The sequence below is a fragment of the Mesorhizobium sp. C432A genome, assembly GCF_030323145.1.
GTDB lineage: Bacteria > Pseudomonadota > Alphaproteobacteria > Rhizobiales > Rhizobiaceae > Mesorhizobium.
Map to the genome: position 1 here is coordinate 5,388,901 of NZ_CP100470.1, position 113,151 is coordinate 5,502,051.

102 protein-coding genes, 2 tRNA genes and 4 pseudogenes (2 of these 108 cut by a window edge) are annotated in these 113,151 nt (G+C 63.2%); 59 read left to right on the top strand and 49 right to left on the bottom strand.

The window, feature by feature from the left end:
- Window positions 1-98: the start of a porin gene (locus NLY33_RS26560; protein WP_023708431.1), read on the bottom strand. It extends 1,081 nt beyond the left edge of the window; the window shows 98 of its 1,179 coding nt (coding positions 1-98); its start codon is at window positions 96-98; its stop codon lies off the left edge, out of view.
- Window positions 99-561: 463 nt separating this feature from the next.
- Between NLY33_RS26560 and NLY33_RS26565 the strand changes: the two genes are divergently transcribed.
- The 3 genes and pseudogenes from NLY33_RS26565 to NLY33_RS26575 all read left to right on the top strand — a co-directional run.
- Window positions 562-652 (top strand) — tRNA-Ser (locus NLY33_RS26565).
- A 261-nt stretch (window positions 653-913) separates the two neighbouring features.
- Window positions 914-1,156, top strand: a complete 243-nt coding sequence (locus NLY33_RS26570) for a GIY-YIG nuclease family protein (protein WP_023670218.1) — start codon at window positions 914-916, stop codon at window positions 1,154-1,156.
- Window positions 1,157-1,279: 123 nt separating this feature from the next.
- Window positions 1,280-2,448, top strand: a pseudogene (locus NLY33_RS26575) (porin); the annotation flags it as partial.
- 168 nt (window positions 2,449-2,616) lie between these two features.
- On the opposite strand, the gene NLY33_RS26580 reads toward NLY33_RS26575, so the two are convergent.
- Entirely contained in the window at window positions 2,617-4,296 is a 1,680-nt protein-coding gene (locus NLY33_RS26580) for a tetratricopeptide repeat-containing sulfotransferase family protein (protein WP_023705408.1), read from the bottom strand.
- Between the two features lie 109 nt (window positions 4,297-4,405).
- Here NLY33_RS26580 and NLY33_RS26585 point away from each other — a divergent pair, with 109 nt between their 5' ends.
- From NLY33_RS26585 to NLY33_RS26625, 9 genes and pseudogenes are all read left to right on the top strand, one after another.
- Complete coding sequence (locus tag NLY33_RS26585) at window positions 4,406-5,518, top strand: pyridoxal phosphate-dependent aminotransferase (RefSeq protein WP_023705409.1); 1,113 nt, start codon at window positions 4,406-4,408, stop codon at window positions 5,516-5,518.
- A gap of 146 nt (window positions 5,519-5,664) precedes the next feature.
- The gene (locus NLY33_RS26590; protein ID WP_023705410.1) at window positions 5,665-5,955 is read left to right on the top strand and encodes an acylphosphatase; all 291 of its coding nucleotides are present in this window, start codon (window positions 5,665-5,667) and stop codon (window positions 5,953-5,955) included.
- A 69-nt stretch (window positions 5,956-6,024) separates the two neighbouring features.
- Window positions 6,025-6,681 carry a TetR/AcrR family transcriptional regulator gene (locus tag NLY33_RS26595; RefSeq protein WP_023705411.1) on the top strand — a complete coding sequence of 219 codons (657 nt, stop codon included), beginning with the start codon at window positions 6,025-6,027 and terminating at the stop codon, window positions 6,679-6,681.
- 65 nt (window positions 6,682-6,746) lie between these two features.
- Entirely contained in the window at window positions 6,747-7,910 is a 1,164-nt protein-coding gene (locus tag NLY33_RS26600; RefSeq protein WP_023692831.1) for an isovaleryl-CoA dehydrogenase, read from the top strand.
- Between the two features lies 1 nt (window position 7,911).
- A complete protein-coding gene (locus NLY33_RS26605) occupies window positions 7,912-9,519 on the top strand; it encodes a carboxyl transferase domain-containing protein (protein WP_023705412.1) in 1,608 nt (535 codons plus the stop codon).
- A pseudogene (locus NLY33_RS26610) lies at window positions 9,520-10,049 on the top strand (O-acetyl-ADP-ribose deacetylase). It abuts the gene before it with no gap.
- Between the two features lie 120 nt (window positions 10,050-10,169).
- A complete protein-coding gene (locus NLY33_RS26615) occupies window positions 10,170-10,544 on the top strand; it encodes a hypothetical protein (protein ID WP_023670207.1) in 375 nt (124 codons plus the stop codon).
- Window positions 10,545-10,589: 45 nt separating this feature from the next.
- Window positions 10,590-10,967: a hypothetical protein gene (locus NLY33_RS26620; protein ID WP_023684512.1), complete on the top strand. Its 378-nt coding sequence runs from the start codon at window positions 10,590-10,592 to the stop codon at window positions 10,965-10,967.
- A 49-nt stretch (window positions 10,968-11,016) separates the two neighbouring features.
- The gene (locus tag NLY33_RS26625; RefSeq protein ID WP_023705413.1) at window positions 11,017-12,978 is read left to right on the top strand and encodes an acetyl/propionyl/methylcrotonyl-CoA carboxylase subunit alpha; all 1,962 of its coding nucleotides are present in this window, start codon (window positions 11,017-11,019) and stop codon (window positions 12,976-12,978) included.
- A gap of 66 nt (window positions 12,979-13,044) precedes the next feature.
- Here NLY33_RS26625 and NLY33_RS26630 read toward each other — a convergent pair whose 3' ends face one another.
- Window positions 13,045-14,166, bottom strand: a complete 1,122-nt coding sequence (locus tag NLY33_RS26630) for an ABC transporter substrate-binding protein (RefSeq protein ID WP_023670204.1) — start codon at window positions 14,164-14,166, stop codon at window positions 13,045-13,047.
- A 386-nt stretch (window positions 14,167-14,552) separates the two neighbouring features.
- Window positions 14,553-14,819, bottom strand: coding sequence for an SEL1-like repeat protein (locus tag NLY33_RS26635; RefSeq protein WP_006199745.1), 267 nt, complete (start codon window positions 14,817-14,819; stop codon window positions 14,553-14,555).
- A 440-nt stretch (window positions 14,820-15,259) separates the two neighbouring features.
- Here NLY33_RS26635 and NLY33_RS26640 point away from each other — a divergent pair, with 440 nt between their 5' ends.
- From NLY33_RS26640 to NLY33_RS26660, 5 genes are all read left to right on the top strand, one after another.
- Window positions 15,260-15,601 (top strand): DUF2147 domain-containing protein, encoded by a 342-nt coding sequence (locus NLY33_RS26640; protein ID WP_023705415.1) that lies wholly within the window; start codon window positions 15,260-15,262, stop codon window positions 15,599-15,601.
- A 226-nt stretch (window positions 15,602-15,827) separates the two neighbouring features.
- Window positions 15,828-15,980, top strand: coding sequence for a hypothetical protein (locus tag NLY33_RS26645; RefSeq protein WP_023670201.1), 153 nt, complete (start codon window positions 15,828-15,830; stop codon window positions 15,978-15,980).
- A gap of 39 nt (window positions 15,981-16,019) precedes the next feature.
- On the top strand, window positions 16,020-16,214 hold the full coding sequence (locus tag NLY33_RS26650) for a hypothetical protein (RefSeq protein WP_023670200.1): 195 nt from the start codon (window positions 16,020-16,022) through the stop codon (window positions 16,212-16,214).
- A 276-nt stretch (window positions 16,215-16,490) separates the two neighbouring features.
- On the top strand, window positions 16,491-17,951 hold the full coding sequence (locus NLY33_RS26655; RefSeq protein WP_023731828.1) for an AMP nucleosidase: 1,461 nt from the start codon (window positions 16,491-16,493) through the stop codon (window positions 17,949-17,951).
- A 139-nt stretch (window positions 17,952-18,090) separates the two neighbouring features.
- Window positions 18,091-19,104, top strand: a complete 1,014-nt coding sequence (locus NLY33_RS26660; protein WP_156932609.1) for an endonuclease/exonuclease/phosphatase family protein — start codon at window positions 18,091-18,093, stop codon at window positions 19,102-19,104.
- A gap of 25 nt (window positions 19,105-19,129) precedes the next feature.
- Here the strand turns inward: NLY33_RS26660 and NLY33_RS26665 are convergent, their stop codons facing one another.
- Window positions 19,130-19,876: a DUF922 domain-containing protein gene (locus NLY33_RS26665; protein WP_348528043.1), complete on the bottom strand. Its 747-nt coding sequence runs from the start codon at window positions 19,874-19,876 to the stop codon at window positions 19,130-19,132.
- A complete protein-coding gene (locus NLY33_RS26670) occupies window positions 19,873-21,552 on the bottom strand; it encodes an electron transfer flavoprotein-ubiquinone oxidoreductase (RefSeq protein ID WP_023705418.1) in 1,680 nt (559 codons plus the stop codon). The genes NLY33_RS26665 and NLY33_RS26670 overlap by 4 nt, the downstream gene beginning before the upstream one ends.
- A 302-nt stretch (window positions 21,553-21,854) precedes the next feature.
- On the opposite strand from NLY33_RS26670, the gene NLY33_RS26675 reads away from it, so the two are divergent.
- The 3 genes from NLY33_RS26675 to NLY33_RS26685 all read left to right on the top strand — a co-directional run bounded on the left by NLY33_RS26675 (window position 21,855) and on the right by NLY33_RS26685 (window position 24,593).
- Window positions 21,855-22,409 carry a hypothetical protein gene (locus NLY33_RS26675; RefSeq protein ID WP_032890987.1) on the top strand — a complete coding sequence of 185 codons (555 nt, stop codon included), beginning with the start codon at window positions 21,855-21,857 and terminating at the stop codon, window positions 22,407-22,409.
- Between the two features lie 266 nt (window positions 22,410-22,675).
- Complete coding sequence (locus tag NLY33_RS26680) at window positions 22,676-23,554, top strand: uracil-DNA glycosylase (protein ID WP_023705420.1); 879 nt, start codon at window positions 22,676-22,678, stop codon at window positions 23,552-23,554.
- A 226-nt stretch (window positions 23,555-23,780) separates the two neighbouring features.
- Window positions 23,781-24,593, top strand: coding sequence for a helix-turn-helix domain-containing protein (locus tag NLY33_RS26685; RefSeq protein WP_023705421.1), 813 nt, complete (start codon window positions 23,781-23,783; stop codon window positions 24,591-24,593).
- A 19-nt stretch (window positions 24,594-24,612) separates the two neighbouring features.
- Here NLY33_RS26685 and NLY33_RS26690 read toward each other — a convergent pair whose 3' ends face one another.
- Window positions 24,613-25,515 carry a DMT family transporter gene (locus NLY33_RS26690; protein ID WP_023705422.1) on the bottom strand — a complete coding sequence of 301 codons (903 nt, stop codon included), beginning with the start codon at window positions 25,513-25,515 and terminating at the stop codon, window positions 24,613-24,615.
- 170 nt (window positions 25,516-25,685) lie between these two features.
- Window positions 25,686-25,898 (bottom strand): hypothetical protein, encoded by a 213-nt coding sequence (locus tag NLY33_RS26695; RefSeq protein ID WP_155922471.1) that lies wholly within the window; start codon window positions 25,896-25,898, stop codon window positions 25,686-25,688.
- 37 nt (window positions 25,899-25,935) lie between these two features.
- Between NLY33_RS26695 and pepN the strand changes: the two genes are divergently transcribed.
- Both pepN and NLY33_RS26705 read left to right on the top strand, forming a co-directional pair.
- Window positions 25,936-28,575 carry an aminopeptidase N gene (gene pepN, locus NLY33_RS26700; protein WP_023705423.1) on the top strand — a complete coding sequence of 880 codons (2,640 nt, stop codon included), beginning with the start codon at window positions 25,936-25,938 and terminating at the stop codon, window positions 28,573-28,575.
- Between the two features lie 308 nt (window positions 28,576-28,883).
- Window positions 28,884-31,205, top strand: coding sequence for a PAS domain-containing sensor histidine kinase (locus NLY33_RS26705; RefSeq protein ID WP_023705424.1), 2,322 nt, complete (start codon window positions 28,884-28,886; stop codon window positions 31,203-31,205).
- 103 nt (window positions 31,206-31,308) lie between these two features.
- Here the strand turns inward: NLY33_RS26705 and NLY33_RS26710 are convergent, their stop codons facing one another.
- From NLY33_RS26710 to NLY33_RS26730, 5 genes are all read right to left on the bottom strand, one after another.
- The gene (locus NLY33_RS26710; protein ID WP_023705425.1) at window positions 31,309-31,782 is read right to left on the bottom strand and encodes an EF-hand domain-containing protein; all 474 of its coding nucleotides are present in this window, start codon (window positions 31,780-31,782) and stop codon (window positions 31,309-31,311) included.
- 64 nt (window positions 31,783-31,846) lie between these two features.
- Window positions 31,847-34,813, bottom strand: a complete 2,967-nt coding sequence (locus tag NLY33_RS26715; RefSeq protein WP_031196474.1) for a bifunctional [glutamine synthetase] adenylyltransferase/[glutamine synthetase]-adenylyl-L-tyrosine phosphorylase — start codon at window positions 34,811-34,813, stop codon at window positions 31,847-31,849.
- A complete protein-coding gene (locus tag NLY33_RS26720) occupies window positions 34,813-36,288 on the bottom strand; it encodes a sensor histidine kinase (RefSeq protein ID WP_023705427.1) in 1,476 nt (491 codons plus the stop codon). Before NLY33_RS26720 ends, NLY33_RS26715 begins: the two co-directional genes overlap by 1 nt.
- A gap of 107 nt (window positions 36,289-36,395) precedes the next feature.
- On the bottom strand, window positions 36,396-37,070 hold the full coding sequence (locus tag NLY33_RS26725) for a response regulator transcription factor (protein ID WP_023670185.1): 675 nt from the start codon (window positions 37,068-37,070) through the stop codon (window positions 36,396-36,398).
- Window positions 37,071-37,323: 253 nt separating this feature from the next.
- Entirely contained in the window at window positions 37,324-38,877 is a 1,554-nt protein-coding gene (locus tag NLY33_RS26730; RefSeq protein ID WP_023702184.1) for a Do family serine endopeptidase, read from the bottom strand.
- 191 nt (window positions 38,878-39,068) lie between these two features.
- Between NLY33_RS26730 and NLY33_RS26735 the strand changes: the two genes are divergently transcribed.
- Both NLY33_RS26735 and NLY33_RS26740 read left to right on the top strand, forming a co-directional pair.
- Window positions 39,069-39,338, top strand: coding sequence for a CopG family ribbon-helix-helix protein (locus NLY33_RS26735; RefSeq protein ID WP_023705429.1), 270 nt, complete (start codon window positions 39,069-39,071; stop codon window positions 39,336-39,338).
- Window positions 39,335-39,643 carry a type II toxin-antitoxin system RelE/ParE family toxin gene (locus tag NLY33_RS26740; RefSeq protein ID WP_023670182.1) on the top strand — a complete coding sequence of 103 codons (309 nt, stop codon included), beginning with the start codon at window positions 39,335-39,337 and terminating at the stop codon, window positions 39,641-39,643. Before NLY33_RS26735 ends, NLY33_RS26740 begins: the two co-directional genes overlap by 4 nt.
- On the opposite strand, the gene NLY33_RS26745 is transcribed toward NLY33_RS26740, so the two are convergent.
- The 8 genes from NLY33_RS26745 to NLY33_RS26780 all read right to left on the bottom strand — a co-directional run bounded on the left by NLY33_RS26745 (window position 39,640) and on the right by NLY33_RS26780 (window position 46,807).
- Window positions 39,640-40,104, bottom strand: a complete 465-nt coding sequence (locus NLY33_RS26745; RefSeq protein WP_023670181.1) for a cytochrome c-type biogenesis protein — start codon at window positions 40,102-40,104, stop codon at window positions 39,640-39,642. The two genes, NLY33_RS26740 and NLY33_RS26745, sit on opposite strands and share 4 nt — an antisense overlap.
- Window positions 40,101-42,092, bottom strand: coding sequence for a heme lyase CcmF/NrfE family subunit (locus tag NLY33_RS26750; RefSeq protein ID WP_023705430.1), 1,992 nt, complete (start codon window positions 42,090-42,092; stop codon window positions 40,101-40,103). Before NLY33_RS26750 ends, NLY33_RS26745 begins: the two co-directional genes overlap by 4 nt.
- Window positions 42,092-42,535, bottom strand: a complete 444-nt coding sequence (ccmE, locus tag NLY33_RS26755; RefSeq protein WP_023705431.1) for a cytochrome c maturation protein CcmE — start codon at window positions 42,533-42,535, stop codon at window positions 42,092-42,094. Before ccmE ends, NLY33_RS26750 begins: the two co-directional genes overlap by 1 nt.
- Before the next feature lie 3 nt (window positions 42,536-42,538).
- Window positions 42,539-43,693 (bottom strand): c-type cytochrome biogenesis protein CcmI, encoded by a 1,155-nt coding sequence (ccmI, locus tag NLY33_RS26760; protein ID WP_023705432.1) that lies wholly within the window; start codon window positions 43,691-43,693, stop codon window positions 42,539-42,541.
- Between the two features lie 85 nt (window positions 43,694-43,778).
- On the bottom strand, window positions 43,779-44,222 hold the full coding sequence (locus NLY33_RS26765; RefSeq protein WP_023687241.1) for an RT0821/Lpp0805 family surface protein: 444 nt from the start codon (window positions 44,220-44,222) through the stop codon (window positions 43,779-43,781).
- Window positions 44,223-44,396: 174 nt separating this feature from the next.
- Complete coding sequence (locus NLY33_RS26770) at window positions 44,397-45,815, bottom strand: ATP-binding protein (protein WP_023705433.1); 1,419 nt, start codon at window positions 45,813-45,815, stop codon at window positions 44,397-44,399.
- Window positions 45,799-46,464: a response regulator transcription factor gene (locus NLY33_RS26775; RefSeq protein ID WP_023670175.1), complete on the bottom strand. Its 666-nt coding sequence runs from the start codon at window positions 46,462-46,464 to the stop codon at window positions 45,799-45,801. Before NLY33_RS26775 ends, NLY33_RS26770 begins: the two co-directional genes overlap by 17 nt.
- A gap of 82 nt (window positions 46,465-46,546) precedes the next feature.
- Window positions 46,547-46,807 (bottom strand): hypothetical protein, encoded by a 261-nt coding sequence (locus NLY33_RS26780; RefSeq protein WP_023670174.1) that lies wholly within the window; start codon window positions 46,805-46,807, stop codon window positions 46,547-46,549.
- A 279-nt stretch (window positions 46,808-47,086) separates the two neighbouring features.
- Between NLY33_RS26780 and NLY33_RS26785 the strand changes: the two genes are divergently transcribed.
- Window positions 47,087-47,473: an ester cyclase gene (locus tag NLY33_RS26785; protein ID WP_023708429.1), complete on the top strand. Its 387-nt coding sequence runs from the start codon at window positions 47,087-47,089 to the stop codon at window positions 47,471-47,473.
- Between the two features lie 6 nt (window positions 47,474-47,479).
- Here NLY33_RS26785 and NLY33_RS26790 read toward each other — a convergent pair whose 3' ends face one another.
- Window positions 47,480-47,887 carry a DUF3168 domain-containing protein gene (locus NLY33_RS26790; protein ID WP_023670173.1) on the bottom strand — a complete coding sequence of 136 codons (408 nt, stop codon included), beginning with the start codon at window positions 47,885-47,887 and terminating at the stop codon, window positions 47,480-47,482.
- A gap of 217 nt (window positions 47,888-48,104) precedes the next feature.
- Here NLY33_RS26790 and NLY33_RS26795 point away from each other — a divergent pair, with 217 nt between their 5' ends.
- Together NLY33_RS26795 and NLY33_RS26800 are read left to right on the top strand one after the other, a co-directional pair.
- Complete coding sequence (locus tag NLY33_RS26795; protein ID WP_023705435.1) at window positions 48,105-48,314, top strand: hypothetical protein; 210 nt, start codon at window positions 48,105-48,107, stop codon at window positions 48,312-48,314.
- Window positions 48,315-48,321: 7 nt separating this feature from the next.
- Window positions 48,322-48,513 (top strand): hypothetical protein, encoded by a 192-nt coding sequence (locus NLY33_RS26800; protein WP_023705436.1) that lies wholly within the window; start codon window positions 48,322-48,324, stop codon window positions 48,511-48,513.
- Window positions 48,514-48,556: 43 nt separating this feature from the next.
- On the opposite strand, the gene NLY33_RS26805 is transcribed toward NLY33_RS26800, so the two are convergent.
- Together NLY33_RS26805 and NLY33_RS26810 are read right to left on the bottom strand one after the other, a co-directional pair.
- A complete protein-coding gene (locus NLY33_RS26805) occupies window positions 48,557-48,823 on the bottom strand; it encodes a DUF1488 family protein (RefSeq protein WP_023705437.1) in 267 nt (88 codons plus the stop codon).
- Complete coding sequence (locus NLY33_RS26810) at window positions 48,820-49,083, bottom strand: hypothetical protein (protein WP_023705438.1); 264 nt, start codon at window positions 49,081-49,083, stop codon at window positions 48,820-48,822. Before NLY33_RS26810 ends, NLY33_RS26805 begins: the two co-directional genes overlap by 4 nt.
- Window positions 49,084-49,329: 246 nt before the next feature.
- Here NLY33_RS26810 and NLY33_RS26815 point away from each other — a divergent pair, with 246 nt between their 5' ends.
- The 3 genes from NLY33_RS26815 (at window position 49,330) to NLY33_RS26825 (ending at window position 51,686) form a co-directional block, all read left to right on the top strand.
- Window positions 49,330-49,692, top strand: coding sequence for a co-chaperone GroES (locus tag NLY33_RS26815; RefSeq protein ID WP_023705439.1), 363 nt, complete (start codon window positions 49,330-49,332; stop codon window positions 49,690-49,692).
- Between the two features lie 64 nt (window positions 49,693-49,756).
- Complete coding sequence (gene groL, locus NLY33_RS26820) at window positions 49,757-51,385, top strand: chaperonin GroEL (protein WP_023705440.1); 1,629 nt, start codon at window positions 49,757-49,759, stop codon at window positions 51,383-51,385.
- A gap of 136 nt (window positions 51,386-51,521) precedes the next feature.
- Window positions 51,522-51,686: a hypothetical protein gene (locus NLY33_RS26825; protein ID WP_023705441.1), complete on the top strand. Its 165-nt coding sequence runs from the start codon at window positions 51,522-51,524 to the stop codon at window positions 51,684-51,686.
- A gap of 12 nt (window positions 51,687-51,698) precedes the next feature.
- Here NLY33_RS26825 and NLY33_RS26830 read toward each other — a convergent pair whose 3' ends face one another.
- Window positions 51,699-53,237, bottom strand: coding sequence for a trimethylamine methyltransferase family protein (locus NLY33_RS26830; RefSeq protein ID WP_031196476.1), 1,539 nt, complete (start codon window positions 53,235-53,237; stop codon window positions 51,699-51,701).
- A 24-nt stretch (window positions 53,238-53,261) separates the two neighbouring features.
- Window positions 53,262-53,522 carry a glycine cleavage T C-terminal barrel domain-containing protein gene (locus NLY33_RS26835; protein ID WP_023709286.1) on the bottom strand — a complete coding sequence of 87 codons (261 nt, stop codon included), beginning with the start codon at window positions 53,520-53,522 and terminating at the stop codon, window positions 53,262-53,264.
- A gap of 170 nt (window positions 53,523-53,692) precedes the next feature.
- On the opposite strand from NLY33_RS26835, the gene NLY33_RS26840 reads away from it, so the two are divergent.
- The 4 genes and pseudogenes from NLY33_RS26840 to NLY33_RS26855 all read left to right on the top strand — a co-directional run bounded on the left by NLY33_RS26840 (window position 53,693) and on the right by NLY33_RS26855 (window position 58,457).
- Window positions 53,693-55,852 carry a transglycosylase domain-containing protein gene (locus NLY33_RS26840; protein WP_023684539.1) on the top strand — a complete coding sequence of 720 codons (2,160 nt, stop codon included), beginning with the start codon at window positions 53,693-53,695 and terminating at the stop codon, window positions 55,850-55,852.
- 73 nt (window positions 55,853-55,925) lie between these two features.
- Window positions 55,926-56,509: pseudogene (locus NLY33_RS26845) on the top strand (DUF1214 domain-containing protein).
- Window positions 56,502-57,050 carry a DUF1254 domain-containing protein gene (locus NLY33_RS26850; RefSeq protein ID WP_023705443.1) on the top strand — a complete coding sequence of 183 codons (549 nt, stop codon included), beginning with the start codon at window positions 56,502-56,504 and terminating at the stop codon, window positions 57,048-57,050. The pseudogene NLY33_RS26845 and the gene NLY33_RS26850 overlap by 8 nt, the downstream one beginning before the upstream one ends.
- A gap of 396 nt (window positions 57,051-57,446) precedes the next feature.
- Entirely contained in the window at window positions 57,447-58,457 is a 1,011-nt protein-coding gene (locus NLY33_RS26855; RefSeq protein ID WP_023708427.1) for a DUF2336 domain-containing protein, read from the top strand.
- Here the strand turns inward: NLY33_RS26855 and NLY33_RS26860 are convergent.
- The 3 genes from NLY33_RS26860 to NLY33_RS26870 all read right to left on the bottom strand — a co-directional run bounded on the left by NLY33_RS26860 (window position 58,444) and on the right by NLY33_RS26870 (window position 61,373).
- Entirely contained in the window at window positions 58,444-58,791 is a 348-nt protein-coding gene (locus tag NLY33_RS26860; RefSeq protein ID WP_023670160.1) for a DUF1491 family protein, read from the bottom strand. The genes NLY33_RS26855 and NLY33_RS26860 overlap by 14 nt on opposite strands.
- 73 nt (window positions 58,792-58,864) lie before the next feature.
- On the bottom strand, window positions 58,865-59,653 hold the full coding sequence (locus tag NLY33_RS26865) for a peptidoglycan-binding domain-containing protein (protein WP_023705444.1): 789 nt from the start codon (window positions 59,651-59,653) through the stop codon (window positions 58,865-58,867).
- Window positions 59,628-61,373 carry a sensor histidine kinase gene (locus NLY33_RS26870; protein ID WP_023705445.1) on the bottom strand — a complete coding sequence of 582 codons (1,746 nt, stop codon included), beginning with the start codon at window positions 61,371-61,373 and terminating at the stop codon, window positions 59,628-59,630. Before NLY33_RS26870 ends, NLY33_RS26865 begins: the two co-directional genes overlap by 26 nt.
- Before the next feature lie 532 nt (window positions 61,374-61,905).
- On the opposite strand from NLY33_RS26870, the gene NLY33_RS26875 reads away from it, so the two are divergent.
- Window positions 61,906-62,274: a DUF5330 domain-containing protein gene (locus NLY33_RS26875; RefSeq protein WP_023684546.1), complete on the top strand. Its 369-nt coding sequence runs from the start codon at window positions 61,906-61,908 to the stop codon at window positions 62,272-62,274.
- Between the two features lie 116 nt (window positions 62,275-62,390).
- The gene (locus NLY33_RS26880; RefSeq protein ID WP_023684547.1) at window positions 62,391-62,819 is read left to right on the top strand and encodes a SufE family protein; all 429 of its coding nucleotides are present in this window, start codon (window positions 62,391-62,393) and stop codon (window positions 62,817-62,819) included.
- 68 nt (window positions 62,820-62,887) lie between these two features.
- Here the strand turns inward: NLY33_RS26880 and NLY33_RS26885 are convergent, their stop codons facing one another.
- Window positions 62,888-63,370 (bottom strand): Ros/MucR family transcriptional regulator, encoded by a 483-nt coding sequence (locus NLY33_RS26885; RefSeq protein WP_286439373.1) that lies wholly within the window; start codon window positions 63,368-63,370, stop codon window positions 62,888-62,890.
- Between the two features lie 412 nt (window positions 63,371-63,782).
- Window positions 63,783-64,157: an SH3 domain-containing protein gene (locus tag NLY33_RS26890; protein WP_023705446.1), complete on the bottom strand. Its 375-nt coding sequence runs from the start codon at window positions 64,155-64,157 to the stop codon at window positions 63,783-63,785.
- Between the two features lie 114 nt (window positions 64,158-64,271).
- On the opposite strand from NLY33_RS26890, the gene NLY33_RS26895 reads away from it, so the two are divergent.
- The 3 genes from NLY33_RS26895 to NLY33_RS26905 all read left to right on the top strand — a co-directional run bounded on the left by NLY33_RS26895 (window position 64,272) and on the right by NLY33_RS26905 (window position 67,578).
- Window positions 64,272-66,419 (top strand): S9 family peptidase, encoded by a 2,148-nt coding sequence (locus NLY33_RS26895; RefSeq protein WP_023708426.1) that lies wholly within the window; start codon window positions 64,272-64,274, stop codon window positions 66,417-66,419.
- Complete coding sequence (locus NLY33_RS26900) at window positions 66,416-67,042, top strand: LysE family translocator (protein WP_023692796.1); 627 nt, start codon at window positions 66,416-66,418, stop codon at window positions 67,040-67,042. Before NLY33_RS26895 ends, NLY33_RS26900 begins: the two co-directional genes overlap by 4 nt.
- Before the next feature lie 146 nt (window positions 67,043-67,188).
- On the top strand, window positions 67,189-67,578 hold the full coding sequence (locus NLY33_RS26905; RefSeq protein ID WP_023673684.1) for an SET domain-containing protein: 390 nt from the start codon (window positions 67,189-67,191) through the stop codon (window positions 67,576-67,578).
- 20 nt (window positions 67,579-67,598) lie between these two features.
- Here the strand turns inward: NLY33_RS26905 and NLY33_RS26910 are convergent, their stop codons facing one another.
- The 4 genes from NLY33_RS26910 to NLY33_RS26925 all read right to left on the bottom strand — a co-directional run bounded on the left by NLY33_RS26910 (window position 67,599) and on the right by NLY33_RS26925 (window position 70,742).
- Window positions 67,599-68,549, bottom strand: coding sequence for a cytochrome c (locus NLY33_RS26910; protein WP_023705447.1), 951 nt, complete (start codon window positions 68,547-68,549; stop codon window positions 67,599-67,601).
- Between the two features lie 9 nt (window positions 68,550-68,558).
- Window positions 68,559-68,996, bottom strand: a complete 438-nt coding sequence (locus NLY33_RS26915; RefSeq protein ID WP_023684552.1) for a c-type cytochrome — start codon at window positions 68,994-68,996, stop codon at window positions 68,559-68,561.
- 159 nt (window positions 68,997-69,155) lie between these two features.
- Complete coding sequence (locus NLY33_RS26920) at window positions 69,156-69,758, bottom strand: superoxide dismutase (RefSeq protein ID WP_023692794.1); 603 nt, start codon at window positions 69,756-69,758, stop codon at window positions 69,156-69,158.
- Between the two features lie 105 nt (window positions 69,759-69,863).
- Window positions 69,864-70,742 carry a branched-chain amino acid aminotransferase gene (locus NLY33_RS26925; RefSeq protein ID WP_023673688.1) on the bottom strand — a complete coding sequence of 293 codons (879 nt, stop codon included), beginning with the start codon at window positions 70,740-70,742 and terminating at the stop codon, window positions 69,864-69,866.
- A 168-nt stretch (window positions 70,743-70,910) separates the two neighbouring features.
- Here NLY33_RS26925 and NLY33_RS26930 point away from each other — a divergent pair, with 168 nt between their 5' ends.
- The 9 genes from NLY33_RS26930 to NLY33_RS26970 all read left to right on the top strand — a co-directional run bounded on the left by NLY33_RS26930 (window position 70,911) and on the right by NLY33_RS26970 (window position 81,781).
- A complete protein-coding gene (locus NLY33_RS26930) occupies window positions 70,911-71,573 on the top strand; it encodes a haloacid dehalogenase type II (protein ID WP_023705448.1) in 663 nt (220 codons plus the stop codon).
- A 175-nt stretch (window positions 71,574-71,748) separates the two neighbouring features.
- Window positions 71,749-72,558 carry a L,D-transpeptidase gene (locus tag NLY33_RS26935; protein WP_023692792.1) on the top strand — a complete coding sequence of 270 codons (810 nt, stop codon included), beginning with the start codon at window positions 71,749-71,751 and terminating at the stop codon, window positions 72,556-72,558.
- Window positions 72,559-72,847: 289 nt separating this feature from the next.
- Window positions 72,848-73,048, top strand: coding sequence for a hypothetical protein (locus tag NLY33_RS26940; RefSeq protein ID WP_023705449.1), 201 nt, complete (start codon window positions 72,848-72,850; stop codon window positions 73,046-73,048).
- A gap of 807 nt (window positions 73,049-73,855) precedes the next feature.
- On the top strand, window positions 73,856-74,791 hold the full coding sequence (locus NLY33_RS26945; protein WP_348528042.1) for a helix-turn-helix domain-containing protein: 936 nt from the start codon (window positions 73,856-73,858) through the stop codon (window positions 74,789-74,791).
- Window positions 74,792-75,024: 233 nt separating this feature from the next.
- Complete coding sequence (locus NLY33_RS26950; RefSeq protein WP_023684558.1) at window positions 75,025-75,444, top strand: hypothetical protein; 420 nt, start codon at window positions 75,025-75,027, stop codon at window positions 75,442-75,444.
- Window position 75,445: 1 nt separating this feature from the next.
- Window positions 75,446-80,014 (top strand): YadA-like family protein, encoded by a 4,569-nt coding sequence (locus tag NLY33_RS26955; RefSeq protein WP_023705452.1) that lies wholly within the window; start codon window positions 75,446-75,448, stop codon window positions 80,012-80,014.
- Window positions 80,015-80,023: 9 nt separating this feature from the next.
- Window positions 80,024-80,599, top strand: a complete 576-nt coding sequence (locus NLY33_RS26960; protein WP_023670757.1) for an invasion associated locus B family protein — start codon at window positions 80,024-80,026, stop codon at window positions 80,597-80,599.
- Window positions 80,600-80,612: 13 nt separating this feature from the next.
- Window positions 80,613-81,308 (top strand): hypothetical protein, encoded by a 696-nt coding sequence (locus NLY33_RS26965; protein ID WP_023705453.1) that lies wholly within the window; start codon window positions 80,613-80,615, stop codon window positions 81,306-81,308.
- Entirely contained in the window at window positions 81,305-81,781 is a 477-nt protein-coding gene (locus NLY33_RS26970; protein WP_023687219.1) for a DUF4189 domain-containing protein, read from the top strand. The genes NLY33_RS26965 and NLY33_RS26970 overlap by 4 nt, the downstream gene beginning before the upstream one ends.
- A 4-nt stretch (window positions 81,782-81,785) precedes the next feature.
- Here NLY33_RS26970 and NLY33_RS26975 read toward each other — a convergent pair whose 3' ends face one another.
- Together NLY33_RS26975 and NLY33_RS26980 are read right to left on the bottom strand one after the other, a co-directional pair.
- Entirely contained in the window at window positions 81,786-82,655 is an 870-nt protein-coding gene (locus NLY33_RS26975; protein WP_023705454.1) for an aldose 1-epimerase, read from the bottom strand.
- A gap of 70 nt (window positions 82,656-82,725) precedes the next feature.
- The gene (locus NLY33_RS26980) at window positions 82,726-84,270 is read right to left on the bottom strand and encodes a helicase HerA-like C-terminal domain-containing protein (protein WP_023705455.1); all 1,545 of its coding nucleotides are present in this window, start codon (window positions 84,268-84,270) and stop codon (window positions 82,726-82,728) included.
- Window positions 84,271-84,619: 349 nt separating this feature from the next.
- Between NLY33_RS26980 and NLY33_RS26985 the strand changes: the two genes are divergently transcribed.
- From NLY33_RS26985 to NLY33_RS26995, 3 genes are all read left to right on the top strand, one after another.
- Window positions 84,620-86,062, top strand: a complete 1,443-nt coding sequence (locus NLY33_RS26985) for a methylmalonyl-CoA mutase subunit beta (RefSeq protein WP_023684564.1) — start codon at window positions 84,620-84,622, stop codon at window positions 86,060-86,062.
- Window positions 86,059-88,179: a methylmalonyl-CoA mutase gene (scpA, locus tag NLY33_RS26990; protein ID WP_023705456.1), complete on the top strand. Its 2,121-nt coding sequence runs from the start codon at window positions 86,059-86,061 to the stop codon at window positions 88,177-88,179. The genes NLY33_RS26985 and scpA overlap by 4 nt, the downstream gene beginning before the upstream one ends.
- A 64-nt stretch (window positions 88,180-88,243) precedes the next feature.
- A complete protein-coding gene (locus NLY33_RS26995; protein WP_023705457.1) occupies window positions 88,244-88,480 on the top strand; it encodes an AbrB/MazE/SpoVT family DNA-binding domain-containing protein in 237 nt (78 codons plus the stop codon).
- Window positions 88,481-88,487: 7 nt separating this feature from the next.
- On the opposite strand, the gene greA is transcribed toward NLY33_RS26995, so the two are convergent.
- Complete coding sequence (gene greA, locus NLY33_RS27000) at window positions 88,488-88,961, bottom strand: transcription elongation factor GreA (RefSeq protein WP_023670749.1); 474 nt, start codon at window positions 88,959-88,961, stop codon at window positions 88,488-88,490.
- 139 nt (window positions 88,962-89,100) lie between these two features.
- On the opposite strand from greA, the gene NLY33_RS27005 reads away from it, so the two are divergent.
- Window positions 89,101-90,456: a TIGR03808 family TAT-translocated repetitive protein gene (locus NLY33_RS27005; protein ID WP_023698160.1), complete on the top strand. Its 1,356-nt coding sequence runs from the start codon at window positions 89,101-89,103 to the stop codon at window positions 90,454-90,456.
- Here the strand turns inward: NLY33_RS27005 and NLY33_RS27010 are convergent.
- Window positions 90,449-91,453, bottom strand: a complete 1,005-nt coding sequence (locus NLY33_RS27010; RefSeq protein WP_023705458.1) for an asparaginase — start codon at window positions 91,451-91,453, stop codon at window positions 90,449-90,451. The two genes, NLY33_RS27005 and NLY33_RS27010, sit on opposite strands and share 8 nt — an antisense overlap.
- Before the next feature lie 28 nt (window positions 91,454-91,481).
- A complete protein-coding gene (locus NLY33_RS27015; protein ID WP_023684567.1) occupies window positions 91,482-92,648 on the bottom strand; it encodes an acetyl-CoA acetyltransferase in 1,167 nt (388 codons plus the stop codon).
- 189 nt (window positions 92,649-92,837) lie between these two features.
- On the opposite strand from NLY33_RS27015, the gene betI reads away from it, so the two are divergent.
- The 5 genes from betI to betB are packed head-to-tail and all read left to right on the top strand — an operon-like array spanning window position 92,838 to window position 99,121.
- Complete coding sequence (betI, locus tag NLY33_RS27020; RefSeq protein WP_023670745.1) at window positions 92,838-93,428, top strand: choline-binding transcriptional repressor BetI; 591 nt, start codon at window positions 92,838-92,840, stop codon at window positions 93,426-93,428.
- Between the two features lie 8 nt (window positions 93,429-93,436).
- Window positions 93,437-94,966: a choline-sulfatase gene (gene betC / locus NLY33_RS27025; RefSeq protein ID WP_023705459.1), complete on the top strand. Its 1,530-nt coding sequence runs from the start codon at window positions 93,437-93,439 to the stop codon at window positions 94,964-94,966.
- A complete protein-coding gene (locus NLY33_RS27030; RefSeq protein ID WP_023705460.1) occupies window positions 94,963-95,967 on the top strand; it encodes a threonine/serine dehydratase family protein in 1,005 nt (334 codons plus the stop codon). Before betC ends, NLY33_RS27030 begins: the two co-directional genes overlap by 4 nt.
- A gap of 3 nt (window positions 95,968-95,970) precedes the next feature.
- A complete protein-coding gene (gene betA, locus NLY33_RS27035) occupies window positions 95,971-97,623 on the top strand; it encodes a choline dehydrogenase (RefSeq protein WP_023684570.1) in 1,653 nt (550 codons plus the stop codon).
- 34 nt (window positions 97,624-97,657) lie between these two features.
- Entirely contained in the window at window positions 97,658-99,121 is a 1,464-nt protein-coding gene (gene betB, locus NLY33_RS27040) for a betaine-aldehyde dehydrogenase (protein WP_023670741.1), read from the top strand.
- Window positions 99,122-99,309: 188 nt separating this feature from the next.
- Here the strand turns inward: betB and NLY33_RS27045 are convergent, their stop codons facing one another.
- Window positions 99,310-101,547: a mannose-1-phosphate guanylyltransferase/mannose-6-phosphate isomerase gene (locus tag NLY33_RS27045; protein WP_023705461.1), complete on the bottom strand. Its 2,238-nt coding sequence runs from the start codon at window positions 101,545-101,547 to the stop codon at window positions 99,310-99,312.
- 11 nt (window positions 101,548-101,558) lie between these two features.
- The gene (locus NLY33_RS27050; RefSeq protein WP_023705462.1) at window positions 101,559-103,079 is read right to left on the bottom strand and encodes a phosphomannomutase/phosphoglucomutase; all 1,521 of its coding nucleotides are present in this window, start codon (window positions 103,077-103,079) and stop codon (window positions 101,559-101,561) included.
- Window positions 103,080-103,279: 200 nt separating this feature from the next.
- Here NLY33_RS27050 and NLY33_RS27055 point away from each other — a divergent pair.
- Window positions 103,280-103,356, top strand: a tRNA-Pro gene (locus tag NLY33_RS27055).
- A 14-nt stretch (window positions 103,357-103,370) separates the two neighbouring features.
- On the opposite strand, the gene NLY33_RS27060 is transcribed toward NLY33_RS27055, so the two are convergent.
- Entirely contained in the window at window positions 103,371-103,631 is a 261-nt protein-coding gene (locus tag NLY33_RS27060) for a hypothetical protein (protein WP_198020349.1), read from the bottom strand.
- Here NLY33_RS27060 and NLY33_RS27065 point away from each other — a divergent pair.
- Window positions 103,630-103,863 carry a hypothetical protein gene (locus tag NLY33_RS27065; protein ID WP_348528041.1) on the top strand — a complete coding sequence of 78 codons (234 nt, stop codon included), beginning with the start codon at window positions 103,630-103,632 and terminating at the stop codon, window positions 103,861-103,863. The two genes, NLY33_RS27060 and NLY33_RS27065, sit on opposite strands and share 2 nt — an antisense overlap.
- 42 nt (window positions 103,864-103,905) lie before the next feature.
- Here NLY33_RS27065 and NLY33_RS27070 read toward each other — a convergent pair whose 3' ends face one another.
- From NLY33_RS27070 to glgX, 6 genes and pseudogenes are all read right to left on the bottom strand, one after another.
- Window positions 103,906-105,525 carry an ABC transporter ATP-binding protein gene (locus NLY33_RS27070; RefSeq protein ID WP_023705464.1) on the bottom strand — a complete coding sequence of 540 codons (1,620 nt, stop codon included), beginning with the start codon at window positions 105,523-105,525 and terminating at the stop codon, window positions 103,906-103,908.
- A 47-nt stretch (window positions 105,526-105,572) separates the two neighbouring features.
- Window positions 105,573-106,700 carry an ABC transporter permease gene (locus tag NLY33_RS27075; RefSeq protein WP_023705465.1) on the bottom strand — a complete coding sequence of 376 codons (1,128 nt, stop codon included), beginning with the start codon at window positions 106,698-106,700 and terminating at the stop codon, window positions 105,573-105,575.
- A gap of 9 nt (window positions 106,701-106,709) precedes the next feature.
- Window positions 106,710-107,633 (bottom strand): ABC transporter permease subunit, encoded by a 924-nt coding sequence (locus NLY33_RS27080; protein ID WP_023684574.1) that lies wholly within the window; start codon window positions 107,631-107,633, stop codon window positions 106,710-106,712.
- A 426-nt stretch (window positions 107,634-108,059) separates the two neighbouring features.
- Window positions 108,060-109,427, bottom strand: a pseudogene (locus NLY33_RS27085) (peptide ABC transporter substrate-binding protein); the annotation flags it as partial.
- A gap of 422 nt (window positions 109,428-109,849) precedes the next feature.
- Window positions 109,850-111,499 (bottom strand): beta-galactosidase BglA, encoded by a 1,650-nt coding sequence (bglA, locus tag NLY33_RS27090; RefSeq protein WP_023705466.1) that lies wholly within the window; start codon window positions 111,497-111,499, stop codon window positions 109,850-109,852.
- Window positions 111,499-113,151, bottom strand: partial view of a glycogen debranching protein GlgX gene (gene glgX, locus NLY33_RS27095; RefSeq protein WP_023705467.1) — the 3' portion only. 348 nt of this gene lie beyond the right edge of the window; only the last 1,653 of its 2,001 coding nucleotides appear in the window; its start codon lies beyond the right edge, outside the window; the stop codon is at window positions 111,499-111,501. Before glgX ends, bglA begins: the two co-directional genes overlap by 1 nt.

Consider the following 113,151-nt stretch of genomic DNA (forward strand, 5'->3'; position numbering starts at 1 on the left):
GGTTCCGGCTCGGCGACGACGACGGCGTCGGCGGCGCGCGCACCGGAAACTGCGATCAAGGCCGCAGCGGAGCCGAGGAGAAGGCTCTTAATGTTCATTTTCTGACCTCCAGTCAAAAGTTAAAAAACGGGTCTGGGTATTCTTTGCTGAAGGACAGCGTTCCCTGCCCCATCCCCACTACCGAAAAAGATGCGCACCGCGCCGCTCCTTCGAAATCGACATTACCCATGAGGCGGCGGCGTTCAACCACGATCGTACCGGCGAAAGGGCTATGCGGGCGCTATCCCCATGCGTTGTTGCACAAATGACACGATTTGGCCTCAGTCAGAAAGCTCTCATTAACTATCGAAGGGCCCGGAAGCCTTTGCCGCAGCGCCCGAATGCGGCCGAATCCGGCGAGGAACGGCCGAGATTGCGGCCATGTCGCCGACTCGCCAGCCAGGGAACCGCCGCAGATTCGCCGCATGAAAAGGCGGCGCTGCGGCCGAATCCGGAATTTTCAGAGATAATGACGTCGGCTTGTTGATTGTGCCGGCGCTTTTCTTTATCCAGCGGCGCAACGGAGAGGTGGCCGAGTGGTCGAAGGCGCTCCCCTGCTAAGGGAGTAGAGGTCAAAAGCTTCTCGTGGGTTCGAATCCCATCCTCTCCGCCATCCTGCTTCGCTCTTCGAGCTTCGCAGGACAAGCCCAACCCTCAGCGCGAAGCAGGATGGCGGAGAGGATGCCCTCCGAAGCCTTGGCGTAGGAGGGGCGTGTGGTGTGCTACGTGCCGCACAGCGTAAGCCCAGAGAATCCCCTGCAAAATTCGATTGGTCCTGCTTCGCTCTTCGAGCTTCGCAGGACAAGCCCACCTCAGCGCGAAGCAGGATGGCGGAGAGGATGCCCTCCGAAGCCCCGGCAAAGGAGAGCAGCTCATGTGGTATGTGTATCTTCTGGAGAGTACGGCTGCGGAAGGCGAACGCTATATCGGCATAACGACGGACCTGAAACGACGGCTCGTCGAGCACAATGCGGGGAAATCCAGCCATACATCCAAGTTTCTGCCGTGGCGGATCGTCACCTATATGGCCTTTTCGAACCAGGCCAAGGCAGCTTCATTCGAGCGCTATCTCAAATCCGGTTCAGGGCATGCTTTCGCCAACAAGCGCCTGTGGTGATGGCCGCATCACCTGCCGCAAAGGTCCATTATTTCAATAAACTTCAACAATAACAATTGGTTACAGAGAAAACGCCTGTCGCCGGCTTCACTGTCTTGTTCGATTCTGGCTGGAGGTCAGAAAATGAACATTAAGAGCCTTCTCCTCGGCTCCGCTGCGGCCTTGATCGCAGTTTCCGGTGCGCGCGCCGCCGACGCCGTCGTCGTCGCCGAGCCGGAACCGGCTGAATACGTCAAGATTTGCGAACGTTTACGGCGCCGGCTACTTCTACATTCCCGGCACCGAAACCTGCCTGCGCATCGGCGGCTATGTCCGTTACGACATCGGCGTGGGTGATGTCGGCCGTTCGACGGTGCGAGGTCGTTCGACCATAAGGATGGCGACGAGCAGGATACCTTCTACAAGAATGCCCGTTTCACGCTGAAGACCTGGACCGGCCAGGAAACCGAGCTCGGCACCTTGAAGACCTACACCGAGACCCGCTTCAACTTCGGCAACCGCAACGGCTACCCCTCGGCAGACGATCCGACTACCGAAGCAGACGAGTTCAACTCCAACCCTGCCGGCAACAAGAACGTTTCGCTGAACTTCCCCTGGATCCAGCTCGGTGGCCTGCGCGTCGGTAAAGACGAATCGGCCTTCGACACGTTCATCGGCTACGCCGGCAACGTCCTCCAGGATACGCTCGTTCCCTACGGCGACTTCGACACCAACGTCGTCCAGTACTACTTCGATGCGGGCAACGGCTTCTCGGCCGTGGTCTCTCTCGAAGAAGGCTCGGGCTTCGACACCATCGACAGCTACGTTCCGCATGTCGTCGGCGGCTTGAAGTACACGCAGGGCTGGGGCGCCATCACCGGCGTCGTCGCGTACGACAGCAACTAGGAAGAAGTCGCCGGCAAGGTGCGTTTGGACATCACCCCGATGCAGAACCTGTCGCTGTTCATCATGGGCGGCTACGGCACCGACGACAATTTGACGGACTCGAGCTATGCGATCGACGCCGGCGGCCGCGGCTTCTACAAGCAGTGGGGCGGCAACTGGGCTTTCTGGGTGGTGGCACCTACACCATCAACGAGAAGACCTCGTTCAATGCCCAGGTCTCGTATGACGAATGGAAGAATCTCGGTGTTGCCGCCAACATCGCCTACGACGTTGTTCCCGGCTTCACGGTCACGGCCGAAGTCGACTACCTCAATGCAGGCAAGTTCGACGACGCCAATTTCTCCAACTTCACCAACGCCGACAAGAAGAGCAGCATCGGCGGTCTCCTCCGCTTCCAGCGCTCGTTCTACCAGGCAGAGCCTGGCTCAAAATCGAACCCGGCGGGCAACCGCCGGGTTTTTTGGTCCGTCGCACCTTTTTCAGACCTTGCAGGTGTCGACCACCTTCTCAACGGCTGCCCAGATTGCCGGAAAGGCGACGCGGTGTGCTCATGATGCCTGGATTCCAGATTCAGATCAGATATCGGCCAAATCGCCGAGGGCCTCAATCAGCGGCTGGATCTCGCTTTCGTAGTTCTTCCACCGCTTGACGGACGACGTATAGATAGGCTGGCGGACCTGCCAATCGCTGTAGGTGTTTACAGAGCCCCCCCTGTCAAAAAAGCGCAAGCAGGCATCGTGCCAAGGCAGTCCGAGATAATCTATGAGCCGGCGCGACTGCTTCTCTTGATTTTCAATCAACGTCTCGTACCGGTTTTCAAAGATACGGCCCGGGAAAATCTTGTCCCAATGCCGCATCAGGCGATCGTACTCCCTGTAGTAAAGTCCCAGCGTCTCGAGATCGGCGCTATAGCTATGCGCCGTACTGAACTGCAGGACAAAGCAAGAGATGCAGTTGTCGATGGCGTCGCGGCGACAATGAATGACACGCGCATTGGGAAAAAGAATGCCAATCAGGCCGACCAACTCGAAATTATGCGGCATCTTGTCGACAATTCGAAGCGCATCGGGCGCTCGCTCGCGCAGGTAGGCAACGTGCTCCGCAGCCAGCATCGTCGACAACTCAGGCGTCATCAATGCGAGCGCTTCCCTGGGGTTTACGTCGGAACCATACCCAAGATCGATTCCATTCGATATGCGTCTAAGCTTGGTTAACTCTCCAGCGCCATGAACAGCGGGGTGGCTGGCGCAGATCTGCTCAGTCAGTGTTGTGCCCGAGCGGGGCATCCCGACAACGAACACAGGGACCTCCGAGGTATTACCGCGAGCAGACCTTGAAGCCACCAGTTCCGGTGTAAAGGTTTCGATCAGGGCGTCGACCCAGCGACGGTAGGATTGCAGATCGAATCTCTGGCCGCCGGCCTGATTTCCTTTTTTGAAGTGATCCATCGCCTCCTTGTAGCGGCGGAGGTCATTGAGCAGTTTTCCGGCGGCGTGATGAAGCGCCGGCGCCCCTTCCGATCCGTGGTTGGGGTCTTGAAGTTCCGTCAGGATCGCCTCAAGTTCTGGCGGCTCTTCGGCGAATTTGCGCGTGCGTACAAGCGCGTTGTAGGCAGCAGGTATCGCAATGCGTCGTTCTATTGCCTCTTTCAGATGAGTCGCGGCTTCGTCCATACGGCCGAGACTTGCCAGCGCGCGAGGCAACCCTAACCGGGCCGCGGGATGATCTCGATCGACCCTGAGCGCCTTCTCGTAGAGAGGCAGCGCCATTTCCCCCTTGTCAAACGAATTGTATGCATCACCCAAGGCGCAAAGCGCTTCCACAAGATCCGGCTTCAAAGCCAGTGCGTGCTGAATGTGTTTGATCGCCGGCGTAAACTCGCTGAGCCTCAAATAGGCTTGACCGAGGCTAAGGTGGTAGTAGGGATTTAGAGGCTCCTGCGCGATCGCCCGACCAAAATACCGCAGGACCTTCTCGTCGTCGTACCCGATGCCCAGCGTCCCTAGTACGTAGAGGGCCAGTGGATGTTCCGGCGTTCTCGCCAGAACGCGATGACAGAGTTCTTCCGCCTCAGGCAATCGATTCTGTTGCTGGAACTCGAGCGCCTGCCTCAACATCATATCGTTAGCCTGAGCGCGAGACGGAGCCGCCATTGCGGGCTGAAGTTTCGGTTGCCCGACCTTCGGCGGTGCGCCCTTCGGTGCTGGTTGGGTTTTAAGGTGCTTGGCCCAAGCGGGCGGCAATCGGTTGCTCATTCTATCTCGCTAGCAAAACGGATCGGCGAAATCCAGTGCGGCATTGTCATCTTGCGCCCAACATGCCTCCACGCTAGCAAGAAGGCTCATCTTCTCGTGAGCCTTTGCCATGCGCCAGCGCCCTGCCCTCACGCCGCTTGTCGGCGCGCTTTCCTCCACGGTGCCGTTTGTCGGACCGGAAGCGCAGGAGCGCGAGCGCGGACGTGCGTTTCGCGCCCGCATCGGCGCCAATGAGAGCAGTTTCGGGCCTTCGCCGCGCGTTATCGAGCGCATGGAGAGCGTCGCGCGTGACCAGTGGATGTATTGCGATCCCGACAATTACGAGTTGAAGCAGGCTGCGGCCGCCCATCTCGGCATCGGCGCCGAAAACGTCGTGGTCGGCGAAGGCATAGACGGGCTGCTCAGCCTGGTGGCGCGCATGTATGTCGCGCCTGGCGACGCGGTGGTCACCTCGCTCGGCGCCTATCCGACGTTCAATTTCCACATTGCCGGCGTCGGCGGCCGGCTGGTCACGGTGCCTTACGAAAACGACAAGGAAAGTCTTGACGGCCTGTTGGCGGCGGTCACCCGAGAAAAGGCGCCGCTGGTCTATCTCTCCAACCCGGACAATCCGATGGGCAGCTGGTGGGAAGCGAGCGAGATCATCGGCTTTATCGAAGCCTTGCCGGAAACCACCATGCTGGTGCTCGACGAGGCCTATGGCGAATTGGGGCCGACCTCGGCGCTGCCGCCGATCGATGTCGCGCGGCCCAACGTCATCCGCATGCGCACCTTCTCCAAGGCATACGGGCTGGCCGGCATTCGCTGCGGCTATGCGGTGGCCGAGGCTGAGGTGATCCGCGACTTCGAGAAGATCCGCAACCATTACGGCGTCAGCCGCATGGCGCAGATCGCCGGCGTCGAGGCGCTGGCCGACCAGGACTGGCTGCACAGCGTGGTGGCGCGAGTCGCTGCCGGACGCACACGTATAGCCGGGATTGCCGAGACGAACGGGCTGAAGCCGCTGCCATCGGCGACCAATTTCGTCACCATCGATTGCGGCAAGGACGGCGCCTTCGCGCTGAAAGTGCTGCAAAATCTTTTGTCGCGCGACGTGTTCATTCGCAAACCGATGGCGCCAGGGCTCGACCGTTGCATAAGGGTCAGCGTCGGCCTCGATCATGAGCTCGACATCTTTGCCGAGGAACTGCCCGGCGCGCTCGCCGCGGCACGGGGAAACTAGCCCGGCCGATTGCCGTCGCGACACGGCCTGCCAATGCCGCCAAAGGCCAAGACAGAACCAGCCGGGCCCCCGGCTTCCGTCGATCCAACAACAATCCAACCGTTCAAGGCTGTTGCTTTCGTCCGATCCCGCGCCAGTTCTTGAGCATGGGAGATAACGACCGGCAAAAGGCGGTGCAGGCGCGCGTGCATGGTAAGGTGCAAGGCGTCGGCTATCGGATGTGGGCGCGACGCGAAGCGATAGGGCTTGGCCTCGTAGGTTGGGTACGCAATGAACGAGACGGCACGGTGACGGCCTCGATTGCCGGTGCCGATGCTGCGGTTTCCACAATGATCGAACGGCTCCGGCAAGGGCCACGGGGTGCTTCGGTTTCGAAGGTCGAGATCCAAGAATTCGAACTCCTCGACGCGCCCATCGACTTTCGGATCATTGTCTAGACGGAACCACTTTATTGCCGCTTGAATTAATCGAACGTTCGTTTTATTACTAAATACCGGGAGGCGATCATGGCACGCACAACGGGATCCGATGGCGAAAAAACTGAAGCGGCCGTCCGCGAGGCGGCGGTCAGCCTGATCGCCCGCTTCGGCTATGAGGCGACGTCGATGCGACAGCTTGCCGCCGAGGTCGGCGTCCAGGCGGCCGCGCTCTACCGCTATTTTCCGACGAAGGAAGACCTGCTGTTCACGCTGATGCGCGAACATATGGAAGGGCTGATCGAAGCGTGGGACGCCGCACGCCCCGACGCAGCCGATCCGGCAATGCGGCTTGCCGCCTATGTCGAAAACCACATCGCTTTCCACATCGAGCGCCGCCACTCCACCCATGTCTCGAACATGGAATTGCGCAGCCTGTCGCATGACCGGCTGACGCAGATCCTTCGCATGCGCACCGCCTATGAGAAGGAGTTGCGCGCCATCCTGCGCGACGGCGCGGAGGCCGGCGCCTTCAGTGTCGATGACACCGGGCTCACTGCCATGGCCCTGATCCAGATGATGACCGGCGTCATCGTCTGGTTCCGGCCGGGCGAGCGGCTGTCGATGGCTGAAGTCACGGCGACATATCTTTCAATGACAATGCGCCTGGTTGGCGCGAACATAGACGGCAAGACTTACAGCGCCGCGCGTCCCTTCGGACGCGCAAAGGACGCTGTAGCATTTTGATTTCGCGCATGATCCTTTCCGAAAATCAAAGTTGATTTCGGGGTCATGCGGCAGGAGGGAACGGCATGTACACGAACACACTCAGCTTCGGGCATGACGAGGACATCGAGGCGCTGCGCGATCTGGTGCGCCGCTTTGCCCAGGAGAAAATAGCGCCGATTGCTGCCGAGATCGACCGCAGCAATCAATTCCCCACGCATCTGTGGAAAGAGCTCGGCGCGCTCGGCCTTCTCGGCATCACCGCCGATCCCGATTTCGGCGGCAGCGGCATGGGCTATCTCGCCCATGTCATTGCGGTGGAAGAGATTTCGCGCGCCTCGGGCTCGGTCGGCCTTTCCTACGGCGCCCATTCGAACCTCTGCGTCAACCAGATCAACCGCTGGGCGACGCCGGCGCAGAAGGAGAAATTCCTGCCGGCATTGTGCTCGGGCGAAAGGGCAGGTGCGCTGGCCATGTCGGAATCGGGCGCCGGCTCCGACGTCGTCTCGCTCAAGCTGCGCGCCGAAAAGCGCAATGACCGCTATGTGCTCAACGGCTCGAAAATGTGGATCACCAACGGCCCCGATGCTGAAACGCTGGTGGTCTACGCCAAGACCGATCCCGAGCGGAAATCGCGCGGCATCACCGCCTTCATCGTCGAAAAGACGATGGCCGGCTTCTCGGCATCGCCAAAGCTCGACAAGCTCGGCATGCGCGGCTCCAACACCGGCGAACTGGTGTTCGACAATGTCGAGGTGCCCTATGACAATGTGCTGCATGAGGAGGGCCGCGGCGTCGAGGTCCTGATGTCGGGCCTCGACTACGAGCGCACCGTGCTCGCCGGCGGACCGCTCGGGCTGATGGCGGCCTGTCTCGACGTGGCGATCCCCTATGTGCATGAGCGCAAGCAGTTCGGCCAGCCGATCGGCGAGTTCCAGCTCGTGCAGGGCAAACTTGCAGACATGTATTCGACGATGAACGCCGCGCGCGCTTACGTTTATGCTGTCGCGGCTGCCTGCGATCGCGGCCAGACGACACGCAAGGATGCTGCCGGCTGCGTGCTGTTTGCCGCCGAAAAGGCGACGCTGATGGCGCTCGACGCCATCCAGCTGCTTGGCGGCAACGGCTATACCAACGAGTATCCGACCGGCCGGCTGTTGCGCGACGCCAAGCTCTACGAGATCGGCGCCGGCACCAGCGAGATCCGCCGCTGGCTGATCGGGCGCGAGATCATGGCGGAAGGGGTTTAGCATGGCCGTACTCCAAACCCAGATCTCGCCCTCCTCCGAAACCTACCTCGCCAATGCCGAGCGCATGCGGGCGCTGGTTGCCGACATTGCGGACAAGGCGGCAACCGTCGAGCGCGGTGGCTCGGAGGAGGCGCGCGAGCGTCATGTTTCGCGCGGCAAGCTGTTGCCGCGCGAGCGGCTGGCGCAATTGCTCGACACCGGCTCGCCTTTCCTCGAGATCGGCCAGTTCGCGGCATGGTCCATGTATGGCGAGGAGATTTCCTCGGCCGGCATCATCGCCGGCGTCGGCCGTGTCGAAGGGACCGAGGTGATGGTCGTGGTCAACGACGCCACGGTGAAGGGCGGCACCTATTATCCGCTCACGGTGAAGAAGCATTTGCGCGCGCAGGAGATCGCGCTGCAAAACAATCTGCCTTGCGTCTATCTGGTCGACAGCGGCGGCGCCAACCTGCCCAACCAGGACGAGGTGTTTCCCGACCGCGAGCATTTCGGCCGCATCTTCTACAACCAGGCCAACATGTCGGCGGCCGGCATTCCGCAGATCGCCTGCGTCATGGGCTCATGTACTGCGGGCGGCGCCTATGTGCCGGCAATGTCGGACGAGACGATCATGGTGCGCAACCAGGCGACCATTTTTCTCGGCGGCCCGCCTCTGGTGAAGGCGGCTACGGGCGAAGATGTCAGCGCCGAGGAGCTTGGCGGCGCCGACGTGCACACCAGGCTGTCCGGTGTCGCCGACCACTATGCGCTGGACGACGAACATGCGCTCGCGATTTGCCGGCGCATCGTCAAAAACCTCAACCGGCGCAAGACTGTAAGCTTGACCTTACAGAAACCCATGCCGCCGCTTCATGACGCGCAGGAACTCTACGGCATCGTGCCGACGGATCTGCGCCAGCCCTATGATGTGCGCGAGGTGATCGCGCGCGTCGTCGACGGCTCCGATTTCGACGAGTTCAAGCAGAATTACGGCACCACGCTGGTCACCGGCTTTGCCCATCTTCAGGGCATGCCGGTCGGCATCATCGCCAACAATGGCGTGCTGTTTTCCGAAAGTGCTGTGAAGGGCGCGCATTTCATCGAACTGTGCTGCCAGCGCAAGATCCCGCTGATCTTCCTGCAGAACATCACCGGCTTCATGGTCGGGCGAAAGTACGAGGCCGGCGGCATCGCCAAGGACGGCGCCAAGCTGGTGATGGCGGTTGCCACCGCCAAGGTGCCGAAGGTGACGATGATCATCGGCGGGTCGTTCGGCGCCGGCAATTACGGCATGTGCGGCCGCGCCTACTCGCCGCGCTTCCTGTGGATGTGGCCGAACGCGCGCATTTCGGTGATGGGCGGCGAACAGGCGGCGACCGTGCTGGCGGTGGTCAAGCGCGAGGGCATCGAGCGCAAGGGCGGTGAGTGGAGCGCGGACGAGGAAGCGAAATTCAAGAAGCCGATCCTGATGAAATACGAGCATGAGGGCCACCCGCTCTACTCCTCGGCGCGGCTGTGGGACGACGGCATCATCGATCCGGGGAAAACGCGCGAAGTGCTCGCGCTCAGCCTTTCGGCCGCGCTCAACGCCGACATCGAAGAAACGAAGTTCGGCGTGTTCAGGATGTAGATGAGCAAGTTCGGCGAACGGATACATGTCCACACCGGCGACATCACCAGGCTTGCGGTCGATGCCATCGTCAACGCCGCCAATTCCTCGCTGCTGGGCGGCGGCGGCGTCGACGGCGCCATTCACCGCGCCGCAGGCCCGGAGCTCGAATTCGAATGCCGGATGCTGAACGGCTGCAAGGTCGGCGAAGCAAAGCTTACCAAGGGCTATCACCTGCCGGCACGTTACATCATCCACACGGTCGGACCTGTCTGGCAAGGCGGCGGAAAAGGCGAAGCCGGGCTGCTCGCCTCCTGCTATATCAGGTCGCTCGAAATCGCCGCCGCCAGGGATTGCCGGACCGTGGCATTTCCGGCGATCTCCCCGGCATCTACCGTTATCCGAAAAATGAGGCGACGCAGATTGCCGTTGGCATCGCAGGTACCTTCGTCGGACAGAACTCAACGCCCGAAACAGTTATTTTCTGCTGCTTCGACGAGCCAACAGCTCAACTATACCGACAAGCCGTTGCTGCCATTGAAGGATGCTAGTCTGCATGGATAAGATGGTTCATCCACCTACGCAAAAGAAATTTTCGGTGAGCAGGCTGGCGGCACTGGAGAATAGACGCTATTGTTCATCCCGCATTGGGCAACGGGGATGGGGTAAAGATGAGGCCGAAATATTCGGGAAAAACGACTGCGTCGGTACTTGCAGTCTTGCTTATATTTGCGGTACCCGGCGTTGGCGCCGCGGCATCGCTGGCGGGAAGCAAAGGCGACATCCATTTCTATCCGTATTTGCCGAAAAGCCCGAAAGACCAGTGCACCATGGCTTACAACGCCTATGTGGCCGCCGGCGGCCATTCGGCCTATGCGACCACGCCCTATGCCCGGATCCGTTCGTTGTACATCATCTGCGGCTCGGGCTTGAATGCACCGTCACAGAAGGCTGCCGAAGAACGGGCGATGAAATCCTGCGAGTCCGCCCGCAGCCATTACAAGGTCATTACAGGGGCGGGCTGCGAAGTTGCGGCATCGAAGTAGGCCGACAAGCATCGGCTTGGGCATTTTTCAAATGGGCGGCGCAAGATGAAATCGACACGCATCAAACGAATTACTGTATCGATGCTTGCCGGCCTGCTCGTATTTACGGCACCCGGTATCGGAGCGGCTGGATCGCTGGCGGGCAGCAAGGGAGACACCCGATTCTGGCCTCCGTTGTCACTGAATCCAAAGGAGCCCTGCACGAAGTCGTACAACGCCTATGTCGCGGCGAGTGGCCACTCGGCCTACGCGACCACATTCTACTCGCGCGTCGACGATCTTTACATCATCTGCGGTGCGCGGCTGAACGCGCCATCTCAGAAGGCCGCGGAAGAGTTGGCGTTGCGAAGCTGTCAGGTTGGCCTGAAAAAGTGGAAGGTTCAGACCGCGAGCGGCGGCTGCAAAATCGCGGCTTCGAAATAGGCTCATTCCTGCCAGACCGGCGCCGCCCGAGACAAACCCGGGAGGCTCCATGTTCGCCAAGATCCTGATCGCCAATCGCGGCGAGATCGCCTGCCGGGTGATCCGCACCGCACGTAGGCTCGGTGTGCGCACGGTTGCCGTCTATTCCGACGCGGATTCCGAGGCTCTGCATGTCGAGATGGCCGACGAGGCGGTGCATATCGGTCCCTCGCCCGTCGGCGAAAGCTATCTGCGCGGCGACAGGATTGTTGCGGCGGCGCTGGCGACCGGCGCCGAGGCCATCCATCCCGGCTACGGCTTTCTCTCGGAAAACCCTGATTTCGTCGACCAGGTGGTGGCGGCGGGATTGATTTTCATCGGCCCGTCGGCTGCCTCGGTCCGCGCCATGGGTCTGAAGGACGCGGCCAAGCGGCTGATGGAAAAGGCCGGCGTGCCGGTGGTGCCGGGCTATCATGGCGAGGCGCAGGAGATCGTGCTGCTGGCGTCCAAGGCGCGTGAGATCGGCTATCCCGTGCTGATCAAGGCGCGCGCCGGCGGAGGCGGCAAGGGCATGCGCCGCGTCGAACATCCCGAACATTTTTCGGAAGCGCTGTCAGGCGCACGGCGCGAGGCCAAGGCCGCGTTCGGCGACGATCGCGTGCTGGTCGAAAAATATGTCGACAAGCCGCGCCACATCGAGGTCCAGGTGTTCGGCGACAATTTTGGCAATGCCGTGCATCTCTATGAGCGCGACTGCTCGGCGCAGCGCCGCCACCAGAAGGTGATCGAGGAAGCGCCGGCGCCCGGCATGACGCCGGCGCTGCGCAAGGCGATGACGGAAGCGGCGGTCAAGGCCGCCAAGGCGATCAGCTATTCGGGCGCCGGCACCATCGAATTCATCGTCGACGCCTCGCAGGGGCTGAAGGCCGACCGTTTCTGGTTCATGGAAATGAACACCCGCCTGCAGGTCGAGCATCCCGTCACCGAAATGGTCACCGGCACCGACCTGGTCGAGTGGCAGTTGCGGGTAGCCGCCGGCGAAAAGCTGCCGAAGACGCAGAGCGAAATCACGCTTTCCGGCCACGCCTTCGAGGCGCGCATCTATGCCGAGGAAGCGGCGAAAGGGTTTCTGCCGGCGACCGGCACGCTGCATCACCTGGCGTTTCCCGACAACGCGCCCGAAGGCGCCAGCATGCGCATCGAGACCGGCGTGCGGGCCGGCGATGCGATCTCGCCCTTCTACGATCCGATGATCGCCAAGCTGGTCGTCCACGCCAAGGACAGGCAGGCGGCACTCGATGCGCTCGGGACTGCGTTGTCGCAGACCGAGATTGCCGGCTCGACCGTCAACACCGCCTTTCTCGCGGCACTTGCCGCGAACACCGATTTTTCGGCCGGCGACGTCGATACCGGCCTGATCGGCAGGCATCAGGAAGCGCTGACCGCGGTCGCCCCGCCGCGCAGCGAGATCGTTGCCGCGGCGGCCCTTGCCGCGGCGGGCGCCGGTGCCTTGCCGCCGTCGAACGATCCGTGGTCGTCGCTTGCCGGCTATGCGCATTTCCACAGCATTGCGCGCCGCACGCGCCTGCGCCATGGCGAGGACGATATACTGGCGCGTGTTTCAGTGCGGCCGGACGGGCGCTTCGAGGTGGCGCTGGACGCGCCCTATGACAGCGTCAATTCGCATGATCTTCGCGCCGCCCCTCGCCTTGCCCGCTGGCCAGGCCACGTCACCGTCTTCGAAGGCGCGGTCGGCTACAGTTTCTTCGTCCCGGATCCGCTGGCGCGCACCGACGAGGCGGCCGCCGCTTCCGGCAGCCTGCGCGCGCCGATGCCAGGCGTGGTCAAGCTGGTGCGCGCGGCAAAGGGCGAAAGGGTGATCAAGGGCCAGCCGCTACTGATCCTGGAAGCGATGAAGATGGAGCACACGATCGCGGCCAGCCATGACGGCGTGATCGCGGAAATCGCCACCGAGGGCGCGCAGGTCACCGACGGAACGGTGCTGGTGCGCTTCGTCGAAGAGGCTGCATAGCCGGCTGGAGGCTTGAACGAAAAATGGCCAGGACAAGCCCGGCCATTTCCTTGAGTACGCGGACGATTACTGCGCGATTGGCGCGTATTTGCCGTCATGCCACTGGTTGATGTCGTAGCTGGCGTTCTTCAGATCGCCCTTCTCATCAAAGGTCACGTCGCCGACCACGGTGCTGAAAGGCGTGCCGTTCTTCAGCGCTTCGGCTACCTTGACCGGATCGTCCGTTCCGGCGCGCTTGACGCCCTCTGCAAACGCCTGAACGACGGCGTAGGAGAACAGCGTAAAGCCTTCCGGCACGAAGCCGCCCGCCTTGATCTTGGCGATGGCCTCCTTGGCTTCCGGCTTGGCCTGCGGGTCCGACGGGAAGACGAACAGGGTGCCTTCACCGGCGGGGCCGGCGACCTGCCAGAATTCCGGCGAGGCGATCGAGTCCGGCATGATCAGCTGGAACTTGACGCTCTGCTCGGCCGACTGACGCAGGATAAGCCCGGCTTCCGGGTGATAGCCGCCGAAATAGACAACGTCGGCCTTGAGGTCCTTCAGCTTGGTGACGAGAGCCGAATAATCCTTCTCGCCGGCATTGATGCCTTCATAGTCGATCTCCTTGAGGCCACCGGCATTCATCGTCGCCTTCACGGCATCGGCAACGCCCTGACCGTAGGCGCTCTTGTCATGCAGGATAACGACATTCTTGCCGGCATATTTCTTGGCGATCCACGGGCCAATGAAGGCGCCCTGCGCGTCGTCACGCGTATAGAGACGCATGATCGTCGGCCAGCCGGCCTTGGCGGCGGCATCGGTCAGCTCGGGATTGGAAGAGGCCGGGCTCATCATCAGCGCGCCGGCCTCGGCGTAGACGGCGGAAGCCGGGATGCTCGAACCTGAACAGGCATGGCCGTCGATAAACTTGACGCTGTTGGCAACGATCCGGTTGGCCACCGAAACCGCCTGCTTGGGATCGCACTGGTCGTCCTCGATGTCGAGCTTGATCATCGAGCCGTTGACACCGCCGGCGGCGTTGATCGCGTCGGCGGCTGCCGTTGCGCCCTGCTTGAACTGGTCGCCGATCGTGGCGAGCTGTCCGGTCATCGGGCCGACCACCGAAATGGTGATGTCATCGGCAAAGGCAACCGGCGCGCTCATCATCAGGCCAAATACGGCCGCGCTCAAAATACCCATTTTTTTCATGGTGATAGAACTCCTCCCACACTCGCGCAGCCGCTCTGGCCGCGCTTCTTTCCGAAGGCGGGACAATTTCATCCTTCATTGGGCCTGTCTAGGCGCATCGGCGCCGCTCGATTGGGCCTCATCAACGCAAAAAGCCACGCCAGCCTGTTCCGGCCGGTCGTGGCTTTTTGCTCGTAGCAGTCCCCATGCGCCCCCGCGCCACCAAAACCTGCCCGCCGTCCCCATTGTGCACGACTGGACCGTGCCCGCCTGCCGCGTTCTTGTTCTTTCATGGTCGGCCGTCTTGTCGCGGCCTTGTCGTTTCACCGGTTCCGACCGTCTTTGCGGTCTTGATCCCGGGGCTTCCCTGTTTTCGATAATCTGCCTGCGATAATCTGCTCGCGATCTCAGTGCATCGTCATCCATTCGCGGGCTTCGCGCAGCGCCTTGGCGATCTCGACCTTGGACATTGCGGCCGACAGTTCCGAGCGCAGTTCCGCGGCGCGGACCGAGCCCTTGATGGCGGCGATGTTGAACCATTTGTGGGCGGCAACGACATCGGTCTCGCAATCGCGGCCGGTCGCGTACATCATGCCCAGTTCGAAAAGAATGTCGGCCTGGGCAGTTGCCCCCATGGCGCCGAAGCCGGCTTCAAGCATTTCAAAACGTGCCATTTTAGTCCCCTGTCTGGCTCCCGAGAGCGGGCCTCTTCTGTCCCCCGGTGTTCCCCGGGGAGCCGCTCTTTCGATGCTTCCGAGAATGAGGCCGAGCCTTGAATCCGTCGTTAAATGGCGTGCTTAATTTGGAGAAAACAAAGCTAAAACAAGAGGTAAACGCGGAAATTCGTTAAGGATACAAAGTCAGCAATCCCGCCGTTTTTCGATCGATTTGACGAAAATTTGCAAGACGCCGATCAACACTCTGCTAACCACGCAAACCAAAGCCAACGCCTCGATCGTTTCATTTTCACGGGCTGCGCTCTCCCGACCCCGCATGAAAATTGCGAAACCTTCCGTCGCGGCACCCGCTTTTGTTTTGCCGGGAGCTGGATTAGCTTACGTTTGCGTAAGGGGCAGAGAGGCGGCTGCCCCACCTAACACCAGGGAGGACAGATATGTTTCGCAAAGTGAGCTTGGCCCTGGCGGCCACCGTGATGATGGCTGGTGCGGCCTGGGCCGATCCGATCGAAGGCAATTGGAAGACACAAGCCGGCGACACAGCAGTTATCGGCGGCAGCGGTTCATTCTCCATCACCCTGAAGACCGGCAAATATGCCGGGAAGACCATCGGTTCGCTCAAGGCGGCCGGGGCCAACAAATATGCCGGCAACATCACCGATCCGGCAAACGACAAGACCTATTCGGGCAAGGCAACACTGTCGGGCACCTCGCTCAAGATGAGCGGCTGCGTGCTCGGCGGGCTGATCTGCAAGAGCCAGACCTGGCACAAGCTCTGATCTTGCTGCTTTGAGTTGACCAACGGGGCCTTCACAGGCCCCGTTTTCTTTTGCAGGACGGTCCGCGCCATAGCGACGACCGTGCCGTTTGCGGCGGCGCAAACCCGAACCGACGCTCTCTCTAAGACCTCGTCAATCACTTTGAACCGCAGATGAACGCCGGCATCAGCGCCGGTTCAGTCGCATCAGGGCATTTTGATGGCGTGTTCAAGGAGACACTCCGCAAATGCTCGCTCGCCGCTTCACCATCGTCTGCCTGTTGATGAGCCTGTTCGGGATGCTCTTCGCCATCCTCGTGGCCGAATCCGGCCGTCCGGCGCGTTCCTGGGATGCAGCCAGTTCCTGCCAATTCGATTGCATGAACCATTTTCGCCCCTGAGACGACAAAGACATAGATCCAAACAGAAAAGCAAAAGCCATGAACCGCATCGCCATCAACGCCCTCCAGACCCTTCGGCTCCTGCCGCGGGCGGCGCTCGTCCTGGTCGTGCTGTCGGCGCCGGTCCTGGCCATGCCAATGATGCGGGCCAATGCCGACACGACGATCGACGCGCCGGCGACGAAGAAGCATGGCGTCGGCTTTGTCTTGCTGGTCAGTCTGCAGCGCGGGTAAGGTGTGCCGGTATTAAGGTGATGCCGGCCTGCAAGTGGCGGCCTTGGTGCTCACATGCTTCGAGTACGCTCCGCTCCGGTTCTCGAAGCCAACCAGTTTGGTCGCTTCGCGCCCGGCTCGACTCCGGCTCAGCGTTACCTGAATCTCAGCACACCTTGGGCGTGGACGAATAAATCGACCACTTGGCGGCCATCCTCCCCTCCCAAGTGCGGCCTCAAGTCTCTATATTGAGCCATGGAAAAGCGAATCTACCCACAAGCTATCGAATCGGTCGTCATGCCGGAGCCTTTCGGCAAGCAGAGCTTCGACGACGCCAAAAAGGCCGTGGCCGCCTTGCAGGTGCTCTACGACCGCAACACCAAGTTTCTGCGCGACTCCTTTGCCACGCTTGCCGCCGGCGGCGACGAAAGCAAGCGCTACCGCGCCTTCTACCCAGAGATCGGCGTCACCACCAATTCGTTCACCCAGATCGACTCGCGCCAGGCTTACGGCCACATGCCGACCCCCGGGCATTTCTCGACCACCATCACCCAGCCGGTGCTGTTCGAACGCTATCTCGTAGAGCAGCTTCGCCTGATCATGCGCAATCACGGCGTGCCGGTAACGGTTTCGGAATCGACCACGCCGATCCCGCTGCATTTCGCGTTCCTTGAAGGAACCCATGTCGATGGCGCCGCCGCCGACCGCATCAAACGGCCGATCCGCGACCTGTTCGACGTGCCGGATCTTGACGGCACCGACGACCAGATCGCCAACGGCACCTTCGAGGTCGCGTTCGGCGAACCAAGGCCGCTGGCGCCGTTCACGGCGCAGCGCATCGACTATTCGCTGCACCGCATGACGCACTACACGGCGACGAGCCCGCAGCATTTCCAGAACTTCGTGCTGTTCACCAACTACCAGTTCTACATCGACGAGTTCGTCGCCCGCGCGCGGGCCCAGATGGCTGAAGGCGGCCACGGCTATACCGAATTCGTCGAACCGGGCAATGTCATCACCAAGGCAGGGCAAAACGCACCCAGCGAAGGCGTGGCGGCGCCGCGCCTGCCTCAGATGCCAGCCTATCATCTGAAGAAGCCGAACCATGGCGGCATCACCATGGTCAACATCGGCGTCGGCCCGTCCAACGCCAAGACGATCACCGACCATGTCGCGGTGCTGCGGCCACATGCATGGCTGATGCTCGGCCATTGCGCCGGCCTGCGCAACACTCAGGCGCTGGGCGACTATGTGCTGGCGCATGCCTATGTCCGGGAAGACCATGTGCTGGACGATGACCTGCCGGTGTGGGTGCCGATACCGCCGCTGGCCGAGATCCAGGTGGCGCTGCAGGAGGCGGTCGCCGAAGTCACCGGACTTTCCGGCTACGATCTCAAGCGCATCATGCGCACCGGCACCGTCGCCACCATCGACAACCGCAACTGGGAACTGCGCGACCAGCGCGGACCGGTGCAGCGGCTGTCGCAGTCGCGCGCCATCGCGCTCGATATGGAATCGGCCACGATCGCCGCCAATGGCTTCCGCTTCCGCGTGCCCTACGGCACGCTGCTTTGCGTCTCCGACAAGCCGCTGCATGGCGAGTTGAAGCTGCCCGGCATGGCGACCGAATTCTACAAGCGGCAAGTGGCGCAGCATCTGACCATCGGCATCAAGGCGATGGAGAAGCTGGCGGAAATGCCGATGGAACGGTTGCATTCGCGCAAGCTGAGAAGCTTTTCGGAGACGGCCTTTCAGTAGACCGGCTGCCGTAAATGTTTGCCGCGAGGCGTTTCGTCATCTTGATTGGGCCGCATTTCAGCCGATAAAGGCCTGATACCTCGGCAATGTATTACCCGGTCTATGGGCAAAACCCGGTCTGATGGCACGCGTGCGAAAGATGATGGCTTCAATGGCGTTCCTGGCAATGCTCGGCCTCTCGGCCGCGCTTGTAGCCGGGTTCTTTGGCGCACTGCATCCGGCCTTCGATTCCTTCGCCCATTTCCGCATCCATTTTGCCGTGCTGATGGGGCTGATTGCGCTGCCGCTGCTCGCCACCTCGTTTCGCCTGCAGGCGGGCGTGGGCCTGCTGCTGGCCGTGGCCGCCTTCGCCAGCACGTTGAGCGCCTTGCCGCGCCTGTGGCCGGTGCAGGCCGCCAATGACGCCGCGCCCGGCAACGAACCGGTCTACCGGCTGCTGCAGATGAACCTGCGTTTCAACAATCCGACACCCAAGAAGGTTCTTTCGCTGATCGCCAGGACCAACCCAGACGTGATCACGCTCGACGAAGTATCGGCCATGTGGGCGACCGAACTCGGCTATATCCAGAACGCCTATCCCTATCGCATCCTGTGCGCCCATCCCGACGGCGTGTGGGGCGTGGCGCTTTTGTCCCGGCGACCTTTTGCGGCCGGCACCGAGCCGCATTGCGAACCGCGCGGCGCGATGGCGGCCGCCACCATCGATTTCGGCGGCACTCCGGTCGATGTCGCGGCGATCCATTTGAGCTGGCCGTGGCCGAAGGAACAATACTGGCAGATCGGCGAGTTGACCGAGACGCTCACCTCGCTCGGCGAGACGGCGATCATGGCCGGCGACTGCAACGCCGTGCCGTGGAGCGCCGCGGTACGGCGCGTTGCCTCGCTCGGCGGACTGACCGTGATGCCGTCGGCCGGACCGACCTGGATCCACCGGACCCTGCCCGATTTCCTGCGGCGCTATGCGGGCCTGCCGATCGACCAGGTGTTTTCGAAGGGCGGGGTGACCATCCTGTCGTCGACGCAGATGGAAGAGACCGGCTCCGATCATCTGCCGGTGATGGTGGAATTTTCATTGATGCGCGACGAGACCAAGCCGGTCGACGAGGATTCTACCGCGACTGTGTCGCTGATCCAGCCCAGCATGGGCGGCTAGATCGTACGCCACGGGGCTTACGGTTTCACAAGCCTACCAAGGCCTCGATGATGCGCTCGACATGGCCGCCTTCACTGTGCTCGCGCGCGTCGAACGCGATCTGTTTTGCCTCATAGAGCTTGGAAGTGGCTTGCAAGCGCCGCGTGGCTTCGACGCGCGTTTTGTTGCATTGCGGATCGTTGGCAAATTTCAGGCCGCGAACCGACCGCTCGGCAGCCTGCATCATCTGCCCGGCGATACGGCCATGGGTTCCTTCATGAGCGAGAACGCCTGTGAAAAACCGGTTCCAGCGTTTGCGCAGCGCCGGCGTGATGGCCGAGGCGACGCGCGGGTAGGTGTAGGCGATGTTGAGCGTTCCATTGGCCTGGCGCAGGCGGCAGACGCCGTTGACCTGACCCACGTCCAGGCTCCAGTCGGCGGTGTAGCTTGTCTGCGCGATGGCGTGGGTCATGAAACCGTGCTTGGGGCCCCTGCGGTTCATGGCGATAACCAGACCGGCACCTGTCGTGCCGGTGATGTCATAGGTTCGCGTCTTGACGACGGTTTTCACCCCCGCCGACGCCGTCCCGACGACGCCGCAGGCCGCGCTTACGACGGCGACGCAAAACAAGACCAACACGCGCATGCCATTTTCCCCATGGACGCGGCAATGAGACCACAAGCAGACGACGGTTTCAACAATCTTTGGCGCCGAGCGCCTTACATGCCTTGGTAAACCCGGCCATCGCCGCCATTTTTGCTGGTTGAGACGGCCCCGGTCGGTGAGGCTCACATGCCCTGATAGACCGGGCCTTCGCCGCCTTGTGGCGGCACCCAGTTGATGTTCTGGTTGGGATCCTTGATGTCGCAGGTCTTGCAGTGCACGCAGTTCTGCGCGTTGATGACGAAGCGCACATCTTTGGCAGACGGATCGGCGGCGGCGTTGCCGTCCTTGTCGACCCATTCGTAAACACCGGCCGGGCAATAGCGGGTCGAAGGCCCGGCAAAGACATCATGCTCGGAACGCTTCTGCAACCCCATGTCGCCGACGATGAGATGCACCGGCTCGTTTTCCTCGTGATTGGTGTTGGACAGGAACACCGAGGACAGGCGGTCGAAGGTCAGCACGCCGTCCGCTTTGGGATAGGCGATCTTCTTGTGCTTGGCCGCGGGCTCAAGCGTGGCATAATCGGCCTTGCCATGTTTCAGCGTGCCGAAGGGCGAGAAGCCGAACAGCGTGTTCAGCCACATGTCGAGACCACCGAGGCCGACGCCGATAATGGTGCCGAAGCGCGACCAGAGCGGCTTGACGTTGCGGACCTTCTTCAAATCCTTGCCGATATCGGTCGCGCGCCAGGCGTCCTCATAAGACGACAGCTCGTCATTGGCGCGGCCGGAGCCGATCGCTTGCGCGACATGCTCGGCCGCCAGCATGCCGGACAGCACCGCATTGTGCGAACCCTTGATGCGCGGCACGTTGACGAAGCCCGCCGCACACCCCATCAGCGCGCCGCCGGGGAAGGAGAGTTTCGGCACCGACTGCCAGCCGCCTTCGGTAATGGCGCGCGCGCCATAGCCGATGCGCTTGGCGCCCTCGAAGGTGCGCGATATCGCCGGATGCGTCTTGAACCGTTGGAATTCCTCGAAGGGCGACAGCCAGGGGTTCTTGTAGTTGAGATGCAGGACGAAGCCGACCGCGACCTGGTTATCCTCGAGGTGGTAGAGGAAGGAGCCGCCGCCTGTCTTCAGGTCGAGCGGCCAGCCGAAGGAGTGCTGCACCAGGCCCGGCCGGTGGTTCTCGGGCTTGACCTGCCACAGCTCCTTGAGGCCGATGCCGTACTTGCCGGGCTCACGGCCGTCGGACAGTTTGTATTTTGCGATCAGCTGCTTGGACAGCGAACCGCGCGCGCCCTCGCCGATCAGCACGTATTTACCCATCAGCGCCATGCCCGGCGCAAAGCCCGGGCCATGTGTGCCGTCTTTTTCGACGCCCATGTCGCCGGTGATGACGCCCGTGACCGCGCCGGCATCGTTGTAGACGAGGCTGGCGGCAGCAAAGCCCGGATAGATCTCCACGCCTAGCGCTTCAGCCTTGGTTGCCAGCCAGCGGCAGACATTGCCGAGCGAGACGATGTAGTTGCCGTGATTGTTCATCAGCGGCGGCATCAGGATATTGGGCAGACGGAACGAGCCGGCGGGGCCGAGCACCAGGAAATCGTCGGCCGTAACCGGCGTCTTGAAGGGATGGCCATCTTCCTCGCGCCAGCCCGGCAACAGGCGGTCGATGCCTATGGGATCGACGACGGCGCCTGACAGAATGTGTGCACCAACCTCGCCGCCCTTTTCCAACACCACGACGGAAAGCTCGGGATTGACCTGCTTGAGACGGATCGCTGCGGCAAGGCCCGCCGGGCCGGCCCCGACGATGACCACGTCGAATTCCATGCTCTCGCGTTCGATCTCGCTCATCAACCCCTCCGCACTGGCCAACCGTTTCCGGCATTTTGCTGGCTCCTGCGCTGCATAGCGCATCAATCCGCGACAGGAAACCGGCGCTGACGTGACAATGCCGATTTCGACAAAAAGTCGCGGATAACAACTCTGCCGCAAGCGTTTTGCGCGCGGCCGCGCTCAGCGTCCCATATTTTAATTGTTCGACGGCTCTCTTATCGGCCATACTTATTTCCATGCGCACGCCGTCCGGCTATTCATTGACGCGCTTCCCCCTTCCGCCCGGCCGGACGTGCCGAGCGATCCTTCTCGCCCTTTCAATGCTTACGCCGGTTCGCGCTCAGGCCGAGCCGGTGAAGGTATGGGCGACCGGCGCCTATTCCTTTTCCGACGAGCTTGGCGGTTTCCACATCACCGGCGCCTCGGGCACCGGCACCAAGGAAGATCCGTTGGTCATCTCCGAGGAGCTGAATTCGTCGACGCCGGTGACGCTCACCATCCGCACCACCAAACCGATCCAGCCGTTCAGCACCAACGGCGAATTCGCCAACGGCATCCTGTACATGCGTATCGAGGTGCTCAACAACAGCGGCCAGGCCTGGGTCGAATTCCAGTTCGAGCTGCAGGAGATACTCAACCAGCCGAGCGTGTTCGGCGACGGCCTGTCCTTCGACCAGCGCAACAAGACGCCCGACAACATCCTGTCGAACGCGTACGCCGATTTCGACCGCGATTTCGAACCCTATGACCGGCTCTTGTTCAAGAGTGGACAGATCGACCCGCTGAAGAGGGGACGCTTCGAGTTTCTGATCACCGACTACACGCCGCGCTGGACGTTTTATCTGGTTCAGGATCCGCGGATTCCTACGGGGTAAGCGGCAGACGCCGTGAAAATCGCCACGAAATGCCCTTCGTGATTGGCGAAAGCCGACGAGCGCGTAATCTCCCTCCGTGAGGGGGAGATGGCCGGCAGGCCAGAGGGGGTCGCTGCGCGTCGAGCGCCAACCTCCTCTGTCGCCGACAGGCCGCGTCCGGTCGTGCCGACCCCCTCTGTCGCCTTCGGGGACATCTCCCCTCGAGGGGGGAGATTACTAACCGCCCAACCTTGCAAATCGTCTCTCGGCGGACGAATGTGCCCGGCATGACTGCCGCCTCCCCCAACAACCGATCCGACCTGGCCGAGTTGCTCGCCTTCTACGCCTCTGCCGGCGTCGACGAAGCGTTGGAGGACGCGCCGGTGAACCGGTTTGCCGGGGCAGCACCGAAGCGCCCCGAGCGCACAACGGCGCCTGCCGCGCCGTCTCGCGAAAACAAGGCACCGGAACAAGCCACGGCAAGCCCTGGTCTGGATGCGAGCCGGGTGCCGGACGCGCCGGCGCGCTCCGTGCCGGCCACCGCGACGGTGCCCGACGAGGCGCAGGCGGCTCTTGCCCGGCAAATGGCGGCAAGCGCCTCGACGCTCGACGCGCTGCGCCAGCACATGGCGTCCTTCGACGGCTGCAACCTCAAATTCACCGCCAAGAACCTGGTCTTTGCCGACGGCAATCCGGAAGCGTCGGTGATGCTGGTTGGCGAGGCGCCCGGCCGCGACGAGGACATTGAGGGCCTTCCCTTCGTCGGCCGCTCCGGCAGACTGCTCGACCGCATGCTGGCGGCGATCGGGCTTGATCGCACCTCGGTCTATATCGCCAACGTCATTCCCTGGCGGCCGCCCGGCAACCGAACGCCGACGCCGCACGAGACCGAGATCTGCCGTCCGTTCATCGAGCGGCAGATCGAGCTGGTCAATCCGAGGGTGCTGGTCAATCTCGGCGGCCCATCAGCCAAAACCTTGCTCAACACGACCGAGGGCATCCTGCGCCTGCGCGGCAATTGGCGCGTCCACACCACGGCTTCCGGTGTCGCCATTCCGGCGATGCCGACCCTGCATCCGGCCTATCTCTTGCGGACCCCTGCGCACAAGAAGCTGGCCTGGCGGGACTTTCTCGAGGTGAAGGCGAAGTTGCGGGAGGTGGGGTGAGGCGCGCCTCTTCCTTCCACCCTTGCGGGGGGAGGTGGATCGGCGCGCAGCGCCGAGACGGATGAGGGGTGTTCCAGCGGAGTGAGACGTTGGCGTTCCCTGGAACACCCCTCATCCGACCGAGCTTCGCTCGGCCACCTTCTCCCACAGGGGGAGAAGGGAGAACCGCGCCAATGACCTCCGAGGTAATTGAAATACCGCCCACCCCGGCCTAATCCTTTCACCCATGACAACACCCCAGACCTCTGCCGGCGGCCTGATCCGCGAATGGCGCACGCGCCGGCGCATGAGCCAGCTTGATCTCGCAATGGAGGCTGAGATTTCCCAGCGTCATCTCTCCTTCGTCGAAAGCGGCCGCGCCGCGCCCTCGCGCGAGATGGTGCTGCATCTGGCCGAGCAGCTTGAGATTCCGCTGCGGCAGCGTAATCAGCTGTTGCTGGCTGCCGGCTTTGCCCCGAGCTTCAGCGAGCGGCCACTCACAGATACGACGCTGGCGCCGGCGCTTGCCGCGGTCGAGAGCGTGCTCAAAGGGCATGAGCCGTTCCCCGCCCTCGCCGTCGACCGGCACTGGAACCTGATTTCCGCCAATGCCGCCATCGGCCCGTTTCTGGCCGATGTTGCCGAGCCGTCGCTGCTCCAGCCGCCGGTCAATGTGCTGCGCCTCAGCCTGCACCCGAACGGCATCGCACCGCGCATCGTCAATCTCGCGGAATGGCGGGCGCATCTGCTGGAGCGGCTGAAACACCAGAACGATGCCGCCGGCGATCCCGTCCTGGTCGAGCTGGAGCGCGAATTGCGAACCTATCCGTCCGGGCTCAAGGGTGCGCGGCCGGTGCGGGTCGAGCCCAACGGCATCGTCCATCCGCTGCGGCTGGCGCATGGCGACCAGGTGCTGTCCTTCATCAGCACCATCACCGTCTTCGGCACGCCGCTTGACGTGACGCTGTCGGAACTGGCGATCGAGTCTTTCTTCCCGGCCGACGAGCAGACGCGAGCGGTGCTGGTGCGGCTGGCGAAGGAACGTGCGGAAGCTAACTGAGCCAACCCCGCGGACCTCCTCACCCCTGTGGTGGCGCTGCCTTGCGCGTTCGGGTGCGTTCCAGGCCGAGTTGGCGCTCGCGCCAGATGATGAACATGCCGGCGGCAACGACGATCACACCGCCGACGAGCGTGTTGATGGTGGCGATATCGCCAAAGGCGAAATAGCCGACGACCACGCCGAGGATCATCGAGGTGTATTCGAACGGCGCCACCACCGAAGCTTCGGCATGGCGGTACGCCGCCGTCATCAAAATCTGCGCCAGCCCGCCACAGAACCCTGCTGCGACCAGCAGACCGGCCTGCAGCGGCGTCAGCGCCTGCCAGCCGAAGGGCAGCGTAAGCAGCGCCATGACACTCGCCGTCGCCGAGAACCACAACACGATGGTCGCTGTTCGTTCAGTCTGGACAAGATTGCGCACGAGCAGGATGGCATTGGCGGAGATTGCTGCAGAAACAAGAGCAGCGATGACGCCCAGCACCTCCTGGTCGCCGAGCGCGACGCCCGACGTGAGCAGCGTCAGCTCCGGCCAGGAGATGATCAGCACGCCGACCAGACCGACCGCAACCGCGCTCCAGCGATAGACGCGAATGGCTTCGCCGAGGAATAGCGAGGAGAACACCACCACCAGCAAAGGCTGGGCATAGTTCAGCGTGATCGCCTCAGGCAGCGGCAGCCGGGTCAGCGCGAAGAAGCCGAGCCCCATGGCGCAAACGCCGACGACACCGCGCGCAATGTGGTTCAGCGGGCGTTTGGTGGCGAACGCCGTACCGAGTTTTCTCTTGAAGGCCAGGAAGACGATGATCGGGAAGATGGCGAAGAAGGAGCGGAAGAAGACGATCTGGCCGGCCGGCAAAGTGCCGGCGGCCTTGATGCAGGTTTGCATGCCGACAAAGACTGCCACCGACATGACCTTGAGCATGATCCCAGTGAGAACATTAGAGCGCCGCGCGTCGTCTTCGACGCGCAAAGGACGCTCTGACACTTTAAATCTGCGCATCGTGCTTTCCAAAAATCGACATTGATTTTTGGGCCGATGCGCGCCGGGATGATCGGACAGTTTCCCGCCCGCTTCGTCTCCAGGCCCGGCTTTCACTGTTTTGTTGCTTCCCGGATCTCCGCTGAGATGCGCGTCGAACGACGCGGTACACAGGCGCCCATGCCGAACTTCGATGTGACGACGGTCATCAAGGCCTCACGATAATGGCGGAAGGGGAACGCCCCGAAATAGGCATTGGCGCAGTTTTGTCGAGTGACCGTTTCGTGTAAAGAGCGCGCAACTTTAGATTTAATGGGCCAGGACACGTCAGCGGCTCCGATAGCGACAGGGAAACCCAAGGGAATGCGAACCGATACCGGCCAGGTCTTCAAGCTCGAAGACTACCGCCCCAACGACTTTTCCATCCCGCAAACCGGCCTCACCTTCCGCCTTTCGCCAGACGCAACGCGTGTCACCGCAGTGCTGACGATCGAACGCCGCGATGGCGCCGCCGCCTCGACGTCGCTGGTGCTGGACGGCGACGGGCTGGTGCTCAAGCGCATTGCCATCGACGGTCGCGAGCTTGCCCCGGCCGAGTATCTCGCCACGCCGGACCAGCTGACCATTTTGAGGCCGCCGGCCCGTTTCCAGCTGCTGCTCGAGACCGAGATCGCGCCGGCCAGCAATGAGGCGCTGATGGGCCTCTACCGCTCCAGCAATGTCTATTGCACGCAATGCGAGGCCGAGGGCTTTCGCCGCATCACCTATTTCCTCGACCGCCCCGACATCCTGTCGGTCTATACCGTGCGTATCGAGGCGAGGCTGGACGAAGCGCCGCTGTTGCTTTCCAACGGCAATCCGGTCGAAAGCGGCGCGCTTGCCGACGGCTGGCACTTTGCAGTCTGGGACGACCCCTTCCCCAAGCCGTCCTATCTGTTTGCGCTCGTGGCCGGCAATCTCGGCAAGGTTGCGGACAGTTTCGTCACCATGTCCGGGCGCGAGGTCGAACTCGGCATCTATGTCGAGCCAGGCAAGGAGGGGCTTGCCGGCTACGCCATGGATGCGCTGAAGCGCTCGATGCAATGGGACGAGCAGGCCTTCGGCCGCGAATACGACCTCGACGTCTTCAACATCGTCGCCGTTTCCGACTTCAACATGGGGGCCATGGAGAACAAGGGCCTCAATATCTTCAACGACAAATATGTGCTGGCCGACCGGGAAACCGCCACCGATGCCGATTTCGCCAATATCGAGGCGATCATCGCGCATGAGTATTTCCACAACTGGACCGGCAACAGGATCACCTGCCGCGATTGGTTCCAGCTCTGCCTGAAAGAAGGGCTGACGGTTTTTCGCGACCACGAATTCTCCGCCGACCAGCGCTCGCGCGCGGTCAAGCGCATCGCCGAAGTGCGCACGCTCAGGGCACACCAGTTCCCCGAGGACCAAGGACCGCTGGCGCATCCGGTGCGGCCGCGCCGCTACCGCGAGATCAACAATTTCTACACGGCGACCGTCTACGAAAAAGGCTCGGAAGTCGTGCGCATGATCCGCACCATTCTCGGACCTGACACGTTCCGCGCCGGAATGGATCTCTATTTCGAGCGCCATGACGGCGAAGCAGCGACGATCGAGGATTTCCTCAAAGTGTTCGAGGACGCCTCCGGGCGCGATCTGTCGCAATTCGCGCTCTGGTACCACCAGGCGGGCACGCCGAACCTGACCGTCAGTTCGACGCACAATCCGGCCACGCGCGAGTTCACGCTCGAGATCGAGCAGTCGGTGCCGCCGACGCCGTCGGAAAGCCGCAAGCGGCTGATGCACATCCCGCTCGCCTTCGGGCTGGTCGGCGCCGGCGGCGAACCGGTTGCCTATGGCGGCGTCGAGGGCGCCGCCGTCGAGGACGGTGTCATCCATATTCGCAAGCGCCGTCACATGGTGCGCTTCTCAGGCGTTGCCGAGCGGCCGGCGGTGTCGCTCAACCGCGGCTTTTCGGCACCGATCACGCTTTCGGTCGAGCAGAAGGCCGACGACCAGTTCTTTCTCGCCGGCCATGACAGCGATGCCTTTGCGCGCTGGCAGGCGTTCAACACGCTTTTGACCGATGCGCTGATAGCGGCCTTCCGCCAGATCCTCGGCGGCGCGAAGCCGGCTTTCACCGCCAGGCTGACCGGACTTGCCGGCAAGATCGCCGGCGACGAGACCCTGGAACCTGCCTACCGGGCGCTGGCGCTGTCACTTCCGGGCGAGGCCGACATTGCCCGCGACATCGGCACGAACATCGACCCCGACGCCATCTTCGCTGCCCGCCAGGCACTGGCGCTGGCAATCGCGCGCCCCAATCAGCAAACGTTCACCGGCCTATACAGCCACCTCGCCGACGATGGTCCGTTCAGCCCCGACGCGGCAAGTGCGGGACGACGGGCGCTGCGCAACACCCTGCTCGACTATCTCTCGCTGCTGCCGGAAGGCGCTGCGCTCGCCGCCCGGCATTTCGAGGTCGCGACGAACATGACCGACCGCGCCGCAGCACTGACCGTCCTTGCGCACCGCCATGACGGATCGCTGGAGGCGATCAAGGCGCTGGCCGATTTCGAGGCGCGTTATGGCGCCGATCCGCTGGTCATGGACAAATGGTTCCAGATCCAGGCCAGCGTGCCAGGCCCCCGGACAGTCGACACGGTACGCGAGCTGACTGGGCACGCAGCTTTCTCGATGGCCAATCCGAACCGGGTGCGCTCGCTGGTCGGCACATTCGCCAGCGCCAACCAGACCGGCTTCCACCGCGCCGATGGCGAAGGCTACCGGTTTTTTACCCAGACCGTACTCGAGGTTGAAAAACGCAATCCGCAAGTGGCGGCCAGGCTGGCGACAGCGCTGCGCTCGTGGCGCTCGCTGGAGCCGGGCAGGCAAGCCAAGGCCAGGGAAGCGCTGCTGGCCATCGCCGGTGCCGAGAACCTGTCGGCGGATTTGCGGGATATTGTGGAGCGAACGCTGGCCTGATCCCTCCCCCTTGAGGGGACGGTGGACAGCCGCCGAAGGCGGATGGACGGGTGGGGTCGTTGCGGCAGTGCGCGACCTCGACCAACTTCGACCGTGATTGAGAGAGTCGAGCGCTTCGCCGAGGACCCCACCCGGCCCTTCGGGCCACTCTCGCCTCAAGGAGGGATTTCAGCGTTATTTCAATCAATTTTTAATGTTTTTCGGCCGCGCCTCTGGACAAGGCGAATCACCTTTGATTCTTTACAGACGATTCGGACGTGCGGTGTTGCCGGATCGTCAAGCGTACGGAAATTCGGGGAGTGCCATTTATGGCCAAGGCGGACGCGTGGGGCGCGCCCGAAGGGACGGCTTTTGAGCGGCGCAAGGCGCGAGGCGACGGCCTCGCCGGCAATACGCGGCTCATCGCTGAACCAGCCTACCGGCGGCTCCTGGCTGCCGAACCCCTTCTGCGCCGTTCGATACCGGCTCTCATCATCATCTTCCTGATCGTCATCGCCGCACTGCGCGTGCTGTCGCTGATGAACGAGCGCGACGAGGCCGAGCGCGACGTCAAGGCGGTGCTGGGTCTCGCCGCCGGCCAGATGGCGAACGCAATCTCGGCCGACCCGACCGCGGCATCCAGCGGTGCAATTGATCTTCTGGAAAGCACGAGCCGCCAGGGCGCCATGGGCAGAAGCCATGTGCTTGTGATCACCGACAGCGCCTTCAAGATCATTGCCGTCTCGCCGCTGTCGACCGGCTGGCAAGGGCGATCGCTGGACAGCCTGGTGCTGGACGGCCAGCCGCTGTTCATGTTCGGCGACCGCGCCGGGGTCATGGATGTCAGCATCGGCGGCCAGGACTGGTACGCGGCGGTGAGCCTGACCCGGGACCGCAAGAACGCCGCCGCCGTGCTGGTGCCGCAGGAAGCGGTGTTCGACAGCTGGCGAAAGACCGTCTCGCTCAACGTCACGCTGTTTGTGCTGACAGCCGGCGTGCTGATCATCATCCTCTACGCCTATTTCGGCCAGGCATCGCGCGCTCAGACAGCCGACCGCATCTATCTCGAAGCCCATCAGCGCATCGACATGGCGCTGGTGCGCGGTCGCTGCGGCCTGTGGGACTGGGACATGGTGCGCGGCAAGATGTACTGGTCGCGCTCGATGTACGACATGCTGGGCTACGAGCCCTGCAACTCGATGCTGTCGTTCGGCGAGGTCGACGACATCATCCACCCCGAAGACGGCGACCTGTTCGAGCTCGCCAACAAAATCGTCGAGCGCGAGATCGACCATATCGACCAGGTGTTCCGGATGCGTCACGCCGACGGCCAGTGGGTATGGATGCGCGCCAGGGCCCAGGTGATCGACCCGGAAGCGCCTGAGATCCAGCTGATCGGCATTGCCGTCGACGTCACCGAGCAGCGGCATCTGGCGCTGCGCTCGGAGGCGGCCGACCTGCGCCTGCGGACCGCGATCGAAAACATCAACGAATCCTTCGTGCTGTGGGATGCCGCCCAGCGCCTGATCATGTGCAATTCCAAATACCAGAAGGACAACGGCCTGTCGGACCGCGACGTCATGCCGGGCGCTGCGCGCGCCGTGCTTGAAGAGCGCATGCTTGCCTTCGCCTCTGAACGGCGGCTGGCCAACACCAACGGGCCGCAAGGGGGCGCAACCTTCGAGCGGCAGCTCTCCGACGGCCGCTGGCTGCAGGTCAACGAACTGAGGACCCGGGACGGCGGCACGGTCTCCGTCGGCTCCGACATCACCCAGATCAAGCTGCACCAGGAAAAGCTGGTCGACAGCGAGCGCCGGCTTATGGCGACCATCCACGACCTCAGCCTCGCCCGCCGGGCCGAGGAAGAGCGCGCCAAGGAACTGGTCGAGCTCAACCGCGAATATATGAAGGAAACCGAGCGCGCCGAGGCCGCCAATCGGGCCAAATCCGAATTCCTAGCCAACATGTCGCACGAGCTGCGCACGCCGCTCAACGCCATCATCGGGTTCTCCGAACTGATGGAACAAGGCCTGTTCGGGCCACTCGGTTCGCCGCGCTACGAGGAATATGCCAACGACATCAACGGCAGCGGCAAATATCTGCTCGGCGTCATCAACGACATACTCGATATGTCGAAGATCGAAGCCGGCCAATTCTCGGTGGACCGCGAGGAAATCGATCTCTGCCCGCTGATCCGCGAGACGGTGCGGGTGATCTCGCTGCAGGCGGCGGAGAAATCGATCACGGTCGAAACCCGCATCGCCGATACGATGACGCTGTTCGCCGACCGCCGGGCGATCAAGCAGATCGCCATCAATCTGCTGTCGAATGCGGTGAAGTTCACCGGCCAGGGCGGCCATATCTCGGTGCGCGCCCGCAACACGTCAGGCGCGCTGGTGCTGACCATCGAGGACAATGGCTGCGGCATTCCGAAGGAGGCACTGAGCAAGCTTGGCCGCCCCTTCGAACAGGTGCAGAACCAGTTTTCGAAGAACCACGCCGGTTCCGGCCTCGGCCTTGCCATCTCGCGCTCGCTGGCCGAGTTGCAAGGAGGAGCGCTGAAAATCCGCTCGACCGAAGGCGTCGGCACGATCGTGTCGGTGCGCATCCCGGTGAAGAAGGCGCAGCCGGCGGTGAAGGCGGCGGCCTGACGGCCCGCCAATGCCAGCGGTGCTCTCCGCCGCGTTCAAGGACTGGGTAGCCGCGGTCATGTAAGGGCTCCGGCGGCTTTCGCCGCCGGAGACATATCGCCACTCACTCCATGCTGTCGTCGCCGCCGTCCCATTGGTGGTGGCGGCCCATGCGGCCGTTCTTCGGCAGTTCGTTGCGCTCGATCTTGCCGTCATTGTTGCGGTCGAGCATCGCGAACACCTTTTTCTCGCGCCCGGTGATGTCGTCCGTGGTCAGCGTGCCGTCGCCCTTGGTGTCGTAGCGGGCGACGATACGCTTTGCCATTTCCTCGAACCGCGCCTTCTCCAGCGCGTCGGCGAGCTGGGCAACGGTCAGCTTGCCGCCATTGTCAGCGACCAGCTTCTTCAGCCGCGCGTTCATGGCGTCGGAAAACTGGTCGAAGCTGATGGTGCCGTTGGAATCCTTCATCGCCTTGTCGAGGCGCATCATCGCGCCCTCGCGCATTCTGGCGCTGGCATTGTTCTCGGCATAGGCGGTGGTGCCAACGGCGCCGGCAAGCGCGACGAAGGCAAGGGCAAGTCCGGTTGTTTTTCTCATGGGTATCTCCTGTTGCATCGTCACCCCCGATGCGATCCGAAACAGCCGCCAGCGCTTCACGCCCTCACGACCGTTTCGTACGAAGCAAAAGGTCGAAATCCTTTCTGACCTTTTGCGACGTCTCCTTGAGGTGTGCTTCCAGCACACCGAAATCCGGCAGGTCAGTCACCGCCAGAAGCAGATCCGACAGTCCCGGCGGAACGTCATCGCGTTCGAATGCGCCGGTGAGGCAAAGCCGCGTCATCTGGGTCAGCGCCAGATAGAGTTGGTAGGCTTCGCAAAGCTGCTGCCTGACGTCGGCCTCGGCGAAATCCGGCGACAGATGCGCTAGGATTTCGCCGGTCGCGGTCACCCTGCGGCCGCCTTCGACCTGCCCGGTTATAACCGCCACCTGCGCGATGAATTCGAGGTCGATGAGGCCGCCGGAGATGAGCTTGATGTCCCAGAGATCGCGCGGCGATTTTTCCTTCTCGATCAGCGCGCGCATCTCGGATGCCTCTGCCCCCACCTTGGCGGCGTCGCGCGGCAAGGCCAGAAGTGCCGCGACCTCGGCCTCGACCTCGGTGCAAAGAGCCGCGTCGCCGCCGATGGCGCGCCCCCGGGCCAGCGCCATGTGCTCCCAGGTCCAGGCCTCCTGGCGCTGGTATTTCTTGAAGGCATCGATGTGGGTGGCCACCGGCCCCTTGTTGCCGGATGGCCGCAAGCGCAGGTCGAGCTCGTAGAGAACGCCTTCGGCGGTCGGCGCCGAGACAGCCGCGATCAGCCGCTGCGTCATCCTGGTATAGTAGTGCGATGGTGCGAGCGGCTTGTCGCCGTCGGACTCGTCGGCATTCGCGTCGTGGTCGTAGAGCAGAATGAGGTCGACGTCGGAGCCGGCGGTGAGCTCGCGGCTGCCGAGTTTGCCCATGCCGAGCAGCGACACGGTGCCGCCGGCGATGCGGCCATGACGTAGCGCGAATTCGGTGGTCACCGCCTGCAATGCGGCGTCGATGGTGAGGTCGGCGAGATCGGAAAAGGCGCGGCCGGCGCGCGCCGGGTCGATCGAGCCGGCGAGCAGCCTGACACCGATCAGGAATTTCTGCTCGGAGGCAAAGATGCGCAAACGGTCGAGCACGTCCTCATAAGCCCGGTCGCCTTCGATGAAAGCGGCCAACCGCGCTGAGAGATAGGCTCGGTTGGGCAGTTCGGCGAGCAGCGCCGGGTCGAGCAGACCGTCGAAGACATGCGGGCGCCTTGTGATGATTGCCGCCAGCCGAGGCGCGGCGCCCATGATCGTCGCCATTAGTTTCAGCAGGGCGGGATTCGACTGCAGCAGCGAAAACAGCTGGATGCCGGCGGGCAGGCCGGCGAGGAATTCGTCGAAGCGAACCAGCGCCTCGTCGGCCCGGCGCGTCTGGCCGAAGGCTTTGAGCAGCGCCGGCGTCAGTTCGGTCAGCCGCTCGCGCGCTTCCGCAGACTGGGTGACGCGGTAGCGGCCGAAATGCCAGCCTCGAATCACGCGGCAGATGTCGCTTGGCCGCTGGAAGCCAAGGCCGTGCAAGGTCTGCAGCGTGTCGGGATCGTCGACATCGCCGGTGAAGACCAGATTGCCGACGCCGGCCGACAATTCAGGCGCGGTCTCGAACAGCGCGGCGTAATGGCGCTCGACCTCATGCAAAGCCGCGCGAAAGGTTTCGGCAAATCTGGCGGCATCGGCAAAGCCCAGCATATGGGCGATGCGTTCCAGCCCTTCATCATCGTCGGGCAGAATATGCGTCTGCTCGTCGGCGACCATCTGGATGGCGTGTTCGACGCGGCGCAGAAACCAATATTGCTGCGTGAGCGCGTCGCGTGCATCGGCGGTGATCCAGTTGCGCGCCGCCAGCGCACCCAGCATCGGCACCGTCTCGCGGCCGCGCAGCTCCGGAAAACGGCCGCCGGCGATCAGTTGCTGGGTCTGGACGAAGAACTCGATTTCGCGAATCCCGCCGCGGCCGAGCTTGACGTTGTGTCCTTTGACCGCGATCTCGCCATGACCCTTGTGGGCATGGATCTGGCGCTTGATCGAATGAACGTCGGCGATCGCCGCATAGTCCATGTATTTGCGCCAGACATAGGGCTGCAATTCCCGCAGGAACGCATCCCCGGCATCGAGATCCCCGGCCACGGGACGCGCCTTGATCATGGCGGCGCGCTCCCAGTTCTGGCCGCGCGCCTCATAGTAGCGAAGTGCTGCCTCGACCGGGATCGCCAGCGGCGTCGAGCCTGGATCGGGACGAAGCCTCAAATCGGTGCGGAAGACATAGCCGTGCCCGGTGCGGTCCTGCAGGATGCGGACCAGCCTGCGGGTCAGGCGCGCAAACAGCTCTGTGGCGTCGAGCGGATCGACGATTGCCGGCGCATCCGGATCGAAGAAGACGACGAGGTCGATGTCGGAGGAGAAATTCAGTTCATGCGCGCCAAGCTTGCCCATGCCGAGCACGATCCAGCCGGATTGCCGTGACGGATTTTCGGGATCGGGTAATTTGAGCTTGCCTTGGCTGTGCGCCTCGCGCAGCAGGAAGTCGACCGCCGCGCAGGTGCAGGCATCGGCGAGATTGCTGAGGCGCCTTACCGTCAGCGCGGCATCGGCCTCACCGGAGAGGTCTGCAAGTGCGATCAGGAAGTGAGCTTCACCCTTCCACTGCCTGAGTTCCATCATCAGGCTGGATTCGGAAACGGTCTCGGCAAAGGCGGCCTTGCCGATCGCTTCGGCGATGGCGAGCAGCCGAGCCTCGACACTGCCATCGAACAGCGCGTCGAGGATTTGCGGCCGGCGGCGCGCGACATCGCGGAGGAAAGGCGAGAGATCGAAGACGGCAGCGAGAAACTCCTGGGCCGCGCCCTTGCCTCCTAGGAATTTCGCCAGCCGCGGCAGGTTCTCGTCCTTGGCATCGCCAGCGATCTCCGACAGTTCACGCCGGGCGCGGGTCTCATCCAGCGGCGCGAGCTGCGCCGCCAGTTGCAGGCGCCATTCGGTCTCGATCCGTTTCTGCGCCATCCGCACCGCCATCAATGGTCCTCCCGCCCCGGGAAGCTCATGATAACGGACAATCCGGGATTGGCAGGCAGAAGTTCAAGCCGGCCATTGTGAAAAGTCATGATCGCCTTGGCGAGGCTGAGGCCAAGGCCGGATCCCGGCTGCGAGCGGCTCTTCTCCAGCCGCACGAAGCGCTCGGTCGCCCTGGCGCGGTCGGCATCGTCGGGGATGCCATGGCCATTGTCGGAAACGGAAAGGCGGATTTCGTGACCGACGCGCTGCAGGGCTACGCGCACGGCAGGCTTTTCCGTCGCATCGGTCGAGTATTTGATGGCGTTGTCGACGATGTTCGACAGTGCCTGGCCGATCAGCTCGCGGTTGCCATCGACGGAAAAATTCCCGTCCGCGGCAGTTTCAAGCACCACGCCAGCCTCCTCCGCCACCGGCTCATAAAGCTCGACAACGTCATGCACCGCGGCGGCGAGATCGACCTTGCTGGTGCTCTCCGAGGAATAGCCGGCCTCCAGCCTGGAGATCATCAGGATGGCGTTGAAGGTTTTTATCAGCTGGTCGGATTCGGCGATGGTGCCTTCCAGCGCCTGCCGGTAGTCGGTGGTCTTGTGCTTGCCCGAAAGTGTGGCCTCGGCGCGGTTGCGCAGTCTGGTCAGCGGCGTCTTCAAATCATGGGCGATGTTGTCGGAGACCTGCTTCAGCCCTTCGTTCAGCGTCGCGATCCTGGCCAGCATGGTGTTGAGGTTTTCCGACAGGCGGTCGAACTCATCGCCGGCGCCGGTCACCGGCAGCCGTCCCGTGAGATCGCCGCCCATAATGCGGCGGCTTGCCTCCGAGACGCTGTCGATGCGCTTCAGCGCGGCGCGGCCGACAAGGAACCAGATCAGCAGCCCGCCCAGGCCCATCATGCCCAGCGCCAGCATCAGGGCGCGGCGGACGACGGCGCGGAAGCGCTCGGGCTCGCCGAGATCGCGGCCGACAAGCATGATCATCTGGTTGGGCAGCCGCAGCACCAGCGCGATGGCGTTGTGGCCCTTCTCGCCCTCGGACTGAATTTCGGTCTCGCCGGGCTGCGCGCCATTCGGGTCAGAAGCCTGGTTGCGCTGCCGTTCGAGCTCACCTTCGCCGAAACGGCGATAGGAGAAGGGTTCGGTCGTCCAGCCATCGGTCTCGAGCACCCCCGGTGCCAGGCTCTGCACGTTGCCGGTGAGGATCTGGCCGTTGACGTCGGCAATGAGATAGAGGTTGGCGCCGGGCTGGCGCGAGCGCTGCTCGACGACGCGCACCAGCCGCGGCAGGCCGCCGCTCTGATAGGCACGGGCGAGGCCGAGCACCTCGTCATTGATGGTCTGCTGGGTCTGGCCGGTCAGCATGCGGGCCGACAACGACGTCATGTAGAAGACCAGCAACACGGCACATAGCGCGAAAAGCAGGAAATAAAGCGCTGAAAGCCGCGCCGCCGTCGTCCTCATGATGGCCGGCAGGGAAAGGGCCATCGAGTTCTAGCTCATGATGAGATTTGGCTGAAATCTCATCATGACCTACCCCTTTGTTGGAGCATGATCTTCTCCAAAAACCGGTACCCACTTTTTGGGATCATGCTCTAGCCGCTCTTCAGCATATAGCCGGCGCCGCGAACCGTATGCAGGATCGGCTTGTCGAAACCCTTCTCGATCTTGCCACGCAGGCGCGAGACGTGAACGTCGATGACGTTGGTCTGCGGATCGAAATGATAGTCCCAGACATTTTCGAGCAGCATGGTGCGCGTCACCACCTGGCCGGCATGGCGCATCAGATATTCGAGCAGGCGGAATTCGCGCGGCTGCAGCGTGATCTCGCGCGCCGCGCGCTTGACCGAATGGGACAGCCGGTCAAGCTCGAGATCGCCGACCCTGTAGACGGTTTCGGCCTCCCTGGCGCTGGCGCGGCGGTTCAGCACCTCGACGCGGGCGAGCAATTCGGAAAAGGCATAGGGCTTGGTCAGATAGTCGTCCCCGCCGGCGCGCAGACCGGTGACGCGGTCATCGACTTCGCCCAGCGCCGACAGGATCAGCACCGGCGTGGTGTTGCCGCGCGAGCGCAGGCCGGCAATGACGGAGAGCCCGTCGCGGCGTGGCATCATGCGGTCGACGACCATCACGTCATAGTCGCCGGCATCGGCCAGCGCAAAGCCGGTTTCGCCGTCGCCGGCGACATGGGCGGTGTGCCCAGCCTCGGCAAAGGCCTTCTGCATATAGTCGGCCGCCTCGCGATCGTCTTCTATGACGAGAATCTTCATAGAGCCGTTATACGCGATTTCGCCGGAAGATTGAGGGGCCGCCATGAGCGCAAAAGCTTTCGTTCAAGCATGTCGTTTTGCCAAACCGCAGTGCACTTTTGGGCGACATGCTTCGCTGTTAGAGCGGCAGCGGGCGATGGGGGCCCGCTGCCGCCGGGAGCAGAACACGATGACTGACTAACGCGTTCGGCCCCTTGCTTCCCGTGCGGCGGCTCGGGGGTGTTGAAACCGCCGCACTGGAAACTGTGTGATGTCAGCCTTTGGCGACTGGCAGCGCGACGAAGCGGTTTGAATCGTCGCGGGTGATCTGCATCAGCACCGCCTTGCGGCCGGACTTGACCGCATCGGCCATCGCCTTGGCGACGTCGTCGGTGCCGTTCACCTCCGTCGAGTTGACCGAGGTGATGACATCGCCGGGCTGGATGCCGCGGTCGGCGGCATCGCTGTCGGGATCGACATCGGTCACCACCAGGCCCTTGCCGTTTTCCGACTTGGTGACGGTGAGGCCGAGATCGGCCAGCGCGGCGGGCTTTGCCGGTGCCGCGGGCTGCTGCGGGTCGGCCGAGGCCTGCTTGTCAGTGGATGGCAACGTGCCGAGATCGACCTTGATGGTCTGGCTCTTGCCGTCGCGCCACACCGTGACGTCGACCGACTTGCCGGGTGGGTAGGCGCCGATCAGACGAGCCAGTTCCTTCGGCGATGCGACGTCCTTGCCTTCGACCTGGGTGATCACGTCACCGGCGGTGATGCCGGCCTTCTTGCCGGGGCCACCGTCCTGGGCGCCCGAAACCAGAGCCCCGTTCTGCGACTTCAGGCCCAGCGATTCGGCGATGTCCGATGTAACCGGCTGGATTTCGACGCCGAGCCAGCCACGCTGCACCGAGCCGCTCTTCATCAGATCCTGCACCACCTGCTTGGCGGTCGAGGCCGGAATGTCGAAGGCGATGCCGACGCTTCCGCCCGACGGCGAGAAGATCGCGGTGTTGATGCCGACGACCTGGCCGTTAAGGTTGAAGGTCGGGCCGCCCGAATTGCCGCGGTTGACCGAAGCGTCTATCTGGATGAAGTCATCATAGGGACCGGCGCCGATATCACGGCCACGGGCCGAGACGATGCCGGCGGTGACGGTGCCGCCGAGGCCGAACGGATTGCCGACGGCCACCACCCAGTCGCCGACGCGAACCTTAGAATCGTCGGCGAAATCGACATAGGTGAACTTGCCGACGCCATCGACCTTGAGCACCGCCAGATCGGTGCGCGGATCGGTGCCGATCAGCTTGGCGTCAAGCTCCTTGCCGTCATTCATCACCACTGTGAAGGCGGAGCCTTCCTCGACGACATGGTTGTTGGTGACGAGATAGCCGTCATCGGAGATGAAGAAGCCAGAACCCTGCGCCACCGGACGCGGCTGGTCGTTGTTATGGTCGCGGTGGCTGAAGCGACGATTGCCGCCGTCATGGCCGTTCTGATCACCAAAGCCGCGGAATTGCTTGAAGAACTGGCGCAGCTGCGGATTGTCGGGCAGGTTGTTCATGCCGTCCGGATCGTCGGACTGGTCGGAGCCGTCATCGGCGGCAGGCTCGATCTTGGCCTTGACCTTGACGCTGACCACGGCCGGCGAAACGCGCTCGACGACATCGGCAAAGCCCGGCACCTGGGGCGCTTCGACCCGCACGGCGTCGGCCAGAACGGGAGCTGTACCAGTGGCAACGGCGCCGAAACCGATGCCGCCGGCAATGGCCAGCGAAGCGGCGGCGGCCAACAGGCGTTTGCGGGTGCGGGAATATGGGTTGGGGGCGATAGTCATGGGTCTCGTATCCTCTTTTCACTGGATGCGGCTCAGGCAGAGCATCCTCGGACAAGAGAAATAGAGAGGCGCACATTACGGCGCCATTTCCGGTGCATGAAAGTTTTGTAATGTTGGGCGGTCGCACAAATCGCTTGGTTGCGCTCGCCTGCTGCCCTATGGTGTACACAACTCAGCACAAGGCTTTCACAATGACAGCAAGCACCACCATGACCATTCGAGTCTCGTCCGAGACCAAGCTGAAGCTGGAGCAGATCGCTACCGATACCAGGCGTAGTAAATCGTTCCTCGCCGCCGAGGCGGTCTCAGCCTATGTCGATCGCGAGATGGATATCATCGAAGGCATAAAACGTGGCATGGCCGACGCAGAGGCTGGCCGTGTCGTGCCCCACGACGACGCCATGGCGGAGCTCGACGCGGTGATCGAAGCAGCGAAAGCCAGGCGCGCAGGCAAGGCGTGAAGCGGTTCGTCACCTGGTCGCGAGAAGCGCTGGACGATCTCACGCAGCAAGTTGCCTTTATCGCTCAGGACAATCCTGCCGCCGCCCGACGCCTCGCGGACCGTATCCGTGAAATGGGCCGGGGCCTTGGTGATATGGCGACGGGCCGACCTGGCCGGGTAACAGGCACTTATGAGAAGCCCATCGGCCGCCTGCCCTACATCATTGCCTATGAATTGCGCCTGATCGCCGGCCGTCAGAGCATTGTTATCCTGCGCGCCATCCACACGTCGCGGGACTGGCCTTTGGAGGAATGGCCGAGCTAGTCGCTCAGCATCTTGTCCAGCGCCGCCTGTTCCTCGGCGCTCAGCGCCTTGGTTGCCAACGAGCGGCGGGAGCGTGTGGTCAGCACAATGAAAATGCCGCCGACTAGAAGCAGAAGCACCGGCGTGCCCCAAAGCAAGGCGTTGCGCGGGCTGAAGCGCGGCTTCAACAGCACGAACTCGCCGTAGCGCGACACGATATAGTCCATCACCTGCTGGTCGGTATCGCCGGCAACCAGGCGCTGGCGCACCAGGATGCGCAGGTCGCGGGCGAGGTCTGCATCGGATTCGTCGATGGACTGGTTCTGGCAGACCATGCAGCGCAGGCCTTCCGACAGTAGCCGCGCCCTCGCCTCGAGCGCCGGATCGGTGAGAACCTCGTCCGGTTTCACCGCTTGCGCCGCGCCGGCAAACAGCAGCGCCAGAAGCAGGGTGAGCGAGGCCAACGAGAACCTGGTGCTCACGGCGCGCCTGCCGACGGCATGGAGGCTGCCTGCTTGCGGCGGCGCGAGGGTGCGCCAACCCGCAGGCGCCGGTCGAGCAGCGACATTGCGGCTCCCGCCATCATCACCAGAGCTCCGCCCCAGATCAGCGTCACCAGCGGCTTCCACCACAGGCGCACCACGACCGACCCATCGGTGCCCTCATCGCCCAGCGACAGATAGAGTTGGCTGAAGCCGATCGTCTCGATGCCGGATTCGGTCGTCGTCGTCTGCCGCACCGGAAAGAAGCGCTTGGCCGAGGTGATCTCGGCTGAAACGCCGCCACCGGCGCCGATCACGGAAAAGCGGCCGCGCTGCTCGCTGTAATTCGGACCCTGCGCCGGGAAGAGGCCGTCGAAACGCAGCGTGTGGCCGGAGAGTTCGACGCTCTCGCCGGCATGCATCGGCAGTATCCTTTCGGTGCCGAAGCACAGCGTGCCGACAATGCCGAGCGTCGTCAGCCCGAGGCCGAGATGGGCAAGTGCAGTGCCGAACACCGAACGCGGCAGGCCGGCGAAACGGCGCAGCATGATGGCGGGCGACACATTGCCAAAGCCGGACTTGACGGCGAGGTCGGTGAGCGCGCCGCAGACCAGCCAGCAGGCGAGGCCGACACCAAGGGCGGCGAACACCGACGCGCCGTCGATAAACAGCCCCGTGACCAGCATCGCCAGGAGAGCGGCGCCGAAAGCCGCCATCAGGCGCTGAGCGACGGCATAGAGGTCGCCGCGCTTCCAGGCTAGCAGCGGCCCGAACGGAACCACGACCAGCAGCGGCACCATCAGCGGGCCGAATGTCAGGTTGAAGAAGGGGGCGCCGACCGAGATCTTGCCGGCCGAAAGCGCCTCGACCGCGAGCGGATAGAGCGTGCCGACCAGCACGGTGGCGGTGGCCGTGGTCAGGAACAGATTGTTGAGGACAAGCGCGCCTTCGCGCGAGATCGGGTGGAACAGGCCGCCGGCCGTCAGCCGCGAGGCGCGCAGCGCAAACAGGGCCAGCGAGCCGCCGATGAACAGCGTCAAAATGCACAGGATGAAGATGCCGCGGGTCGGATCGGTGGCGAAAGCATGCACCGAGGTCAGCACGCCGGAGCGCACCAGGAAGGTGCCGAGCAGCGACAGCGAGAAGGTGAGGATGGCAAGCAGCAGCGTCCAGATCTTGAGCGCCGAACGCTTCTCCATGACGATCGCCGAATGCAGAAGAGCCGTGCCGGCCAGCCACGGCATAAAGGAGGCGTTTTCGACCGGATCCCAGAACCAGAAGCCGCCCCAGCCGAGCTCGTAATAGGCCCAGTAGGAGCCCATCGCGATGCCGCCGGTGAGGAACATCCAGGCGACCAGCGTCCACGGCCGCACCCAGCGCGCCCAGGAGGCATCGATGCGGCCTTCGATGAGGGCGGCGACCGAGAAGGAAAAGCAGATAGAGAACCCGACATAGCCGAGATAGAGCAGCGGCGGATGGATGGCGAGGCCAAGATCCTGCAGGACCGGGTTGAGATCGCGGCCCTCGATCGGCGCCGGATTGAGCCGGGTGAACGGATTGGATGTCGCCAGGATGAACAGGAAGAAGGTGGCGCCGATAGCCCCCTGCACGGCCAGCACATTGGCGCGCAGCGTCGCCGGAAGGTTGGAGCCGAAGACAGCGACCAGCGCACCGAAGAAGGTCAGGATCAGCACCCAGAGCAGCATCGAGCCTTCGTGATTGCCCCAGGTTCCGGTGATCTTGTAGATCAGCGGCTGCAGCGAATGCGAGTTTTCCCACACGCTCGCCACCGAGAAATCGGAACTTGCATAGGCGCCGGCGAGTGCTGCGAACGATAGCGCCGTGAGCGCGAAGCCTGTGACCGTGACGGGACCGCCGACAGCCATCAGCCTCTGGTTGCCGGTACGGGCGCCGATCAGCGGCACCAGCGTCTGCACCAGCGACAGCACAAAGGCGAGGACGAGCGCGAAGTGTCCGGTCTCAACCATTACTGGCTCTTGCTCTCTTGCCACACGCCCTTGGCCTTCAGCCCGTCAGCGACTTCCTTGGGCATGTAGCGCTCGTCATGCTTGGCCAGCACGCTGTCGGCGACGAAAACGCCGTCGGCGCCAAAGCTGCCTTCGGTGATGACGCCCTGCTCCTCGCGGAACAGATCGGGCAGGATGCCGGTATAGCTGACCTTGACCGATTTGTGCGCGTCGGTGACCGAGAACGCAACCGTCGCGCCCTGCCCGCGCACGACTGTGCCCTTTTCGACGAGGCCGCCGAGCCTGATGCGCTGTCCCGGCTGCAAGCTGGCGGTGGTCAGATCGGCGGGCATATAGAAATAGGAGGCCTTCTGGCCCAACGCATAGAAGGTCAGCCCGGTGGCGGCGCCGAGGAAGGCAAGACCTCCGACAATCACCGACAATCGCTTCTGCTTGCGCGTCATGTCCTACTCCGTCGCCGTCAGGCCGAGCGAGGCGGCAAAGGCGGTGAATTTCTTCGCTTCCTCACTGTCGGCGCCAAACACGGCGATACCGCGATGCAGCGCGTCGCGCGCCTGGTCGGCCTTGCCCAGCACAACATAGGAACGAATGAGCCGCATCCATCCTTCCGTGTCGCGCGGTTTTTGCCGCAATTTTTCGTCGAGGCCGGCGACCATGGTTTCGATCATGGCCTGCCTGTCCTGCGGCGCCATCGACGAGGCGGCGTCGACGGCCGCGGCATCGGGGCCTTTCGCCGGCTCTCCTGAGGCGACGCTGCGGTTGGCAGCCTCGGCTAACGCCTGTTGGACAGCTCCGCGCCATGGTGAATCCTGCGGCAGGGAATCGAGCATTTTCTGCCACGCCGCGGTTGCCTCGGGTATGCGGCCTTCCTGGGCCAGCGCCATCGCCAAATAGAACGAGGCTTTCGCGTTTGCCGGGTCGAGTTTTAGCGCCTGTTCGAAAGCGGATTGCGCATCGGCCGAAACGATGCCGCCGGCCGCATTGGCAATCGCTTCGCCGAGGCCGGCCTCGCGGGCGGCCGTGTCGCCATCGAGGCGGATGGCATTGCGATAGGCGGTCACGGCATCGGGAAAGCGCTGCAGGCGCAGATAGATCGGGGCGAGCACGTCCCAGCCGCGTCCATCGCCAGGGTTGGCGGCAAGATGGGCCTCGGCGCGCGCCACCAACTCGTTGACCGAACTATCGGCCGGATTCTTGGCCAGCCGTTCGGCGAGCGGCTGCGACGGCAGATCCGGCGAGCCGAGCTGGCTGTACAGGCCCCAGCTGAGCAGCGGGACCACCAGCACCGCTGATGTTGCCATCAACCTGGCCGCCCTCGACGGCTGCCGCGCGCCAGGTGCATCGGCTTGACCGACATTGGCTTGACCAACATCTCCCAGGCGAAGGATGCGGCGGGCGATCTCAGTGCGCGCCTCCTCGGCTTCGGCCGGCTGAATCAGGCCGCGCGCGGCGTCACGCTCAAGCTCGGCCAATTGGTCGCGATAGACTTCGAGATCATGGTCGCTGCTGGTCGGAGCGCCCTTGCCGCCGCCGGTCAGCGGCAGCAGCACCGCAAGGCTTGCGCCCAGCGTGAGGAGTGCGGCTATGACCCAGAACAGCATGGTTCTTCCAATAGAGCGAGAGCCCTGCTCTCACAACATGAGGGTGCTGCGACGCTTTGACGGGATTCCGGCCCCGGCCCAATGTTCAGGTCAGCGGCGTCCAGCTGCCGTCGGCGTTGCGGCATGCGGTGCCCCGCGCGGTCTGGCCGGCCGTGCCGGTAAACACCGTATGGGTGTACTGGCGGCAATCCTGCGAGCCGACGCGGTAGGGCTGGGCCGCGACGACTTCGCCGGAATGAGCCGAACTGTCGCTCTTCCACGTCACCTTCTGGCCGCTCGCCGTATATTCGAGCGCCTTGTATTCCGCCTCGAGCGCCTTGCGCTTCTCGGTGCTGTTCAGGCCGCTGCCGATCGACCCGCCGACGAGCCCGCCGGCCATGGCCGAGATGATCGTCGTCGCGACTTTGGCCCCTGAAGGAGGCGACGCGGGCGGGTTGGTGATGGAGATATCCGGGCCACTGCCCTTGCCCAGCGTTCCGCAGCCGGAAAGAGCGAGCAGTGCGGAAACGAGCGCAACGCGAATCTTCATGCCAACAACCGGTTTTCTTGAACGGGATGCGCTGGGGGCCGCGTCATCGGGGGCGTCAGGACGTCATACTATTGATATTTGTCGGAAATTTGGCCGTTTTTAACGGCTTTTGTGCAATCGAGGGGCCGCCATAACACAGGCATTCGGCCGTGTCGATTGGCCCTGGGCAGTACATCATTGCAAGCTCCGCAAGCGCACAACCGCCTTCAGCCCGCCCATCGTGGAGCGTTCCAGCGCCAGCGCCCCGCCATACTCGTTGACGAGGTCGGCAACGATGGCAAGTCCGAGCCCGGTTCCCGGCTTTGTCTCGTCGAGGCGCCGGCCGCGTTTCAAGACATCGCGGGCCTTGTCCTCGGGGATGCCGGGACCGTCATCCTCGATCGATAGCTCGAACAGGCCGGCTGCGGCCGGCGTGACGGATACGGCAACAGTGCTCTTCGCCCATTTCATCGCATTGTCGAGAAGGTTGCCGAGCAGTTCCTCCAAATCCTCGCGCTCGCCAGCAAAGACGATGTCGGCCGCCAGCAGCGTAAGCGACAGGCTGACATCAGGCTTGAGTTTTTGCAGCACGCGCACCATGCGCTGCACCAGCGGCGTCACCGGCGTGCGGTAGACGACGCTGTCGCGCTGCGCCGCGACCCGTGCCCGCTGCAGGTAGTGGTCGACCTGTTTCTGCATCGACGCCGCCTGGTCGGCGATGAGCTGGCCCTTGGCGCCGCCTAGAGCCCGGCCCTCATTGATCAGCACGGCGAGCGGCGTCTTCAGCGAATGGGCAAGGTTGCCGACCTGCGTACGCGAGCGCTCGACGATGCGCTTGTTGTTTTCGATCAGCGCATTGGTCTCGTTGGCGAGCGGCTCGATCTCGGCGGGAAACCGGCCATCGAGCCGCTGCGCCGTGCCTTCGCGCACCTGGGCAAGCGCGTTGCGAACCCGGCGCAAGGGCTGGAGGCCGAGCAGGATAGCGATCGCATTGATGGCGATCATGCCGACGCCGAACAGGCTGAGATAGGTCAACAGGCGGCCCTGGAAGGTGGCGATCTCGTGCTCGAGCTCGGTCTTGTTGCCCATTACGCGGAAGCGCGCGGCGCGGTTCTTGGCATCGAGGACGAATTCGCTTTCGAACACTTGCAGTTCCTCGTCACCGATGCCGTCGGTGGAATAGCTGCGCTGGAAACTGGAATTGAAAGGCACCTCGGCAACGGTCGGCGACGGGATCGTCGTGGTCATCGAGGACGAATGAAGGTTGCCGTGCACGCCTTCGGAAGCCGGCTCCACCGACCAGTACCAGCCCGAATTCGGCTCCGAGAAGCGCAGGTCGCCAAGGTCGGGAGCACCGGTGAGCTGGCCGGATTCGGAAACGCCGACCGAGCCGATCAGATTGAACAGATGCGCCGACAGCAGGCTGTCGAAGCCGCGCTCGCTGGCCTGGCGGTAGAGCGTGGTGATCAGAGTGAAGATGACGATCAGGGTGAGGATCGCCCAGATCGTGGAAAATCCGATGACGCGGAAGGCCAGCGAGCGCGGCCAGAGCCGCGCCGAAAAAGGCTTCCTTGCTGGTATGGGGAGCGGTTCCGCCTTACGCCTCCGGCTCACGCATGCGATAGCCCATGCCGCGCACGGTTTCGATCATGTCGATGCCCATCTTCTTGCGCAGCCGGCCGACAAAGACCTCGATGGTGTTGGAATCGCGGTCGAAATCCTGGTCGTAGAGATGCTCGACCAGCTCGGTGCGCGACACCACCTCGCCCATATGGTGCATCAGATACGCCAGCAGGCGGAACTCATGCGAGGTCAGCTTCAGCGGCACGCCGTTGACATCGGCCTTGGAGGCCTTGGTGTCGAGGCGCAGCGGCCCGCAAGTGAGCTCGGACGAGGCATGGCCGGCGGCGCGGCGGATCAGCGCCCTCACCCTGGCCAGTACCTCCTCGATGTGGAACGGCTTGGTGACATAGTCGTCGGCGCCGGCATCGATGCCCGACACCTTGTCGCTCCAGCGGTCGCGCGCTGTCAGGATCAGCACCGGCATCTTGCGGCCGTTGCGGCGCCAGCGCTCGACGACGCTGATGCCGTCCATCTGCGGCAGGCCTATGTCGAGCACGACGGCATCGTAGGGCTCGGTGTCGCCGAGGAAATGCCCCTCCTCGCCGTCATAGGAGCGGTCGACCACATAGCCGGCATCGACCAGCGCGTCGGCCAGCTGCCGGTTGAGATCCTTGTCATCTTCGACGACGAGTACGCGCATGATCGGTCAGGCCTGTTGATGTGTCAGATATAGGCCGATTCCGGTGGTCTGGGAAACGAGCCCTGCAAGGGGGAAGATTGGATCAGTTCGCCGGGACGACGATCTCGGAGCGGCGCGGACGCTGGCCGTCCTTGCCCGGCACAAGCACGACGATGACGCAGACCTCCTGGCCGCCACGCGTCGTCTGCGAAGCCTTGGCCAGCGTGCCGCCATTCTGCTCGGCAACCTGCTGGCCGATCGCGTAGCAATCCGCCGCGGCTGCCGGCGTCGCTTGCGACGCCAACAGGCCGGCCGCTGTGAGCGCCAGTATCGCGGTTCTGACATGAGAGCGAAGCGTTTTCATGGTCGGCGTTGTAACGCAACTGTGCTGAACGTGAAATGAACGGTGAACGGGTGAAAATCCATCCCCGCAATACCCCCTGCGCGCGCAACGAATGAATGCGATCCTACCGCCCAGCCCTCAGACCGGGCAATGGATTCATAACCGGAAAACCGGCTGCGCGGCTATGGTGTTTGCGCGAAGGTTCTCAATTCGCAGCCAGATTGGGAACAGGTCAAGGCGAGACCATTCTGAAGGGCCGCCCTAAATAGCGCGGGAAACGCCAAATCATCGGAGTGCGCCATGACGGATAAAGACCTTGCCGACCTTTACCGGGGCTATATCGCTTGCCTGAATGCCCAGGACTGGGCGAAACTTGGAGACCTTGTCGGCGACGAGGTGCAGCTCAATGGCGAAATGCTCGGCCTGTCGGGTTATCGCCGTATGCTCGAAGGCGATTTCGAGGCGATTCCCGACCTCCGCTTCAACATCGAACTGCTGGTCTGCCAGCCGCCGCGCGTGGCGGCGCGCCTGCATTTCGACTGTCATCCCAAGGGCGTGCTGTTCGGCCTGCCGGTGAACGGCAAGCGCGTGTCGTTCGCTGAGAATGTTTTCTACGAATTCGGAGAGGGTCGCATCCGCGAGGTGTGGTCAGTCATCGACAAGGCCGAGATCCAGGCGCAGATCTAGGTTGCTTCAATCACTTTGCTCGGTGAGAGCGCGTATCCGCAGCACCCCGTGGTAGAGCGCCAGGTCCTCGTCGTAGCGGGCCTCGGCGAACTCCAGCGACAGGCGGGTCTGGTCGCGCGAGCCGGTGGCGAAAGCGGCGCCGTCAAGGCGCGCCCGGATGCTGTCCATAATCAGACGCGTCTCGGCCTCGCCTTGCGCCTTCGACCAGACATGCAGCGTGATGAGCTGGTCGTCATCATTGTCGGCGCCGGTGTCCAGATCGAATGCGCTGGTCCTGCCATAGGTCACATAAGGGAAGGCGGCACTGTCGGCCGCCTGCTCGCGCAACCCGGCGCCGCCGAGCAGCGCCGTCAGCGAGGCATCGCTCTTCAATCTCATGAACAAGGCTTGCAGCAAATCGCCGGGCGCCGTCATCGTCGTCTCCGTTCGCCTGTCACGCTTTGAACAACCTCAGTTTCGCGCGCAACCTAACCGCGTTGCACGGATTTCGCCAGATGACGATCCGCCTGATGGAAGGCGGCGAATCGGGCGGCATGGCCCTTTCACGGACCGGGTTCTATTTGGCATGCGGGGAGTTTCAAGAGGGGTGTTATGAGGAGCCCTGTTTTCTCCGGCAATTCGAGGTCATTTCATGCGAACGCCACCGCTGCTGCCGGCTTTTGGAAAGCTCGGCGTCAAGCCCCCGGTCGCGATTGCGGCAACACCCGCCCTGTCGAAGAGCACCGTGGCCCTGCGCATGCGCGAGATACTTTCAATGCATGGCGGCCTGGCCTTGAAGCTGTCGGTGGTGGCCTGGACAATCCTGATCCTGGCGGCGGCATTTTTCATGTCAAAGGCCTGATGCCGATATGGCAAACCGCTACGCGTTGCGCATGGACGAGCCCGAGAGCTGGACTATCTTCGACATCTTCACCGGCCAGCCTGTCGATCTTAAGCAACAGGTGATGGTGGCCATGAATTTGCGCGATGCGGAAGCGATGGCCGACCGCCTGAACAGCCGGGACGTCAAGCGGCGGGCAAAAGCCGACCGCAAGTCCTGACGCACGCTGATCTCAGCCGCTCTGATTGCAAGACGAACGCGCGCTAGCCGAAATCCGCGGCTGTGAGCACATATATGCTCTTGCGGGTGCGAGCGTAGGCCTTGCTGGCAATGTCATGGATGGAGCTGGACGCGGTGTCGAAGGCCGCCAGATAGGTGGCTTCCGCGGTCGCCGTCCCTGATGGCGCCTTCGAGAGGGCATCGGCGGCGACCGAGAAGGAAATCTGGAACATGCCGTCATGGCCGACAAAGCGGACGCGCTTGCCGGCCTCGTCATAGAAGCGGCTTGGATTGGGGAATGTCAGGCTCATGACGTGCCCCCCTTCGGCGCGGCGGCGGCTTTCTTGACTGTCGCCCGCTTCTTCTTCGGTGTCGGGTTCAAGGCTTCCGCGACGCGGTCGGCCTCTTCCTTGGCCAGGCGCAATTCCCTGAGCCTTGCCGTCTTGATCTCCCTGGCCCTCGCTTCGGACATGTAGTCGGAGGTTGCCTTGTTGCGCTCGGCCGTCTTCTTCTGCTTGTCCACGAAGCGGGCTTCAGCTTTTTCCATGATGCTCTGATTGCCTTCGGCCATCGCCTAAATCTCCTCGTGCCTGAAATGGTGAAATCGAACTTACGATATAAATAGTCGCTTTGGCCTCGAAATTCAATTTTTCGAAATATCTAGGCGCCTCGCGACGTTTCGAATCCGGCAGACATCATAATACTTTTTAATATTTAATTTTGGCCACGAATAATTTTTGGCACTCCTATCTATCGAGTGCCAATACGCCTATAAGAACGGCGCGGTCGCCTATGCCGGCCCCAGAAAGAAGTTCTCATGAAGTTTCGGCCACTCCACGACCGCGTCGTCATCCGGCGCGCCGAAGGCGATGTCAAATCCAAGGGCGGCATCATCATTCCCGACAATGCCAAGGAAAAGCCGCAGGAAGGCGAAGTCATCGCCGTTGGGCCGGGCGCACGCGACGAAAACGGCGCGCTTGTTCCGCTCGACGTCAAGGCCGGCGACTTCATCCTGTTCGGCAAATGGTCGGGCACCGAGGTCAAGATCGACGGCGAGGACCTGCTGATCATGAAGGAAGCCGACATTATGGGCGTCATCGACAAGAGCGAGACGGCCGCTATCGGCAAGATCGGGACGGTCGTCACCGAGAAGAGCGTCAAAGCCAAGAAGGCCGCCTGACCGGCCTGGCTTTGCCAGGCTCCGGCGAGCCGCTTGCTTCACCACACCAACGGGATTGAAAAAAATGTCTGCCAAGGAAATCAAATTCGCCACCGACGCGCGCGACCGCATGCTGCGCGGCGTCGAGATCCTCACCAATGCGGTGAAGGTCACGCTCGGCCCCAAGGGCCGCAACGTCATCATCGACAAGGCCTATGGCGCGCCGCGCATCACCAAGGACGGTGTGACGGTGGCCAAGGAAATCGAGCTTGCCGACAAGTTCGAGAACATGGGCGCGCAGATGGTGCGCGAAGTGGCTTCGAAGACCAACGACCTCGCCGGTGACGGCACCACCACCGCCACGGTGCTGGCCGCATCGATCCTGCGCGAAGGCGCCAAGCTGGTTGCCGCCGGCATGAACCCGATGGACCTCAAGCGTGGCATCGACCAGGCTGTCGCCGCCGTGGTCAAGGACATCAAGGCGAAGGCCAAGAAGGTCAAGTCGTCGGCCGAGATCGCGCAGGTCGGCACCATCGCCGCCAATGGCGATGCCAGCGTCGGCGCCATGATCGCCAAGGCGATGGACAAGGTCGGCAATGACGGCGTCATCACCGTCGAGGAGGCCAAGACCGCCGACACCGAACTCGACGTCGTCGAAGGCATGCAGTTCGACCGCGGCTATCTCAGCCCCTATTTCGTCACCAATGCCGACAAGATGCGCGTCGAACTGGAAGAGCCTTACGTGCTCATCCACGAGAAGAAGCTCGGCAATCTGCAGGCGATGCTGCCGATCCTCGAGGCGGTGGTGCAGAGCGGCAGGCCGCTGCTGATCATCTCGGAAGACGTCGAAGGCGAAGCACTGGCGACGCTGGTCGTCAACAAGCTGCGCGGCGGCCTCAAGGTCGCGGCCGTCAAGGCGCCGGGCTTCGGCGATCGCCGCAAGGCGATGCTGGAAGACATCGCCGTGCTGACATCGGGCCAGATGATTTCCGAGGATCTCGGCATCAAGCTCGAAAACGTCACCATCGAGATGCTTGGCCGCGCCAAGCGCGTACTGATCGAGAAGGACACCACCACGATCATCGACGGCGCCGGCACCAAGGCGACCATCCAGGCGCGCATCGCGCAGATCAAGGGCCAGATCGAGGAAACCACGTCCGACTATGACAAGGAGAAGCTGCAGGAGCGGCTGGCCAAGCTCGCCGGCGGCGTCGCCGTGATCCGCGTCGGCGGCGTCACCGAGTCTGAAGTGAAGGAAAAGAAGGACCGCATCGACGACGCGCTGAATGCGACGCGCGCGGCGGTGGAAGAAGGCATCGTGCCCGGCGGTGGCGTGGCGCTTCTGCGCGCAAGATCGGCTCTGGCCGGCCTGACCGGCGCCAATGACGATGTGACCGCCGGCATTTCGATCGTGCTCAGGGCGCTGGAAGCGCCGATCCGCCAGATCGCCGAGAATTCCGGCGTCGAAGGCTCGATCGTCGTCGGCAGGCTGTCCGACAGCAAGGACCAGAATCAGGGCTTTGATGCCCAGAACGAGGTCTATGTCGACATGATCAAGGCCGGCATCGTCGACCCGGCGAAAGTGGTGCGCACCGCTTTGCAGGATGCCGGCTCGATTGCAGCGCTTCTGATCACCGCCGAAGCGATGATCACCGACGTTCCGGCCAAGGATGCGGCGCCTGCGGGCGGCGGTGGCGGCATGGGCGGCTACTGACCATCGCTCGAAAATTGCCCGCCTGGGAATCTGGGCGGGCATAAATCAGAACAGGCTGCCGGGGACATTTCCCCGGCGAGCCAGGAATTTCCGTCAGTCAGTCAAGACCAGTCAGCAACGACAGGGAGATCGACAGATGATCACATTTGCCCCGAAGCCAAACGCTGTATCCGCGACCAAGCCGGCGGAGGAGAGCCGCTTCGATCGCATCCGCCGGATTGCCGCCGACAAGCACAGGCAGGCCGATGCCGGGCCGATTCGCCGCGAGCCGTCGAAGACCGGCGACAAGCGGCCGATGTGACGGCTGCCAACCTCACGACATCGGCAACGCTCCGCCCTCTTCGGTGCGGCGGGCAATGAACTCGTCGAGCACATCGGATGTGGCAACGGCCGACGCCGGCGGCTGGAAGTCGGCCAGCGTCCGCTTCCAGATGCCGGTGGCGCGCTCGGTGGCCGACCTCGAACCGGACTGCGTCCAGCTGCCGAAATTCGACCAGTCGGCGACCAGCGGCTCGTAGAAGGCGGTGCGGTAGCGCGTCATGGTGTGGCCGGCGGAGAAGAAATGCCCGCCCGGCTGGACTTCGGCGATCGCCTCGAAGCCGATCGAATCCTTGTCGCCGGGGGTCGTAGCACAGAGTTCGGCAACCGTCTGCAATGCCTCGATATCGGTGATCAGCTTCTCGTAGGAGACGCTGAGGCCACCCTCCAGCCAGCCCGCGGCATGGATGCAGACGGTGGCGCCGGCAAGCACCGAGCCCCACAGCGCGAACTGCGTCTCGTGCGCCGCCTGCACATCGGAAATGTTGGCCGCACTGCCGCCGCCGGACCGCCAAGGCAGGCCGGTGAAGCGGGCCAGCTGACCGGCGCCCAGCGTCGCCTTGACGTGCTCGGGCGTGCCGAAGGCCGGTGCGCCGGACTTCATGTCCACATTGGAGGAGAAGGATCCGTAAACCACCGGTGCGCCCGGCCGCACCACCTGCGCCAGCGCGAGGCCGGCCAGCGCCTCGGCATGCTGCAGCGTCAATGCGCCGGCGACGGTGATCGGCGCCATGGCGCCGGCCAGGCAGAAGGGCGTGATGATGGACACCTGGCCGGCCCTGGCGAAGTCGATGATGCCTTGCGCCATCGGGATATCGAGCTGGCGCGGCGAATTGGTGTTGATCACGGTGTAGCAATGGACGCCGGCCAGGAACTCGTCCTGCGAGAGCCCGCGCGCCAGCCTGATCATCTCGAACCCATCCTCGACCTGCGGCGTGCCGCGGGCGAAGACGAAGGGGAACTTGTCCGACAGGGTCAGCTGCGCACGGTTGACGGCATAGTGGCGCAAATGGTTGTCGACATCCTGCGGCTCGATCCAGGGGCCGAGCATATGCAGCACGTCGAAATTCTGAACAAGCTTGGTCAGTTCTTCGAAAGCGGCGAGCGTGCCCGGACGCCGTCCGCGTTCGAGATCGGTGACGTTGGGCGCCCCGGCTCCGGCCAGGAACGTCATCGAGCCGAGCTCCAGCATGAGATCGCGGCTACGGTTGCCCGCCAGCGCCCGGATGGATTTCGGCGCCGAGGCCAGTGCCGCAGTGACAATATCGCGGCCGATGCGCACCATCTGGCTGTCCTCGTCGACCAGCGCACCGGCTTTGGCGTAGATCGCCCGTGCCTCCGGCAGCAGCACCTTGATGCCGAGCTCTTCCAGCACGCGCAACGCCGTGTCGTGGATGGCCGCGACCTGGTCGTCCGAAAACACCGGCTGCGGCAGGAACGGGTTCTTGAGCGAGCGATAGTTCGGGTGGCGGCTTGGCCCGCTGCCGGCCTCACCGGTGTGCCCGCGCCGGCGCTCGCGCCTGGTCTCCCTTATGCCGGCGCTCGCGCCTGGTCTCCCTTATGATGTCATCGACCATGGCCAAAACTCCTCATTGCCGCATCGCCTGCCCTCGGGGTCGTATGGCGAGGCCGGAATAATTCGCGCCGGCCGCTCGACGCCGACAATGTGCACCCAAAGCGCGGTCCCCTCCCCGGCGAATTCGTCGCCCAGCAACGTCAGCGCGACGCTTTTGCCTATTGTGTAGCCATAGCCGGCGAGGCGACGAAGCCGACGCGCCGGCCCTTGTGCCAGACTGCTCGAAGCCACTGGCGTCGGCATCGACGGCGTCGACCTCCAGCGTCACGATCCGGGCGGCGCTCAACAAACCGTGCGGTGTGGCCTGGCTGCCCTTGTGAGCCGGGCTGAAATGGAAGAATAGTCTTCGCCGGGTATGCCCGCCCTGAAATTGCCCGCTTGCGGTTCTCAGGTGGGTTGGGTGAGTTTCGGGAATGGCCAGTCCTTTAGAACGACGTCCAAGACGAAGAGGTCCGATCGCCGCCGCACTGCTGGCGGTGGACGCCTGGATCGATTCCTCGCTCTACGAAATCGGCTTCAAGGCCGGCCAGTTCTGGGAATCGGCGACCATTTTTTCGCGGCGCTTCCGAGTCACCGGCTGGCGACGCGGCATCATCGAGGTGCTGAGCGAAGGTTTTACGATGGGCGCCGGCGGCGTCGTCGTGCTGCTCGCACTTGCGATGCCGGCCTTCCAGATCACCACCGGCGACTGGCGCAGTCAGGGCGATTTCGCCGTCACCTTCCTTGACCGCTACGGCAATGAGATTGGCCAGCGCGGCATCATCCAGCGGGATTCCGTGCCTGTCGACGAGATGCCGGACCATGTCATCAAAGCGGTGCTGGCGACCGAGGACCGACGCTTCTTCGAGCACTACGGCATCGACGTGCTCGGCCTGTCGCGCGCCATCTTCGAGAATGTGCGGGCTAATTCCGTCGTCCAGGGCGGCTCCAGCATCACCCAGCAGCTGGCCAAGAACCTGTTCCTGTCGAATGAGCGTACCTTCCAGCGCAAGATCAAGGAAGCCTTCCTGTCGCTGTGGCTGGAGGCCAATCTGTCGAAGAAGGAGATCCTGCAGCTCTATCTCGACCGCGCCTATATGGGCGGCGGCACGTTCGGCATCGAGGCGGCGGCGGATTTCTATTTCGGCAAGAGCGTCAAGGATCTGAACCTCGCCGAGGCGGCGATGCTGGCCGGCCTGTTCAAGGCGCCGACCAAATACGCCCCGCACATCAACCTGCCCGCCGCCCGTGCTCGCGCCAATGTGGTGCTGTCGAACCTCGTCGATTCCGGTTTCATGACCGAAGGCCAGGTGCTGCAGGCAAGGCTGCATCCAGCCGAGATCGTCGACCGCGGCGAGCAGAAGAGCCCGGACTATTACCTCGACTGGGCCTTCGATGAGGTCAAGAAGATCGCCAAGCCCGGCCAGCATTCGCTGGTCGCACACACCACTTTCGACGCCAACATCCAGAAAGCGGCGGAGGAATCCGTCGAATTCCATCTCCGCCAGTTCGGCAAGGAATACAACGTCACCGAGGGCGCCGTTGTAGTGATCGAGACCAATGGCGCGGTGCGCGCCATTGTCGGCGGCCGCGACTATGGCGCAAGCCAGTTCAACCGCGCCACCAAGGCGCTGCGCCAGACCGGCTCCTCGTTCAAACCTTACGTCTACGCCACCGCCATGGAGCACGGGTTCACCCCGGACTCCGTCGTCTCAGGCGGGCCGATCAGCTGGGGCGGCTGGTCACCGCACAATTACAATGGCGGCTCGGCCGGCAATGTGACGCTGATCACGGCGATCGCCAAATCGATCAACACCGTGCCGGTACGGCTGGCCAAGGACTATCTCGGCATCGGCCCGATCAAGGCGATGGCCGAATCATTCGGTGTGGAATCGCCGCTGGAGTCGCACAAGACCATGGTGCTCGGCACATCGGGCATGACGGTCATGGACCAGGCGACGGGCTACAGCGTGTTCGCGCAGAACGGCTTCGCCGGCTCGCGGCACGGCATCACCCAGCTCGTCACCCGCACCGGCGATGTCGTCTACGACTTTGCCAAGGATGCGCCGGCGCCGCATCGGGTTCTGTCGGAACAGGCTTTGAAATACATGAACACCATGCTGGCTGCGGTGCCGGCGATCGGCACCGCGCGGCGCGCGCAGCTGCCCAACATCGTCGTCGCTGGCAAGACGGGGACGACGCAATCCTACCGCGACGCCTGGTTCGTCGGCTTCACCGGCAATTACACGGCTGCCGTCTGGCTCGGCAATGACGACTTCACCCCGACCCGCAACATGACCGGCGGCACGCTGCCGGCGATGGTGTGGCAGCGGCTGATGGTCTATGCGCACCAGAATATCGACCTGAAGCCGATCCCCGGCCTAGACAAACCCTTCGTCGACGAAGAGATCGCGGCCAAGGCCGAGGAAGCGGAGAAGAAAAATGCCGATCAGGCAGCAGCGGATGCCGCGGCCGAGCGCCCGGCGGTGCTGTCCAGCCGCACGACACAGACGCTGCGCGAGATGACCAAGGTGTTCCAGGCCGCGCCCGTGCTCGGCTCGCCGCAGACACCGGAGACCCTGTCGGCGCTTTGATTCCACAGCGCTGCTTGCTCTGCGGCCTGCCCCGCTATATCCCCGAACGATAATTCACTCGTCCCGGTTCTTCATGCTCAAGACCGCCTTTTTCACGCTGCTTTCGCTTGCCATAGCCATCGGCCTCGGCGGCGGCAGCGTCTGGTATGCGCTGCAGGCGCAGAGCGGCGTCGGCGCGATCAGCATCGGCCAATGGACCGCCTTCCCCGAGATCGGCACGCAAGATGCCGACCCCTATTCGAAGGCGCGCGTGGCGCGCGAGGGCGTGCTGGCGCTCGGCAAGGCCGAGGGCTTGTCCTTCATCGCCGAACGCGATGCGGCCGGCGATGAGCTTCAGCGGCAATGCGACTACAGGATCGAGGGCAGTTTCCCCACCGCCCGGTTCTGGACGCTCTATGCCGCGGATCAATCGCTCGGCGTGGTCGACACCGGCAAGCCAAGGCTGGCGGCGCTGCAATCCTACCAGGTGCTGCGTCAGCCCGACAATTCGGTGATCATTGCCGTCGGCAACCGTCCGGCCCCGGCAATTGGCTTCTGACCGAAGGTTTTGGCCGGATGTATTTCGTGCTCACCTTCTACGACACGCCGATTGCCTCAAGCACCGGCCTTTCCGACGTGTCGCTGCCCCGGATCGTCAAGGCTGGCTGCAATGCGTAGGTTGCTGCACGCCATCCTGCTCGGCCTGGTCGGCGCCGGCATCATCCACATCGTGGTGCTTTTGCTGGTGCCGGAATTTACCGAGCGCGATGCCTGGTCACGGCTGGCGATGGCGTCCGACCTCTACAAGATGACCAGGCTGGATGCCGAGGCGGGCGGCGCGCCGGTGGTGAAGTCGGTGGATCCGCTGTTTTACGCCGCCGCCTGCCGCTTCGACCTTGCCGAAGGCATGGTGCGGATCAAGGCGCCGGGCAGCGTGCCGTTCTGGTCGGTGTCGGTCTATGACCGCAACGGCCACAATTTCTATTCATTCAACGACCGCACGGCGACCGGCAACAAGCTGGACACCGTGGTGCTGACGCCGGCACAGATGATCGACGTGCGTAGGGAGCTTCCCGAAGACCTGCAAGGGGCGATCTTCGTCGAGGCGCCGATCGAGGAAGGCATCTTCGTCATCCGCGCCTTCGTGCCTGACGACAGCTGGAAGCCGGTTGTGTCGCAGTTCCTGGACCAGAGCTCCTGCGAACTGCAGGACTACTGACCTCAGCCCGACGACCAGCAAATTCAGTGGTGCGGAACAGGCGTCCGTGGTGTGCCCGGCTGGTCCGCCGGTCGCGCCTGGCCCGCCAATGGCCGATGCTCGTAGCGGACGCCGGGAAAAATGATCACCGCCGCCGGCGTACCGGTGTCCTGAACTGCTCGATTAACTGGTGCCGATCGCGGCACGAAAGACAGTACCATGCCCATGGTTCGCGTATTCCTCTCGGTTGCCCCGGAGCACAACGCAACGCCTCCAAATGTGATTAAGGCCGGCAGAGGGTTAACGGAGCGCTAACGGATCGCGGCTAATTTGATGTTTGTTCCAGGCCTTGCGCGAAACCGACACAGTTGCGGTTGAGCATGGTCCGGGTTGTGTCGAGTATCGGGCGTATCTTCCGTGTCAGCTTCGGATTTCAGGCAAATCGCCATACGGACGGAATCGGGAAAAGCCGAAAGGCTGTTTCGCGCCGCCGTGTCGGCGTTCTGCTCGCTGACCCGCCCGTCGCGCCGCGAGATCGCCCAGCTCGAGGATCTGACGCTGCCGCTGTTCGACAGCGTGCCGGTCGAATCGCGCCGCTATGTCGCCGCCGCCCTGTCCGAATGCGAATATGCGCCGGCCGCCCTGGTGCGGCGGCTTTGCGAGGAGCCGGTCGATGTCTGCGCGCCCTTGCTGGTCCGTTCGCGGGCGCTGGGCGATATCGACCTGATCGCGCTGATCGGCCGCCACGGCCTGCCGCATGCGCGCGCCATTGCCCGCCGCAAGGATTTGAACCCGACCATCGCGCAGTTGATCAAGGCGCTGGAAAAGCCGACCCTGGTGCGCGTGCGGCAGCCCGAGCCGATCGCCGACGTGGCGGGCGCCGACGCCGAAGCCGCTGCCGCCGCTCCCAGCGCACCAAAACTGCCCGGCAGCGCCGCCGAAACGGCCAGGCGCCGCCTGCGCTCGATGATGCTCGCCGAGGGCGAGGCGACATCGGTCAATCCCTTCGTCGGCTCAGCAACTTACAGCAAGCTGCGCGAGACGGCGCTGACCGGCAACGCCGCCTTCTTCCAGACCGCGCTTGCCGACGCGCTCGATATCGACTTCTCGACGGCGCGGTCGCTGACCGAGCATTCGAGCTATGTCTCGCTGCTCGCCGCGCTGCGGGCGCTCGACCTCAGTGAGGACAGGGCATTCCTGATCGTGGTCGCGGTTTACCCCCGGGAGTTTCCGCACCCGCAGGCGATCCGCATCTTCCTCGACCGCTACCGGCTGCTGCACCACGAGGCGGCGCTCGACAAGGTGCGCGGCTGGAAGGCCGAAACATTGTCGCGAGCGGTGCGCGGCAACACCCCTGTCGCCGCGAATGGCGACCAAGCGCCGGACGTCGACAAAGCCAGCCTAGGGGCCAGCCTCAAGGCGTCTTGACGGAGAGAAGCTCCTCGACGGAAACCGTTGCGGCCTCGATCTCGACCACCCAGATGTCGGGATCGAATTTTTTCTCCCGCTCAAGCCTGGCGTCAAGCGCGGCGGCATCGTCGCCGGCGCCGAGCAGCGTGAAAAAGCGATCATCCGGTTTGTCCGAATCGTAGCTCGTCTGCGGCGCCGGGCCGAACAGGGAGACGTCGCCCAGCCTGCCGCGGGAGAGCACGAAGACAGCGCCGGCCTCGGTTGCGCCGCGCTTGACGACGGCCGCAAAGCCGCCGGCGCCGAAAACACGGCGCAGCAGGGCCGACACCCAAAACTCGGTGGTTACGCGCATGACGAGGCTCCGGAGGACATGCGCGGCGTCTTAGCCGGATTTTCGTCTATCCGCGAGCGGTCGTCTTGACCACTCAATTGGTCAGGCCGATCTCGCGCATCTTGACGTAGACGACCTCGTCGGGCTCGCCCGTTTCCGGCAGGCCGAACAGCGACTGGAATTCCTTGATCGCCGCCTTGGTGCGGGCGCCGACGACGCCGTCGAGCTGCATGTCGTCATTGCCGAATGCCTTCAGGCCGGCCTGGATCTTGACGATGCGGGCATCGGGCGCCTGGGCGGATACCGACGCGGAAACCGGGATGGGCGCAGGCGCGGCCTCGGGCGCGGCGACGGGAGCAGCGGCCATATCCACGGGCCTCGGCACAGGATGCGGGATGCCAGCCGTGGTCTGCTTGGCGCCGAGCTGGTCGAGCAGCACAGCATCGATCTCGCCGGACGCCGGCAGGCCAACCTTCTGCTGGTAGGCCTGGATCGCCTTTTGGGTATTCGGCCCGGAAATGCCGTCGACCGTTCCCGTGTAGAAATCGAGATCCTTCAGGATGCCCTGGACCTGCTCGACGGTCGGGTCGCTTTTGACGGGTGCCGGGCCGGGCCGCAGGATGTTGATGGTGGTTTCGGGTTCGTCCGCGCCGGGGTGCGGAAAACCCTCGATGCTGCGGGTGGCGAAGAAGGCGCCGGCATGCGGAAACGGCTGGTACCACAGCGCGTTGGCGGAAACGTAGAACAGCGTCACCAGGAAGGCGGTCGACCCGCCGACCAGGACCGGATTGCGCGAGATCGCGCCGCCGAGCGCAATCGCGCCGGCCTCGAACGCGCCGCTGCGGCGCTTGACCGCCTTAGGCTGTTTTGCGGAGCGAGCCATTCCTGTCCCCTTTCGCGTCGCCTTTCGTCCTGGTCGCGGGCATCGGCAGCACGCCGTTCCTGTCGGTCGCGCTCCTCTTCGGCCCGTTCACCGGCAGGCTGATCGTGACCGTCGTCCCCTCGCCCGGCATGCTTTCGATCGACATCGTGCCGTCGTGCAGCGCCACCAGGCCCTTGACCAGCGACAGGCCGAGCCCGGTGCCCTCGAAGCGGCGCGTATAGTCGTTCTGGATCTGCATGAACGGCTTGCCGAGATTGACAAAATCTTCCTCGGCGATGCCGATGCCGGTGTCCCTGACCCAGAAATGCAGCCGCGAGCCGATCCGCTTGGCGCCGACGACGACATCGCCGCCATCGGGCGTGAACTTGACAGCATTGGAGACCAGGTTGATCAGGATCTGCTGCACGGCACGACGGTCGGCATTGATCTCGCCGGCATCCGGCGCAATCTGCGCCTGGAGACCGATGTTCTTGGCATTGGCCTGTAGCTGCATCATCGACTGGCACATCTCGACCGCTTCGATAAAGCGGAACGGTTCGGGCTCGGTCGCGTAGGCGCCGGCCTCGATCCTCGAGACATCAAGGATGGAGGTGACGACGGCAAGCAGATGCTGGCCCGACTCCTTCACCAGGCCGACATACTCCTTCTGGCGCGGGTCCTTGAAGCCGCCGAACATCTCATGCAGCAGCATGTCGGAAAAACCGATGATGGCGTTGAGCGGCGTCCGAAGCTCATGGCTGACGACCGCCAGGAAGCGGCCCTTCGCCACCTCGGCCGACGCTGCGGCCTCATTGGCGGCAGCAAGCTCGTCGCGCAATTCGGCAGTCTCGTCGTTCTCGCGCAGCAGCAGAGTGAAGGTCTCCTGCTGCTCTTCGGCACGCATCAGTTCGAGCTGAAATGGCCGGTAATTGTCGGCCGTCGAGGCGCTGCCGTCCTGCGGCAGCCTTACCCGAAGATCGAGCCGGCGCGCCAGGGCGCCATCGCGCATGTCGGCAAGCGCGCTGAGATAAGCGACGCGATCGGACAGGTGGATGCGGTCGAACAGCCCGGCGCCGAAAAGCAGTTCCGGCGGCAGCTTCAGGATGGTGCGCGCCTTGGCTGAGGCATCCAGGACCTCGCCATGCCGGGCGACATGCAGGACAACGGCGTCGATCATGTCTTCAAGGCGGTCGTTTGGAAGCCGCGCGGGCTGCGCGCGTGCGGCATCGCCTAGGGCTGCGAGCCGGGGAACCAGCGTCAGGCCCCAGGCGAGCGGCAGCAGCCAGTGCCACGCCGCGACTTGCGCCCCTCCGAGCGGGACGACAGAGCCGACAAAGGGCTGCAGCAGCATTGCGGCCAAGGTTGAGAGGCCGCCCCAAAGTGCCGCGCGCTTTGAACCGCCGATCCACCAGGCCTCGAATGGCAGTGCCAGGGCCAGCAGCGCAACCGGCGACGCCAGGCCGCCTGCTGCCGCGACGGCGCCGGCAAGGGCAAGACCGCCGGCGGCAAGGGCAACCTGGGCTGCCAGCGTCATCTTGCCCGACGCCGCCACCAGCAAGGCGGCGAACCAGCAAAGACCGAAGGCGGCGAAAATGGTTGCGACGGTGACGGCGGCGCCCATGCCCGAGGTGACCAGTGTCACCGCCGCACCGGCGGCGAAGAACGGAGCGGCAAGCATGATGCCGATGAACCGGCGCTGGCGCAGGCGATCGCCCTGGCCGATGATGGCCGGATGGACCATGCGTTCGCAACCGGCCGCCAGCGCGCCAGGCAGTTCAATATATCTGGCAGTTGTCAAACTCAACGCACTCGCACCCGGTCGTGACTGCCCCTGCTTTGCAGGTCGCTTTTGCTTGTTTGAAACTCGCATCCAGCGTTTAAGGAATGAATAAGGCTGACCGGAACAACGAGCGCGCTGCGGCAAAAATTGGAGCGCCGGCACCGGAATGCACCGCCATTTGTGGCCATAGTAAACGGAGCGTTATGTGCAAAGGGCGTGCCCGTGGCTGCGAAACCCTGAGCCGGCATGCCTGCTCTTCTGAAGATATCCATGCGCAACAATCGCTTAGATGGTTACTGCAAGGTTAAGAAAATTGTCGGCATTTGAGGCTAATGCACTGCAAAACGCCTCGCTTCGAATTTGCCTAAAATTTGAGGAAAATTTTCGCTGAGCAGGAAAGCCGTCCTTTGCGCCTCATGTGCCATTGTCGCTGATATAAAGAGGTCATTGCGCATGGACGCATGATCCGGTCATTGGACGAGAGGGCAGATCGATGGGCTTTTTGATAAGAATGGCGTTCTGGTTTTCGCTGGTGTTGCTGGCGCTGCCGCTGACCGTCGGCCCCGACGAGGATGGCCGCGAGAGCGTCGGGCCGTTCCAGGCGCTTTTTGCGGCGCGCGAAGCGGTCGGCGACATCGCCGGCATTTGCGAGCGTAAGCCGGACGTCTGCGAAACCGGCAAGTCGGCGATGCATACGATCAGCGCCCGGGCCAAGGAAACCGCCAAGATCGCCGCCGCCATGCTGGACGACAAGAGCGCCGAGACCTCGCCCGATACATCGCTGGCCACCGGCAGCGTCGCCAAGGACATCGTGCTGCCGGCGACAGTCAACATACCTGCCAAGCTGGTGGCGAAGAACTAAACACCGTTTCAGCTGTATCTACAGCGACACCGCAGGCCGGTCGGACCTCTCGATGCCTGCGGTGCTTTTCTTCTTTTTCCGTGACGCCGCAGCCGCGGATGACTATATCCCGAGCAATGGCCACGACGATCCAGACGATCCGCGACGACTTCTCCCTGCTCGACGAGTGGGAAGACCGCTATCGCTATGTCATCGAGCTCGGCGAAGCGCTGCCGCCATTTCCCGACGCCGAACGCAACGCCGCCAACAAGGTGCCGGGCTGCGTCAGCCAGGTCTGGCTGACCACGAGCCGAGCGCCGGGCGCCGATCCGGTCATCACCTTCACAGGCGATTCAGACGCTCATATCGTGCGCGGTCTGGTCGCCATCATGCTGGCGCTGTTTTCGGGACGGACTGCCAGCCAGATCCTTGAAACGGACGCCGAGGCGACGCTGAGGTCGCTTGGCCTCGACGAACATCTGTCGCCGCAGCGGGCCAATGGCCTGCGCTCGATGGTCAAGCGCATCAAGCGCGACGCCGAGATGGCTCTCAAGCAGACTGCTTGATTGCTCTATCTTCTCTTCTTTCGACGCAATTCCAAGGGAAAGCGCTCGGCAGTTTTCCTGGAATTGTTCTAGAAACAAAAACGGCGCCGTAAGGGGCGCCGTTGATCTTGTCCATTGGAGCCGGTGTTACCGCCCTTGCGCTTGCGGCCGAGGCCCATCTTCTTGGCCAGCTGCGAACGGGCAGCGGCATAGTTGGGGGCAACCATCGGATAGCTGGCGTCGAGATTCCACTTCTCGCGGTATTCATCGGGCGTCAGACCGTAATGGGTCATCAGGTGGCGCTTCAGCGACTTGAACTTCTTGCCATCTTCAAGGCAGACGATGTAATCGTCATGAACAGAGCGCTTCGGGTTTACCGCAGGCTTCTGCTTGTCGGCCGGAGGCTGTTCGCTTGCTCCGCCCACGCGCCCGAGAGCGGCATGGACATCAGCGATAAGGTTCGGCAATTCGCCGACCGGCACGGGATTGTTGCTGACATAGGCTGCCACCACATCGGCGGTCAGCTCGATCAGCGCATCGCTATTTCTGGAAGGTGTTTCGACGATATCCATGGTTTAGGCCCCAACGAAGGATGTTTCTGTTTGCGCCCTTTTTGGAAGATCGGGCATGGCGCGAATTTCACGCGGGAAGAGCTTCATGGATTCGCGTCCGGGCATCTTAATGAGCCCACAGACAAAGTAAGTCAATTCGCATCTTGCGCTATATTCAACGATATTCATCGAATAGTCGCTCTTCAGCTTCAATCTTTCGTGCACTCTGTAACTTCGCGATATTTTCTGGTCGGACCAGGACTAGCATGACGTAAGGTCACGCCATCGCTAAATCAGCAGGGACTCATAAAGTGGGCAGCGATGCTTGGTCTATGCTTCAAGGTTTGGGCAGCTGATTGTCGGATTCGTACCAAACCGCAAGTTGCAAAGCGTTGGCGAAACCCGCCGAAGAAGATCTTCGGTCTGACCGGATTCAATACGGCGTGAGGTATTTTCCATAGACCCAGCCACTAACAAAAGCACCATTTTGCGCCGGGTCGTGCCAAACTTGACACCATTGATAGCGAATTGCCTGTTTCTGTTTCCAGTGCGGCTGGCCGGCGATCTCCAGAAGATTCAAGCCGCCGGTGCACTTGCCGGTCATCTGCAGGATCGTCCCGTTGGGATAGGCGGCCTGCTTCTGCGAGGTGCCGGACGGATATTTGCGAACGTTGAGCGTGTCGCCGAACGGCACGCCAGCCACTTGCCAAGCGGCGAACGCGGTTGCATGAGACTGGCCGGTGAAAGCCAGAACGGTCGAAGCGACGACGGCGAGAGCCGCAGCGGTGTTGATATGGAAATTCATCATCCTCTCCTTTTGGCTCATCTCCCGAGCCCGCCGCAACCAATACATCCCGGCCCTTGAACCCGCGCTGATCGGCGTGTTCATTTGCCATTCAAGTAATTTCTTCAGTGAGACGCAATGACCAAGACCTCAGCTTTTCCGACCGCCAGCCCGCCGAGCCCCGAGAAACACCCCGTCTTCGACACGCATCACGGCATTACCCGCACAGATGACTATGCCTGGCTGAGGGCCGAGAACTGGCAGGCGATGTTCAGGGACCCTTCCCTGCTTGAGGGCCGCATCCGCGCCCATCTCGAAGCCGAAAACGCCTATCAAGCAGTGCTTATGGCCGATACGCTAGAGCTTCGGAAGCAGCTGTTCGGCGAGATGAAGGGGCGCATCAAGGAAGATGATTCGACGGTGCCGATGAAGGATGGCCCCTATGCTTACGGCTCATCCTTCAAGCTTGGCGGCGAACAGCCCCGCTATTTCCGCATGCCGCGCGATGGCGGCGATGAGCAGATCCTGCTCGATGGCGACGCGGAAGCCGAGGGCAAGCCCTATTTCCGCCTCGGCGGCGTCGACCATTCGGCCGATCACCGCAAGCTGTTGTGGGCGTTCGACGACAAGGGCTCTGAATTCTTCACACTTCGCGTGCGCGATCTCACCAGCGGCAAGGAACTGAGCGACCAGATCGAGGCCACCAGTGGTGGCGGCGTCTGGAATGCCGCCGATGACGGCTTCTTCTACACAAGGCTCGACGACAATCATCGCCCGTCCAAGGTGCTGTTCCACGCGCTCGGCGGCAGCCCCCTTAATGACCGGCTGATTTATGAGGAAACCGATCCCGGCTTCTTCATGGATGTCGGCGGCACGCGCTCCAACGAATGGATCATGATCGGGATCAACGATCACGAAACCTCGGAATATCACCTGATGCGCGCCGATGAGCCTTTCGCCGAGCCAAAGCTGGTGGCAAAGCGCGAGACTGGCCTGCAATATGATCTGGAAGAAGGCGGCGCCATCTTCTTTATCCTCACCAATGCCGACGGCGCCAAGGACTTCAAGATCATGACGGCGCCGGCTAATGACCCGGTTCGCGCCAATTGGGAAGAGCTGGTGGCGCACGAGCCAGGCCGGCTGATCCTGTCGGTGGTCGGCTTCAGGGATCATATGGTCAGGCTCGAGCGCAAGGAAGGGCTGCCGCGCATCGTCGTGCGCGATCGCCGCAGCGGCGAGGAGCATCTGATCTCGTTCGACGAAGAGGCGTTCTCGCTCGGCCTGTCGGGGTCCTATGAATACGACACCGAGATCATGCGCTTCACCTATTCGTCGATGACGACCCCGGCGCAGGTCTTCGACTACAATATGCGCAGCCGCGAACGTGTGCTGCTGAAGACCCAGGAATTGCCGTCCGGTCACAATCCGGATCATTATGTCACGCGCCGGCTGATGGCGCCGGCCGCCGATGGCGAACTGGTGCCGGTCTCGCTGCTGCACCACCGCGACACGCCGCTCGATGGCTCCGCACCGTGCCTGCTTTACGGCTACGGCTCTTACGGCATTGCCATTCCGGCGGCGTTCAACACCAACTGGTTCTCGCTGGTCGACCGTGGCTTTGTCTTTGCCATCGCCCATGTCCGCGGCGGCAAGGACAAGGGCTATGGCTGGTATGACGACGGCAAGCGGGCGCACAAGATGAACACGTTCACCGATTTCATCGCCGTCGCGCAGCATCTCGTCGCCGAGCGTTACACCCAACACGACCGCATCGTCGCGCAAGGCGGCTCGGCCGGCGGCATGCTGATGGGTGCGATCGCCAACATGGCGCCGCAAAATTTCGGCGCCATCGTTGCCGAGGTCCCCTTTGTCGACGTGCTGACCACGATGCTCGACGCAAGCTTGCCGCTGACGCCGCCGGAGTGGCCGGAATGGGGCAACCCGATCGCGTCGGCGGAAGATTACCAAACGATCGCCGCCTACTCACCCTATGACAATGTCGCCGATCACGACTACCCGCCGATCCTGGCGCTGGCCGGCCTCACCGATCCGCGCGTCACCTATTGGGAGCCGGCCAAATGGGTGGCGCGGCTGCGCGAGCGCAAGAGCGGCGACAATCCGGTGCTGTTCAAGATCAACATGGATTCCGGCCATGCCGGCGCCTCCGGCCGCTTTTCAAGGCTGGAGGAGATCGCCTATACCTACTCCTTCGCGCTCAAGGTTACGGCCAAGCCCGAACCCGAGGTTACGGGCAAGGCTGAGAATGCAACGGAGGCGTCGCAATGATCGATCTATCCACCTTGACGGCTTACATAGCGGTTGTGCTTGGCTTTGTGTTTATTCCAGGCCCAGCCACGCTTTTGACGGTCGCGCGAGCGACGAGTTCCGGAACCAGGGTTGGCGTCGCTACGGGCGCGGGCGTCGCGGCTGGCGATGTGTTCCATACCATCATGGCGATGGTCGGCATTTCGGCGATCATCGCCACTTCGGCAACGCTGTTCAGCGTCGTAAAATACATCGGCGCGGCGTATCTCGTTTACCTCGGCATCCGCGCAATCATCGAGAGAATACCGGCCGACCCTACTGCCGGCGCACTCGCGATCTCCGCCAGCAAGGCGTTTCGTCAAGCTGTCCTGACCGAAGTGCTTAATCCAAAGACGGCGCTTTTCTTCCTCGCCTTCCTGCCCCAGTTCGTGCGGCCTGAAAACGGATCGGTGATGCTCCAGCTGATGACGCTGGGCATAATCTTTGTTCTGCTCGGCCTTTTCAGCACAGTCGTCTTTGCCGTGAGTGCGGGCCGGCTCGGCACGTTCCTGCGCCGCAATCCGTCGGTGGTGAAATGGCAAGGCAAGGTGGTTGGCGGCATCTACTGCGCGTTAGGCGTCCGTCTGGCCTTGCAGCAGCGCTGATGTCGATGCGAAAGGCGCGCCCGTCGAGGCGCGCCGATCGTCACTTTTTGAATTCCAGGCTGCTCATTTTCACTCGCATTTGCAATGGCTGCGCGCTACCCAATGCGCGCCACCTTCCAGACCATGACATACGCAAAGGGGCCACTATGTTGCTCGTCGACACCTATCTCGAGAAATCACCGATCCAGGGCATCGGGGTTTTCGCCAGGAACCACATTGCCAAGGGCACGCTGGTCTGGAAGCTCGACCCCAGATTCGACCGGATCATCGACGTCGAGACCTATGAAGGCGAGAGCGGCCCGGTGAAGAACTATCTCGACCGTTATTCCTATCCAGACCGCCGGGATCCGAACTACATCGTCTTCGAAGCCGACGACGCCCGCTACATGAACCATGACGACGAACCGAATTGCGACGTCTCCTCGCCCGAGGAAACCTATGCCTTGCGCGACATCGCACCCGGCGAGGAACTGACCTGCAATTACAGCCATTTCTTCGAGACGGGCTTCGACTTCCTCGGCGATCGCCACCTGTAGATCGCCACCTGTGGCCGGGATCACTTGGCCGGCTTGCTGCGCACCGGGTAGCCGTTGGGATGCGGCGGCACCGCCTTGAGATAGGCGGCTATTGCCGCGCGATCTTCCGGCGGCAGTTCGGCCATGTTGCGCTGCACGTCGACCATGGCGCCGCCGACCGAATCGAAATCAGGGGTAAAACCGGTTTCGAGATAGTTGGCGATGTCGGCTTCCGACCAGTCACCGAGCCCGCCTTCGCCCGATGTGATGTTCGGCACGATGCCGCTGCCTTCGGCGGCCGCCGCGCCAGCCAGCCACTGGCTCTTCCTGGTGCCGCCGGTGATGTCGCGCGGCGTGTGGCATTCGCCGCAATGGCCGGGCCCCTCGACCAGATAGCGGCCGGCGAGTACCAGATCAGGCGTGCCATCGGCAAAGGCAATCACCGGCTCTTTGCTGAGATGGAGCCGCTTCCACAGGCCGAGGCCGCGGCGGATGTTGAAGGGGAAAGTCAGGGAATTGTCGGGCGCCTTGCCGGCGACCGCCGGCAGCGTCTTCAGGAACGCATAGAGATCGGCAATATCAGCCGGCTTCATCCGGGCGTAGGACGCGTAGGGAAAGGCCGGATAGAAATGCTCGCCCGACGGCGACACGCCCTTCAGCATGGCGTTGGCAAGGTCCTCGACCGTCCAGGCGCCGATGCCGTCCTTGGGATCCTGTGAGATGTTGGGCGGCACGAAGGTGCCGAACGGCGTCTTGAGCTCGAGGCCGCCGACCAGTTGCAAACGGCCGTCGCCTTGCGAGCCCGGCTTGGCGTGACAGGAGGTGCAGCCGCCGGCATTGAAAATGCGCTTGCCCCTGGCGGCGTCGCCGGGGCCGAGCTGCGCCAGGGTGTCAGTGTCGAGCTTGACCGGCGCCGACAACAGCCAGCCGGCGCCGGCACCGACGACGCCCAGGACAAGGGCGGCGCCGACAAATTTTTTCCACAAGGGCATTGCCCGGGATCAGCTCTTCTTCACCCGATAGGTCTTGTGGCAGGTGCCGCAATCACTGCCGAGCGTATCGATCTGCGCCTTCAGCGCATCGACATCGGCGGGTGCGGCGGCGACTGCGGCCTTGACGTCGGCGAGGTACTTGTCTTCGGTCGATTTGAAGCCCGCCATGTCTTTCCAGATTTTGGGCGAGGCGGTGGTATCACCGCTGTCGCTGCCGGCCGGGAACAGCGTGTCGACATCGAACTTTTCCGCGTTGACCTGCAGCGCCTGCAGCGCCGTCAGCACGGCGGCGGCATCGAAGTCCGCTTCGCCCTTGGCGATCTTCGACAGGCCGCCGACGATCTTGCCTCGTTCCTTCATCAGTCCCTGTCGGTCGAGGATCGGGTCGGCAAAAGCCGCCGAGGCGGCGAGGCTGAGCATAGAGATGGCGATAACAAGCTTTCTCATTCAATTGGCTCCAGGATGATGAGGGGTCGCGACCTAACGTTAACGGAGGGCGGGCCGGGATTATTCCCTGTCCGCCGGCCGGATTCTGCCGAATTTTGTGTGCCTGCTGCTTCAGCTGAGAAAGAAAAGCCCCGGAGTACCGGGGCTTCTCTGGGTCGATCAGGCTTTCGCCTCTTCGTACATTTCAAGGACATGGTCCCAGTCGATGAGGCTGTCGACGAAGGCCTCGAGATATTTCGGCCGCGCGTTGCGGTAGTCGATGTAATAGGAATGTTCCCAGACATCGACGCCGAGGATCGGCGATGCGCCATGGACGAGCGGGTTCTCGCCATTCGGTGTCTTGGAGATCGCCAGCTTGCCGTCGTTGACCGAGACCCAGGCCCAGCCCGAGCCGAACTGCGTGATGCCGGCGGCGATGAAGTCGGCCTTGAACTTGTCGTAGCCGCCGAGGTCGGCGTCGAAAGCCTTCTGCAGGGCGCCCGGAAGCTTGTTGCCGCCGCCGCCCTTCTTCATCCACTTCCAGAAATGGATGTGGTTGTAGTGCTGGGCTGCGTTGTTGAAGAGGCCGGCATTCTTGCCGAACGACTGTTTGACCACCTCTTCGACCGACAGATCGCCGAGGCCCGCTTCGGCGGCCAGCTTGTTGCCGTTGTCGACATAGGCCTTGTGGTGCTTGTCGTGGTGATACTCCAGCGTCTCCTTCGACATGTAAGGCTGCAAGGCCTCGTAGTCGTAGGGCAAGGCGGGCAATTCAAAAGCCATCGGTCATACTCCTCATGGAAAAATCCGGTGCGGATACCGGATTAAGATAGGGCTGCATTGATCTGGAACAACTCCGGAATGAAGCGCCAATTGCCTTTTAGCGGCTCAACCGGCGGAAGTCGAATGCGCCCATTCCCAATAAAGGTCGCGCGCTTTCTTGGCCACCGGCCCGGGCTGCAGATCGCGGTCCTCGATGCGGGTGATCGGCACGACCTTGGAATGATTTCCGGTCGAAAAGATCTCGTCGGCTTCGAGAAAGTCGCGCACCGACAGCATCTTCTCCGTGGTCTTGAAGCCGTAATCGCCAAGCAGCGTCATGGTGCGCGAGCGGGTGATGCCGGACAGGAAGGTGCCGTTGGGCGCCGGCGTCAACACGTGGCTGTCCTTGACCAGGAAGATGTTCGAGGTTCCGGTCTCGGCGACATTGCCCAGCATGTCCAGCACCAGCGCATTGTCGAAGCCGCGTCCCTTCGCTTCGAGGATGGCGCGGCCATTGTTGGGATAGAGGCAGCCGGCCTTGGCATTGGTCGGCATGGTCTCGATGGTCGGCCGCCGGAACGGCGACACGGTGATCGAAAAGCCGGTCGGCGAGATCATCGGCGATTCGTAGAGGCAGAGGCAGAAACGGGTCGAGGCCGGATCGGCCGGCACGCCCATGTAGCCGCCATGCTCGGCCCAGTACATCGGCCTGATGTAGACCGCTGTCTTGCCGTCGAACTTCTTCAGCCCGTCCCAGGTCAGTCCAACAATCTCATCGGCGCTCATCGACGGCGCGAGGCCGAGCGCGGTCGCCGATGCGTTCACCCTAGCGGCATGCAGCTCGAGATCGGGGGCGACGCCTTCGAACCAGCGGGCGCCGTCGAAGACGCTGGTGCCGAGCCACATGGCGTGGCTGCGCGGACCCAGAATGGCGACGTTGCCTTCGTACCAGTCGCCGTCGACGAAGGTCCATGTCGCCGATAGCGCCGCAGTCGCCAGTGTCATTGTTCGGTTCCGCTTCAAAGCTGCCTGTGCCAAGCATTGGAAGATGCTTTGACCGGCGCCGTCAACCGGCATGGAGCGGTTTTTGTTGAGGCCAGAGCGCCCCAAGAAAGCGATCAAGACTACAATCGATGCTTGCACCTTGCGCCGCCTGCCCTCAAAACTGTCGCCATGCATTACGCGGCTTACGTTTTCGACGCCTATGGCACGTTGTTCGACGTGCACGCCGCCGTGCGCCGTCACGACGGCGAGATCGGCCCCGACGGCCCGCTGCTTTCGGAAATCTGGCGCGCCAAGCAGCTGGAATATTCCTGGGTGCGCACGCTGATGGGCGGCTATGCCGATTTCTGGCAGCTCACCGAACAGGCGCTCGATTTCGCCCTGCGCAAGGTTCCCTCCGCCGACAAGGGACTGAAGGCCAAGCTGCTCGAAGCCTATTGGCGGCTCGACTGCTATCCGGAAGTGCCGGCCGTGCTGAAGGCACTGAAAGCATCCGGCGCCAAGCTCGCAATCCTGTCCAACGGCTCGCCCGAGATGCTGGAAGCGGCGGTCAAGTCGGCCGCCCTCGACCAGGTGCTGGACGATATCTTTTCGGTCGACGCCGTCAGGCGCTTCAAGACCGACCCGTCGACCTACGACATGGTGGCGACGGGCTGGCGGCTCTATCCGGGCGCCGTCTCGTTCCAGTCGTCCAACCGCTGGGACGTCGCCGGCGGCACCAAATTCGGCTTTCGCACCGTCTGGATCAACCGCGCCAACCAGCCCGAGGAATACCGGGATTTCCCGCCGGCGCTGATCCTGCCGTCGCTTGAAGGCCTGCTGACCGGCGGCTGATCACTCTGTTGCCTTCGAGCAACAGTGGCAGGGCGGTCACAGCTTCGCCTTTGTTTGTCCACCCTCAGGCCAGAATCGGAACCGCCTATCGCGTCAGGCATTGGGGGAGGCCGACCACTGCGCCGCTTGAAGGCATTCACGCTTTCTTGCGATTCGAGACTTAAAAAAGGCAACCATGTTGAAGACCGAAATCGACCCCTATCGCCTGAGCCGTCGCGGCTTTCTGAATGCTGCAGCCCTTGGTGCCGCCTCGATTGCGGTCTCCGCCTGCACCACCACCGGACCGGCACCGGCGCCGGTCGAACCGCCACCGCCGACCTATGACGAGCCGCCGCTCGGCGACTATGCGACGATGTACGGCCCGATTTCCGACAGCGGGTTCGAGCTCCCAGCGATCCCGATCAAGAAGATGGACCCGCAGTTCCTACGCCAGATCGTTCCCGATCCGACCGGCCAGCGGCCAGGCACCATCATCGTCGATACGACCAACCATTTCCTCTATCTGGTGCGCGAAGGCGGCCAAGCGATCCGTTACGGCGTCGGCCTCGGTCGCGCCGGCTTCGAATGGTCGGGAGACGCCGTCGTCCAGTGGAAGCAGAAATGGCCGAAATGGACGCCGCCCGATGAGATGGTCGCCCGCCAGCCTGAACTGGAAGAATACAGCGCCAAGAACGGCGGCATGCCCGGCGGCCTCAAGAACCCGCTCGGCGCCCGCGCGCTCTACCTGTTCCACGACAACGTCGACACGCTCTACCGCCTGCATGGCTCGCCGGAATGGAACTCGATCGGCAAATCCGTCTCGTCAGGCTGCGTGCGCCTGATAAATCAGGACATCATCGACCTCTACGACCGCGTGCCGTCGAAGAGCCCGGTCATCGTGACGTCCGACATCGGCCAGCCGATGGCGGCGAGCGCAAACCGCAGAGCCATCCCGATCGATGGCGGGGTGCCGGATGGCTCGGTCCTGCTCGGCCCGGTGACCTGATCGACTTCATCTATGCCATGAAGCGGCAGGTTCCGCTCCATGCGGCAAAGCTCGTCAGGATCCCGATAGCTTCACGCGAATGCCTGGGGTTCGCATCCAAGATATGCAATGCCGGCAACAGGAGGCCAAAAAAGACGTCCAGACAAACCACGGAGCCGCTGCAATCGGGGCGGCCATGCCCTGTCAATCTCGACGCTGCTGTGTTTCGTTACCGATTGATGTATATTAGACGGGAGTATGATTGCAGAGACATACATTTCATTAGATCATTGATGGCGGGGGTACGCCGATGGTGGGATTTGATTTCGATAGTCCGCCTGCCGACGGCGCCGAGGCCAACCTGTCGGCCGAATGCGAGCGCCAATTGCTGCCGCTCGTCCGCGGAATTGTCGAGGCGGCGGTTGCCGCCGGGTGGAGCCAGGAAGACGTTCTTCTGGCCATGGTCGAGCTGTCCTGGGATCTGTACGAGAAACGCCGAGGCAATCTTTAGCAGGCCTGCGTGAGCCGGATAATTCCGTAGCGCCGGCCAAGCCAGGCCATGTTTTTCTCGCGCGAACTTTTTTCTTCACTTACAATGTTTTTCTATCCGCGGGATGCGCTACGCTGCCTTTGGGCAGGACTATGGGGGATACAAATTACCGTCCGGATTTCCGGGTTGGCTGTTTGCACGGCACGGAATTTCGATGGGCTGGCAAAGCGGCTGAGGCAAGGCTGAATGAAAAATGCGGGCGAGGTTCAGGAACGCAGCGCAGGCGCCGATCGGGTCGATCGGCACGCCCTCGGCACAATCCCCGAAAATGCCAATCCCAGAAGAGCAACCATGCGGGGGAGCGGGATATGCTCTGTCCGCAGCCCTGGATCGCTCCCGGAGGGTCGCCATCGCCGAAGTCGCTTACCTCGCGGGATTTTCGGATCAAGGCCATTTGGCCACCGCCATGAAGAAGCACAAGGGAAAGAAGCCATGGTTCGGGCGATAACTGCTGCTGGATCGTCCGTGGCAATGACAGATAGTCGACCAGCTCTGTCAATGGCCGCGCGATCTATATTCGGAATACAACTCTGGATTGTGACGGCACACTATGCACAATAACTAGGCAAAAATGGTAAGATAAGGTCGGAAAATAGTCAGGTAGCCTTGGCTAAAATTCAAACCTGTAAATTTATAGTCAAAATCCTGGTAAAATTTTCATATGAGCTCAAATTCTTCTTTGCAATATATAGCAGCATCTGTAGGATTCGAAGGAACGCCCAGGAGCAAACGTGAATTCTGGGCGCCTCGATACAGCACAGGATTGGATTGATCGGCGCAGCAGTGGCAGAGACGAAGATGCAACATAGAGGCAACGTCCAGGAAAGCGCCGGGACAGAGCGGCGGCGCGCGGATCGTCGCATCTTCGACGGAATGCCGGAAAGCGCGGGGCGCTACCTGGTCACGTTTCGAGGCGGCGCGGCTCATGTCGTTCATGGGCCGGGATCACACACATTCAAAGCGGCGGAACATTTCGCTTCGGTTCTGCTTACACCCTCACCAGGGATTGCGGCATCGCTGGGCAGCGACAAAGTCCACGAATACGACGGCGACGTCGGTATGATCATGATCGTCCCAGCCGATCTCGGCGGCAAGGTGACCCGGTCATCCACCACGGAAAGCGCAATCGTGGCGCTCACCCCCGAGAGTCTCTTCGAGCTGGCAACGCGTGAATTCGACACCGGCCATGCCGAGCTTCAACCGCCGCCGTTCGGGACCGTCGACTTCCAGGCGCTGCAACTCGCGCAGTTGCTGAAGGCGGAACTGACGGATCGGGAAACTCCAAACGAGTTCTATGTCGATTCGTTGGTCACCATGTTCGGCGTCCATTTGCTTCGGAACTACGCAGGAGCGCGAAAGTTGCCACAAGCCCCAAAGGGCGGTCTGTCGAACCGCAGCGCCCGGCGGGTGCGCGAATTCCTGGAGGTAAATTTTTCCAGCAAGATCGCGGTGGCCGAGCTGGCCGCACTCTGTGGCCTTTCGCCGAGCCATTTCATCCTGGCATTCACCAAGACCTTTGGCGAGCCGCCGCACAAATACCTGCTGCGGCTGCGTCTCGATTTCGCCGAAAAACTTCTCATCGAGAGCGACCTGTCGATTGCGGAAGTCGCTCATCTCAGTGGATTCTCGGACCAGAGCCACTTGACAGTCACCATGTCCAGATACCGGAACAGAACCCCCAGGCAGGTCAAGCTGCAACGTTAACGACTGTTGCGGCGCGCATGATTGTCCGCGGCGATACCTCGATTGATCTTCAGTATAGTCGAAGGTTGTGTGGCAGAGCAGTCACAGTTGTCGCGCAGGGACCAAATACCGGATTTTCCTACAAAGATTCCGGATTATTCCAAAATACCTGCACCGCGAATGTGCTCATGGTCGCGATGGAAGTCATTTGGGGCGGGGGAGCAACCAGATGATACAGCATGTCGGATTGTCCCATGGACATTCAATTCGCGGAAATCGAGGTCTTCGCGCCTAAGGCCGAAGCGGCCTGGGCTGCACTGCAACGCCAATACGCCAGCCGGATCAGCGCTGCGGAACTCGACCATCTCCTGGCCTGTTTCGTGCTTGGACTGACCTCTCCGGCTTGTGGTGAAGGCGATCCGGGATTTCATTTCGATCTCTGCCGCGCGCTGGTGGCGGTAAGCCTGCCGCCGGAACGGACGGAGGCTGCACTGCATACGGTTCCAGAACCGACGCAGCCATGGGTCGCGAGCGCCTATCAGCTGATTGAAAAACAAGGCGCGAAGGTTGGTCTCTCGTTACGGGAGAAGACGCGCAATTTCGAAGATTTTTTGGCCACCGAGGCGAATGGTGCGGCACATCAGGGCGCCTCGGCAATTGCGAGGAAAAACTAGCATGACCAGACGCGTCGAGGGGCAAGCAAGGATCGAATTTCTTCCTGGATTTGTCGGAAACTGGATCGCGGGTGCGGCCGACAGTCGCTCGGTTCGTCGCCGCCTGATGGCCGTCCTGCGCATGGCGCATCGTACGCTTGGAATGCGCCGCAAGGGTTTGGGGTTGGGGACGTTGGGCGTCGGCGCCAGCGTGCGTTCGGCATTGGCCTGCGGCGTGAGCCCGGCCAGCATGATCGGAGGCTTGGCCGCAATCGCCGCGATCGGCATCGCCACACCGGCCCAGGCACAATACCAGGCTGGCGGTGGTTCGGCGACCGGCGGCAACGCCGTCGCCATCGGTAACGGCACCGCGACGAATGGCAACAACAGCGTGGCGTTGGGCAGTTCCAACAGTGCAACGGGCGACGGCACGATCGCCATCGGCTATGCGATGGGTGTCAATGGCCTCAATGCCATAGGCATAGGTGTCTTCGCAGGCGCAACCGGCGTCAATGCCCTCGCCGTGGGCGGGAACGCCAAGGCCAACGGGGACGCAGCAAGCGCGATTGGCGTCAATTCGGTTGCAACCACAGGCGCGGCCGCCTTTGGCCTGAATGCGCGTGCCGACGGACTGAACTCGACGGCGATCGGCTATGTTACCCGGGCGACCGGGCTGCGCGCCACCGCGCTCGGGTTTGGGGCAACAGCATCCGGCGTGGATTCGATTGCGCAAGGTAACAGCGCCGTCGCCAGCAACCAGAATGCCGTCGCCATCGGTTTCCAGGCGACCGCGACTAGCATCAACTCCATCAACATTGGCGGGCGCACCGTCGTGGGAACAGGCGCGCTGTCGCAGGGCGCCATCGCCCTTGGTACGGATGTGCTGGCATCTCAACAGAACACGGTCTCCATCGGCGTCCTGACCAAAGCGACCGGAACGGGCGCAACGGCGATGGGCAACACCGCCAGTGCATGGGGCAACCAATCCATCGCATTCGGCGTCGGCGCGCAGGCAGGCGTTCAGGCCAACACTGCCCTGCCCAACAGCATCGCCATCGGCACCAATTCGCTGTCTTCGGGCGCTTTCGCCACCGCGATGGGCGCTACCTCGGTTGCGAGTGGCTCCGCCAGCACTGCTATTGGCAACACCGCCGTTGCCAGCGGCGCAAACGCCTCCTCGTTCGGTTCCGGCGCGAATGCGACGGGAGACAATTCTCTTGCCGCCGGTGTCAGCGCCGCCGCCAGCGGGATTGCCAGCACCGCGCTCGGCATCGGCTCCAAGGCCAGCGCCACCAACGCCGTGGCGATCGGTAATGCGGCGGTCGCCAATTCCGCCGACGCTGTTGCAGTGGGCACGAATGCAACGGCGACGGGCGGCAAGGCTGTCGCCATCGGCGCCGGCAACACAGCCTTTGGCAACGGCGCGGTCTCCATCGGCGATCCGAGCTATGCCAGCGGCACCGGCGCCTTCACCGGCGGCGCCAACAACATCGCCAACAGCGACGGCACGGCAACCGCCACAGCCGCAAACCAGGCCGCAGGCGCGGTTGCCATCGGCAACAACAACAAGGCCGTCGGGCAAGGCTCCGTGGCGCTGGGCAATGGCTCGACGGCGGGTGCAGCCGGCCTTGCCGGCAATGTCGCGCTGGGCAACGGCGCGACGGCGACGGCAAGCTCCGGCGACGTAGCGCTCGGTTCGGGCTCGGTGACCGCGACGGCGGTCGGCACCAGCGGCGCGACGATCGGCGGCACGGCCTACAACTTCGCCGGCACGACGCCGACGAGCACCGTCAGCGTCGGCGCGCTCGGCGCGGAGCGGACCATCACCAATGTCGCGGCGGGCCGGCTCAGCAATTCGTCGACCGACGCCATCAATGGCTCGCAGCTCTTCGCCACCAACCAGCAGGTGACGCAGAACACGACGGCCATCGCCGCCAACACCGCCGACATCACCAATCTCGGCAACACGATCAACAGCATCAGCACCGGTGGCGGCATCAAGTATTTCCACGCCAATTCGACGGCGGCGGACTCGTCCGCAACGGGCACGGACTCCGTTGCTATCGGACCAGTCGCGACCGCGACGGGGACAAACGCCATCGCGGCCGGCACCAATTCGAGCGCCTCCGACGCCAACGCCTCGGCCTTCGGCAGCGGCGCCGTCGCATCGGCGCTTGACGCAACGGCGATGGGATACATCTCCAAGGCCTCGGGCCAATACAGCACCGCCGTCGGTGCCAACGCCAATGCCACAGCCACGTCCAGCACCGCGATCGGCCAGAACGCGTTTGCAACCGCCTTTCAAGCGACCGCTCTCGGCGTAGGAGCGAATGCCGGCGCCCAGAATGCAATCGCGCTGGGCGCCCTCGCCAACGCCAGCAACGCCGGCGACGTGGCGCTCGGCTCGGGCTCGGTAACCGCCGCGGCGGTCGGCACCGCCGGCACGACGATCGGCGGCGTCGCCTACAACTTCGCCGGCACGACGCCGGCAAGCACCGTCAGCGTCGGCGCGGTCGGCGCGGAACGCACCATCACCAATGTCGCGGCGGGCCGGCTCAGCAATTCGTCGACCGACGCGATCAACGGCTCGCAGCTCTTCGCCACCAACCAGCAGGTGACGCAGAATACGACCGACATCGCCGCCAACACCGCCGACATCACCAATCTCGGCAACACAATCAACAGCATCAGCACCGGCGGCGGCATCAAGTATTTCCATGCCAATTCGACGCTGGCGGATTCCCAGGCCCTGGGGACGGATTCCGTTGCGGTCGGCCCGAATGCCGTGGCCAACAATGCCGGCGACGTTGCGATCGGCGCGAATGCGGTGTCGACCGTGACCACGGCGGTCGGCGGCACCACGATCGGCGGCGTTGCCTACACCTTCGCCGGCGCGACGCCCGCGGGTGCATTCTCGGTCGGCTCGGTGGGCGCCGAACGCCAGATCCAGAACGTCGCGGCCGGGCAGTTGAGCAACTCCTCGACCGATGCGGTCAACGGCTCGCAGCTGTTTGCGACCAACCAGCAGGTGACGCAGAACACCACCGATATCGCCGCCAATACTGCTGACATCACCAATCTCGGCAATTCGATCAGCAATATTGCCGGCGACACCTCGCTGGCCTACACCGACGCCAATGGCGACGGCATCCGCTATGTGCGCACCAACGACAGGACGCTTGCCGTCGCGGACTCCTTCGCGCAAGGGATCGGCTCTTCCGCCCTGGGCTACCAGGCGACCGCGAGCGCCGACAATGCGCTGGCGCTCGGCCGCGACACCCAGGCCAGCGTCATCGGCGGCGTGGCGCTTGGCGCCGGCTCGGTTTCGGATCGGGCGGTCGCGCCCGTATCGGGATCGATCCTCTCCGGCACCGGCCTCATTCCCTACAACACCGCGGACATGAGCCTGCTCGGCGCCGTCTCGGTCGGCACCTCCACCTCCTATCGCCAGATCATCAACGTGGCCGACGGCACGCAGGACCAGGACGCGGTCACGCTTCGCCAGTTGAAGGGCGCGCTGAGCTCGTTCGCGGTGACGGGGAGCCTGTACTTCCATGCCAATTCGACGGCAGCGGATTCGCTCGCGGTCGGCGTCGATTCGGTTGCGGTCGGTCCGCGCACCACCGTCAATGGCGACAATGGCATCGGCATCGGCAACGGCGCCATCGTGCAGCAGACGGCGCCGGGAGGCATCGCGATCGGCCAGAATTCGACGGTCAACCAGGCCGACAGCATCGCCCTCGGCACCAACGCGACCACCAACGGAGCGCAGGCGGTGGCGCTCGGCGCCGGCGCAAAGGCCAACGAGCCGGGCAGCGTCGCGCTCGGCGCGGGCTCGACGACGGCGGCGGCGGTCGCCACCACCGGCACCACGATCAACGGCGTTGCCTATACCTTCGCCGGAACAGCTCCGACCAGCACGGTCAGCGTCGGCACCGTCGGCAACGAGCGCACCGTCACCAATGTCGCGGCGGGCCGGATCAGCGGCACCTCCACCGACGCCATCAACGGCAGCCAGCTCTTCGCCACCAACCAGGCGGTCGAAGCCATGCAGGGTAGCGTCGGCGACCTGAATCAGTTCGCCGTCCAGTACGACAAGGACGGGAACGGCAACAAGTCCAACTCGATTACCCTTGCCGGCGGCGACCCGAACACGCCGGTGGTCATCCACAATGTCGGGCCGGGCGTTGCCAACACCGATGCGGTCAATGTTCAGCAGTTCAACAGCGGGTTAGCACTCAACCTAGACAATTCGAAGAACTACACCAACCAGGTGGCGGCCACCACGCTGCAGCAAGCCAATGCGTATGCGGACTCCAAACTCAGCCAGCTCAACATGGACATGGGAGAGGTCAGGGGCGAGGCGCGCCAGGCTGCGGCAATCGGCTTGGCGGCCGGCTCGCTGCGCTACGACGATCGTCCCGGCAAGCTGAGCGTGGCCGCCGGCGGAGGCTATTGGCGCGGTGAAGGCGCCCTGGCCTTCGGCGCCGGCTACACCAGCGAGGAAGGACGTGTTCGAGCGAACCTGTCCGGTACGACGGCAGGCGGACACTGGGGTGTCGGCGCGGGCGTCAGCCTTACGCTGAACTAGAGCCCGGCCATGATCAGGCAGGCAGTCCTTGCTGTCGCGATATCCATGACGTCAATGCTCCTGTCCGGCCCGTTAGCGGCCGGGCAGGAAGCAATCCCTTCCGGCTACAGGGTAAAACCTTCCGACGTAGCGATCCCTGCGGATGCGAAGCTTGGCGAATATCAACGGACCACCCGTCCGTTCGAGAACTGGACGCTGATCTGCGACGAGAACCTGAAGGCGCGCCAAAAGGTCTGCAATGTCACCCAGATCATCGAGGACCAGGCAGGACAGGTTGCGTTCAGCTGGTCGCTTGCCGCCACCAAGGAAGGCAACCCCTACATGATCTTGCGCGCCCCGCCGATCGCCAAGAGCGACGCTCCTGTCTCGCTGACATTCGAGGGGCGCAAGGAGCCGATAAAAATTCAACTCGACGGATGCAATCAGGCCGTCTGCGTCGGCATGCTGCCGGTTGGTCCGATCATGCGCGAACAGATTTCGAAGGCCGCGGCATCCGTCATCTCCTTCCCGACCACGGATGGCAGGACGATCAACGTAACCGCGACCCTCAAGGGCTTGGCCGCGGCCGTTGCGGCGATCAATTGACGAGGCAATCGCGATGAACCAGCAATCGATCCATGACCGGATAATGTCCCGCAACCAGGGAAAGGATGCTGTCCGGGTCGGCATCGAAGACCGGAGCAGACCGCAACGAAACCGCGCGAGGACCGCTGTCTTCTCGTTGCTCGCCATTGCCGTCGTCGCCACGGCCGGCTTCGCGGCCATGCGCTACGACCTGCTCCACAATTTACTGCCGCAGCCGGCGGTCGCGGAGACCAACCAGCCCAATCCGGCCCTGGCCAAGACGCCATTTCTGCAACACGCCAAAGAGGCAGGCTTGCAGTCTTGTTCCAACATTTTCCCAGCCCTTGGGCAGATGCTGACGACCGGCACGACGTACAGCGTCCAGTCGATCTGGAACAACGAGGCCCCCGACAAACACCTCGTGGAAGCCTTGGTCGGCATGAACTACGCTACACAGGGCTACAGCGGCCCGGCGGCAGGTCTGGTGTTCGCGGCACCCACCGCATCCGTTTGCGAAGGTACGATGGTCAGGGTGGCGCCATTCGCGGCCAATTGCGCCGATGTTCCGGCCCTGCTTCCGAAAGACAGCAAGCTCGCCAACAATCTTGGACAAATCAGCGTCTATGAACTGGCCAATGGAGGGGGCAACGCGATGCTGCTGCCAACCGGCAACAGCTGCGTCGTCATTTCCGTGGCCTCGGCAGCAGGTAAACACGGAGGCGTACAATGAGGGTGAATTCCGCCATTGCGGCGATCGGCATGCTGTTGCTTTGCGCCGGGCGGCTGGGCGCGGCGGACCTAGCCCCGGCGGCGGACGTGCCCGAGCCGCCGGCCCAGGAGGAGAGAGGCATCTGGGCGGCGATCGCCTATTCGAGCCCCGACGAGAAGCACGGCTTCTTTTGGGGCGCCGACAAGCGGCAGGAGGCGATGGACATCGCGCTGAAGCATTGCCAGAACGCCGGCGGCGGCAGCTGCGCCGTGGTCAGCGTATTCCGCAATCATCGCCATTGGGACGATGACGACAATACCGGCTTTCCCTACAAGCATTGCGGCGCCCTCGCCGTAGGCGAGAAGCCGGAAGGGCGGCTGACCAGTTGGGGCGCCGAGACGGCGCAAACACGCCGGGATGCCGAAGACCTGACACTGCAGGCGTGCGAGCGGAACGGACAAAAATGCAAGATCCGCGAGTGGGTGTGCACATGACGCATCAGAGCGAAGCAGCGGAACGCCAATCGAGGCGCATGTTTGCACTCAGCGTAGCGCCGTGCTCAAGCGGGGTCAGCCCTTTGCCGTGATGCGCATCGACGGTATGCGACACCGGCTCGAAGCAGAAGAAATCGGCATCCTGCGACGGCGAATAGAGGATGAAGACGTCGAGCAATGGCGAGGCGGTGAGCGAGATGGCGATCCTGTCCTCGGGCCGGGTGATCCTGGCGCGGCGGTCCCAGCCGTCGAAGGCGTTGTTGACCCAGCTTCGCGGCAACAGGGAGGCGTTCGAGAAATTCCACGCGGGGTAATCGGCCACCGGCGCCACGCCGACCGGCAGATGATGCTTGTCCTCCAGCCAGACCCGCGCCGCCTTCGCCTCGAGCGTCGTTCCGGCGCTGCGCGGGAACCACGGATGAAAGCCGAGCCCGTAAGGCAGGCGAATGCCGGTGCGATTCTCCACCGTGAGCGTGGCATCCAAGGCCCCGTCATGCAGCGCATAGGCGACCCGCGCCGTATATCGGTAGGGGCCGATTTCACCGGCGTCGAGGACCAGTTCTGCCTCGGTGGCGCTGTGGCTGGCAATCCGCCACTCCCTCTGGAAGCCGTCGCCATGGATTGGAAAGGCCTCCCCCGGCACGTTCGGCTCGATCGCATGGAAGCGGCCGTCGAAGGCGAAACCGCCGCCTGAGATGCGGTTCGACCAGGGAACCAGAAGCTGGCAGCCGGAGGCGCCGGTGCCATCGTCGGGGCGGAGCAGCGGCACCGTTGCGCCGCAGACCAGTGCATCGAAGCGGGCGATCGCCGCGCCCTTTTGCGGCGCCAGGACCAGACGGGCGCGGTCGTCGCGCAGTTCCAGGAGGCCGGCCATCCCTTACCAACCGCCGTCGATGGCGATGTTCTGGCCGCTGATCATGTCCGAGGTGGGCTGGCCGACACTTTTACCGCCCCCTGGACAGGCTGCCCAGAATCCCGCGCACGATCGCGCGGCCGACCGACGAGCCGACCGAGCGCACGACAGCTTTGATCGCGGCTTCGGCCACCGTCTGGCGGTTGGACGGCCGTGGTGCAGGGGCCCGGCGACCGCCTGATTGCTGCGGCGGCGGATCGTCATTGCCGAAGCCCGGAATGGTCCAGCGCGAGCGGCCAGTGTCGGCCTGCTGCGCCTGCTCGTCCTGCGCATCCCTGGCTTTCTTCTGCAGCATCTCGAAGGCCGATTCGCGGTCGATGGTCTGGTCGTACTGGCCGGCGACCGGGCTCTGGTCGATCAGCTTGCGGCGCTCGTCCGCCGTGATCGGGCCAAGCCTGGACGACGGCGGCCGGATCAATGTCCGCTGCACCATGGACGGCACGCCCTTGACCTCCAGCGTCGAGACCAGCGCCTCGCCGGTGCCGAGCTGGGTGATGGCGGTGGCGCAGTCGAAATCGGGATTGGGCCGGAAGGTGTCGGCGGCGGTCTTGACCGCCTGCTGCTCACGCGGCGTATAGGCGCGCAGCGCGTGCTGCACACGGTTGCCGAGCTGGGCGAGAACCTTTTCAGGGATATCCAAGGGGTTCTGCGTAACGAAATAGACGCCGACGCCCTTGGAGCGGATCAAGCGAACCACCTGCTCAACGCGGTCGATCAGCACCTTCGGCGCCTCGTCGAAAAGCAGATGCGCCTCGTCGAAGAAGAACACCAGCTTCGGCCTGTCGGGATCGCCGACCTCGGGCAATTCCTCGAACAGCTCCGACATCAGCCAGAGCAGGAAGGTGGCGTAGAGCCTGGGGTTCATCATCAATCTGTCGGCGGCAAGCACGCTGATGGCGCCACGACCGTCGCGAGTGGTGCGCATGATGTCGGCGATGCGCAAAGCCGGTTCGCCGAAGAAATGCGCCGCGCCCTGCTGTTCCAGCACCAGAAGCGTGCGCTGGATTGCGCCGACCGACGGCTTGGTGACATTGCCGTAGCGCGAGCTGATCTCGTCGGCGCGCGCTGCGATGTTGGCCAGCAGTGCTTGCAGATCCTTCATGTCGAGCAGCAGCAGGCCATCCTCATCGGCGATGCGGAAGGCGATGTTCATGATGCCTTCCTGCGCTTCGGAGAGGTTCATCAGCCGCGACAGAAGCAGCGGCCCCATTTCCGAGACGGTGGCGCGGATCGGATGGCCCTGCTCGCCGAACAGGTCCCAGAAGATGACCGGGAATTCCTGGAAGTCGTAAGGGTCGAGCTTGACCTGCTCGGCCCGCTTGACCAGGAAATCCTGCGCCTTGCCCATCATGGCAATGCCGGACAGGTCGCCCTTGATATCGGCGCAGAACACAGGCACGCCGGCATTGGAAAACCCCTCGGCCAGGATCTGCAGGCTGACTGTCTTGCCGGTGCCGGTGGCGCCGGTGATCAGGCCATGGCGGTTCCCATATTGCAGCAAGAGCTGTTCGGCGCGCTGATAGCTGTCGTCGGGCTTGCGGCTGGCGCCGAGGAAAATGCTGGTGTCGTCAGCCATATGACCATGTCTCCGCAAACTGATGTGTTAAAAGCCTGTGGCCGTGCCGCAGGGTATAGTCAGGCCATTGCGCAGCGACAATGCTATTCTCCAATTGGGCTATCCATCCAGTTGGCTATTCATCCAGATTGGGCCAATCGTCTAAATTGAACCAATCCTCCAAATCGGTTTTTGGAACTTGCGGATTTTGCCGCTGTTTGGCAATCGTTCCATGGTTCGTCCACGCAGGCTGCCCTATGTCAGGGAAGCGAATCCCAACCGCGCAAGCGCATTGCATTGCGATATCTGGCAGGGAACCGTAGACTGGACGGCTGACGCTGGTGCGGCCGCATAAAAACGAGGAACATGGATGGGCGCCGGAGCCTTGACCAGGAGCATCGAACCCGCTGACGTCGAGCGCCAGCGTTGGCTGGCCTTGGCCGAAAAGGCGCTCGCCGGCGCCTCCTTCGAGGAAAAACTGGTCTCGCATACCGACGATCAGATTCGCATCGAACCGCTCTACGATCGCGCCGCCGGCGCCGAGCCGCTTGTGCGCGCCAACCCCAAATTGCCCTGGATCGTCAGCCAGCGCATTGACGATCCCGATATCGGCCGCGCCAAGGCGCAGGCCCTGGACGATGTGGCACAAGGCGCGACGGGATTGTCGCTTGTCTTCGAGGGTGCTCCGAATGCGTTCGGCTATGGCCTGCCAAGGACGGCGCAGGCGCTGGAAACGGTGCTGGATGGCGTACCGCTCAACCGCACGCAGATCCGCATCGACGCCCATCCCTGGAGCCGTGCCGTCGCCGACTGGCTGGTGGCGTTCCTGAGCAAGCGCCGCTCCGACCCGGCAAAGCTGAACCTCTCCTTCGGCATCGACCCGGCGGCAATCTTTGCCGGAACCGGCCGGCTGCGCATGTCGATCGAGGCGTTGCAGGCATCGATGCCGCAATCGCTGGCGCATTTCTTCTCGCTGGGCGTGCCGGGTGTGCTGCTGGAGGCCGACGGGCGGGTGTTCCACAATGCCGGCGCCACGGAAGCGCAGGAACTCGGCACCATGCTCGCTTCCGCCGTGTCATACCTCAGGATGTTCGAGGATGCGCGCCAGCCGCTTGTCTATGCCGCTCCCCATATCGGCTTTGCGCTGAGCGTCGACCAGGACCAGTTCCTGTCGATGGCCAAGGTCCGGGCCTTGCGCAGGCTGTGGGCGCGCATCCAGGAAACCTGTTCCATCCCGGCATCGACAGCCAACATCCATGCCGAGACGTCGTTCCGCATGATGACGGCGGCGGATCCCGAAACCAACATCCTGCGCACCACCATCGCCAGCTTTGCAGCGGCAGCAGGCGGCGCGGACTCGATCTCCATCCTGCCACACACCATCGCCCTCGGGCTGCCGGCCGGCTTTGCCCGCCGCATCGCCCGCAATGCGCAGTTGATCATGGCCAATGAAAGCCATATCGACCATGTCGCCGACCCAGCATTTGGGTCGGGCGCAGTCGAGGCGCTGACCCTGGGCCTGTGCGAAGCGGCGTGGGAAGAGTTCCAGCGGATCGAAGCGGAAGGCGGCGTTCTGGCAAGCCTGCAGCAAGGGCATATCCAGAAGCGCGTCAAGGCAGCATCCGAGCGCCGCGCCGAGGCCTACCGGTCGGGTGAACGGGCAATCATCGGCACCACGCTTTACCCGCTGAAAAACGATGCCCCGGTCGAGACGCTGGCGGCTGAGCGGCGGCCGCCTTTCACAGAGGGCGTGGCGGTGTGCGAGGCGCTGTTTCCGGTCCGCATCGACCAGGCAATCGGAGCCGCACAGTGATCCCGGATTTCAGCCACATTGGCTGGTCGGCGCCACGGCGCGCGCCGGTCGAGGTCAAGGGCCAGCGGCTGACGCCGGAAGGTATTGCCGTCAAGCATCTCTACAGCCAGGGCGATCTCAAGGGGCTGCCGCATCTCGACACCTATCCGGGAATGCCGCCCTTCATGCGCGGTCCCTACCCGACCATGTATGTCCAGCAGCCGTGGACGATCCGGCAATATGCCGGCTTCTCGACGGCCGAGGAATCCAACGCCTTCTACCGGCGCAATCTCGCCGCCGGCCAAAAGGGCCTTTCGGTCGCTTTCGATCTGCCCACCCATCGCGGCTATGACAGCGACCATCCGCGCGTTGCCGGCGATGTCGGCATGGCGGGCGTGGCCATCGATTCCATCCTCGACATGCGGCAATTGTTCGACGGCATTCCGCTGGGCGAGATGACGGTGTCGATGACCATGAACGGCGCGGTGCTGCCGATCATGGCGCTCTATATCGTCGCGGCCGAAGAACAGGGCGTTGCTCAGAAGGATCTCGCCGGCACCATTCAGAACGACATTCTGAAGGAGTTCATGGTCCGCAACACCTACATCTATCCGCCGAAGCCCTCGATGCGGATCGTGTCTGACATCTTCTCCTATACCTCCCAGCACATGCCGAAGTTCAATTCGATCTCGATCTCCGGCTATCACATGCAGGAGGCCGGCGCGACCGCGGACCTGGAGCTCGCCTACACCATCGCCGACGGCATCGAATATGCCCGCGCCGGCGTCGCCGCCGGGCTCGACATCGACCGTTTCGCCCCGCGGCTTTCCTTCTTCTGGGCGATCGGCATGAACTTCTTCATGGAGATCGCCAAGCTCCGCGCGGCGCGCCTGTTGTGGGCGACCCTGATGCAGAAGAATTTTGCACCGAACGACGAACGCTCGCTGTCGCTGCGCACCCATTGCCAGACCTCCGGCTGGTCGCTGACGGCGCAGGACCCCTACAACAACATCACCCGCACCATGATCGAGGCGATGGCGGCGACGCAGGGACATACCCAGTCGCTGCACACCAACTCCTTCGACGAGGCGATGGCGCTGCCGACCGACCACTCGGCGCGCATCGCCCGCAACACGCAGTTGATCCTGCAGAAGGAATCCGGCACCACCTGCATCATCGATCCGTGGGGCGGCTCGGCCTATATCGAACGGCTGACGCACGATCTGGCGGCGCGTGCGCTCGCCCATATCGAAGAGGTCGAGGCGCTTGGCGGCATGGCGGCAGCAACCGAACAGGGCATTCCAAAACTTCGCATCGAGGAAGCGGCGGCGCGCACGCAGGCGCGTATCGATTCCGGCGAGCAGATACTGGTTGGCGTAAACGCGCATCGCCCCGAGAACGAAATCGACGTCGACGTGCTGAAGATCGACAATGCCGAGGTCAAGGCCCGGCAATTGTCGAAGCTGCAGAACCTGAAAGGCACGCGCAATGTCGGCGCGGTCGAGAGCGCGCTCGATGCGCTGACCCGCGCTGCGCAGGGTAACGAAAACCTGCTGGAATTTGCCATCCGCGCCGCGCGCGCCAATGCCACGGTCGGCGAGATCTCGCTGGCGCTCGAAAAGGTCTTTGGCCGTCACGTCGCCTCGGTGCAAACGATCTCCGGCGTTTATCGCAATGCGCTTGGCGACAATCTGACGGTCGACCGATTGCTGGAGAAGCTCGAAGCTTTCGAGAAGAAGTCCGGCGGCAAGCCGCGCATCCTGGTCGCAAAGATGGGACAGGACGGCCACGACCGTGGCCAGAAGGTGATCGCCACGGCCTTCGCCGATCTCGGCTTCGACGTGACGGTCGGCGCGATGTTCCAGACACCCGACGAGATCGCCAGGCTGGCGGTGGCGCAGGACGTCCATGTCATCGGCGCCTCATCGCTGGCGGCGGGGCACCTGACGCTGATCCCCGAACTACGCGACGCGCTGAAGAAGCTCGGCCGCAGCGACATGCTGATCGTCGCCGGCGGCGTCATCCCGCCGCAGGATTACGGCGCAGTGCTGGAAGCGGGTGCCGCGGAAATCTTCCCGCCAGGGACGGTTATCCCGGAGGCTGCGGATCGGTTGCTGGACCGGCTGCTGGCGGGCTGATTGAAACAGTTGCACTGCTTATCAAAGTTGCGTTGCAATATCGGGCGCAACCTATGGTATAGCTATGAACACCATCATTCACGGACTTGAGGACGGATCGGGCGTTGTAATCCTGCCGCGGGAAACGCTCGACAGCTTGGGCCTGCAGGTGGGCGATGAACTCCAGATCATCGAAACCGACGACGGCATCATCCTAAGGCCGGTGCCGTGTGACGACGTCGAACGGCAAATACGTGCTGCTCGCGATGTCATGGACAAGTATGAGCCCGCGTTGCGAAAGCTGGCTGTGCAAATAGGGTGAGCTGGCGTCAGGCGTCCGACAGCTTGACAATTTCCCATTCCTTGCCGTTGACGCTTGCGACGTCGCCGACCTTCTTGCCGAACAGCGCCACGGCCATTGGCGAGACGTGTGAGATGCTGCCCTTTGAGGGGTCGGCCTCGTCCTCGCCGACGATCTTCCAGTGCACTTTCTTGCCGTCATCGCTTTCCAGCGTGACACCCATGCCGAAGCGCACCTGGTCGCTGCCCGGTTCCGGCACGGAAAGCTCGGCGCTTTCGCGGCGCGCTGTCCAGTAGCGCAGGTCGCGCGAGACGACGGCAATGCGCTCGCGATCGGCTTTTCGCTCGGCTTTCGCCAAAATGTCGCGCAGATCGGCCAGATTGTCCTCGATCATCGCCAGGCCGCGCTCCGTCACCAGATTGCGGTGTTGGCTGATCGGCCGCTCGCCGATGCCGGCAATGGCGTTTTCGCTGTCTTCCTCGCGGGTGAAAGCCCTGCTCATCGGATAAACTTAGGCCCGCTTCGGCGACTGTACAAGCCACTTGGCGGACCCGGTCATTGGTCGGACTATCGCCGAGCGGAGACCTATGCGGCTGGCCCAATTCCTGCGAAGAACCATTTCATCGCAGGGATCTGTGCCGATGTTGAACAGACGAACGCTTCTCAAGGGGACTGTCGGCTTTGCGGTGCTCGGCGTTTCGCTGGACAACGCCTTGGCGAAGACGGCAGCGCTTGGCTCGATCAATGCCGCCGAGCTTGGCGTGGAGCCGGACGCACCGGACGACCAGAGCAAGGCCTTCGCCACGATGCTAGCCGAGGCAAGCCAGCGCAATGCGCCGGTGTTCCTGCCGCCGGGCACCTATGTCGTGTCCAACCTGACCCTGCCCGCCCGCGTCAGGCTTTCGGGCGTGCCGGGCGCCTCGCGCATCCTCTATGGCGGCAATGGCCATTTGCTGACGGCCGAACAGGCCGAGCATATAGAGTTCACCGCATTGGTCTTCGACGGCGCCAACGGCGGGTTGGCCGACGATGCGCAAGGCCTGCTCGACCTGCGCCGCGTCGCCCATCTCGTCATTGACAATTGCACGATCACCGGCAGCGGCAAGCATGGGCTGGCGCTGGAGCATGCGTCGGGCCGCATCGAGCGGTCCGAGATTTCGGGGGCTGCGGACGCCGGCATCTACTCCGTCGAGGCCGCTGGCCTGGCGATATCCGACAACACCGTATCCGACTGTGGCAATGGCGGCATTCTTGTGCATCGCTGGCAGCAGGCCGAGGACGGCACGATCGTCAGCGGCAACCGCGTGCAGCGGATCGGCGCGCGCGGCGGCGGCACCGGGCAGAACGGCAATGGCATCAACGCCTTCCGTGCCGGCAATGTCTCGGTCACCGGCAACATCGTCTCGGACTGCGCCTTCTCGGCGATCCGCGCCAACAGTTCCAGCAATCTGCAGATGACCGGCAACACCTGCTCGCGGTCGGGCGAAACCGCGCTCTATTCCGAATTCTCCTTCGAAGGCGCCATCATCGGCAACAACATCGTCGATGGTGCCGCTAACGGCATCTCGATCGTCAATTTCAACGACGGCGGCCGTATGGGTGTCTGCTCAAACAACATCATGCGCAACCTCTCGACCACCGGCCCCTACCCCGCCGACGCGCCGGGCTTCGGCGTCGGTATCAGCGTCGAGGCCGACACCACCGTCTCGGGCAATGTCATCGAGAACGCGCCGCTCTACGGCATGCAGATCGGCTGGGGCGCTTATATGCGCAATGTTGTGGCGACGGGAAACATCATCCGTCAGGCCGGAACCGGCATCGCCGTCACTGTGGTAGAAGGCGCTGGAAACGCCATCATTTCCGACAACGTCATCGACGGCGCCAAGAACGGCGCCATCATCGGCCAGCGCTGGGCCGAACCGGCGACCGGCGACCTCGCGCGGTCGAGCGATAGCGGCTATGCGCACCTGACGGTCGAGCGAAACAGGGTCAGCTGAGCGTCGTCGTCGGCCGCAGCGAGCCGACCTTGGCGCCAATGCGGCTTTCGATCGGAGGATTGGCCCGCTCCAGAAGGTTCGCCGCCAGTGCGCCGTCGGCGCTGAGAAGTTTTGCCAGTACAGTGGCAATCATCACCTCGGCGGCGCGGCCGGCGCCGTCATCGCATTTTAGCGCGATGCCGAGGCCAAGCTCCGGAACGGCAGCGCAATAGACACCCTCGGCGCCCGTCTTGACGAATATGCGGCCGGGCGCGGCCTGCATCAGCGCCACATCCACTTTGCCGGTGCCGGCGACCAGGAAAGGCTCGGCCATACAGGCAGACAGCAGGCGTTTGGCCGCCTTGGCGCGCTCAGGGCCAAAGCTCCTGCCCGTCGCCATGCGGGCAAAGCCAAGGGCAAAACTTTTCAGCGGCACGGCATAGGTGGGAATCGAGCAGCCATCGGTTGCCCGGTGATCCGCATCGTGGGCAGCGCCGGTCACCGCCTGCATGGCGTCGCGCACCATCTCCTGCAAACCATGGCCTGCCTTGACGTAGCCTTGGTGGGCAATCCCTGAGTGCACGCAGGTGCAGAGAAATCCGGAATGCTTGCCCGAGCAATTGTTGTGCAGTGCGTTCGGCGAGACGCCTGTGCGGGCCAGTGCGATCGTCGCGTCGTGGCTCGACGGCCAATGCGCGCCGCATTCCAGCGCCGACTTGTCGAGCCCGGCCTTGGCCAGCATCGCCTGCGCCAGTTCGACATGCGCGGGTTCGCCCGAATGCGAAGCGCAGGCCAGCGCCAGTTCGCGGTCGCCCAAGCCGTACGCATCGGCAGCACCCGTTTCAACCAGCGGCAGCGCCTGGATCACCTTGACCGCCGAGCGCGGAAACACCGGCCGCGCCGTATCGCCGATCTCCAGGACAGGCTTGCCGTCACCGTCGAAGATTGCGACAGCGCCGCGATGGGCGCTCTCGACGATCGCGCCGCGCAAGACCTCGACCAGAACCGGATTTGTCATCACCACGCCCCAAAAATACGGGCCGCTTCTACCTGATCCGGTCGAGGATTGAAACGTAGTTGGCAACGGCAGCGCCACCCATGTTGAAGATGCCGCCGAGCGTTGCCCCCGGCACCTGGATGCCGCCTGCCTCGCCGGTCAACTGCATGGCGGTCAGCACATGCATCGACACACCGGTGGCGCCGATCGGATGGCCCTTGGCCTTCAGCCCGCCCGAAGGATTGACCGGCAGCCTGCCGTCCTTTGCCGTCGTGCCGTCTAGCGCCAGCCTGGCGCCCTCGCCCGGCTTGGCCAGGCCCATCGCCTCATATTCGATCAGTTCGGCAATGGTGAAGCAGTCATGCGTCTCGACGAAGGAGAGGTCGTCGAGCGTCACGCCGGCCTTCTTCAAAGCCTGGTTCCAGGCCTGCTCGCAGCCTTCGAAAGACAGGATGTCGCGCTTCGACATCGGCAGGAAATCCTGGACATGCTCGTTGGCGCGGAAGGCGACGGCGCGGCGCATCATCAACGCCGTCGAGGTGTCGGTCAGCACAAGGGCGGCAGCACCGTCGGAGACCAGCGAACAGTCCGTGCGCTTCAGCGGACCGGCCACGAACGGGTTTTTCTCGCTTTCCTGGCGGCAGAACTCGTAGCCGAAATCCTTGCGCATCTGCGCATACGGATTGTTGACGCCGTTCTTGTGGTTCTTGGCGGCGATCATCGCCAGCGCGTCGGACTGGTCGCCATAACGCTGGAAATAGGCCTGCGCGATCTTGCCGAAGACGCCAGCGAAACCGGCCGGCGTGTCGCCCTCCTCCGGCAGATAGGAAGCCTTGAGCAGGTTCTTGCCGATCTCGGGGCCGGGGGTCGTCGTCATCTGCTCGGCACCGACCACCAGCACGATGCGGGCGGCATTGGCGTCGATGGCGCGGATCCCTTGGCGGACCGCTGCCGAACCCGTGGCGCAGGCGTTCTCGACCCGCGTCGCCGGCTTGAAGCGCAGCCGGTCATCGGCCTGCAGCACCAGGCTGGCGGTAAAATCCTGAGGGGAGAAGCCGGCGTTGAAATGGCCGAGCACAATCTCGTCGACCTCGTCCGGACCGATGCCGGCATGGTCGAGCGCGTCGACCGCGACCTTGGTGATCAGGCCTTCCAGCGTCTCGCCTTCCAGCTTGCCGAAGCGCGAATGCGCCCATCCGACGATGCATGCGGTCATGGCAACCTCCGTTTGCCGCAAGCCTAACATGTCATAGCGCGGCATCAGCCTCTAATATTGTTCAACAGTGAACTGTTTTCCAGTCCAAAGGATGGGCCAGAGCGACATGATCGATTGATCCGAGCGCGAGTTTTTTATTGATTGATCCGTCAATAAAAAATAATCTCGGTTTTAATCTGGATCTCCCCAATGCCGAAAGTCGGAATGGAACCGTTGCGCCGCAAGGCGCTCATCGACGCGACGATCTCGGCGATCGGCGAGCGCGGCTCGCTTGATGTGACCATGTCGGAGATCGCCGGACGGGCGGGCGTGTCGTCGGCCCTTGCCCACCACTATTTCGGCGCCAAGGACGAGCTCCTTCTGGCGACGATGCGGCACATACTGGCCGAGCTGACCATCGACATGCGGCGCGCCCTGCAATCCGCCGGCTCGCCGCGCGAACGCGTTTCGGCGGTGGTCGCCGTCAACTTCTCCGACATCCAGTTCCGGCCGGAAACCATCGCGGCCTGGCTCGCCTTTTATGTCGAGGCACAGAAATCATCGGCCCTGCGCCGGCTGCTCAGGGTCTATGCGCGGCGGCTGCATTCCAACCTGATGAGCGGGCTGATCGGCATACTGCCGCGCAACGAAGCCGACCGCGCGGCGGAAGCGGTCGCGGCGATGATCGACGGGCTGTACATCAGGCGCGCGCTGAAGGACGGCGTGCCGGATGCTCAAACCGCGATCGCGCTGGTCGAAGATTATCTCGAAATCAAACTCGGCGGGCGACAGACACAGTGACAGCCTCAGTGATATCAAGGCGACCCAACATCCTGATCGTCATGGTCGATCAGCTCAACGGCACGCTGTTTGCGGACGGGCCGGCGGACTTCCTGCATGTGCCGCATCTCAAGGCGCTGGCCGCACGCTCGGCGCGCTTCGGCAACAACTACACGGCCTCGCCGCTTTGCGCGCCGGGCCGCGCCGCTTTCATGAGCGGGCAATTGCCGTCGCGCACCCAGGTCTATGACAACGCCGCCGAGTTCGCTTCCTCGATCCCGACCTATGCGCATCATCTGCGCAGCGCCGGCTACTACACCTGCCTGTCGGGCAAGATGCATTTCGTCGGGCCGGACCAGTTGCACGGTTTCGAGGAGCGGCTGACCACCGACATCTATCCCGCCGATTTCGGCTGGACGCCGGATTACCGCAAGCCCGGCGAGCGCATCGACTGGTGGTATCACAATCTGGGCTCGGTCACCGGCGCCGGCGTTGCCGAGATCACCAACCAGATGGAGTATGACGACGAGGTCGCCTTCCACGCGGTGCAAAAACTCTACGATCTTGCCCGCACCTCCGAGGACGAGGCCAGCCGGCCCTGGTGCCTGACGGTTTCCTTCACCCACCCGCACGACCCCTATGTCGCACGGCGGCAATATTGGGAATTCTATAAAGACTGTCCGGCGCTTGAGCCGGAGGTGGGATTCATCCCCTATGCCCATCAGGACCCGCATTCGCAACGGCTTTACCGGGCCAGCGACTACGACAGTTTCAACATCACGCCGGAGCAGATCCGCCGCTCGCGGCGCGGCTACTACGCCAACATCTCCTATCTCGACGACAAGGTCGGCGAGTTGATGTCAGTGCTGGAGCGAACGCGCATGCTGGACGACACCATCATCCTGTTCTGCTCCGACCATGGCGACATGCTTGGCGAGCGCGGCCTGTGGTTCAAGATGAATTTTTTCGAGGGCTCGGCGCGAGTACCTTTGATGATCGCCGGCAAAGGCATTCCTGCAGGGCTGATCGAGGCGCCGGTCTCCAACCTCGACGTGACGCCGACGCTGTGCGATCTCGCCGGCATCGACATCTCCGCGATCGCACCGTGGACCGATGGCCAGTCGCTGCTGCCGTTGCTTGATGGCGGACAGCGCACCGCGCCGGTGCTGATGGAATATGCCGCCGAGGGCTCCAACGCGCCGTTGGTGGCGATCCGCGATGGCCGCTACAAATTCATCCATTGCGAGATCGACCCGCCGCTTCTGTTCGACCTCGAAGCCGATCCGCAAGAACGCACCAATCGTGCCACCGATCCGGCGCATGCCGATCTGGTGGCGGCCTTCACGGGAGCCGTGCGAGCGCGCTGGGACATGGCGGCATTCGATGCCGCGGTGCGCGTCAGCCAGGCGCGGCGCTGGGTGGTTTATCCCGCGCTGCGCAACGGCACGCATTACCCCTGGGAATTCCAGCCACTGCAGAAGGCGTCGGAACGCTACATGCGCAACCACATGAACCTCGACAATCTCGAGGAACAGAAACGCTTTCCGCGAGGCGAATGATGACAATTGTCCCCTCCCTCGAGCACCTCAGACAGGCCTATGCCGTGACGTCGAAGGCGACGCAGATCACGCCTTTGCTGGAATCGACAGCCTTGGCCAACGAGACGGGTGCGGCCCGCGTCTTTATCAAGCCGGAATCGCTGCAATGGGCGGGATCGTTCAAGGTGCGCGGGGCCTATTGGCGGTTGAAGCGGCTGTCGCCGGATGAGGCCAGAAAAGGCGTCGTCGCCTACTCCTCCGGCAATTTCGCGCAAGGGTTGGCGGCTGCCGGCCAGGCGCTCGGCATTCCCGTCACCATCGTCATGCCGATCGACGCGCCGGCCGCCAAGCGCGATGCGACCGCAGGCTATGGCGCGCGCGTCGTGCTGACAGATCATGGCGAGCGCGCCCGTGAAGAGGTCGCAGCCGCCAAGGCCTGCGAGATTGCCGAGACCGAAGGGCTGGCGTTGCTGCATCCATTCGACGATCCGGAGATCGTTGCCGGCCAGGCCGGCGCCGGGCTCGAAGCGCTCGAACAATTCGAGGCAAAGGACGCCAGTGCCGACCTTCTGTTCTGCTCGGTCGGCGGCGGCGGACTGATCGGCGGCATGTCGCTCGCCTTCCACTATCTGTCGCCGGCAACCGAGATCATCGGCGTCGAGCCGGAAGGCTTCAACGGCATGGGTTCATCGCTAGCGCATGGCGCCGTCGAGACCATGCCGATCGCGCCGAAGTCGATCTGCGACGGGCTGATGTCGCGGCGGCCGGGCGACGCGCCGTTTGCGGCGGTCAAGACCGCCGGCGTGCGCGGCATCACCGTCGATGATGCCTCCGTGCGGCGGGCAATGAAGATCGCCTTCGAACGGATGAAGCTGGTGCTCGAGCCATCGGGCGCCGCCTCTCTGGCGGCGCTCCTCGGCGGCAAGGTGGATGTGACGGGTAAAACGGTCCTGGTCATGGCTACCGGCGGCAATGTCTCGCTCGCCGATTTTATTTCGCATATGAACGATGGGCGCATGTGAACCATGCTTGAAGCAGACTTCGTCATCATCGGCTCCGGCTCGGCCGGCTCGGCCATGGCCTACCGACTGTCGGAAGACGGCAAGCATTCGGTGATCGTCATCGAGTTCGGCGGTACCGATATCGGGCCGCTGATCCAGATGCCGTCGGCGCTGTCGATCCCGCTCAACATGAGCCTTTACGACTGGGGCTTTGCCAGCGAACCGGAGCCGCATCTCGGCGGCCGCGTGCTGGCGACGCCACGCGGCAAGGTGATCGGCGGCTCGTCCTCGATCAACGGCATGGTCTATGTCAGGGGCCACGCACGCGACTTCGACCACTGGGCCGAACAGGGGGCGGCCGGCTGGGGCTTCGCCGACGTGCTGCCCTATTTCAAGCGCATGGAGGACAGTGACGGCGGCGAGGACGGCTGGCGCGGCCACGGCGGCCCGCTGCACGTCCAGCGTGGCCCGCGCAAGAATCCGCTCTACGGCGCCTTTGTCGAGGCCGGCCGCCAAGCCGGGTTCGAACTGACCGACGACTACAATGGCTCGAAGCAGGAAGGCTTCGGACCGATGGAGCAAACCATTCGCGGCGGCCGCCGCTGGTCGGCGGCGTCAGCCTATCTGAAGCCGGCGCTCAAGCGGCAAAATGTCAGCGTGATCAGAGGCTTCGCCCGCCGGGTGATCATCGAGAATCAGCGTGCCGTCGGCGTCGAGATCGAAGCTCACAAACAGATTCAGGTCGTTAAGGCACGACGTGAGGTGATCGTTGCCGCATCATCGATCAATTCGCCCAAGATCCTGATGCTGTCCGGTATCGGCCCGGCCGCGCATCTCAAGGAGAACGGCATCCAGGTCGTGGCCGACCGGCCCGGTGTCGGCCGCAATCTGCAGGATCATATGGAGCTCTACATCCAGCAGGAATCGACCCAGCCGATCACGCTGAATTCGGTTCTCAACCCATTCTCCAAGGCGCTGATCGGGGCGCAGTGGCTGTTCTTCAAGACCGGCCTCGGCGCCACCAACCATTTCGAGGCCGCGGCCTTCGTGCGCTCGCAGGCCGGCGTCGACTACCCCGACATCCAGTATCACTTCATCCCGGCTGCGGTGCGCTATGACGGCAAGGCGGCGGCGAAGGCCCATGGCTTCCAGGCCCATGTCGGGCCGATGCGGTCGAAGTCGCGCGGCTCGGTGACGCTGCGCTCTCCCGACCCGAAAGCGACGCCGGTCATCCGCTTCAATTACATGTCGCATCCAGACGACTGGACCGAGTTCCGCCACTGCATCAGGCTGACTCGCGAGATCTTCGGCCAGAAGGCTTTTGACGGCTTCCGCGGCAAGGAAATCTCGCCAGGTTCGCATGTCCAGTCGGACGAGGATCTCGACGCCTTCATCCGCGATCATGCCGAGAGCGCCTATCACCCGTGCGGCACCTGCAAGATGGGTCGGGCCGATGACATCACGAGCGTCGTCGATCCGGAGTGCCGCGTCATCGGCGTCGACGGCCTGCGCGTCGCCGACTCCTCGATCTTTCCGCGCGTCACCAATGGCAATCTCAACGCGCCCTCGATCATGACCGGCGAAAAGGCCTCCGACCACATTCTCGGCCGCACGCCGCTGGCGCCCTCCAACCAGGAACCCTGGATCAATCCGCGCTGGCAGGTGGCGGATCGATAGGGCATTGTCCGGCGAAGACCATTGGAGAATTCATATGCGCGCCCAGCCAACGGCATCGCACTATGTCAACGGCCGCTACATCGAGGACGAAGGCGGCGCGCCGCTGCCGGTGATCTATCCGGCGACCGGTGAGGTCATCGCCACTTTGCATTCGGCGACTCCGAACGTGCTGGAGCTCGCCATCGAAGCCGCGCGGGCCGCACAACCGGCCTGGGCGCGGATGAAGCCGGTCGAGCGTGGCCGCATCCTGCGCCGCGCCGCCGACATTTTGCGCGCGCGCAACGCCGATCTGGCGCGGATCGAGACGCTCGACACCGGCAAAGCGATCCAGGAGACGCTGGTGGCGGATGCACTATCGGCAGCCGACTGCCTCGAATATTTCGGCGGCGCGGTTGCCGCCTTCAACGGCGATGCGATCGATCTTGGTGGACCTTTTGCCTATACGCGCCGCGAGGCGCTCGGTGTGTGCGTCGGCATCGGCGCCTGGAACTATCCGATCCAGATCGCCGGCTGGAAATCCGCCCCCGCGCTCGCCATGGGCAACGCCATGGTGTTCAAGCCCTCGGAGAACACGCCGCTGTCGGCGCTGGCGCTGGCCGAGATCTACTCAGAGGCGGGCCTGCCCGACGGGCTGTTCAACGTCGTGCAAGGCTATGGCGATGTCGGCGCCGGCCTGGTCGGCCATGATGTCGTTGCCAAGGTTTCGGTGACCGGCTCGGTGCCGACCGGCCGCAAGGTGCTGTCGCTCGCCGGCTCGAAGATGAAGCATGCGACGATGGAACTCGGCGGCAAGTCGCCGCTGATCGTGTTCGACGATGCCGATCTCGAAAACGCCATCGGCGGCGCCATGCTCGGCAATTTCTATTCGACCGGGCAGATCTGCTCCAACGGCACGCGTGTTTTCGTACAAAGCGGCATCCATGACCGCTTCGTCGACCGGCTTGTCGAGCGGACGAAAAAGATCCGCATCGGCGATCCGCTCGATCCTGAGACGCAGATGGGGCCGCTGGTCAACAAGGCGCAGCAGGAGAAGGTCGTTTCCTACATCGCGGCCGGCAGGCAGGATGGAGCAACGCTCGCCTGCGGTGGCAACGTGCCGTCGCTGCAAGGGTTCGATGGCGGCTTCTTTGTCGAGCCGACGGTGTTCACCGGTGTCACCGACACAATGCGCATTGCGCGCGAGGAGATTTTCGGGCCGGTGATGAGCGTGCTGAAGTTCGACGGCGAGGACGAGGTGATCGACCGCGCCAACGACACCGAATTCGGCCTCGCCGCCGGCGTCTTCACCCGCGACCTGCAGCGCGCTCATAGGGTGATCGCCGAACTGCAGGCCGGCACCTGCTGGATAAACGCCTACAATCTGACGCCGGTGGAAATTCCGTTTGGCGGGGTGAAGCAATCCGGCATTGGGCGCGAGAACTCGCTGGCGGCTTTAGCGCTCTATTCGCAGCTGAAGGCGGTGTATGTCGAGACCGGGGATGTAGCGAGCCCGTATTGAGGGTTGAAAGCGAAGTGACAGCTGATCTCCCCCCTTGCGGGGGAGATGGCCGGCAGGCCAGAGGGGGGTGTGACGGATCGCCACCTTTGGTCTGATCTTCGAGTAGCTGAGACGTCGGCGGGACAGCACCCCCCTCTGCCTTGCCAGGCATCTCCCCCGCAAGGGGGGAGATTGGCAGCTCCAACGCCTCACCCCTTCTGCGCCGTGCCGTCCAGATACTGCGTCAGCGCGCAGACCAGATGATAGAAGATGCTGGCCGGCACGTCCGATGCCAAGGAGCGGCCGCGTTCGTCGATGCGGTCGATCCACAGGCCGAGCGGCGCCGGGTCGATGTGCCAGCGGAATAGCCGGCCGACGCGCGCCTCGATTTCGGGCTTGAGGTCGGGACCGCCCGAGCCATCCAGCGCAATCGCCGCCTTGATCGCTTCCGCCTGCGGCCAGCTGCGCGATACGAGGTCGAGCGGCAGGCCCTGCCGGGAGACCGCACCGTAGGCAAGGCCGGTGGCGCGGTTGAGGCCGTTGGCGATAGCCGAGGCGTAGAGCTTGCGGGCAAAATTGCTCAACTCGCCCTGGCCGCTGCGGGCGACGAAATCGGTGAGCAGCGAGGCCCATTCGAAATGATGGCCGGGCTCGGTCCATGTGCCCTTCTCGCCGGCGGCCGGCTTCCACCCGGCGTCGAAATATTCGCCCAGCGTCCAGCTCTCGGCATCGAAGAAATGACTGCGGAAAAGGTCGATGATGCGCGCGGCGCGGCGCAGATAGGTGCGGTCGCCGGTCGCCTTATACCAGGCGAGGAAGGCCTCGAGCAGATGCATATGCGGGTTGGAGCGCCGCTCGCCCTCGCCATCGGATGTCTCGAGAAAGCCGGTCATGCGGCTGTCCTCGAGATGCGCGTCGAGGAACACGAAGGTCTCCTGGCCCAGCCGCAGCGCATCCGGATCGCCGCACATATGCGCATGCGCCAGCGCCAGCAGCACGCAGGAATGGTCGTAGGCATCCTCGGTTGGGTCGGCGACGGAGCCGTCGACATTGAGCGTGCGCACCCAGCCGCCCCGGTCCGTGCGGCCCTTGCCGGCCATGAAGGCGATGCCATGGGAGATCAGGCGATCGGCTGGACCGTCCCAGCCGCGGGCCTTGGCAACGGCGAAGGCGTAGACTTGCCTCGCCGTCGTGCGCATGCGCTTGGGCTTCAACAGCGCCTCGCCGTCGAAGCCGAGCGCCTCGTGGAAACCGCCATGACGCTCATCGACGCCTGAAGTCGACCACAGCGGCAAGGTCTCCTCGAACAGCCAGTGATGCACGCGCCGACGCCAGGCGCCGCTCTCGAGGACGCGGTCGTGTGCCGGCGTAAACCTGGTTTCCAGCCGTCCCGATTTCTCCAGCTGCTCGACGATCTTCTTGACGTGCTGGCTGTGACTGACCGGGGCAACGAAGGTGGCGTCCGCGGTCGAGACGATGGCGACATCCTTCATGCCGATCGCCGACAAAAGCCGGCCGTCGCTGCGGATGTAGGAGTTCTCGCAATCGATGGCGACGACATCGCCGACGACGACATTGCCCTTGGCGTCGGCAGGGCCGACATCAAGCAGCGACTGCCAGGAGCCGAGGTCGTTCCAGCGGAAGCCGGCCGGCACCATCGCGATGTCCTTGGCCCGTTCCATGATGGCGTAGTCGATCGAGTTCGACGGGATGGCGGCGTAGAGGTCGAGCGGCATATAGAGACCGGACAGGTCGCTCGTTGCGGCCTTGTAGGCGGTTTCGGTGGCCTGCCAGATGTCGGGTTGGAAGGTGGCGAAGGCGTCGCGCATGGCGCCGGCGCGAAACAGGAAAATGCCGGTGTTCCAGTAGAAGGTGCCCGCACTGAGATAGCTCTGCGCGGTGGCGAGGTCGGGCTTTTCGACGAAGCGCGACACGTCGAAGACGCCGCCGCTTTCGGCTGCGACTTCGATATACCCATAGCCGGTCTCGGGCTGCGCCGGCTTGATGCCGAACACCACCAGACGGCCGGCAAGCGCTGTCTGGCTGCCCGCCTCGACGCTCTGCCAGAACTGATTGGGCGTGGCGATTTCATGGTCTGACGGCACCACCAGCACCAGGCTGTCGCCGAACTCCGACAATGTGCGCAGCGCGGCCAGCGCCACGGCGGCAGCCGTGTTGCGCCCGGTCGGCTCGAACAGCGGGCCACCGCCGGCGAGGTCGAGGCCGGCAAGGTCGGCATGCACGCGCTCGGCATGGCGCTCGGCGGCGATCAGGAAGATCGGCGTTTCGCCCTCCGGCCGCGCCGTCAGCCGGCGCAGTGTCTTGGCCAGCATCGAGCCGTCGCCGGAAAGATCGTGGAACTGTTTCGGGTTGTCCTCGCGCGACAGCGGCCACAGCCGCGAACCGACACCGCCGCTCATGACAAAACTGACGATGCGCTCGGTCATGAAAGGTCCAATCAGAACGTCTGGTTGTAAGCGCCGACTTCGGGGCTGCGGCGCAGCACGGCGTCGACCGCCTCGAACATCTGCCGGCGGCGGTCGGACGATACCGGGCTTTCGACAACCACGACAAGCTCCGGCTTGTTCGACGACGCCCGTACCAGGCCCCAGGTGCCATCTTCGGCCACGATGCGCACGCCGTTGACGGTGATCAGGTCAGCGATCTTCTGGCCGGCAAAAGCCTTGCCGGCGCGCTGCATCGCCTGGAAGTCCGCCACCACCTGATCGACCACGCCGTATTTCACGTCATCGGCGCAATGCGGCGACATGGTCGGCGTGCCGAAGGTCAGCGGCAGCGCGCGATAGAGATCGGCCATCGAACTTGTGGGGTTGCGGACGAGCATCTCACATATGGCTATTGCCGTGATGAGACCGTCATCATAGCCGCGGCCGATCGGCGGATTGAAGAAGAAATGGCCCGACTTCTCGAAGCCGGCGACGGCGCCAAGCTCGGCGACGCGGCGCTTGATATAGGAATGGCCGGTCTTCCAATAATCGGTGACGGCGCCATTGGCTTGGAGCACGCTGTCAGTGTTGAACAGACCGGTCGACTTGACGTCGACGACGAAGGTCGAGCCGGGATATTGGGTTGATATGTCCCGCGCGAGCATGACGCCGACCTTGTCGGCAAAAATCTCGTTGCCCTCATTGTCGACCACGCCGCAACGGTCGCCGTCGCCATCGAAACCCAGGCCGACATGGGCACCTGTTTCCAGCACTTTGTCCCTGATGGCATGCAGCATCTGCATGTCTTCCGGGTTCGGGTTATAGCGCGGAAAACTGTGGTCGAGCTCGACATCGAGCGGGATCACCTCGCAACCGATGCGCTCCAGCGCCTGTGGCGCGAAGGCGCCGGCAGTGCCGTTGCCGCAAGCGGCCACAACCCTGAGCTTGCGCGCGATGTGCTTGTCCTGGGTCAGGTCGTCGAGATAGGTCTCGCGAAAACCGGCGACGAATTCGTAAGAGCCGCCGCCGGCAAGATCGAAGTCGCTCGACAGCACGATCTGTTTCAGTGCGCTCATCTCCTCCGGTCCGAAGGTGAGCGGCCTCGCCGCACCCATCTTGACTCCGGTCCAGCCATTCTCGTTGTGCGACGCCGTGACCATGGCGACGGATGGCACGTCGAGCGCGAATTGGGCGAAATAGGCCATGGGCGACAGCGCCAGGCCAATGTCTTTCACCTTTGCGCCCGCAGCCATCAGGCCGGAAACCAGCGCCAGCTTGATGGCAAGCGAATAGGAACGGAAATCATGCCCGGTGACGATGTCGGGACCCGCGCCAAGACGGCGGATCAAAGTGCCCAGGCCCATGCCCAACGCCTGGACGCCGATCAGGTTCAGGTCCGGCGGTTGCGTCGAACCGGCATGGCCAAACCACCAGCGCGCGTCGTATTCGCGAAAGCCGGACGCCTTGATCAGCGCTTCGGTTTCGAATTCGAAGCTGTTGGGCCGGGCGTCGCCTACGATTTTCAGGGGCAAGGCAGCAAAGCTCCAGATGGCGAAAACACGATCTATCGAGGCTGCGACTTAGCACACAAGGCTTTAAGCCGGGTTTATCCCGGGAGGGAAAGCCAAGCTTTGCGGCAATGCCCGACGAAAGCCAACGAAATGCGACAGAAGCGCTGCCATTGCCGCTTGCAGGAACGGTATGCGGCAGCTATAAGCCCGCGGTCTGGTCACGGAGTGTAGCGCAGCCTGGTAGCGCACCTCGTTCGGGACGAGGGGGTCGCAGGTTCAAATCCTGCCACTCCGACCAGAAAAAACAGACACTTAGGTGTTTGTTCTCCCGACCCACAAGATAGCTTGATGCAAACCGGCCGCGTCGGCGTCGCTGTCAGCATGGTGTTTTGACGCGACAACCTTCCGCGCTACCTCGATAATAGGAATGCCGCCGAGACAGCGGCCGGAACGAGGTTTGCGGAAGATGAATTTGTTGATTTCAAGCCGGCTGTCAGCGCTGCTCGCTTTGTCCCTGGCGGCAGGCTGCTCATCGTTGGGCAGCGCGGTGAACCCGGCGAAATACGACAGCATGACATGCGCCGAGCTCAACACCGCCGTAGGCGATACCGCGCGCGACATCTCGCAAACCGCCATCACCCGCGGCAAGGTCGCCAACACCAGCGTGCCGAACTGGCTGCTCGGCGGGGCACGCGTCAAGAGCGCCGTCGCCAACCGCGAGACGGCCAGGATCGAACGGCTGAAAGAGCGCGAGGCGGCCATTGTCGCCACGAGGACCAGCCGATGCCCCAGGTCAGCGGGCTGAGCGATTCGGCCCTGCCCTGTTGATTAACCTCACGCGACTATCTCAAGCACTCAACCGGAACCGGGTCACATCGATCGCCGCAGCCATCAGCGTCTGGGTGTAGGCGGCCTGCGGGTTGCTGAAGATCTCTTCCGTCGGGCCTTCCTCGACGATCTTGCCCTGCCTCATGACGATGATGTAGTCGGCCATGGCGCGCACCACGGAGAGATCGTGGCTGATGAAGAGGTAGGACAGTTCGTGGTCGGCCTGCAGCTTGCGCAGCAATTCGACGATCTGCTTCTGCACCGAGCGGTCGAGCGCCGAAGTCGGCTCGTCCAGCACCACCAGTTTGGGCTTCAGGATCACGGCACGCGCGATGGCGATGCGCTGGCGCTGGCCGCCGGAGAATTCGTGCGGGTAGCGGTTGCGTGCGTTGGGGTCGAGGCCGACCTCGAGCAAGGCCTCGACGGCGCGCTGATCGCGTTGCTTACCTGACAGGTTCGGCTCATGCACCAGAAGCCCTTCGGTGATGATCTGGCCGACGGTCATGCGCGGCGACAGCGAGCCGAACGGATCCTGGAAGACGAGTTGCATCTCACGTCGCAGCGGCCGCATCGCCTGGCGGTCGGCGGTGGAGATGTCGCGGTCGCCGAAGCGGATGACACCGTCGCTGGGCAACAGGCGCAGAAGTGCGCGGCCGAGCGTCGATTTTCCCGAACCGGATTCGCCGACTATACCGATGGTCTGGTTGCGCTTCAGCCGGATCGAAATGTGATCGACGGCGCGTAGCAGCAGCGGTTCGCCGGCAAGGAAGCCGCCGCCGATCTTGAAGGTCACTTCGACATTGCGGCCCTCCAGCAGCACAGGAGCGCTGGACGGCGGCGCCGCCTTGGTGCCGGTCGGTTCGGCGGCCAGCAGCATTTTGGTATAGGCATGCTGCGGGTTGGCGAAAAGTGCTTCCGCCTCGCCTTCCTCGACCACCTCGCCATAGCGCATGACATAGACGCGGTCGGCAAAGCGCCGGACGATGCCGAGATCGTGGGTGATAAAGACGATGGCCATGCCGAGCTTGCGCTGCAGTTCGGCGAGCAGCACCAGGATCTGCGCCTGGATGGTGACGTCGAGCGCCGTCGTCGGCTCGTCGGCGATCAGGATGTCGGGGTCGTTGGCCAATGCCATGGCGATCATGACGCGCTGGCGCTGGCCACCCGACATTTCGTGCGGATAGGATTTCATCCGCCGCTCGGGATCGGGGATATGCACCAGCCTGAGCAACTTGAGCGCCTCGTTCCGTGCCTCGGCTGCGTTCAGCCCGCGGTGCTTGCGGATCGGTTCGATAAGCTGGTTGCCGATCGAATAGAGCGGATCGAGCGAGGTCATCGGCTCCTGGAAGATCATGCTGATCTTGGCGCCGCGCACCTTGTTGAGGTCGGGCTTGCTCATGGTCAAAAGGTTGCGGCCGCGATAATCGACGTGACCCGTCGCCTCGCCGTTGGACGCCAGCAGGCTCATCGCCGCCATCATGGTCTGGCTCTTGCCGGATCCGGATTCGCCGACCACGGCAACGGTTTCACCTGCCTTGACGTGGATGTTGATGCCCTTGACCGCTTCGACCGCGCCGTCGAGCGTGCGGAAGCGGACGCGAAGGTCCTTGACGCTGAGGATCGTTTCGGGCGTTTCCATCGCAACGGTCCCCATCTTATCGGTCCCCATCTTTATCGGTCCCATCTTCATCGGTCTCTCGGATCGAGCGCGTCGCGCAGGCCGTCGCCGACGAAGTTCAGTGCAAACAGCGTCGACACGAGGAAGAAGGCGGGGAACAAAAGCAGCCAGTTGGCGGTGCCGATGTTCTTGGCGCCGACGGAGATGAGCACGCCCCAGCTGGTCATCGGTTCCTGCACGCCAAGGCCGAGGAAGGACAGGAAACTTTCCAGGATGATGACCTGCGGCACCAGCAGCGTCATGTAGATCACCACTGGTCCGAGCAGATTGGGGATGACATGGCGCAGCAGGATGCCGCGCTGGCCGACGCCCATGGCTTCGGCCGCCTGGACATACTCCTGCCGCCGGATCGACAGCGCCTGGCCGCGCACGATGCGCGCCATGTCGAGCCACAGCACCGCCCCGACCGCCAGGAACATCAGCACGAAATTGCGGCCGAAGAACACCACCAGCATGATGACAAAGAAAATGAAGGGCAAGGAATAGAGCACGTCGACGATGCGCATCATCACCTCGTCGATCTTGCCGCCGGAAAAGCCGGCCGCCGCCCCGTAGAGGACGCCGATGACCACGGCGACAATGCCGGCAAGCAGGCCGATGGCCAGCGAGATGCGCCCTGCCATCAGCGTTCGCGAGAGAAGATCGCGACCGGTGTTGTCGGTGCCGAACAGGAAGTACTGCTGTTTGACCGACGCAGTCATAGTCAATTCGAGCCCGTCGGCCGATTTGCTCTCTATCTTGGTATCGTCGAAGGCATCGGAGCGGTCGAGATAGCGGATGTTGCGGTCGTCGATCGGTCTGGTCGAGGTGACGGTGACGGTGACGCGACTGCCGTCCAGTTTCCACTCCTTGATGTCGACGCGCATGCGCTTGATGGCATCCTTGAGCGCCGTCTCGATCATGTCGGGCTTCGGATAGGCTGAAAAGCTTGGCGGCGTGCGCACATAGTCGGCATAGATGGTGGTGTACTGATGCGGCACGAACCAGGGGCCGAAGATGCTGATGACGCCAATGAAGGCCAGGTAATAGAGGCTGAACATGGCGGCGCGGTTGGCTTTGAGGCGCGCCCATGCGTCGCCCCAGAGCGAGCGGCCGACGACGGCCGGCGGAGCGGCGGCGGCTGTGATGTCAGTCATAGCGCACCCTCAGTCATAGCGTACCCTCGGATCGACGACCGCGTACATGACGTCGACGATCAGGTTGAAGACGATGGTGAAGAGCGCGATCACCACCACGGTCCCCATCACCAGCGTGTAGTCGCGGTTGAGCGCGGCATCGACGAAATAGCGGCCGACACCGGGAATGGAGAAGATGGTCTCGACGATGACCGAACCGGTGAGCAGCGCCGCGGCTGCCGGGCCGGTGAAGGAAACGATCGGCAGGATGGCGCCGCGCAGCGCGTGCTTGACCACCACCGACCAGTCGGAGAGGCCGAGCGCACGCGCCGTTCGGATATGATGCGAACGCAAGCTCTCGATCATCGACCCGCGCATCAGGCGGGCAACGATGGCGATCTGCGGCAAGGCCAGCGTCAGCACCGGGCCGATCTTGTTGATCAATGCGCCATCACCCCAGCCGCCGATCGGCAACAGCTTCCAGGTCAATCCGAACACCAGCTGAATCACAGGAGCGATGACGAAGGTGGGGATAGTGCTGCCGGCGGTCGCCAGCGCAATCACCGTATAGTCGCCAAGCTTGTTCTGGTTGAGCGCGGCGATGGTGCCGAGCACCGAACCAAGCAGCAGCGCCAGGATCAGCGCGGAGGTGCCGAGCTGGACCGATATCGGCAGCCCCTTGGCAAACAGTTCGGTGACGGTGAAGTCAGGCAAATTGTAGCTCGGCCCGAAATTGCCGCGCAGGAGATTGCCGAGATAGTGGGCATATTGCAGCCAGAGCGGATCGTCGAGGCCGAACTGTGCTTCCAGATTGGCCCTGATCTCGGGACTGAGGCCCCGCTCCTGATTGAAAGGGCCGCCCGGTGCGACGCGTATCAGGAAGAACGCCATGGTCACGATGACGAACAGCGTCGGAATGGCGGTCAAAAGCCGCCGTAAGATGTATCGCAGCATCGGCGCCCCGCTTCGGCCAGAGCGACATACGTCCATACGGACGCATTGCCACGCTCCGGCGCCAAATCTTCGCACCGGGCTTGCCGAAAATCGACCACGACTTTCGGACCGGTGCGATGACCGACCAGTCCGCCGCGCCCAAATGGGGCGCGGCGGTCCAGTCAAGGATGATTATCAGTCCTTGGAGACGAAGCGGGACGGATGGATGTCCATCACATTGTCATCGAAGCCATGCAGCTTCGAGGAAACGATATCGTGGAAGCTGTAGTAGAGAAGCGGAATGTTGCCGACGTCATCGACAAGGATGCGCTCGGCCTCGGTGAGGTCCTTCATGCGCTCTTCCGGCTTGCCGCCGGCAGCCGCGGCCTTGTCCATGGCCGCCTCATATGCCGGGCTGACGTAGTTCGAATAGTTGTTGCCGCTGGCCTTGCGGGTGATGCCGAGGAAGGTCTCGGGATCCTTGTAGTCGGCGATCCAGGCGGCACGCGCCACGTCGTAGTTGCCCTTCTGCTCGAGGAAGGAATAGTGGGTCTTGGTATCGGTGTTGAGCAGCGTGATCTCGACGCCAAGCGGCTTCAACTGTTCCTGGATGGCAACCGCGGTGTTCTTGTGGTTTTCCGAGGTGTTGTAGCGGATCTCCATCTTCAGCGGATGCTCGGGCGTATAGCCGAGTTTCTCAAGGATCTTCTTGGCGGCGTCCTCGCGGTCGATCTGCGGCATGTCGGCGTATTTGGCCATTGCCGGCGTGTAGCCGGCGATGCCCGGAGGCACCATCGAATAGCCAGGCAGCATGGAATTCTGCCAGACCTTTTCGGCCAGGAAGTCGCGGTCGATAGCCATCGAGATGGCGTTGCGCAGCTCGACATTGTCCCAGGGCGCCTTGTCGGTCTTGATCGCGTAATAATAGGTGCCGAGATACGGTCCGACGCGGACCTGATCGCCGAACTTGGTCTTGAGGTCAGCGAGCTGTTCGGTCGGCAGGTCGCCGTAGCTGTCGAGTTCGCCGGCCTCGAAGCGCTTCATCGCCGAAGAGCGGTCTTCGGTCGGGATGTAGTTGACGACGTCCATCTTGACGGTCGCGGCATCCCAGAATTTCGGATTCTTGACCAGCTTCATGTGGTCGTTGGGAATCCACTCGGCCAATGTATAGGCGCCGTTCGAAACGAGATTGCCCGCCTTGATCCAGTCGGCGCCGAGCTTGTCGATCGAGGCCTTGTTGACCGGGTAGGTAGCCTGGTGGGTCAGCATCTCCAGGAAGTATGGCGTCGGCGCCTTCAGCGTCACTTCCAGGGTGTTGGCGTCGATCGCCTTGACGCCCATGTCCTCGGGCTTGCCTTTCTTGGTGTTGACTTCCTCGGCGTTCTTCACGGGATAGAGCATGGAAGCGTATTCGGCGGCGGTCGCCGGATCCTCCAGCCTACGGAAGGAATAGACGAAGTCGTCCGCCGTCACCGGGCTGCCATCCGACCACAAGCCGTCCTTGCGCAGCTTGAAGGTGTAGACGGTGCCGTCATCAGATACCGTCCAGCTTTCGGCGGCGCCCGGGATGAGGTTCGTCTTCTGATCGTGCATGACCAGTCCCTGGAACAGGTCGCGTATGATATCGGCTTCGTAGACGGTCGAGGTCTTGTGCGGATCGACCGTCTCCGCTTCGGCGGCGCTGCCTCTGTTATAGACGGTCTCGGCAAGGGCCGGCGTCAGGAACGTGCCTGCGGCAAAGGTCATGGTCGCGGCGACAAGCGTCGCCTTCAGCATATTTTTCAGCATGAAGTCTCTCCCTGTGGCGCTGCCCATCGGCTGCGCCTTACGAGTGTTGACGCCCCGGAACCGATTTCTGGCCCCTTCGAGCGCGCCGCCGGTTCCCGTTCCGGCAGCTGGTGGCAGGAGACTAGACAGACGGAAATATTATTTCAACCGAGTCTTGCTTGACGCTAAGTGAGCATCCTCACCCTAAACCAGCCATAGCTAATCTATACTATCAGGTTCAATTGGGTGCAGCTTGCGGTTGTCCTGCAATTTTGCATTTTGCCCTCAGCAGTTGTCATTAGCGCAACCATCTGGAAACATTCCAGGAATGCAGTTCGTGGCGAAGCTCAACGAAAGTACCTAAGAAGCCCGAAAATGAAAAACGTGGCGCCGGTGACGTTGCGCGGATCACTCGGCACGGTTGCATGCGGACTCGATCTTTTTTGAAGCCGGACGGCGTCCCTGAAAGATCAGCCAACCTTGCCGACAAACCAGCCCAGGGCCGGCAGCAACAGCCCCTCCTCCTGCAGGACGGCACCGCCACCCAGAGCGATCGCCTCGACAGGCTGGAGATCCGGCGGCAGCCGCCAGTCGGCCGGCTTGTCGGCGAAATTGAAGACGCAGGGCAATATCTCGTCCTCGCCCTGCCGGATGAAGGCAAGGACATCGCCGTCGGTATCGAGAAAGCGGATCGGGCCCTTGACCAGCGCCAGATGCGCCTTGCGCAAGGCGAGCATCGTCCGGTAGCCGGCGAGCACGGACTTGTCGTCGGCGTTCTGGATATCGACCGCCCGAGCGCGGTGGCTTTCCGGCACCGGCAGCCAGGGTTTTCCCGAGGAAAAACCGGCATTGTCGGCGCCCGCTTCCCAGACCATCGGTGTGCGGCAGCCGTCCCTGCCCTTTACCCCCGGCCAGAAACGGATGCCGACGGGATCGCGCAGATCCTCGAAGGTCAGTTCCGCCTCCTCCAGCCCAAGCTCTTCGCCTTGGTAGAGACAGATCGAGCCCCGCAGGCAGGAGAGCAAAGCGATAGCGAATGTCGCCACCGCATCTGGATCGCCGCCCGGCCGCGTCCAGCGGCTGACATGGCGCACGACATCGTGGTTGGAGAACGCCCAGCAGACCCAGCCGTCGGCGACAGCTGCCTCGAAGGCCTCGACGCAGCCGCGCACATGGGCGGCTGAGAATTGCTGACCGAGCAGGTCGAAGGTGTAGCACATGTTGAGCTTGTCGCCGCCGGATGTGTAGGCGGCCAGCGTCTGCAGCGAACGGCCTTCGTCGCCGACCTCGCCGACACTGGCGCGGCCGTCATATTCGTCGAGCAAAGCGCGGAAGCGCCTGAGGAAACCGAGGTTTTCCGGTTGCGTCTTGTCGAACAGATGCTCCTGGAAGAGATAGGTGTTGGTTTCGCCATTGGTGCCGGCGACGCTCGACGCCAGCGGCGGATTGCTGCGCAGCCAGCGGTCGTGGACATAGTAGTTGACCGTATCCAGGCGGAAGCCGTCGACGCCGCGCTCGAGCCAGAACCGCACCGTCTGCAACAACGCGTCTTGAACCTCAGGATTGTGGAAGTTGAGGTCCGGCTGCGAGGCGAGGAAATTGTGCATGTAGTATTGCCGGCGGGTCGCGTCCCACTCCCAGGCCGGGCCGCCGAAGACCGACAGCCAGTTGTTGGGCGCGTTGCCGTCCGGCCTGGTGTCGGCCCAGACATACCAGTCAGCCTTGGGATTATCCTTGCTGGCACGGCTCTCTACAAACCATTCGTGCTTGTCGGAGGAGTGCGACAACACCTGATCGATGATCACCTTCAGGCCGAGCCTGTGCGCCTCGGCAACCAGCGCGTCAAAGTCGTCGAGCGTGCCGAACATCGGATCGACCGCCTGATAGTCGGAGACGTCGTAGCCCATATCGGCCATTGGCGATTTGAAGAAGGGCGACAGCCAGACGGCGTCGACGCCGAGCGAGGCGACGTGCGCCAGCCGTGAGGTGATGCCTGAGAGGTCGCCGCTGCCGTCGCCGGTGGTGTCCTGGAAGGAGCGAGGATAGATCTGGTAGATGACGCAGCCGCGCCACCAGTCGGCGCTCTGTTCGGGTCCCGGCTGGGCATTGTCGTCGGCCATCACGGACCCTTCCTGGCGCGGGCCTTTGCGGTCCGGCGCTCGATCATGAAACTGACACTGCGGCCGGGCAGCGGCCACGCGAGGTCGACCGCTTGCGCTTCAACAGCCGGCTGCCATTCAAACCCTTGCCGCGCGGGCAGCGTGAAGACGCATTGGCGGCGATCGCCATTGACGATCACAGCCAGGCGGCCTTCCCCGCCATCGCCGAGCAGCATGACGAGGCGATGGCGCGAGCCATCGTTCCAGTCGGCTTCGCCGAGCGGCGCGCCGGTCTCGGTCAGCCAGGCGACGTCGGGCGTTTCAGAACCGGCCGGCGGCTCTCCGGTCAGGAAGCGCGTATCGGAAAGCGCCGGCACCGCGCCGCGCAGAGCTGCGAGCGCGGACACATGGGCTTCCAGCCCGACGTCGCGCCCGGCCCAGTCGAGCCAGGTGATGGCGTTGTCCTGCGCATAGGCGTTGTTGTTGCCCCCTTGCGTGCGGCCGAATTCATCGCCCGCCGTCAGCATGATGGTGCCGCGCGAGGCGAACAGAGTGGCGAGCAGCGCGAAGCGATCATGGGAACGGGCCTCGGCAATCGCCTTGTCCGAGGTTTCGCCCTCGACGCCGTTGTTCCAGGACAGGTTCTCATTGTGGCCGTCGCGGTTCTTCTCGCCATTGGCCTGGTTGTGCTTGGCTTCATAGGCGACGATATCGGCCAGCGTCATGCCATCGTGCGCGGCGATGAAGTTGACCGTGCGGCTGGCGGATTGGCCCTCCCTGCCGAACACATCGGAGGAGCCGGCGAGCCTTGTCGCCAGCGCACCGACCGCGCCGGCATCGCCGCGCCAGAAGCGCCTGACGTCGTCGCGGTAGCGGTCGTTCCATTCGAGGTAAGGCGGCCGGAAATTGCCGAGCTGATAGCCATTCGGGCCGATGTCCCAGGGCTCGGCGATCAGCACCCTGTCGGCAAGGATGGGATCGGTTGCGATGGTTTCGAGCAACGGGGCTGCCGGATCGAATGCGCCATCGACGCGACCGAGGACCGGCGCCAGGTCGAAGCGGAAACCGTCGACGCCGGCTTGGCGGACGAAATGGCGCAGCGTGTCGAGTACCATGTCACGAACGACCGGATGGTCGCAGGCGATGGTATTGCCGGTGCCGGTATCGTTGGCCAACCTGCCGTCCGGCTCGCTGCGGTAGTAGGCTTGATTGTCGAGGCCGCGCAGCGACAGCGTCGGCCCGAGCCGGTCACTTTCGCCGGTATGATTGAAGACGAGATCGAGGATGGTGCCAATGCCAACCCTGCGCAGCACCCCCACAGTATCGCGCAACTCGGCGAGGCCGCCGGGCGCCAGGCGCGGGTCGAGCGCCATGAAGGTGACTGGGTTGTAGCCCCAGGCATTGCTGAGGCCCAGCGGCGGCAAATGGCGCTCATCGACCCATGCCGTCACGGGCATCAGCTCAACGGCGGAGACGCCGATCTTCTTGAGATGTTCGACGATAGCCGGATGGGCAAGGGCTGCAATGGTGCCGCGCTGCGCTTCGGGCACGTCCGGATGCAGCCTGGTGAAGGAGCGGACGTTCAGTTCGTAGATCAGGCCGCCTGGCTGGAACAAAGGCGGCTTGGCCGGCAGCGGCTTCGGTTGAGCCCGCGCGATGGTCTTCGGCATCAG

Excerpts from the sequence above, each read along its gene's own strand:
- NLY33_RS26570 (WP_023670218.1), top strand. The coding sequence starts at position 914 with ATGTGGTATGTGTATCTTCTGGAGAGTACGGCTGCGGAAGGCGAACGC.
- NLY33_RS26580 (WP_023705408.1), bottom strand. The coding sequence starts at position 4,296 with ATGAGCAACCGATTGCCGCCCGCTTGGGCCAAGCACCTTAAAACCCAA.
- NLY33_RS26585 (WP_023705409.1), top strand. The coding sequence starts at position 4,406 with ATGCGCCAGCGCCCTGCCCTCACGCCGCTTGTCGGCGCGCTTTCCTCC.
- NLY33_RS26590 (WP_023705410.1), top strand. The coding sequence starts at position 5,665 with ATGGGAGATAACGACCGGCAAAAGGCGGTGCAGGCGCGCGTGCATGGT.
- NLY33_RS26595 (WP_023705411.1), top strand. The coding sequence starts at position 6,025 with ATGGCACGCACAACGGGATCCGATGGCGAAAAAACTGAAGCGGCCGTC.
- NLY33_RS26600 (WP_023692831.1), top strand. The coding sequence starts at position 6,747 with ATGTACACGAACACACTCAGCTTCGGGCATGACGAGGACATCGAGGCG.
- NLY33_RS26605 (WP_023705412.1), top strand. The coding sequence starts at position 7,912 with ATGGCCGTACTCCAAACCCAGATCTCGCCCTCCTCCGAAACCTACCTC.
- NLY33_RS26615 (WP_023670207.1), top strand. The coding sequence starts at position 10,170 with ATGAGGCCGAAATATTCGGGAAAAACGACTGCGTCGGTACTTGCAGTC.
- NLY33_RS26620 (WP_023684512.1), top strand. The coding sequence starts at position 10,590 with ATGAAATCGACACGCATCAAACGAATTACTGTATCGATGCTTGCCGGC.
- NLY33_RS26625 (WP_023705413.1), top strand. The coding sequence starts at position 11,017 with ATGTTCGCCAAGATCCTGATCGCCAATCGCGGCGAGATCGCCTGCCGG.
- NLY33_RS26630 (WP_023670204.1), bottom strand. The coding sequence starts at position 14,166 with ATGAAAAAAATGGGTATTTTGAGCGCGGCCGTATTTGGCCTGATGATG.
- NLY33_RS26635 (WP_006199745.1), bottom strand. The coding sequence starts at position 14,819 with ATGGCACGTTTTGAAATGCTTGAAGCCGGCTTCGGCGCCATGGGGGCA.
- NLY33_RS26640 (WP_023705415.1), top strand. The coding sequence starts at position 15,260 with ATGTTTCGCAAAGTGAGCTTGGCCCTGGCGGCCACCGTGATGATGGCT.
- NLY33_RS26645 (WP_023670201.1), top strand. The coding sequence starts at position 15,828 with ATGCTCGCTCGCCGCTTCACCATCGTCTGCCTGTTGATGAGCCTGTTC.
- NLY33_RS26650 (WP_023670200.1), top strand. The coding sequence starts at position 16,020 with ATGAACCGCATCGCCATCAACGCCCTCCAGACCCTTCGGCTCCTGCCG.
- NLY33_RS26655 (WP_023731828.1), top strand. The coding sequence starts at position 16,491 with ATGCCGGAGCCTTTCGGCAAGCAGAGCTTCGACGACGCCAAAAAGGCC.
- NLY33_RS26660 (WP_156932609.1), top strand. The coding sequence starts at position 18,091 with ATGATGGCTTCAATGGCGTTCCTGGCAATGCTCGGCCTCTCGGCCGCG.
- NLY33_RS26670 (WP_023705418.1), bottom strand. The coding sequence starts at position 21,552 with ATGAGCGAGATCGAACGCGAGAGCATGGAATTCGACGTGGTCATCGTC.
- NLY33_RS26675 (WP_032890987.1), top strand. The coding sequence starts at position 21,855 with ATGCTTACGCCGGTTCGCGCTCAGGCCGAGCCGGTGAAGGTATGGGCG.
- NLY33_RS26680 (WP_023705420.1), top strand. The coding sequence starts at position 22,676 with ATGACTGCCGCCTCCCCCAACAACCGATCCGACCTGGCCGAGTTGCTC.
- NLY33_RS26685 (WP_023705421.1), top strand. The coding sequence starts at position 23,781 with ATGACAACACCCCAGACCTCTGCCGGCGGCCTGATCCGCGAATGGCGC.
- NLY33_RS26690 (WP_023705422.1), bottom strand. The coding sequence starts at position 25,515 with ATGCTCAAGGTCATGTCGGTGGCAGTCTTTGTCGGCATGCAAACCTGC.
- pepN (WP_023705423.1), top strand. The coding sequence starts at position 25,936 with ATGCGAACCGATACCGGCCAGGTCTTCAAGCTCGAAGACTACCGCCCC.
- NLY33_RS26705 (WP_023705424.1), top strand. The coding sequence starts at position 28,884 with ATGGCCAAGGCGGACGCGTGGGGCGCGCCCGAAGGGACGGCTTTTGAG.
- NLY33_RS26710 (WP_023705425.1), bottom strand. The coding sequence starts at position 31,782 with ATGAGAAAAACAACCGGACTTGCCCTTGCCTTCGTCGCGCTTGCCGGC.
- NLY33_RS26715 (WP_031196474.1), bottom strand. The coding sequence starts at position 34,813 with ATGGCGGTGCGGATGGCGCAGAAACGGATCGAGACCGAATGGCGCCTG.
- NLY33_RS26720 (WP_023705427.1), bottom strand. The coding sequence starts at position 36,288 with ATGGCCCTTTCCCTGCCGGCCATCATGAGGACGACGGCGGCGCGGCTT.
- NLY33_RS26725 (WP_023670185.1), bottom strand. The coding sequence starts at position 37,070 with ATGAAGATTCTCGTCATAGAAGACGATCGCGAGGCGGCCGACTATATG.
- NLY33_RS26730 (WP_023702184.1), bottom strand. The coding sequence starts at position 38,877 with ATGACTATCGCCCCCAACCCATATTCCCGCACCCGCAAACGCCTGTTG.
- NLY33_RS26735 (WP_023705429.1), top strand. The coding sequence starts at position 39,069 with ATGACAGCAAGCACCACCATGACCATTCGAGTCTCGTCCGAGACCAAG.
- NLY33_RS26750 (WP_023705430.1), bottom strand. The coding sequence starts at position 42,092 with ATGGTTGAGACCGGACACTTCGCGCTCGTCCTCGCCTTTGTGCTGTCG.
- ccmE (WP_023705431.1), bottom strand. The coding sequence starts at position 42,535 with ATGACGCGCAAGCAGAAGCGATTGTCGGTGATTGTCGGAGGTCTTGCC.
- ccmI (WP_023705432.1), bottom strand. The coding sequence starts at position 43,693 with ATGCTGTTCTGGGTCATAGCCGCACTCCTCACGCTGGGCGCAAGCCTT.
- NLY33_RS26765 (WP_023687241.1), bottom strand. The coding sequence starts at position 44,222 with ATGAAGATTCGCGTTGCGCTCGTTTCCGCACTGCTCGCTCTTTCCGGC.
- NLY33_RS26775 (WP_023670175.1), bottom strand. The coding sequence starts at position 46,464 with ATGCGCGTACTCGTCGTCGAAGATGACAAGGATCTCAACCGGCAGCTG.
- NLY33_RS26780 (WP_023670174.1), bottom strand. The coding sequence starts at position 46,807 with ATGAAAACGCTTCGCTCTCATGTCAGAACCGCGATACTGGCGCTCACA.
- NLY33_RS26785 (WP_023708429.1), top strand. The coding sequence starts at position 47,087 with ATGACGGATAAAGACCTTGCCGACCTTTACCGGGGCTATATCGCTTGC.
- NLY33_RS26790 (WP_023670173.1), bottom strand. The coding sequence starts at position 47,887 with ATGACGGCGCCCGGCGATTTGCTGCAAGCCTTGTTCATGAGATTGAAG.
- NLY33_RS26795 (WP_023705435.1), top strand. The coding sequence starts at position 48,105 with ATGCGAACGCCACCGCTGCTGCCGGCTTTTGGAAAGCTCGGCGTCAAG.
- NLY33_RS26800 (WP_023705436.1), top strand. The coding sequence starts at position 48,322 with ATGGCAAACCGCTACGCGTTGCGCATGGACGAGCCCGAGAGCTGGACT.
- NLY33_RS26805 (WP_023705437.1), bottom strand. The coding sequence starts at position 48,823 with ATGAGCCTGACATTCCCCAATCCAAGCCGCTTCTATGACGAGGCCGGC.
- NLY33_RS26810 (WP_023705438.1), bottom strand. The coding sequence starts at position 49,083 with ATGGCCGAAGGCAATCAGAGCATCATGGAAAAAGCTGAAGCCCGCTTC.
- NLY33_RS26815 (WP_023705439.1), top strand. The coding sequence starts at position 49,330 with ATGAAGTTTCGGCCACTCCACGACCGCGTCGTCATCCGGCGCGCCGAA.
- groL (WP_023705440.1), top strand. The coding sequence starts at position 49,757 with ATGTCTGCCAAGGAAATCAAATTCGCCACCGACGCGCGCGACCGCATG.
- NLY33_RS26825 (WP_023705441.1), top strand. The coding sequence starts at position 51,522 with ATGATCACATTTGCCCCGAAGCCAAACGCTGTATCCGCGACCAAGCCG.
- NLY33_RS26835 (WP_023709286.1), bottom strand. The coding sequence starts at position 53,522 with ATGCCGACGCCAGTGGCTTCGAGCAGTCTGGCACAAGGGCCGGCGCGT.
- NLY33_RS26840 (WP_023684539.1), top strand. The coding sequence starts at position 53,693 with ATGGCCAGTCCTTTAGAACGACGTCCAAGACGAAGAGGTCCGATCGCC.
- NLY33_RS26850 (WP_023705443.1), top strand. The coding sequence starts at position 56,502 with ATGCGTAGGTTGCTGCACGCCATCCTGCTCGGCCTGGTCGGCGCCGGC.
- NLY33_RS26860 (WP_023670160.1), bottom strand. The coding sequence starts at position 58,791 with ATGCGCGTAACCACCGAGTTTTGGGTGTCGGCCCTGCTGCGCCGTGTT.
- NLY33_RS26865 (WP_023705444.1), bottom strand. The coding sequence starts at position 59,653 with ATGGCTCGCTCCGCAAAACAGCCTAAGGCGGTCAAGCGCCGCAGCGGC.
- NLY33_RS26870 (WP_023705445.1), bottom strand. The coding sequence starts at position 61,373 with ATGGTCCATCCGGCCATCATCGGCCAGGGCGATCGCCTGCGCCAGCGC.
- NLY33_RS26875 (WP_023684546.1), top strand. The coding sequence starts at position 61,906 with ATGGGCTTTTTGATAAGAATGGCGTTCTGGTTTTCGCTGGTGTTGCTG.
- NLY33_RS26880 (WP_023684547.1), top strand. The coding sequence starts at position 62,391 with ATGGCCACGACGATCCAGACGATCCGCGACGACTTCTCCCTGCTCGAC.
- NLY33_RS26885 (WP_286439373.1), bottom strand. The coding sequence starts at position 63,370 with ATGGATATCGTCGAAACACCTTCCAGAAATAGCGATGCGCTGATCGAG.
- NLY33_RS26890 (WP_023705446.1), bottom strand. The coding sequence starts at position 64,157 with ATGATGAATTTCCATATCAACACCGCTGCGGCTCTCGCCGTCGTCGCT.
- NLY33_RS26895 (WP_023708426.1), top strand. The coding sequence starts at position 64,272 with ATGACCAAGACCTCAGCTTTTCCGACCGCCAGCCCGCCGAGCCCCGAG.
- NLY33_RS26900 (WP_023692796.1), top strand. The coding sequence starts at position 66,416 with ATGATCGATCTATCCACCTTGACGGCTTACATAGCGGTTGTGCTTGGC.
- NLY33_RS26905 (WP_023673684.1), top strand. The coding sequence starts at position 67,189 with ATGTTGCTCGTCGACACCTATCTCGAGAAATCACCGATCCAGGGCATC.
- NLY33_RS26910 (WP_023705447.1), bottom strand. The coding sequence starts at position 68,549 with ATGCCCTTGTGGAAAAAATTTGTCGGCGCCGCCCTTGTCCTGGGCGTC.
- NLY33_RS26915 (WP_023684552.1), bottom strand. The coding sequence starts at position 68,996 with ATGAGAAAGCTTGTTATCGCCATCTCTATGCTCAGCCTCGCCGCCTCG.
- NLY33_RS26920 (WP_023692794.1), bottom strand. The coding sequence starts at position 69,758 with ATGGCTTTTGAATTGCCCGCCTTGCCCTACGACTACGAGGCCTTGCAG.
- NLY33_RS26925 (WP_023673688.1), bottom strand. The coding sequence starts at position 70,742 with ATGACACTGGCGACTGCGGCGCTATCGGCGACATGGACCTTCGTCGAC.
- NLY33_RS26930 (WP_023705448.1), top strand. The coding sequence starts at position 70,911 with ATGCATTACGCGGCTTACGTTTTCGACGCCTATGGCACGTTGTTCGAC.
- NLY33_RS26935 (WP_023692792.1), top strand. The coding sequence starts at position 71,749 with ATGTTGAAGACCGAAATCGACCCCTATCGCCTGAGCCGTCGCGGCTTT.
- NLY33_RS26940 (WP_023705449.1), top strand. The coding sequence starts at position 72,848 with ATGGTGGGATTTGATTTCGATAGTCCGCCTGCCGACGGCGCCGAGGCC.
- NLY33_RS26950 (WP_023684558.1), top strand. The coding sequence starts at position 75,025 with ATGGACATTCAATTCGCGGAAATCGAGGTCTTCGCGCCTAAGGCCGAA.
- NLY33_RS26955 (WP_023705452.1), top strand. The coding sequence starts at position 75,446 with ATGACCAGACGCGTCGAGGGGCAAGCAAGGATCGAATTTCTTCCTGGA.
- NLY33_RS26960 (WP_023670757.1), top strand. The coding sequence starts at position 80,024 with ATGATCAGGCAGGCAGTCCTTGCTGTCGCGATATCCATGACGTCAATG.
- NLY33_RS26965 (WP_023705453.1), top strand. The coding sequence starts at position 80,613 with ATGAACCAGCAATCGATCCATGACCGGATAATGTCCCGCAACCAGGGA.
- NLY33_RS26970 (WP_023687219.1), top strand. The coding sequence starts at position 81,305 with ATGAGGGTGAATTCCGCCATTGCGGCGATCGGCATGCTGTTGCTTTGC.
- NLY33_RS26975 (WP_023705454.1), bottom strand. The coding sequence starts at position 82,655 with ATGGCCGGCCTCCTGGAACTGCGCGACGACCGCGCCCGTCTGGTCCTG.
- NLY33_RS26980 (WP_023705455.1), bottom strand. The coding sequence starts at position 84,270 with ATGGCTGACGACACCAGCATTTTCCTCGGCGCCAGCCGCAAGCCCGAC.
- NLY33_RS26985 (WP_023684564.1), top strand. The coding sequence starts at position 84,620 with ATGGGCGCCGGAGCCTTGACCAGGAGCATCGAACCCGCTGACGTCGAG.
- NLY33_RS26995 (WP_023705457.1), top strand. The coding sequence starts at position 88,244 with ATGAACACCATCATTCACGGACTTGAGGACGGATCGGGCGTTGTAATC.
- greA (WP_023670749.1), bottom strand. The coding sequence starts at position 88,961 with ATGAGCAGGGCTTTCACCCGCGAGGAAGACAGCGAAAACGCCATTGCC.
- NLY33_RS27005 (WP_023698160.1), top strand. The coding sequence starts at position 89,101 with ATGTTGAACAGACGAACGCTTCTCAAGGGGACTGTCGGCTTTGCGGTG.
- NLY33_RS27010 (WP_023705458.1), bottom strand. The coding sequence starts at position 91,453 with ATGACAAATCCGGTTCTGGTCGAGGTCTTGCGCGGCGCGATCGTCGAG.
- NLY33_RS27015 (WP_023684567.1), bottom strand. The coding sequence starts at position 92,648 with ATGACCGCATGCATCGTCGGATGGGCGCATTCGCGCTTCGGCAAGCTG.
- betI (WP_023670745.1), top strand. The coding sequence starts at position 92,838 with ATGCCGAAAGTCGGAATGGAACCGTTGCGCCGCAAGGCGCTCATCGAC.
- NLY33_RS27030 (WP_023705460.1), top strand. The coding sequence starts at position 94,963 with ATGATGACAATTGTCCCCTCCCTCGAGCACCTCAGACAGGCCTATGCC.
- betA (WP_023684570.1), top strand. The coding sequence starts at position 95,971 with ATGCTTGAAGCAGACTTCGTCATCATCGGCTCCGGCTCGGCCGGCTCG.
- betB (WP_023670741.1), top strand. The coding sequence starts at position 97,658 with ATGCGCGCCCAGCCAACGGCATCGCACTATGTCAACGGCCGCTACATC.
- NLY33_RS27045 (WP_023705461.1), bottom strand. The coding sequence starts at position 101,547 with ATGACCGAGCGCATCGTCAGTTTTGTCATGAGCGGCGGTGTCGGTTCG.
- NLY33_RS27065 (WP_348528041.1), top strand. The coding sequence starts at position 103,630 with ATGACATGCGCCGAGCTCAACACCGCCGTAGGCGATACCGCGCGCGAC.
- NLY33_RS27060 (WP_198020349.1), bottom strand. The coding sequence starts at position 103,631 with ATGCTGTCGTATTTCGCCGGGTTCACCGCGCTGCCCAACGATGAGCAG.
- NLY33_RS27070 (WP_023705464.1), bottom strand. The coding sequence starts at position 105,525 with ATGGAAACGCCCGAAACGATCCTCAGCGTCAAGGACCTTCGCGTCCGC.
- NLY33_RS27075 (WP_023705465.1), bottom strand. The coding sequence starts at position 106,700 with ATGACTGACATCACAGCCGCCGCCGCTCCGCCGGCCGTCGTCGGCCGC.
- NLY33_RS27080 (WP_023684574.1), bottom strand. The coding sequence starts at position 107,633 with ATGCTGCGATACATCTTACGGCGGCTTTTGACCGCCATTCCGACGCTG.
- bglA (WP_023705466.1), bottom strand. The coding sequence starts at position 111,499 with ATGGCCGACGACAATGCCCAGCCGGGACCCGAACAGAGCGCCGACTGG.